The 115,343-nt window shown below is 51.7% G+C and carries 104 protein-coding genes and 5 pseudogenes (2 of these 109 cut by a window edge); 63 read left to right on the plus strand and 46 right to left on the minus strand.

Annotation, left to right across the window (positions count from 1 at the left end):
* The 3 genes and pseudogenes from HS1genome_RS12495 to HS1genome_RS02790 form a co-directional block, all read left to right on the plus strand.
* Nucleotides 1-1,224 (plus strand): annotated as a pseudogene (locus HS1genome_RS12495) (xanthine dehydrogenase family protein molybdopterin-binding subunit) (it extends 746 nt beyond the left edge of the window).
* A gap of 5 nt (nucleotides 1,225-1,229) precedes the next feature.
* On the plus strand, nucleotides 1,230-2,135 hold the full coding sequence (locus HS1genome_RS02785; RefSeq protein ID WP_126449485.1) for an FAD binding domain-containing protein: 906 nt from the start codon (nucleotides 1,230-1,232) through the stop codon (nucleotides 2,133-2,135).
* Nucleotides 2,080-2,568, plus strand: coding sequence for a (2Fe-2S)-binding protein (locus HS1genome_RS02790; RefSeq protein WP_126449487.1), 489 nt, complete (start codon nucleotides 2,080-2,082; stop codon nucleotides 2,566-2,568). The genes HS1genome_RS02785 and HS1genome_RS02790 overlap by 56 nt, the downstream gene beginning before the upstream one ends.
* A 3-nt stretch (nucleotides 2,569-2,571) precedes the next feature.
* Here HS1genome_RS02790 and HS1genome_RS02795 read toward each other — a convergent pair whose 3' ends face one another.
* Nucleotides 2,572-3,246 carry an isochorismatase family protein gene (locus HS1genome_RS02795; RefSeq protein ID WP_126449489.1) on the minus strand — a complete coding sequence of 225 codons (675 nt, stop codon included), beginning with the start codon at nucleotides 3,244-3,246 and terminating at the stop codon, nucleotides 2,572-2,574.
* A 779-nt stretch (nucleotides 3,247-4,025) separates the two neighbouring features.
* Here HS1genome_RS02795 and HS1genome_RS02800 point away from each other — a divergent pair.
* From HS1genome_RS02800 to HS1genome_RS02825, 5 genes and pseudogenes are all read left to right on the plus strand, one after another.
* A pseudogene (locus HS1genome_RS02800) lies at nucleotides 4,026-4,897 on the plus strand (FAD binding domain-containing protein).
* Nucleotides 4,894-5,367 carry a (2Fe-2S)-binding protein gene (locus tag HS1genome_RS02810; RefSeq protein WP_126449495.1) on the plus strand — a complete coding sequence of 158 codons (474 nt, stop codon included), beginning with the start codon at nucleotides 4,894-4,896 and terminating at the stop codon, nucleotides 5,365-5,367. The pseudogene HS1genome_RS02800 and the gene HS1genome_RS02810 overlap by 4 nt, the downstream one beginning before the upstream one ends.
* Nucleotides 5,368-5,554: 187 nt before the next feature.
* Nucleotides 5,555-5,986, plus strand: coding sequence for a cupin domain-containing protein (locus HS1genome_RS02815; protein WP_126449497.1), 432 nt, complete (start codon nucleotides 5,555-5,557; stop codon nucleotides 5,984-5,986).
* Nucleotides 5,987-5,991: 5 nt separating this feature from the next.
* The gene (locus HS1genome_RS02820) at nucleotides 5,992-6,807 is read left to right on the plus strand and encodes a cyclase family protein (RefSeq protein WP_197721510.1); all 816 of its coding nucleotides are present in this window, start codon (nucleotides 5,992-5,994) and stop codon (nucleotides 6,805-6,807) included.
* A 46-nt stretch (nucleotides 6,808-6,853) separates the two neighbouring features.
* Nucleotides 6,854-8,482, plus strand: a complete 1,629-nt coding sequence (locus tag HS1genome_RS02825; RefSeq protein ID WP_229768174.1) for a cytosine permease — start codon at nucleotides 6,854-6,856, stop codon at nucleotides 8,480-8,482.
* Nucleotides 8,483-8,536: 54 nt separating this feature from the next.
* On the opposite strand, the gene HS1genome_RS12980 is transcribed toward HS1genome_RS02825, so the two are convergent.
* The gene (locus tag HS1genome_RS12980; protein WP_126449499.1) at nucleotides 8,537-8,857 is read right to left on the minus strand and encodes an amidohydrolase family protein; all 321 of its coding nucleotides are present in this window, start codon (nucleotides 8,855-8,857) and stop codon (nucleotides 8,537-8,539) included.
* On the minus strand, nucleotides 8,854-9,537 hold the full coding sequence (locus HS1genome_RS02835; RefSeq protein WP_126449501.1) for an amidohydrolase family protein: 684 nt from the start codon (nucleotides 9,535-9,537) through the stop codon (nucleotides 8,854-8,856). The genes HS1genome_RS12980 and HS1genome_RS02835 overlap by 4 nt, the downstream gene beginning before the upstream one ends.
* A gap of 249 nt (nucleotides 9,538-9,786) precedes the next feature.
* On the opposite strand from HS1genome_RS02835, the gene HS1genome_RS02840 reads away from it, so the two are divergent.
* From HS1genome_RS02840 to HS1genome_RS12985, 3 genes are all read left to right on the plus strand, one after another.
* Nucleotides 9,787-10,410: a helix-turn-helix domain-containing protein gene (locus tag HS1genome_RS02840; RefSeq protein WP_126449502.1), complete on the plus strand. Its 624-nt coding sequence runs from the start codon at nucleotides 9,787-9,789 to the stop codon at nucleotides 10,408-10,410.
* Nucleotides 10,411-10,424: 14 nt separating this feature from the next.
* A complete protein-coding gene (locus HS1genome_RS02845) occupies nucleotides 10,425-12,119 on the plus strand; it encodes an AMP-binding protein (protein WP_126451282.1) in 1,695 nt (564 codons plus the stop codon).
* Nucleotides 12,120-12,539: 420 nt separating this feature from the next.
* On the plus strand, nucleotides 12,540-12,662 hold the full coding sequence (locus HS1genome_RS12985) for a hypothetical protein (RefSeq protein WP_268243607.1): 123 nt from the start codon (nucleotides 12,540-12,542) through the stop codon (nucleotides 12,660-12,662).
* Between the two features lie 119 nt (nucleotides 12,663-12,781).
* Here HS1genome_RS12985 and HS1genome_RS02850 read toward each other — a convergent pair whose 3' ends face one another.
* Together HS1genome_RS02850 and HS1genome_RS11955 are read right to left on the minus strand one after the other, a co-directional pair.
* Nucleotides 12,782-13,546 carry an enoyl-CoA hydratase/isomerase family protein gene (locus tag HS1genome_RS02850; RefSeq protein WP_126449503.1) on the minus strand — a complete coding sequence of 255 codons (765 nt, stop codon included), beginning with the start codon at nucleotides 13,544-13,546 and terminating at the stop codon, nucleotides 12,782-12,784.
* Between the two features lie 499 nt (nucleotides 13,547-14,045).
* Nucleotides 14,046-14,378, minus strand: coding sequence for a hypothetical protein (locus HS1genome_RS11955; RefSeq protein WP_158613702.1), 333 nt, complete (start codon nucleotides 14,376-14,378; stop codon nucleotides 14,046-14,048).
* Between the two features lie 350 nt (nucleotides 14,379-14,728).
* Between HS1genome_RS11955 and HS1genome_RS12500 the strand changes: the two are divergent.
* Nucleotides 14,729-14,882, plus strand: a pseudogene (locus HS1genome_RS12500) (RNA-guided endonuclease TnpB family protein); the annotation flags it as partial.
* A 693-nt stretch (nucleotides 14,883-15,575) separates the two neighbouring features.
* On the opposite strand, the gene HS1genome_RS02870 reads toward HS1genome_RS12500, so the two are convergent.
* Together HS1genome_RS02870 and purE are read right to left on the minus strand one after the other, a co-directional pair.
* Nucleotides 15,576-16,664, minus strand: coding sequence for a 5-(carboxyamino)imidazole ribonucleotide synthase (locus HS1genome_RS02870; protein WP_126449504.1), 1,089 nt, complete (start codon nucleotides 16,662-16,664; stop codon nucleotides 15,576-15,578).
* Nucleotides 16,639-17,124: a 5-(carboxyamino)imidazole ribonucleotide mutase gene (gene purE / locus HS1genome_RS02875; RefSeq protein ID WP_126449506.1), complete on the minus strand. Its 486-nt coding sequence runs from the start codon at nucleotides 17,122-17,124 to the stop codon at nucleotides 16,639-16,641. Before purE ends, HS1genome_RS02870 begins: the two co-directional genes overlap by 26 nt.
* Nucleotides 17,125-17,468: 344 nt before the next feature.
* Between purE and HS1genome_RS02880 the strand changes: the two genes are divergently transcribed.
* Genes HS1genome_RS02880 through HS1genome_RS02890 form a run of 3 tightly spaced genes read left to right on the plus strand, consistent with a single transcriptional unit; the run spans nucleotide 17,469 to nucleotide 19,876 of the window.
* The gene (locus tag HS1genome_RS02880) at nucleotides 17,469-18,734 is read left to right on the plus strand and encodes an FAD-dependent oxidoreductase (protein ID WP_126449508.1); all 1,266 of its coding nucleotides are present in this window, start codon (nucleotides 17,469-17,471) and stop codon (nucleotides 18,732-18,734) included.
* Complete coding sequence (locus tag HS1genome_RS02885) at nucleotides 18,724-19,176, plus strand: SRPBCC family protein (RefSeq protein ID WP_126449509.1); 453 nt, start codon at nucleotides 18,724-18,726, stop codon at nucleotides 19,174-19,176. The genes HS1genome_RS02880 and HS1genome_RS02885 overlap by 11 nt, the downstream gene beginning before the upstream one ends.
* Before the next feature lie 34 nt (nucleotides 19,177-19,210).
* Nucleotides 19,211-19,876 (plus strand): hypothetical protein, encoded by a 666-nt coding sequence (locus HS1genome_RS02890; protein ID WP_126449510.1) that lies wholly within the window; start codon nucleotides 19,211-19,213, stop codon nucleotides 19,874-19,876.
* A gap of 824 nt (nucleotides 19,877-20,700) precedes the next feature.
* On the opposite strand, the gene HS1genome_RS02905 is transcribed toward HS1genome_RS02890, so the two are convergent.
* The 4 genes from HS1genome_RS02905 to HS1genome_RS02920 form a co-directional block, all read right to left on the minus strand.
* Nucleotides 20,701-21,153 (minus strand): HPP family protein, encoded by a 453-nt coding sequence (locus tag HS1genome_RS02905; protein ID WP_126449512.1) that lies wholly within the window; start codon nucleotides 21,151-21,153, stop codon nucleotides 20,701-20,703.
* 78 nt (nucleotides 21,154-21,231) lie between these two features.
* Nucleotides 21,232-22,569, minus strand: coding sequence for a mercury(II) reductase (gene merA / locus HS1genome_RS02910; protein WP_126449514.1), 1,338 nt, complete (start codon nucleotides 22,567-22,569; stop codon nucleotides 21,232-21,234).
* On the minus strand, nucleotides 22,566-22,820 hold the full coding sequence (locus HS1genome_RS02915; protein ID WP_158613703.1) for a heavy-metal-associated domain-containing protein: 255 nt from the start codon (nucleotides 22,818-22,820) through the stop codon (nucleotides 22,566-22,568). The genes merA and HS1genome_RS02915 overlap by 4 nt, the downstream gene beginning before the upstream one ends.
* Complete coding sequence (locus HS1genome_RS02920; RefSeq protein WP_126451283.1) at nucleotides 22,817-22,981, minus strand: transcriptional regulator; 165 nt, start codon at nucleotides 22,979-22,981, stop codon at nucleotides 22,817-22,819. Before HS1genome_RS02920 ends, HS1genome_RS02915 begins: the two co-directional genes overlap by 4 nt.
* 145 nt (nucleotides 22,982-23,126) lie before the next feature.
* Here HS1genome_RS02920 and glpK point away from each other — a divergent pair, with 145 nt between their 5' ends.
* Nucleotides 23,127-24,632, plus strand: coding sequence for a glycerol kinase GlpK (glpK, locus tag HS1genome_RS02925; protein ID WP_126449518.1), 1,506 nt, complete (start codon nucleotides 23,127-23,129; stop codon nucleotides 24,630-24,632).
* A 216-nt stretch (nucleotides 24,633-24,848) separates the two neighbouring features.
* Here the strand turns inward: glpK and HS1genome_RS02930 are convergent, their stop codons facing one another.
* From HS1genome_RS02930 to HS1genome_RS02940, 3 genes are all read right to left on the minus strand, one after another.
* Nucleotides 24,849-25,430, minus strand: coding sequence for a DUF2250 domain-containing protein (locus HS1genome_RS02930; RefSeq protein WP_268243609.1), 582 nt, complete (start codon nucleotides 25,428-25,430; stop codon nucleotides 24,849-24,851).
* Nucleotides 25,427-26,005 carry an alpha/beta fold hydrolase gene (locus HS1genome_RS02935; RefSeq protein ID WP_126449522.1) on the minus strand — a complete coding sequence of 193 codons (579 nt, stop codon included), beginning with the start codon at nucleotides 26,003-26,005 and terminating at the stop codon, nucleotides 25,427-25,429. The genes HS1genome_RS02930 and HS1genome_RS02935 overlap by 4 nt, the downstream gene beginning before the upstream one ends.
* Nucleotides 26,006-26,320: 315 nt before the next feature.
* Complete coding sequence (locus tag HS1genome_RS02940) at nucleotides 26,321-27,502, minus strand: MFS transporter (protein ID WP_126449524.1); 1,182 nt, start codon at nucleotides 27,500-27,502, stop codon at nucleotides 26,321-26,323.
* A 329-nt stretch (nucleotides 27,503-27,831) separates the two neighbouring features.
* Here HS1genome_RS02940 and HS1genome_RS13280 point away from each other — a divergent pair.
* Nucleotides 27,832-28,656 (plus strand): annotated as a pseudogene (locus tag HS1genome_RS13280) (zinc ribbon domain-containing protein); the annotation flags it as partial.
* Here HS1genome_RS13280 and HS1genome_RS02950 read toward each other — a convergent pair.
* The 4 genes from HS1genome_RS02950 to HS1genome_RS02960 all read right to left on the minus strand — a co-directional run bounded on the left by HS1genome_RS02950 (nucleotide 28,641) and on the right by HS1genome_RS02960 (nucleotide 31,629).
* Nucleotides 28,641-28,826, minus strand: coding sequence for a hypothetical protein (locus tag HS1genome_RS02950; RefSeq protein ID WP_126449526.1), 186 nt, complete (start codon nucleotides 28,824-28,826; stop codon nucleotides 28,641-28,643). The pseudogene HS1genome_RS13280 and the gene HS1genome_RS02950 sit on opposite strands and share 16 nt — an antisense overlap.
* 176 nt (nucleotides 28,827-29,002) lie before the next feature.
* A complete protein-coding gene (locus HS1genome_RS11960) occupies nucleotides 29,003-29,146 on the minus strand; it encodes a hypothetical protein (RefSeq protein WP_158613704.1) in 144 nt (47 codons plus the stop codon).
* 366 nt (nucleotides 29,147-29,512) lie between these two features.
* Nucleotides 29,513-29,896 (minus strand): SRPBCC family protein, encoded by a 384-nt coding sequence (locus HS1genome_RS02955; RefSeq protein ID WP_232018780.1) that lies wholly within the window; start codon nucleotides 29,894-29,896, stop codon nucleotides 29,513-29,515.
* An 86-nt stretch (nucleotides 29,897-29,982) separates the two neighbouring features.
* Complete coding sequence (locus HS1genome_RS02960; protein WP_126449528.1) at nucleotides 29,983-31,629, minus strand: COG1361 family protein; 1,647 nt, start codon at nucleotides 31,627-31,629, stop codon at nucleotides 29,983-29,985.
* 939 nt (nucleotides 31,630-32,568) lie between these two features.
* Here HS1genome_RS02960 and HS1genome_RS02965 point away from each other — a divergent pair.
* The 3 genes from HS1genome_RS02965 (at nucleotide 32,569) to HS1genome_RS02975 (ending at nucleotide 35,607) form a co-directional block, all read left to right on the plus strand.
* Complete coding sequence (locus HS1genome_RS02965; protein WP_126449530.1) at nucleotides 32,569-33,270, plus strand: zinc ribbon domain-containing protein; 702 nt, start codon at nucleotides 32,569-32,571, stop codon at nucleotides 33,268-33,270.
* A 580-nt stretch (nucleotides 33,271-33,850) separates the two neighbouring features.
* On the plus strand, nucleotides 33,851-35,104 hold the full coding sequence (locus HS1genome_RS02970; protein ID WP_126449532.1) for a glycosyltransferase: 1,254 nt from the start codon (nucleotides 33,851-33,853) through the stop codon (nucleotides 35,102-35,104).
* Nucleotides 35,105-35,313: 209 nt separating this feature from the next.
* Entirely contained in the window at nucleotides 35,314-35,607 is a 294-nt protein-coding gene (locus HS1genome_RS02975) for a winged helix-turn-helix domain-containing protein (RefSeq protein WP_126449534.1), read from the plus strand.
* Between the two features lie 1,339 nt (nucleotides 35,608-36,946).
* Here HS1genome_RS02975 and HS1genome_RS02985 read toward each other — a convergent pair.
* Together HS1genome_RS02985 and HS1genome_RS02990 are read right to left on the minus strand one after the other, a co-directional pair.
* The gene (locus tag HS1genome_RS02985) at nucleotides 36,947-37,240 is read right to left on the minus strand and encodes a hypothetical protein (protein ID WP_126449538.1); all 294 of its coding nucleotides are present in this window, start codon (nucleotides 37,238-37,240) and stop codon (nucleotides 36,947-36,949) included.
* Complete coding sequence (locus HS1genome_RS02990) at nucleotides 37,224-39,320, minus strand: AAA family ATPase (protein ID WP_229768173.1); 2,097 nt, start codon at nucleotides 39,318-39,320, stop codon at nucleotides 37,224-37,226. The genes HS1genome_RS02985 and HS1genome_RS02990 overlap by 17 nt, the downstream gene beginning before the upstream one ends.
* Before the next feature lie 179 nt (nucleotides 39,321-39,499).
* On the opposite strand from HS1genome_RS02990, the gene HS1genome_RS11965 reads away from it, so the two are divergent.
* The 3 genes from HS1genome_RS11965 to HS1genome_RS03000 all read left to right on the plus strand — a co-directional run bounded on the left by HS1genome_RS11965 (nucleotide 39,500) and on the right by HS1genome_RS03000 (nucleotide 40,463).
* Nucleotides 39,500-39,676, plus strand: a complete 177-nt coding sequence (locus HS1genome_RS11965; protein ID WP_158613705.1) for a hypothetical protein — start codon at nucleotides 39,500-39,502, stop codon at nucleotides 39,674-39,676.
* Nucleotides 39,677-39,746: 70 nt separating this feature from the next.
* Nucleotides 39,747-40,007, plus strand: coding sequence for a hypothetical protein (locus HS1genome_RS02995; protein WP_126449540.1), 261 nt, complete (start codon nucleotides 39,747-39,749; stop codon nucleotides 40,005-40,007).
* A 156-nt stretch (nucleotides 40,008-40,163) separates the two neighbouring features.
* Complete coding sequence (locus HS1genome_RS03000) at nucleotides 40,164-40,463, plus strand: Sso10a family chromatin protein (RefSeq protein ID WP_126449542.1); 300 nt, start codon at nucleotides 40,164-40,166, stop codon at nucleotides 40,461-40,463.
* Here HS1genome_RS03000 and HS1genome_RS03005 read toward each other — a convergent pair.
* Both HS1genome_RS03005 and HS1genome_RS03010 read right to left on the minus strand, forming a co-directional pair.
* A complete protein-coding gene (locus tag HS1genome_RS03005) occupies nucleotides 40,460-40,783 on the minus strand; it encodes an Sso10a family chromatin protein (protein WP_158613706.1) in 324 nt (107 codons plus the stop codon). The genes HS1genome_RS03000 and HS1genome_RS03005 overlap by 4 nt on opposite strands.
* Nucleotides 40,784-41,885: 1,102 nt before the next feature.
* Entirely contained in the window at nucleotides 41,886-42,215 is a 330-nt protein-coding gene (locus HS1genome_RS03010) for a hypothetical protein (RefSeq protein ID WP_126449546.1), read from the minus strand.
* A 768-nt stretch (nucleotides 42,216-42,983) separates the two neighbouring features.
* Between HS1genome_RS03010 and HS1genome_RS03015 the strand changes: the two genes are divergently transcribed.
* The 4 genes from HS1genome_RS03015 to HS1genome_RS03030 all read left to right on the plus strand — a co-directional run bounded on the left by HS1genome_RS03015 (nucleotide 42,984) and on the right by HS1genome_RS03030 (nucleotide 47,555).
* Complete coding sequence (locus HS1genome_RS03015) at nucleotides 42,984-43,229, plus strand: AbrB/MazE/SpoVT family DNA-binding domain-containing protein (protein ID WP_126449548.1); 246 nt, start codon at nucleotides 42,984-42,986, stop codon at nucleotides 43,227-43,229.
* Entirely contained in the window at nucleotides 43,210-43,590 is a 381-nt protein-coding gene (locus HS1genome_RS03020; protein ID WP_229768172.1) for a PIN domain-containing protein, read from the plus strand. Before HS1genome_RS03015 ends, HS1genome_RS03020 begins: the two co-directional genes overlap by 20 nt.
* Nucleotides 43,591-44,090: 500 nt before the next feature.
* Nucleotides 44,091-46,280, plus strand: coding sequence for a glyceraldehyde dehydrogenase subunit alpha (gene cutA, locus HS1genome_RS03025; RefSeq protein ID WP_126449550.1), 2,190 nt, complete (start codon nucleotides 44,091-44,093; stop codon nucleotides 46,278-46,280).
* A gap of 33 nt (nucleotides 46,281-46,313) precedes the next feature.
* Complete coding sequence (locus HS1genome_RS03030; protein ID WP_126449552.1) at nucleotides 46,314-47,555, plus strand: MFS transporter; 1,242 nt, start codon at nucleotides 46,314-46,316, stop codon at nucleotides 47,553-47,555.
* Nucleotides 47,556-48,116: 561 nt separating this feature from the next.
* Here HS1genome_RS03030 and HS1genome_RS03035 read toward each other — a convergent pair.
* A complete protein-coding gene (locus tag HS1genome_RS03035) occupies nucleotides 48,117-48,644 on the minus strand; it encodes a hypothetical protein (protein ID WP_126449554.1) in 528 nt (175 codons plus the stop codon).
* An 858-nt stretch (nucleotides 48,645-49,502) separates the two neighbouring features.
* On the opposite strand from HS1genome_RS03035, the gene HS1genome_RS03040 reads away from it, so the two are divergent.
* The 7 genes from HS1genome_RS03040 (at nucleotide 49,503) to HS1genome_RS03070 (ending at nucleotide 58,239) form a co-directional block, all read left to right on the plus strand.
* Entirely contained in the window at nucleotides 49,503-50,480 is a 978-nt protein-coding gene (locus HS1genome_RS03040) for a GH12 family glycosyl hydrolase domain-containing protein (protein ID WP_126449556.1), read from the plus strand.
* Nucleotides 50,481-51,037: 557 nt separating this feature from the next.
* Nucleotides 51,038-51,331, plus strand: coding sequence for an antibiotic biosynthesis monooxygenase family protein (locus HS1genome_RS03045; RefSeq protein ID WP_126449558.1), 294 nt, complete (start codon nucleotides 51,038-51,040; stop codon nucleotides 51,329-51,331).
* 120 nt (nucleotides 51,332-51,451) lie between these two features.
* Nucleotides 51,452-51,982 carry a hypothetical protein gene (locus HS1genome_RS03050; RefSeq protein ID WP_126449560.1) on the plus strand — a complete coding sequence of 177 codons (531 nt, stop codon included), beginning with the start codon at nucleotides 51,452-51,454 and terminating at the stop codon, nucleotides 51,980-51,982.
* A gap of 206 nt (nucleotides 51,983-52,188) precedes the next feature.
* Nucleotides 52,189-53,232: a signal peptidase I gene (locus HS1genome_RS03055; RefSeq protein WP_126449562.1), complete on the plus strand. Its 1,044-nt coding sequence runs from the start codon at nucleotides 52,189-52,191 to the stop codon at nucleotides 53,230-53,232.
* Between the two features lie 80 nt (nucleotides 53,233-53,312).
* On the plus strand, nucleotides 53,313-54,800 hold the full coding sequence (locus HS1genome_RS03060) for a DUF5305 family protein (protein WP_126449564.1): 1,488 nt from the start codon (nucleotides 53,313-53,315) through the stop codon (nucleotides 54,798-54,800).
* Nucleotides 54,801-55,740: 940 nt separating this feature from the next.
* Nucleotides 55,741-56,034: an Sso10a family chromatin protein gene (locus tag HS1genome_RS03065; RefSeq protein ID WP_126449566.1), complete on the plus strand. Its 294-nt coding sequence runs from the start codon at nucleotides 55,741-55,743 to the stop codon at nucleotides 56,032-56,034.
* A 1,650-nt stretch (nucleotides 56,035-57,684) separates the two neighbouring features.
* A complete protein-coding gene (locus HS1genome_RS03070; protein ID WP_126449567.1) occupies nucleotides 57,685-58,239 on the plus strand; it encodes a hypothetical protein in 555 nt (184 codons plus the stop codon).
* An 84-nt stretch (nucleotides 58,240-58,323) separates the two neighbouring features.
* Here the strand turns inward: HS1genome_RS03070 and HS1genome_RS03075 are convergent, their stop codons facing one another.
* The 7 genes from HS1genome_RS03075 to HS1genome_RS03100 form a co-directional block, all read right to left on the minus strand.
* Nucleotides 58,324-60,162: a hypothetical protein gene (locus HS1genome_RS03075; RefSeq protein ID WP_126449569.1), complete on the minus strand. Its 1,839-nt coding sequence runs from the start codon at nucleotides 60,160-60,162 to the stop codon at nucleotides 58,324-58,326.
* 1 nt (nucleotide 60,163) lies between these two features.
* A complete protein-coding gene (locus HS1genome_RS11970; protein ID WP_158613707.1) occupies nucleotides 60,164-60,319 on the minus strand; it encodes a hypothetical protein in 156 nt (51 codons plus the stop codon).
* A gap of 50 nt (nucleotides 60,320-60,369) precedes the next feature.
* A complete protein-coding gene (locus HS1genome_RS03080) occupies nucleotides 60,370-60,972 on the minus strand; it encodes a DUF1404 family protein (protein ID WP_229768269.1) in 603 nt (200 codons plus the stop codon).
* Entirely contained in the window at nucleotides 60,969-61,166 is a 198-nt protein-coding gene (locus tag HS1genome_RS03085) for a SepZ protein (protein ID WP_126449570.1), read from the minus strand. Before HS1genome_RS03085 ends, HS1genome_RS03080 begins: the two co-directional genes overlap by 4 nt.
* A gap of 275 nt (nucleotides 61,167-61,441) precedes the next feature.
* On the minus strand, nucleotides 61,442-63,202 hold the full coding sequence (locus HS1genome_RS03090) for a cbb3-type cytochrome c oxidase subunit I (RefSeq protein ID WP_126449571.1): 1,761 nt from the start codon (nucleotides 63,200-63,202) through the stop codon (nucleotides 61,442-61,444).
* Nucleotides 63,203-63,273: 71 nt separating this feature from the next.
* Nucleotides 63,274-63,744 (minus strand): hypothetical protein, encoded by a 471-nt coding sequence (locus tag HS1genome_RS03095; RefSeq protein WP_126449572.1) that lies wholly within the window; start codon nucleotides 63,742-63,744, stop codon nucleotides 63,274-63,276.
* 5 nt (nucleotides 63,745-63,749) lie between these two features.
* Nucleotides 63,750-63,956 (minus strand): hypothetical protein, encoded by a 207-nt coding sequence (locus tag HS1genome_RS03100; protein WP_126449573.1) that lies wholly within the window; start codon nucleotides 63,954-63,956, stop codon nucleotides 63,750-63,752.
* Nucleotides 63,957-64,302: 346 nt separating this feature from the next.
* On the opposite strand from HS1genome_RS03100, the gene HS1genome_RS03105 reads away from it, so the two are divergent.
* Genes HS1genome_RS03105 through HS1genome_RS03120 form a run of 4 tightly spaced genes read left to right on the plus strand, consistent with a single transcriptional unit; the run spans nucleotide 64,303 to nucleotide 67,761 of the window.
* Nucleotides 64,303-64,899, plus strand: a complete 597-nt coding sequence (locus HS1genome_RS03105; protein WP_126449574.1) for a cupredoxin domain-containing protein — start codon at nucleotides 64,303-64,305, stop codon at nucleotides 64,897-64,899.
* Nucleotides 64,892-65,155: a hypothetical protein gene (locus HS1genome_RS03110; protein WP_229768268.1), complete on the plus strand. Its 264-nt coding sequence runs from the start codon at nucleotides 64,892-64,894 to the stop codon at nucleotides 65,153-65,155. Before HS1genome_RS03105 ends, HS1genome_RS03110 begins: the two co-directional genes overlap by 8 nt.
* Nucleotides 65,145-66,830, plus strand: a complete 1,686-nt coding sequence (locus HS1genome_RS03115) for a DOMON domain-containing protein (RefSeq protein WP_126449575.1) — start codon at nucleotides 65,145-65,147, stop codon at nucleotides 66,828-66,830. Before HS1genome_RS03110 ends, HS1genome_RS03115 begins: the two co-directional genes overlap by 11 nt.
* Before the next feature lie 40 nt (nucleotides 66,831-66,870).
* Nucleotides 66,871-67,761, plus strand: coding sequence for a hypothetical protein (locus HS1genome_RS03120; protein ID WP_126449576.1), 891 nt, complete (start codon nucleotides 66,871-66,873; stop codon nucleotides 67,759-67,761).
* On the opposite strand, the gene HS1genome_RS03125 is transcribed toward HS1genome_RS03120, so the two are convergent.
* From HS1genome_RS03125 to HS1genome_RS03135, 3 genes are read right to left on the minus strand one after another with little or no spacing between them, the layout of a single operon-like run.
* A complete protein-coding gene (locus HS1genome_RS03125) occupies nucleotides 67,696-68,502 on the minus strand; it encodes a hypothetical protein (protein WP_126449577.1) in 807 nt (268 codons plus the stop codon). The two genes, HS1genome_RS03120 and HS1genome_RS03125, sit on opposite strands and share 66 nt — an antisense overlap.
* A 31-nt stretch (nucleotides 68,503-68,533) precedes the next feature.
* Entirely contained in the window at nucleotides 68,534-69,922 is a 1,389-nt protein-coding gene (queC, locus tag HS1genome_RS03130; protein WP_126449578.1) for a 7-cyano-7-deazaguanine synthase QueC, read from the minus strand.
* Entirely contained in the window at nucleotides 69,922-70,122 is a 201-nt protein-coding gene (locus tag HS1genome_RS03135) for a hypothetical protein (protein WP_126449579.1), read from the minus strand. Before HS1genome_RS03135 ends, queC begins: the two co-directional genes overlap by 1 nt.
* A gap of 33 nt (nucleotides 70,123-70,155) precedes the next feature.
* On the opposite strand from HS1genome_RS03135, the gene HS1genome_RS03140 reads away from it, so the two are divergent.
* Both HS1genome_RS03140 and HS1genome_RS03145 read left to right on the plus strand, forming a co-directional pair.
* Nucleotides 70,156-72,345: a DEAD/DEAH box helicase gene (locus tag HS1genome_RS03140; protein ID WP_126449580.1), complete on the plus strand. Its 2,190-nt coding sequence runs from the start codon at nucleotides 70,156-70,158 to the stop codon at nucleotides 72,343-72,345.
* Nucleotides 72,324-74,207 (plus strand): 4Fe-4S dicluster domain-containing protein, encoded by a 1,884-nt coding sequence (locus HS1genome_RS03145; RefSeq protein ID WP_229768271.1) that lies wholly within the window; start codon nucleotides 72,324-72,326, stop codon nucleotides 74,205-74,207. Before HS1genome_RS03140 ends, HS1genome_RS03145 begins: the two co-directional genes overlap by 22 nt.
* Here HS1genome_RS03145 and HS1genome_RS03150 read toward each other — a convergent pair.
* Complete coding sequence (locus HS1genome_RS03150; RefSeq protein ID WP_126449582.1) at nucleotides 74,199-74,747, minus strand: hypothetical protein; 549 nt, start codon at nucleotides 74,745-74,747, stop codon at nucleotides 74,199-74,201. The genes HS1genome_RS03145 and HS1genome_RS03150 overlap by 9 nt on opposite strands.
* 864 nt (nucleotides 74,748-75,611) lie before the next feature.
* Here HS1genome_RS03150 and HS1genome_RS03155 point away from each other — a divergent pair.
* The 5 genes from HS1genome_RS03155 to HS1genome_RS03180 all read left to right on the plus strand — a co-directional run bounded on the left by HS1genome_RS03155 (nucleotide 75,612) and on the right by HS1genome_RS03180 (nucleotide 82,222).
* Entirely contained in the window at nucleotides 75,612-76,799 is a 1,188-nt protein-coding gene (locus HS1genome_RS03155) for an MFS transporter (protein WP_126449583.1), read from the plus strand.
* A 21-nt stretch (nucleotides 76,800-76,820) separates the two neighbouring features.
* The gene (locus HS1genome_RS03160; protein WP_126449584.1) at nucleotides 76,821-78,476 is read left to right on the plus strand and encodes a thiamine pyrophosphate-dependent enzyme; all 1,656 of its coding nucleotides are present in this window, start codon (nucleotides 76,821-76,823) and stop codon (nucleotides 78,474-78,476) included.
* 4 nt (nucleotides 78,477-78,480) lie between these two features.
* Nucleotides 78,481-79,485: an NAD(P)/FAD-dependent oxidoreductase gene (locus HS1genome_RS03165; RefSeq protein ID WP_126449585.1), complete on the plus strand. Its 1,005-nt coding sequence runs from the start codon at nucleotides 78,481-78,483 to the stop codon at nucleotides 79,483-79,485.
* 869 nt (nucleotides 79,486-80,354) lie between these two features.
* Nucleotides 80,355-80,681 carry a transposase gene (locus HS1genome_RS03175; RefSeq protein ID WP_126449586.1) on the plus strand — a complete coding sequence of 109 codons (327 nt, stop codon included), beginning with the start codon at nucleotides 80,355-80,357 and terminating at the stop codon, nucleotides 80,679-80,681.
* 56 nt (nucleotides 80,682-80,737) lie between these two features.
* Nucleotides 80,738-82,222: an MFS transporter gene (locus tag HS1genome_RS03180; protein ID WP_229768267.1), complete on the plus strand. Its 1,485-nt coding sequence runs from the start codon at nucleotides 80,738-80,740 to the stop codon at nucleotides 82,220-82,222.
* Between the two features lie 558 nt (nucleotides 82,223-82,780).
* Here the strand turns inward: HS1genome_RS03180 and HS1genome_RS03190 are convergent.
* The gene (locus tag HS1genome_RS03190; protein WP_126449587.1) at nucleotides 82,781-83,428 is read right to left on the minus strand and encodes a DUF981 family protein; all 648 of its coding nucleotides are present in this window, start codon (nucleotides 83,426-83,428) and stop codon (nucleotides 82,781-82,783) included.
* Between the two features lie 222 nt (nucleotides 83,429-83,650).
* Between HS1genome_RS03190 and HS1genome_RS03195 the strand changes: the two genes are divergently transcribed.
* A complete protein-coding gene (locus HS1genome_RS03195; RefSeq protein ID WP_126449588.1) occupies nucleotides 83,651-84,073 on the plus strand; it encodes a universal stress protein in 423 nt (140 codons plus the stop codon).
* Nucleotides 84,074-84,834: 761 nt separating this feature from the next.
* Entirely contained in the window at nucleotides 84,835-86,187 is a 1,353-nt protein-coding gene (locus HS1genome_RS03200) for a dihydrolipoyl dehydrogenase (protein ID WP_126449589.1), read from the plus strand.
* 230 nt (nucleotides 86,188-86,417) lie between these two features.
* Here HS1genome_RS03200 and HS1genome_RS03205 read toward each other — a convergent pair whose 3' ends face one another.
* Complete coding sequence (locus HS1genome_RS03205) at nucleotides 86,418-87,095, minus strand: class I SAM-dependent methyltransferase (RefSeq protein WP_126449590.1); 678 nt, start codon at nucleotides 87,093-87,095, stop codon at nucleotides 86,418-86,420.
* A gap of 117 nt (nucleotides 87,096-87,212) precedes the next feature.
* Nucleotides 87,213-87,560 carry a DsrE family protein gene (locus HS1genome_RS03210; protein WP_126449591.1) on the minus strand — a complete coding sequence of 116 codons (348 nt, stop codon included), beginning with the start codon at nucleotides 87,558-87,560 and terminating at the stop codon, nucleotides 87,213-87,215.
* A 303-nt stretch (nucleotides 87,561-87,863) separates the two neighbouring features.
* Between HS1genome_RS03210 and HS1genome_RS03215 the strand changes: the two genes are divergently transcribed.
* Together HS1genome_RS03215 and HS1genome_RS03220 are read left to right on the plus strand one after the other, a co-directional pair.
* The gene (locus tag HS1genome_RS03215) at nucleotides 87,864-88,025 is read left to right on the plus strand and encodes a nucleotide-binding protein (protein WP_126449592.1); all 162 of its coding nucleotides are present in this window, start codon (nucleotides 87,864-87,866) and stop codon (nucleotides 88,023-88,025) included.
* Nucleotides 87,986-88,612: a hypothetical protein gene (locus tag HS1genome_RS03220; RefSeq protein ID WP_126449593.1), complete on the plus strand. Its 627-nt coding sequence runs from the start codon at nucleotides 87,986-87,988 to the stop codon at nucleotides 88,610-88,612. The genes HS1genome_RS03215 and HS1genome_RS03220 overlap by 40 nt, the downstream gene beginning before the upstream one ends.
* Nucleotides 88,613-88,869: 257 nt before the next feature.
* Here HS1genome_RS03220 and HS1genome_RS03225 read toward each other — a convergent pair whose 3' ends face one another.
* Entirely contained in the window at nucleotides 88,870-90,336 is a 1,467-nt protein-coding gene (locus HS1genome_RS03225) for an aldehyde dehydrogenase family protein (RefSeq protein ID WP_126449594.1), read from the minus strand.
* 176 nt (nucleotides 90,337-90,512) lie between these two features.
* On the opposite strand from HS1genome_RS03225, the gene HS1genome_RS03230 reads away from it, so the two are divergent.
* Nucleotides 90,513-90,947 (plus strand): CBS domain-containing protein, encoded by a 435-nt coding sequence (locus HS1genome_RS03230; protein WP_126449595.1) that lies wholly within the window; start codon nucleotides 90,513-90,515, stop codon nucleotides 90,945-90,947.
* Here HS1genome_RS03230 and HS1genome_RS03235 read toward each other — a convergent pair.
* Both HS1genome_RS03235 and HS1genome_RS03240 read right to left on the minus strand, forming a co-directional pair.
* Entirely contained in the window at nucleotides 90,944-92,731 is a 1,788-nt protein-coding gene (locus HS1genome_RS03235) for an aldehyde ferredoxin oxidoreductase family protein (protein ID WP_126449596.1), read from the minus strand. The two genes, HS1genome_RS03230 and HS1genome_RS03235, sit on opposite strands and share 4 nt — an antisense overlap.
* 121 nt (nucleotides 92,732-92,852) lie before the next feature.
* Entirely contained in the window at nucleotides 92,853-94,184 is a 1,332-nt protein-coding gene (locus HS1genome_RS03240) for an APC family permease (protein ID WP_126449597.1), read from the minus strand.
* 148 nt (nucleotides 94,185-94,332) lie between these two features.
* On the opposite strand from HS1genome_RS03240, the gene HS1genome_RS03245 reads away from it, so the two are divergent.
* Entirely contained in the window at nucleotides 94,333-94,749 is a 417-nt protein-coding gene (locus HS1genome_RS03245) for a universal stress protein (RefSeq protein WP_126449598.1), read from the plus strand.
* A gap of 260 nt (nucleotides 94,750-95,009) precedes the next feature.
* Here the strand turns inward: HS1genome_RS03245 and HS1genome_RS03250 are convergent, their stop codons facing one another.
* On the minus strand, nucleotides 95,010-97,367 hold the full coding sequence (locus HS1genome_RS03250) for a plasma-membrane proton-efflux P-type ATPase (RefSeq protein ID WP_229768122.1): 2,358 nt from the start codon (nucleotides 97,365-97,367) through the stop codon (nucleotides 95,010-95,012).
* Between the two features lie 107 nt (nucleotides 97,368-97,474).
* On the opposite strand from HS1genome_RS03250, the gene HS1genome_RS03255 reads away from it, so the two are divergent.
* Together HS1genome_RS03255 and HS1genome_RS03260 are read left to right on the plus strand one after the other, a co-directional pair.
* Nucleotides 97,475-97,924: a peroxiredoxin gene (locus HS1genome_RS03255; protein ID WP_126449599.1), complete on the plus strand. Its 450-nt coding sequence runs from the start codon at nucleotides 97,475-97,477 to the stop codon at nucleotides 97,922-97,924.
* Nucleotides 97,925-97,955: 31 nt separating this feature from the next.
* Nucleotides 97,956-99,932 (plus strand): acetate--CoA ligase family protein, encoded by a 1,977-nt coding sequence (locus HS1genome_RS03260; RefSeq protein WP_126449600.1) that lies wholly within the window; start codon nucleotides 97,956-97,958, stop codon nucleotides 99,930-99,932.
* Here the strand turns inward: HS1genome_RS03260 and HS1genome_RS03265 are convergent.
* The 3 genes from HS1genome_RS03265 to HS1genome_RS03275 are packed head-to-tail and all read right to left on the minus strand — an operon-like array spanning nucleotide 99,916 to nucleotide 102,654.
* Nucleotides 99,916-100,443 (minus strand): hypothetical protein, encoded by a 528-nt coding sequence (locus tag HS1genome_RS03265; protein WP_126449601.1) that lies wholly within the window; start codon nucleotides 100,441-100,443, stop codon nucleotides 99,916-99,918. The genes HS1genome_RS03260 and HS1genome_RS03265 overlap by 17 nt on opposite strands.
* 25 nt (nucleotides 100,444-100,468) lie before the next feature.
* Nucleotides 100,469-101,602 carry a radical SAM protein gene (locus HS1genome_RS03270; RefSeq protein ID WP_126449602.1) on the minus strand — a complete coding sequence of 378 codons (1,134 nt, stop codon included), beginning with the start codon at nucleotides 101,600-101,602 and terminating at the stop codon, nucleotides 100,469-100,471.
* Nucleotides 101,599-102,654 (minus strand): radical SAM/SPASM domain-containing protein, encoded by a 1,056-nt coding sequence (locus HS1genome_RS03275; protein WP_229768121.1) that lies wholly within the window; start codon nucleotides 102,652-102,654, stop codon nucleotides 101,599-101,601. Before HS1genome_RS03275 ends, HS1genome_RS03270 begins: the two co-directional genes overlap by 4 nt.
* 112 nt (nucleotides 102,655-102,766) lie before the next feature.
* On the opposite strand from HS1genome_RS03275, the gene cbsA reads away from it, so the two are divergent.
* The 7 genes from cbsA to HS1genome_RS03310 all read left to right on the plus strand — a co-directional run bounded on the left by cbsA (nucleotide 102,767) and on the right by HS1genome_RS03310 (nucleotide 109,608).
* Nucleotides 102,767-104,101: a cytochrome b558/566 subunit A gene (gene cbsA, locus HS1genome_RS03280; protein ID WP_126449603.1), complete on the plus strand. Its 1,335-nt coding sequence runs from the start codon at nucleotides 102,767-102,769 to the stop codon at nucleotides 104,099-104,101.
* Nucleotides 104,098-105,066: a hypothetical protein gene (locus HS1genome_RS03285; RefSeq protein ID WP_126449604.1), complete on the plus strand. Its 969-nt coding sequence runs from the start codon at nucleotides 104,098-104,100 to the stop codon at nucleotides 105,064-105,066. The genes cbsA and HS1genome_RS03285 overlap by 4 nt, the downstream gene beginning before the upstream one ends.
* 55 nt (nucleotides 105,067-105,121) lie before the next feature.
* Nucleotides 105,122-105,964 carry a Rieske 2Fe-2S domain-containing protein gene (locus HS1genome_RS03290; protein WP_126451292.1) on the plus strand — a complete coding sequence of 281 codons (843 nt, stop codon included), beginning with the start codon at nucleotides 105,122-105,124 and terminating at the stop codon, nucleotides 105,962-105,964.
* A gap of 1 nt (nucleotide 105,965) precedes the next feature.
* Nucleotides 105,966-107,609, plus strand: coding sequence for a proton pump complex cytochrome B SoxC (gene soxC, locus HS1genome_RS03295; RefSeq protein ID WP_229768119.1), 1,644 nt, complete (start codon nucleotides 105,966-105,968; stop codon nucleotides 107,607-107,609).
* A gap of 84 nt (nucleotides 107,610-107,693) precedes the next feature.
* Entirely contained in the window at nucleotides 107,694-107,921 is a 228-nt protein-coding gene (locus HS1genome_RS03300) for a sulfurtransferase TusA family protein (RefSeq protein ID WP_126451294.1), read from the plus strand.
* Nucleotides 107,918-109,339 carry a SelD-related putative sulfur metabolism protein gene (locus HS1genome_RS03305; RefSeq protein ID WP_126449605.1) on the plus strand — a complete coding sequence of 474 codons (1,422 nt, stop codon included), beginning with the start codon at nucleotides 107,918-107,920 and terminating at the stop codon, nucleotides 109,337-109,339. The genes HS1genome_RS03300 and HS1genome_RS03305 overlap by 4 nt, the downstream gene beginning before the upstream one ends.
* Nucleotides 109,336-109,608, plus strand: coding sequence for an acylphosphatase (locus HS1genome_RS03310; RefSeq protein WP_126449606.1), 273 nt, complete (start codon nucleotides 109,336-109,338; stop codon nucleotides 109,606-109,608). The genes HS1genome_RS03305 and HS1genome_RS03310 overlap by 4 nt, the downstream gene beginning before the upstream one ends.
* Nucleotides 109,609-110,132: 524 nt before the next feature.
* Here the strand turns inward: HS1genome_RS03310 and HS1genome_RS03315 are convergent.
* Complete coding sequence (locus tag HS1genome_RS03315; RefSeq protein ID WP_126449607.1) at nucleotides 110,133-110,984, minus strand: sulfite exporter TauE/SafE family protein; 852 nt, start codon at nucleotides 110,982-110,984, stop codon at nucleotides 110,133-110,135.
* Between the two features lie 223 nt (nucleotides 110,985-111,207).
* Here HS1genome_RS03315 and doxD point away from each other — a divergent pair, with 223 nt between their 5' ends.
* The 3 genes from doxD (at nucleotide 111,208) to HS1genome_RS03330 (ending at nucleotide 113,945) form a co-directional block, all read left to right on the plus strand.
* The gene (gene doxD / locus HS1genome_RS03320; protein ID WP_229768124.1) at nucleotides 111,208-111,753 is read left to right on the plus strand and encodes a thiosulfate:quinone oxidoreductase large subunit; all 546 of its coding nucleotides are present in this window, start codon (nucleotides 111,208-111,210) and stop codon (nucleotides 111,751-111,753) included.
* 6 nt (nucleotides 111,754-111,759) lie between these two features.
* Entirely contained in the window at nucleotides 111,760-112,251 is a 492-nt protein-coding gene (locus HS1genome_RS03325) for a TQO small subunit DoxA domain-containing protein (RefSeq protein WP_126449608.1), read from the plus strand.
* Between the two features lie 527 nt (nucleotides 112,252-112,778).
* The gene (locus HS1genome_RS03330) at nucleotides 112,779-113,945 is read left to right on the plus strand and encodes a PLP-dependent transferase (protein ID WP_126449609.1); all 1,167 of its coding nucleotides are present in this window, start codon (nucleotides 112,779-112,781) and stop codon (nucleotides 113,943-113,945) included.
* Between the two features lie 439 nt (nucleotides 113,946-114,384).
* On the opposite strand, the pseudogene HS1genome_RS03335 reads toward HS1genome_RS03330, so the two are convergent.
* A pseudogene (locus tag HS1genome_RS03335) lies at nucleotides 114,385-115,343 on the minus strand (amino acid permease) (it continues 555 nt past the right edge of the window).

A 115,343-nucleotide genomic window follows, 5' to 3' on the forward strand; every position in this document is an offset into this window, starting at 1 on the left:
GACCCAGCCGAGTTCAGACTTAGGAACATGGTGCCCCCCGATAAGATGCCCTATACAACTCCCTCAGGGGAGATCTATGAGAGCGGCAACTTCCCTGCCGTCTTGAGAAGGGCCTTGGAGGTTTCGGAGTATCAAGAGTGGAGGAGGAAACAGAGAGAAATCAAGGGAAGGAGGAGGATAGGGATAGGGATATCTTGCGGGATCGAGCCTGGAACCTCTAACTTAGGTTACTACTACCTAACGAAACCCGGAGTCCCCGACTTCACTGGGGCGGGTGAGATGTCGACGGCCGAGATCACCCCAGATGGGTATATCAAGCTCAACATGAACGGCCCAGAGATAGGTACTGGGCACGTCACCACCCTGACTCAGGTGGCCTGCGAACTCTTCAACGTCAGCCCGGACAAGGTAAATGTCTCAAACCTTTACGACTCAAACGACGGCCACCTCGGGTACAGTGGTACCTACTCCAACGCCTTCAACGACGTTTACGTAGGGGCGGCAGTAAAGGCACTGACGGAGCTCAGGGAAAAGGTGCTCGAGCTGGCCTCACACGAGCTGGGCGTAGAACCTGGAGAATTGGTCCTAGATGATGGTAGCGTCTGTCAAAAAGGAACGTCAAAGTGCGTCTCTTTGGCAGAGGTGGCCAAGTTAGCCTACAACAGGCTGACTTTCCTTCCTCCAGGTGAACCTCCAGGACTCAAGATCGTCGCATCTTACTCAAACCCCACCGCCAAACCCTTCAATAGATCTAACTTCAACGTACAACTCACTCACTCCAACTCTGCCCACGTCGCCGTGGTGGAAGTAGATCCTGAGCTGGGGAACGTGAGAATTCTGAAGTATGTCATAGTGCACGACGCTGGGAGAGTCATAAACCCCGGAATAGTTGAGGGACTGGTCATAGGCTCAACAGCAAGTGGCATAGGGGGTGCACTCTATGAGGAATTCGTGTTCGACGAGAACATGGTCAACCTCACTCTCACCTTCGGGGACTACCTCAAGCCAACTGCTATGGAGGTACCCGACATACAGGTAGAGCAGATGGAGACTCCCGCCCCTAACACCCCTTTCGGCACTAAGGCAGTTGGTGAAGGAGGGGCCATAACTTCGCTCGCAGCAGTGGCTAACGCGGTTGAGGACGCTCTCTCCGACTACGGTGTGGTGGTTACATCCCTTCCCCTGAAGCCTCAGAAGGTATGGGAACTAGTTAACAGGAGGTGATGTAGATGTATCCGTCTAACTTCGAGTATTATAGACCCTCAAATCTTAACGAAGCGTTGGAGTTACTGGCGAACGGCGAGTGCAGGCCAATAGCGGGAGGACAGAGCCTAGTGCCGTTGATGAAGCTTCGAATAGTGGCTCCTAAGTGCCTGGTAGACCTAGGGAGGATCGAATCCCTGAGGACGATAGCTATAGAAGGGGACGTCCTGAAGGTAGGCGCCATGGTTACACACGAGGAGATAGTGGAGTCCCAGATCATCGAAGAGTTCTCCCCCGTATTGGCTCTGACCGCCGAGAGTATAGGGGATCTCCAAGTGAGGAACAGGGGCACTATAGGAGGCAGCTTAGCTCACGCCGATCCGTCGGCCAATTACCTCCCAACTCTCCTGGCCTTGGAGGCAGAGGTCGTGGTGGTTAGCCCCTTGGCTAGGAGGGTGGTGCCCATGGCCGATTTCGTGAAAGGGCCGTATACGACAGACCTCAGGCAAGGTGAACTTCTGGAGGCCGTGATGATCCCACGGTACCGTGGAAGGGGAATAGTAGAGAAGTTTGCCATAAGGAAAGCAGACTTCGCCATAGGTCTCGTTACTATGTTATACAAGGTAATTGAAGGTAAGTTAGATGATCTAAGGCTCGCCGTAGGTGCCTTGGCAACGGGGCCGGTGAGACTCAGGAAGGTGGAGGAAAAGTTAAGAGGAGGGGAGTTGAACCCGAAGGCGGCGGAGGACGTGCTAAAGGAAGAGGTCGCGTTACTTCAACCTGTGGACGACATTCACGGTGGAGCGGAGTACAGGAGAAGGGTGATATTCACGTTAGTTAAGCGAATGCTAGAAGGGTTAGCTAGGGGGAGGGACAATGAAGGTCAAGTTGAGGATCAATGGGGAGGAAAGGGAGGCCGATGTGGAGCCTAGGCTGCTACTCGTTCACTTTATAAGAGACGTCCTAAAGCTCAAAGGAACACACGTCGGTTGCGAGACGGGACACTGCGGGGCCTGCACCGTATTAATGGACGGAAAACCCATAAAGTCGTGCCAGGTTTTCGCTGTTCAGGCCGATGGGACGGAGATAATAACCGTGGAGGGGTTAGAGAGGGACGGGAAGTTGAGTGTGGAGCAGCAGGCCTTCGTTGACAACTTCGCTATCCAGTGCGGCTACTGCACTCCAGGGATGTTGGTGATGACTCGTTACCTGCTCGGTAAATACGAGAAGTTGTCCAGAGAAGAGATCAGGGAAAAGATCCACGGGAACTACTGCATGTGCACTGGATACGTTCAAATTATAAACGCTATAGAGGACGCCTTCAGGAGGGCCAAGGGAAGTGAAGGGAAGGAAACAGGGTCATAGCTTTCATTTCTCTAATTCCCTTAGGTAGCTCTTCACTTCCTCCGTCGTCACGATGTCAGCGTACTTGAGTGAGAGGTCCATTAAGGACACCCTGTGTGAGATCGAGAACCTGTCAAACACGGCGTCTTTCACTACCGCTACTCTGTAGCCCAAACTAAACGCATCTACGGCTGACGCCCTAACACAGCCGCTGGTTACCCCTCCAGTCACGATTACGGTGTCCACGCTCAGCGAGTTGAGGTATCTTACCAACGGAGTTCCTTGAAAGGCGCTTGCCGCTACCTTCTCGATCACCACGTCTTCTTTCTGGGGCTTTACCTCACTAACTATTTCCTCTGCGTTTGGACCGTCTTTAAGGGAAGACTTGGTAGCCCTCACTTCCATTCCACTCAGTTGCACACCACTGGCCTTGGTGTAGATCACAGGATTCCCCCGTTTGTGAAATTCCTCTCTCAGTTCGCCTATTTTCTCGACAGCTCTCCACGCGCTCTCTCCAGCGCTTCTCGGGTAGACCTTAACCGATTCAGCAAGAGGCGCCCTAAGACCCACAAAGGAGTACTGCAAGTCCACTATTAGGAGCGAAGGCTTTCTCCCTAAACCGATCCTTTTGCTCAGACCTAGGCTCTCCGCCACCGCCCTTTCGTCTTTAGTTAAAAGATCCTCCCATTCGTTTAGCAAGCTCCCGTTACTCCCTTAATGCTCTCCTTTTTTAATTTAACTTATAAGGTTGAGGAGAGTTCCCTCTCTTGAAAACGGCTCCAGTAACTTCGTAGAATGGGTGTTGGGAGGTAGTTGTCAAGGGACACTAAACCTCCCCTGCCGAGACTGACGCTCCTTGGGAATTCAGGCGGTCACAGACAGTTCTCATACACCAATGATCCCCAGCACTAGAGGACGTTGAACTGCCCTGAGAAAGGCTAGCAGGAACTGAGTGTCTAACTGGACTAAAAGGAAATGATCGATGAGATCGAGCCCTAACCCTAGGCGGGAGATCTACATACTTCTTCCGCTAGAAGAGGATGTGAATAGTGATTTGGAAAGACTGGCCAGTGAAAGGGAAACAGGGTAAAGTGGAACTCGGGGTTGAGGGGACGAACACTCAAACTTTGGCAGTTTGATGGAAGCCCCCACCCTCCTCCCAAGAGGAACTAATAGGTGGACGACCTTCAGCAACTCGTTAGCGCAATTCGCAGGACTAATGAATTGAACCTCTTATAGGACATATAGGTGGCTCTATAGGGACCACAGTGGTAGGGGTAAGGTGGGGGCGCCAACCAACCGGAGTTGAGCAGTTGGTGTTAAAGAGGCCGAGATCCCATGAGGGAAAATGCTCTCATTTTTCATCCCCACGATCCTGATTCTCTGTGAACTTGAATGGTGTGCCCTACAACCCATGTAACGATGATTAGACTCATTAGCCATGGAAGATTTATAAACTCTAGAGTACCCTCTTCATCATGCCTTTCTACACCCCTGTAGACTTCGATTACTACGCGCCACGAAACGTAGATGAGGCCGTAACGTTGCTCAGCGAGAAGGAGGACAGCGTGATCATAGCGGGAGGACAGACTCTACTTACTCTATTGAAATTAAGGATATTGAGGCCTAAGAACGTCATCGATCTGAGTAAAGTTAGTTCCTTGAGATATATAAAGGAAGAAAACGGAGAGATACGTATCGGCGCCATCACCGTCCATAACGAAGTGGCCAGATCCCAACTTATCGCATCTAGGTGTGGTCTCCTCTCCGCAGCTGCTGGAAGGATTGGGGACGAACAAGTGAGGAATAGGGGTACAATAGGTGGGAGCGTGGCTAACGCCGATCCGTCGGCCAACTACGAGCCTGTCCTCCTTGCTCTAGATGCCCGCTTTACGTTGATCGGACCTCAGGGGAGAAGGGAAGTGGGTGCTCGGGAGTTCTTCGTTGACGCGTATACTACAGCCATTAATAAGGGCGAGGTACTAACCGAAGTAAAGGTGAGGGAGTTGAGCGAAGTGGGCTACTCTTTTAAGAAGGCGGCGAGGAGAGAGCAGGAGTTCGCCATAGTGAACGTCGCAGCGCTCCTTTGGCTAGAGGGCGACGAGATCAAGGACGTGAGGGTGGCCGTTGGGGAGTAACTGCGAGACCTGAGAGATTGGACGGAGTAGAGGAGGCCCTGATCGGGAAGGGAAAGGAAGCAATACCCTCAGCCCTTAGCTCGGTTGAGTACTCTGGGAAGCCCATTTCGGACGTCAGGGCCAGTTCAGGTTACAGAGAATATTTAAGTAAGATATACTTAAGGAGGGCTCTGGAAGAGGCCTACGCTAGGGCTAAGGGTGTCAGGTCGTGAGGCGCGAGATAAGTCTCAATATAAACGGCACACTTCACACCGCGACCGTTCCAGATAGAATGCTCCTCGTCCAATTCATAAGGGATGTGGTTGGACTGAAGGGAACTCACATTGGTTGCGACACTGGCCACTGCGGGGCATGCACAGTTATAATGGACGGGGTTGCAGTGAAGTCCTGCCTCATTCTAGCAGTCCAGGCTGATGGCTCAAACGTGATGACGATCGAAGGCCTTTCTAAGGAGGGTAAGCTCGACGAGATCCAAGAAGCTTTCAGAGACGAGTTCGCAGTACAATGCGGTTACTGTACGCCAGGTTTCATAATGTTGCTTCATTCGTTGAAGCTCAGGGGAGTAGGAATGTCAGACGACGATATCAAGGACGCACTTGTCGGGAACATATGCCGTTGCAACGGCTACCCTCTCATACTGAGAGCAGCAAGAAGAATATTGGGAAGGAGACAAGTAGGTTAAAGTTTTCACGGGAAACTTCAGCAAGAGTTTTCGTCTCCTCAACCTAAATTCTGTGACCATTACACTATATCCGTGTCTTTGACGTTTAGCTGAGAGACGCTGTGGAAATCTTGTAAGTAATGTGTACACAGCAGTCGGAAGACAACACTTATTACGGCGGACAATATCTAATTAAATTGATAGGGAAATGTCAGAGGAAGTCCTCGAGAAAGTAACTGGACAGGGTGTTGAGGTCCTCTTTAAGAGATCTAGGAAACCGGAGAAAGTTGACGGCAGGAAGACGGAACTCATACGTTACGGCGATCTAGTTCCAGATAACATGAAAAGACCTGACGGGGAGACCCTCAAGTTAATAAGGGGAGACGGCTTTAGCATAGAGCTCTCGAAAAGGAGGTCCACCATGCCCTATTGGCATAGAAACATGGACTACGACGAGGTGATAATATGCATATCTGGGGAAGCGACGTGGATTACCGAGGACGGTGAGTTCAAGTTGAAGGCGGGAGAGATGCTGCTCATCCCGAGGGGGATAGCTCACACAGCCTCCTCCAGCGAGGACTCCAACTACGTTGCCATAGAGGTCAAGTCTAAGGTTCCCCTCGCGCTAGTCCAGAGGTGAGGCAAGTGAGGTTGGACGAGCTCTTAAATGTTATGAGGTCCTCGAAGAAGTACGACTTGGAGCAGATCAGGTACCCTAACATGCCTGCATTCGATCCCGTCAAACCTGGCTTGCTCTACTTCCTATACAGACACCACGAGAGCTACTACAACCCAGATCACGACGGCCCGAGAACCAGCGCGTCTGGGCTCATAATTATGTCGGATCAGACTGGGACCCATATAGACGCTCTATGTCACCAAGCGTCCGACCTAAAATTGAGCGTAGGGGTCAAGGTGACTCCAGAGATCGAGACTCCGTGGGGGTTCACGAAGGGTGGGGCGGAGGAACTGCCGCTTATTGTAGCTAGGGGAGTCCTAATAGATGTGGCCTCGGTTTATCAGGATCCTCTACCCGAGAACTCTATGATATCGTTGGAACAGGTCAAGAAGACGTTAGAGGTTCAAGGGACCACAGTGGAAAGAGGCGATGTCGTCTTAGTGAGGACTGGTTACGGCAAGTACTGGAACGATGAGGAGAAGTACAGGAGGGCAGCAGGAGTCTCCAAGGAGGTAAGCTCTTGGCTAGCCAGGACTGGGCCCGTAGCCGTAGGGTCAGACAACCTAGCGTGGGACCTACCTTCATTCAAGGACCCTGAGACACACTCTTCCCTTCCAGGGCATCTCCTGCTCATAGCTGAGAGAGGGATTCCTATAATAGAGAATGTTAGGTTGGAGGAACTAGCGAAGGACAAGGTGTACCAGTTCCTCCTCATTGGATTCCCACTCAAGTTCAAGGGAGCTACAGGAACACCCCTAAGGCCAGTAGCAATAGTTCCATAAGTTTCGTCCCGTAAGTTTCAAATATAAGCTTGTTTAAATGTAGGTCGTGCCAAACGAAGTATCCGAGTTAGATAGATTAGCCGTCATGAGGTTTTACCCAACGAGCGGCCAAATCGAAGTTACAAGGGAGTTTCCCGAGGAGACCTATTTGTGGAACAAGGACTTCCACCCGACCCCTGTGGAGAAAAGGAACTGGGGCCCGTGGACTTACATGGCAATATGGTTCGGGATGGTTTTCGTTGTGCCTACTTGGTTTCTGGCAGGAGCTGGATTTTCCTTCGGCCTTAACTGGTACGAAATATTAATAGACTTCTTCCTCGGGAGTCTGATCATTATAGTCCCTACTATAATACAGTCCCACGGTGGAGCAAGGTATGGCATGTCCGAGCCTCAGCTAACGAGAAGCAGGTGGGGGATCTACGGTGCCCAGTTGCCCTCTTGGATAAGGGCGGTGATCTCCATGGGTTGGTGGGGGATTGTGTCCTACATCATAACTGAAGCCGCGGTCGCGATGTATGTTAGCGCCAGCGGCAAGTTATCGTTACTTCAAGGTGCCTCACCTTATTCTCTCGCGAAGAGCTTCCCAGACATTTTCTGGCCAGTGTTCGTGGCCGTGATCCTCGTGCAAGTCCTCCTCTTCTACGTCTCACCTCCAGTTAAGGCCCAACCTCCCCTCAAGATGTTGGCCAGGGCGGCTGCCCCGATAGTTGCTCTAGGTTTTGCCGTACTTTTCGTCTACACCATGACTATGGCACACTGGGACTTCTCTCCAATCACCTCAATTCCACAGAGCGTTAGGGGAGGCGAGTTTTGGATCAACAACCTAGCTTACTTGAACGCCGTCATAGCCGACTGGGCCACCATGGCGGTGAGCATGCCAGATTTCACTAGGTTCGCCCGATCTCAACGCGCCCAGACGTGGGGACAGGTGCCAATGCCATTCCTTATGACCATGGTAGCTGCCATAGCATTAATGACCACTGGTGCTACGATAGCGTTGGGTCTAGGTGGAGGGAAGGGTATATCAGACCCCATAATATTGGCTGCTCTCGAATTGCCTGGTCTCCTGAAGTTCTTTGTGTTGGCAGCATTCATGCTTGCGATGTTTGTAGTGAACGTCTTCGCTAACTCCATAGCTCCAGGATATGACATCGCAAACACCTACTCTAAATATCTCACGTGGTTTAGGGGAATAGTGATCGGTGTGGTCATAAGTGCTGCACTAGGGGCGTGGACTTTCTACGCCTCAGGAGCCTACGGGTTTATCTACAACTGGCTCCTTGTATACGGGGCCCTACTGGGAGGTGTGGAAGGAGTGTTAATTTTCGACTACGCTGTGATAAGGCGTTTTAAGTTCGAGGCCGTCGACGTCTACCTGAGCCGAGGTAGGTTTAGGTATTTAAAAGGATTCAATCCAGCCGCATTTATAGCGTTCGCCTTTGGTACGACAGTCACGTATCTGTGGTATTGGGGGTGGTTGAGGACTCCAACGACTCAGTTCCTCTATGTGAACTCGTGGATATCCGCCTTCCTAATAACAGGGGTGCTCTACGTAGTTCTAATGGTGTTGTGGGTCATCCCCAAGTACCAGGTTTTCCTCATCGGCGACCTAAAACAGGGATATATGAGCGCTGAAGTGAGAAAACTTTTCAATCCTGGATCGAAAAAAGATTGATACTTTTTGGGACATTCGTCAAGTCTATATTTCCCTTATTAGGTATTAGACTAATTATCTATGGAGAAGTTTGGTCATATTCAGCTTGCACACCTTCTCTCTTTGCTCACAAGTTAATGCTCTATTTATCATCTGTAGAGTTTCCTCGTAACACGCTCTGCCCGCTCTCTGTCCGAAAGGGTAATCCGTCCCCATTACCACGTGATCCTCCCCCACGAACTCCAACAGGAGCTTCAGGGACGGTACGTTGAAGAATGCGGTATCGTAATACAGGCGTTTAAAGTCAGCTAAAGGATCTTCCACCGCTATGACCTTCCCCTTCCCCCTCATGTCCTTGCCCAACAACTTAACCCTTCCAGCGAAGAAAGGTATCATCCCCCTCCGTGAGAAACCACCACCTTTAGCCCTGGGTAACGGGCGATCGTACCGGAGAACACCAGCCTAGCCACAGAGAGTGTGGTGTCAAAAGGCCAGCCATACAATAATGCCAAATTGTAGTCTTCACCTAACCTATCCCACACGACCGGCTCTGTCGGATGAATGAACAACAACAAACCTTTACTGCTTATCTCCTTAAACAGGTCGTCGTATCCCTCATCGTAGAATCTCTTCGCCGTATTAGAGGGAAGAGCTACTCCTGGTAGACCTAACTTGATAATTCGCCTCAACTCGTCCATCGCCAGAGAGAGATCTGTCGTTGGAAGGGTAGCCAAGGCACTGAGGTGTTCCCGGTCTACGTCAACGATCTCAGACAGCCCGTCGTTGATTGCTTGACTTAACTGCAAGGCCCTCCTAGGTTCCTTAATTTTGTCTAGGTGAGGTGGACTTACGCTTAAGAATTGCTTCTCTATCCCGAATTCTCTCATGTCCTCTAAGTGTTTATTCACGTCCACGTGGGGAGTCCCTTCAATGAAGTAGGTCAACGTCTGTTTGGTCTCCTTATCGTAGAGTATGTTGCGGCCTAGGGAGTCGGGTGGCGAGATCCCTATCTCGTGTAAGGAAGAAAGTTCCTTTATGTATCTCCTAGGAAAAATGTGACAGTGTACGTCCCACACTTCGACTTCACTTCTACCAGAAAATAAAGTTCTCTAAAGAGCTTTCATTACTGTTTCGCCAGAACCCACATTGGATGAGTTTTTAGACTACTATAGGTCCAGCTATCCACAAACGGAATCGGTCCTTAGTTCAAGTTGAAGACCTCAATTCGGATCTTCGACCACCAAAAAAGATTAAAGATATCTAAGTGGAAAAGGTGTAGGTGTCCTCCCATTAGAACCCCCAAGTACCAACTTAAACTCCTGACTGTGAACTTGATTCACGAGAAATGTTGGAGCATGTACTATAATGAGGACTCGGTAGTTAAGATCGTGGGGCTAGTCCCAGACCAAGAAAAGAACGTTCTTAGGGTAGTGGCTTTAGCCGGAGAAAAGGGATATAAGTCCCTGAGTCAGCTCAAAGAACGTGGAATAATAAAGAGCTTCTATAACACGTATAGGACGGGCTCCGCGTTCGTCGTCGATATGGCAAGGGAGTACTCCGACTCAGTCACCTCCATATTGTCTAGGAATGGAGCCGTCGTCCTTAGTTCCTCCAAGTACAACGGAATGGAGGAATGGAACGTCCTCATATACGAGCACCACATACCGCACGCCATGAAAGAACTAGACTCAGTGGCTCACGTAGAGAGCTATAGAGAGATAGACTATGCACCGTTCCTGACGCTCACTAGACAGGAATATAGGACTCTCTACGCAGCCCTAGCGATGGGTTACTTCGAGTACCCTAAGAAGGTAAGGGCTAAGGAGGTGGCCAAAGTACTCGGGATAAGAGAGTCCACCTTCGTCTATCACGTGAGGAACGCACAGAGGAAACTATTCACGAGCTACCTGAAGGGGAGGGAGCCGCTTCTCGACTTCGGTGTAGGTTGAGCTGGTGGAGCCTCTTGGTGGATATAATAAGGGAGAAGAGAGTGTTGTTGAGGCCCAACCTTGAGGACTATGACTCGGTGTGCAAGGACTTCTCGTGGGTCAAGGTAAGGGAGGAGCTTGGGATGATGGGAATGGGCAACGGAGCTGGGTTGGCCTTGAGGAGGCCCGTGAGCAGGGGGTTGGGCGAATATGTGGCCCTAAGGTGGATCTCTGAGTCAGGGGAGAGGAAGGACTACCCGTTCTCCACGTTGTTGCAGCAGGGGCTTGGGGTAGCAAATGCTCTCAGGGAACTTGGCCTGTCTATGGGAGACAGGGTTGTTCTTCTCTCAAAACGCGTCCCTTCACTGTACTTCGCTATGATTGGCGTCCCCCTAGCTGGTGGGACCTTGGTTCCGGTCTTCACGTCCTTCGGTCGTGAAGCGATCAGGTACAGAATCGAGAACTCCGGAGCAAAAATGATCGTAGTACACGAGTCGTTGAAGGAAAAAGTCCCCGACGTAGAAGGTTTAAAGGTAGTTGTCACCTCCGATCAATCATTCCCTAATTCCACGAAAGGTAACGGGAGCTATAGTATACCCACGAATCGCCCGTTCGTCATCGTCTACACCTCGGGTTCAACTGGTAAGCCGAAGGGGATCTGGCACTCTCACGACATGATGACCTTCTACTACGTATCTGGGAAGTATCATTTCGACCTACATGAAGGACAAGACGTCTTTTGGCATACTGGAGATCCAGCTTGGATAGCCGGATTCGCGGGGGTGTGGACGGCTTGGGTGAATGGAGTTACCTTACTCTCCTACGAAGGAAGGTTCGACCCAGAGAGGTGGGCGACAATAGTTGAGGAGAACAAGGTGACTGTATTGTCCACAGCTCCCACAGCGATGAGAATGCTCAAGAAGGCCGAACAAACTGTAGTAAGGCATGACCTGAGTTCCCTTAGGTTCATTCACGCCGGTGGAGAATACGTAGACCCTGACCTAGTCAGGTGGAGCCATAAGAAGCTAGGTCTCCCAGTCCATGACGCATATGGACAAACGGAGACCGCCACATACGTCATAGCTAACTTCATTTCCTTACCCATAAAGGTGGGATCTATGGGAAGGCCGCTGCCTGGAGTTAAGGCGCTAGTTGTGGACGAAAAGGGGCGGCCTCTCCCAGCCAACACGCCGGGACTCCTCGCCTTCGTTCCAGATTTTCCTGCTTTGGCTAAAGGAGTGTGGAACGACGACGAAAGGTGGAAGGCGTACTTCAAGGGTGGATATTACGTCACTGGTGATAGGGCGTTGGTTGATGAGGATGGTTACTTCTGGTACCTGGGAAGGGAAGATGACGTGATAAAGGTGTCAGGTTACAGGGTCTCCCCGGTCGAAATTGAATCGGTACTCATGACCCACCCGGCTGTGGCAGAGGCTGCCGTGATTGGAGTTCCTGACCCTGAAAGGGGGAACAGGATAAAAGCCTACGTCGTCCTTAGGGAGGACTACTCGAGTGAGGCGGATTTACCTGTGAAGCTAAGAGAATACGTCAAACTCAACCTGGCCTCTCATATGGCTCCCGCTGAGGTAGAAATAGTGAAAGAGTTACCTCACACGCTTAGCGGAAAGATTCTCAGGAGGCTACTCAGGTCTATAGAGACCAAATCCCCAGTTGGAGACACCAGCACCTTGGATAACCAGGATCTGGTTAAGGACCTCAAGAAAGCTTAGGGACTTCGAGTTACAAAGCAACGGAAACCTCGCATCTTCTGGGGACAGGGACAATGATTCAAATGTTTCGTTTTCTTGACTCTTAGTTTATAATTAAGATAAAAGCGATCAAAGCTATAACTTCGATGAAGGTCGTTTTAACCGAACCACTCCCACCTCTCATAAGCAGCTGCGTTAGGGCTCTTCGTCACTCTTTTGGACGTTAAGGAAAATATTCCTAATCCGAACCAGGACAACGTTACTCAAACAATCCCCTCAGCTTTTCACAGGACCCCTGATGAGGAGTATAAAACTGTCTTCCAGGGAGCACAGGACCCCTAAGGAAGCGAGTTATCACTCTACAAGGTTAGTGCGACCACATCAATCCCGGTAGGTTCCTAAAGTATACGCGCTCACGGTTTAGCCACTTAAAGTGCTTATGTGATAGACCTAGAGAAGATGGTAGTTAAGACAGCGACTGTAGGAGAGGCTTCAATCTTGGATTGTTCTAGAAATATCATGGAGCACTTGAGGCGGAAAATAAAGGGAAAAAGGTCTACGTGAGAAGGTAAAGCGTTCCTGAAAGGTGTGTTTAAGAAATCTCAGAATGGGGTTGAAGCTGACAATGTTGTTGCTGTCGATGTTTACATGACTGATGTCATTTGTAGGTCCTTCCGTACAGCTTATTTGCCACTGAACCTGGGTTCTCTCCTGTTGAGGAACGAATTCACGCCCTCCTTGAAGTCCTCCGAGTACCTCAGTAATCCGAACGTTTTCCTTTCTATGTCCAATGCCGCGTCGAAAGGTGCATCAGCTATCGTCCTGAGGACTCCCTTCAGCGCCTTCAGGGCCAGTGGAGATAGGGTCGCGAGTTCCTTGGCGACCTCAAGTGTTCTAGGTTCTAGTTCGTCCTCTTCCACTACTTCATGAATTAGTCCATACTCTAACGCTTTGCCAGCGTCGATCCTCTTTCCTAACATGAGGAGGTAGGTCGCTCTTGAAAGGCCAACCATCTTGACTAGCCTAGTTATTCCTCCGCTGGCCGGCACCATCCCCAACTTCACCTCAGGGAGGGCGAACAACGATTTGGATGTGGCTATCCTTATGTCGCAGGAGAGTGCCAACTCAAGGCCAGCGCCGAAGGTGTAGCCGTTTATACTAGCTACTACGGGCTTAGATATCTTCTCAGCTGTGGAGAGGTCCTCCCCCCACTTGAGGAGGTCATCAACGTTCGTGTTGAGAAATTCTCCCACATCTCCTCCAGAACTGAAGGACTTGTTTCCGGCGCCCTTTACTACCACTACCCTCACTTGAGGGTTAGAGTCCATGAATCTCATCGCCTCTCCCACTTCCCTCCTCCCTTGTAGGGTGATTGCGTTCATCTTCTCAGGCCTCTCTATCACCACCTCTCCTATGCCACTCTCGTCGTGAACTGTGGTCCTAATCATAGCTCCTCCGTATGAGCTGACCTGTCGGGGATAAAAATTCCATGCTATCTACATGGACACATGATTTAAGGTAGGGAGCTCACAGGTGGAAGTCTCTTCCGTAGAAAAGGCCGGCGGTTTGATTGGAGGTCATCCACCGACCAGAGTTAGTCAAGAGGGTAAAATGTCAGGAGACATAACTCCTATGGGCAGGGATCTGCTGAGGTATCCTCCATCTGAGGTGCATCGTGGGAAACAGTTACAGAGTAGGGGGTTGAGGTGGAGGAAAGCCTCGCCTTTCACGGCGGGGACGGACACCCCCCTTCTATCTAAATACTACTTTTCCCAAGCAACTTTCGATGGCCAGGAGGGTCGAAGGATCGGAGCCGCGATCTCGACGAAGGTCGCCCCTCCTAGTCCTCGTGAACGACTACGTCGAAGCGATGCGTTCCACCCTTTTCCGGTAGAAGGAGAACGTCCAGATCCAGAAGGGAGTGTTAGGTAAAATCCACTAGGAGTTCTACACCACGTTGAGGGAGGAGTTCGGCCTACCTTCTAAGGTAGCTGAACACTGCCACCGTGACGTCCAATCAGCGTACAACCTGCACGACGACCCTAGGGTCGCTTCCCCAGCGAGGGTAAACGGCGCGGTCGACGCAGAGAGCCGAAACCTGGGGTGGCGGGAGCCGGCGACCTCCAAATCTCTGGCCCGAGGAACTCGAGCAGTACTCGAGTTGGAGGACGAGATAGGCCATACTCCTAGTCCTAGTAGGAAGTCCTTTGATGGGAGAAGGTAACCTGAGTCCAGCGTCGCCCTAGACGCGGCCGGAGTGGTCGGTACGACACCCAACACGTCTGGATACCCACCCCTCCGCGACGCCCACTGTTTGAAGTAGCTAGCTGAGGGTTTGCGAGGGAGTACCCCACCAGGACGCGAGACTGAAGAGTACTTGGGACTAACGAACTCAACAACCGTGCTTTCTCGCCTACCATACAGTCCAATACTGCAAACGACGATACTGCTTCAAGTTAGAGTTCATCGCGAAACCCTCTCGACAGTTTGTCCACAATCTCAATGAGGTCCTCGAGGTAACTCCAGCTCGACTTTTGCACCGTCCTCGACGATCCACTTCCCCTTTGCTGGCCATCCTCCGAGATCTTCCTTACTCGTGCGTGGAGTTCTGCGGGGGATCCGTTCGTTCTAAGTGCGGGCAGAACACGAGTGAAGTTGGTTATCGTTGGTTTAAGTGTACTTGCGGTCACGAGAGCGACCGCGACGTCGCAGTCACGAACTTGAACGGGAGGGGTTCTCCGATCTCCTCGACTGCCCCTCAGAGGTGTAAACCCGAACCGATGGGGGAACCCTTCAGGGCGAGGAGGAAGTCAGGTGAACAAAGGATACGACTTTAGCCGATCGTATCTTTTCCTGTCCTAAATGCGGTTAGACTACGAGCCGCGACTATAACACTTCTCTAAACGGCCGTGCGAGGTCTGCACCGCCCTTAGGGCCCGCAGACAAGAGACCTCTGCTATACACTCCCTTTTCCGAGAGGGAGTGTATAGTGAGTTTCCTGTGAGAAGCAGGAAATCCCCAACGTGAGGACGCCAGTCCAGGAGGGCGGGGTTAGTTCACACCTAAGGCTCTGACTCTCGGAGAAATGGGTGGCCTTCCATCTGTTAAGAGACACGGGTGTCAACCCACAAGATCGTTCAAACGACTGAAAGTCTCGCAGGTTAACCTTCACACGTACTTCAGGATTAAGTAAAGGCCGAACTCTCCCTGTTAAGACACCGTTGTAAGCTATGATCCGGCGAAGGACAATATAGGCAATTGTCCGTGCTAAGGGTAATACATTCGTGTCCACAATGGATCTAGATGGGTTCTAGAGTTTGATTTAGACTTAGTATTAGAGTTTCGTCTTGCTATCGGGTGTGTGCTCATCAGCATCCTTGAGGTAATTCAGTGGAGACTCCAGTTCAGCGTTGTGCCTTCCATCGATATCACCGTGTCTCACCCTCTTCGTCATGGCATCCAATTAAGTAAGGTTCTCTATAAATCGAGGCCGTTGGGGTAGAGGAGAGACAGAACTCGATCGATTTTCTCCCTCACCTCTCTGATATCCTCCCCAAGTACGTTTACGTGGCCCATCTTCCTCCTCTTCCTAGCCTCCATCTTACCGTACCAGTGGAGCCTACCGTACCTGAGTACCTCCTTAGGTACGTCAGAGAGTCCTAAGATGTTGACAGTTCCGTAGGCCGAGTGAACCTGAGTCTCCCCTAGGGGCAGGCCGGCGATAGCTCTGAGGTGGTTCTCGAACTGAGACGTCCTCGCCGCGTCGAGTGTGTGGTGTCCAGTGTTATGAACCCGGGGCGCATACTCGTTCACGATCACACTACTTTCCTTCACAAAGAACTCTACCGCCATTGTACCTACGTAGTCTAGGGCCTCCGCTAGCCGTCTCGCGTAGGACGTCATTGCTTCATCGCCAGTTGGACCGAAGCTGTAGATGAGGATCCCAGCCTTGTTTACGTTGAATGAAGGTTGGTAGGTCCTGAACTCTCCGTCTTTACCCCTCACCGCTACCACCGACGCTTCGTAATCGAAGTCTACTAGGTCCTCCACCACGAAGGGCTCCTTTGACTCCCTTATGGGGGCCGTTGAGGGATCTCCCCTCACGAAGTATTGGCCCTTCCCGTCGTATCCTCCCTTGGCCGACTTCACCACGCCTACGTTGTTGAACTGGTCTTTCAGAAGTCTTAGGGCCTCCCTCCCATCCTCCGCCGGGTACCACCTTGGTACAGGAAGCCCCAAGGAGGAGAGGAGTTTCCTCTCTTCCCTTCTGTCCCTCTTGGGCAAGATCGCCTTTAGATTTGGGGTTAACTTACTTAGCTGCTGAGCCTCTTGAAGGACTCCGTCATCCACATGCTCGAACTCAAACGTCACAACGTCCGCCCACTCCACGGCCTCCTTCGCCTCAGACAGGGTGAAGCAGTAGTCGCTCACCTGGCATCCCGGCGATCCCGGACCTTCCAGGACGCCGAACTTCATGGGGAGACCCCTGCCTTCCAACACCATCATTCTTCCAAGCTGACCTCCCCCAAGTATGAGCACGTTATTCCAGCTTGGACTGGATGACATCCTTCGCCTGGTCCTCCGCGAATTGTCTTAGCTTCTCCTGTAGGTCCGGCCTCTTAATTGCCATGATCCTCACCGCTAGGAGGGCAGCGTTCTTCGCGTTACCCACAGCTACTGTTGCGACTGGTACCCCTCGTGGCATTTGCACAATTGAGAGCAACGAGTCCAGCCCTCCCACGTGTTTAGTGGGTATGGGGACCCCTATCACTGGCAACGTAGTGAGAGAAGCCGTCATTCCCGGTAGATGGGCGGCACCGCCGGCTCCTGCTATTATCACTTCAAGTCCCCTCGACGCTGCTTCCTTTGCGTAGGAGTACATGAGCTCAGGTGTTCTGTGAGCTGAAACGATCTTCACCTCGTGGGGCACTCCGAACTCGTGCAGTGTAGTAGACGCCTCCCTCATGTACTCCCAGTCTGACTTGCTCCCCATTATGACTCCAACTAGGGGCTTATGAGCTTCCATGAGAGAACGTTCCAGGAGGCTTAAATTAATCTTACGCAGTGGGCGACTCCGCTCCTCGCTGAGGTGTTCTCGAGTTCGCCGCCTCTTGGCGCGACCAGCTGAGGCTAAAGGACTTCTGCACTAAAGTCCTTCACGGATGTGGAAAGGACAACGAGGAGCCAGACGTAGGGGAAGGGACAACGTACTTTCCCGCTCTAAGGTCACGAAGTTTTGAGGGATGGGCCTTTTCAACGTTTCCTAACTAACAAACTTCCTCCGACTTTTCCGTTTGAAAACTGACCCTTCTAGCCGAAGACCTAGACGTTTCAGTTCAAGTTAAATTCCCCTCCATAGATAGGAAGCGAATGACTCGCGTGGTTGTGATAGGGGGTGGGGCCACGGGGCTCTTCGTTGCCCTCGACCTCTCCCTCAGAGGCGTCGAAGTCGTTGTGGTAGAGAGGGGAGACATAGGGTCTGGAACGTCGGGGAAGTTCCACGGTATGCTCCACAGCGGAGCTAGGTATGCCGTCAACGATCCTCAGGCTGCGAGGGAGTGCGTTCAAGAGAGCGAGGTGATGTCTAAGATAGCTCCTCACGCCGTTGAGGATACTGGGGGGCTCTTCGTTGCCCTCAACGAAGAGGAGGCCAATTTCGGGGACAAGTTGTCGTCAGCTCTCAAGTCAGTGGGGGCAGAGCATAGGGAAGTGGAGAGGGAGGAAGCATTGAAACAGGAGCCGGCCCTGTCGCACGCCCTCAGGAGGGCCATCTGGGTACACGACAGGGTAGTTCACGGATACGATCTGTTGAGCAGTGTGGCCCTGACGGCCTTCGAGAACGGAGCCAAGGTACTTACGTTCACAGAGGTAGTTGACTTCCTAAAAGGAGGGGGAGTTAAAGTGAGGGACGTCCCGTCGGGAAGGACCTACGAAATCAGGTCAGATCACGTCGTGAATGCGGCCGGGCCGTGGACGTTCAGGTTGGCCGAGTTGGAGGGTGAGACGGGAGTGGAGGTGATGCCCACGGCTGGAACCATGGCGGTGTTCTCGGGAAGGCCGGTCAACTCTGTCCTGAACAGAATGAGGCCCCCTTCAGATGGGGACATTCTCCTCCCCTACGGCGGAAACGTGATCGCTGGAACCACGGCCAAGGTGGTGGACGACCCAAACCAGGTGGAGGCGGATGATGAGGAGGTGGAGCTACTTCGTAGGGAGTCCTCAGCCATGGTGCCTTGGCTAGAGGGGAGGAAACCCGTTCGAACTTACGCTTCGGTGAGGCCGTTGGTGAAGCAACCTGGCGCCTCAGGGAGGAGCGCCACGAGGGACTTCGTGATCCACGAACACCACTCCGGCCTCGTCACCTCCGTGATAGGTGGCAAACTCACCACCTCCAGACTAGTAGGGGAGAAGACAGCGGATCGAGTGGGGGAGACCCTAGGTGTAAGGGAAAGGTCTAGGACAGCGTTTACGGAACTCCTCTCCCCGAGGTCGGAGAAGGGGGTTAGGCTTATCGAGAAGGGGTTAGGCTTCGTCCACGTGAATTCCAGGGAAGGAGGAGTTGACCAGGAAAGGTACGAAGTGGTGGCCTGCTGGGCGACATCGATCGCCCTGAGGAGGATGTCCCTTGAAGGTTGAGGGGAAGTTCGAAGTGGAGGCACCTAAGGACAGGGTCGATTCCTTCCTCTCCGATCCTAACCAGTTCTCCCAATGTCTGCCAGGCCTCAGGGAGATGAAGGTGGAGACAGAGGGCTTCAGGGCCTCCTTCAAACTCGACGTGAGCGGGGCAGGCATATCCCAGCTCAGCACCGTCTCGTCAACCATGACATTCAAGGTGGTCAGGTCCGCTGAAGGTGTTTCGATAAGGGGAGAAGGTAAAGCTGTTGGAGCGAAGGTGAGGCTAGAATTGAACGTGAGAACTCTCGGAACGGGCAGTGTGACGACTGTCGAGTGGGATGCGTCCCTTGACGTGGGACTTCTGGCTAGGTTCTTCGGGGACGAGCTCCTTAGAAGGGTCACCGACGACAACGTCAGGCAACTCACCTCTTGCGTGCAGGCTAAGGTTTCGTCTCCTAGCTAGAAACGTTTATAACGATGGTCCTACCACCACGACCGTGGACCATAAGTTCGTAATGGGTTGGGGAGGAGGTCCGTACTACACTGGCCCTAGACCTCCCTATTTGGCGGCATTGGACGTCCTGGCTAGGAGCCTGGGGCTAATCCTCCCGGCATTGATTGGGTTGTTGGCGCTCATAATTTTGGGATTGGTAGGAGGTGCTATAGCGGCCGCAGTCACTCCCATAGTCGGACCCCTGGGAGCTACTGCAGTCGCTGCGTTCTTCGATCTGTTGGGGGAGGCGGTTCAGGTACTCGTAGTTTACGTGACGGCCTTCGAGGTAAGTTCTGTCATCTCGGGCGGGATGGCTGACCTGAGGAGGGCCTGGCAGTTAACCACCTCTAACGCTTCCTCGGTAGCTCCAGTCGCCTTGGTTTTGGGACTCTTCGATGCCCTCCTCGCCTTCGCTCACTTTCCAGGCACTTTCCTATTAGTTGGTCTCGCCAACGTTGTGGCGTTCATCGCGGCGGGGTTCCTCGCCAACGGCACAGTACCTGGGATAGGGAGGACTCTGAGTTGGTACGCAGACTACTTCTCCTTAGACGGTGTGAGTGCCCTGATCTTGCTCGTAGTCTCTCTTCTTTCACTAATTCCTATTTTAGATCTACTGACCATCCCGTATGGAGCGGCCCTGGCCGTCGCCATGGTGAGGAGGACGCCTTAGGGGGACTGGGTGAGTTTACGAAGGTCAGCTCTCTCCGTAGGGATCGAAACCACTCCCTGCTAGCTTCGCTTTCAGGGAAGCTGACTTGTTGAGGTCACAATTAAGGGGAAGTAGAGTTTAACTCTCCTACAAAAGAGGGGCCTCGCCGGGGGAACGTTTCCCGTTTGAATATCGGATATACGACCGTTTTCAACGACACTCCTGCAGTCCGATCGAAGGACTGAGGGTTGAACGTCGTCCTTTCCCCATAACGGACTGGAGCTCAACGCTGTGAAAGTTCCCATCTCTCGAAGGGTCCTCCGATCCAATAGTCCGAACGAGGTCGCACCGACGTAGGAACTACGGACCTCGGGAATCCCCAAGGTGGGGGAGAAGTCAGAAAGATCAACGATGGACGTGGTATCCTGAGTAGATGGTCCCTTATTCTGACCTCCGCCCTGGAAGGGTTCCATTCCAGACGACTCATCCTTCCCACCATCGGTTCGGGTTTACACCTCTGAGGGGCAGTCGAGGGGTCGGAGAACCCCTCCCATTTGAAGGGATGGGAACTTTCATCCATTACGTCTAGTCCCTTAAAGAAGATCTTGCTTGCCCCCTCAGTTTCGTCAAGCACTCGATCGAGCTGGGGAGGAGCGTCGTTAGCATCACTGCGGATTTTTAGGAAAAGAAGTATTTAAATACAAGGAGGCTGTTCACCCCCGTGAAAGGCGAGGCTTTCCGCCCCCTCAACCCCCTATTCTGTAAGAGATCTGACAATGGGCAAGGACTGTACTTCAACTTTAGAGGGGTTCGTTGCTCCAGACGTCTAGAGTACTCACTAGGTGTTACGTTCCTCGGCTCAACCCTTTCGTGGTGACGAAGTGTATCGATTCCTCTAAGAGACATCCTACGAGGACTGGATGAAGTACGTAGAGCGGCCCGACCCGTTCCAACACTCCGAGGAAGGCGGCGAGGAGAGCTGGAGAATGTTCTAAGTCGGCCAAGATCATGAGGATCCAAGCTACAGCAGTCACGACCGATGCCCACAGAATCCCCCTTCCTCCTATGGCAACCGTGACTACGGCCAAAACTCCTGACAGGACGTAGCTCGACACCACTGAGATCGTCCTATTGAACCTCCACTGAGGATCCTCGAACTTGGTCGCCGCTGTGGCGATGAAGGGAGGAAGAATGAACGTCGTTCTAGTTTCAACAGTCAAGGCCACTAGGGCAGCTAGAGTGACGACGAGGTTGACCCCAGAAACCAGTTTCGTTCTTTCCATAACTCTCTTCCACAAGATCGATATAGCCAGTATTTCAGTCTAGGTTAAAAGTGTGGAACTTCGCTAAGATGAGACGGAGTCTGAAAAACTTAACTAAACGCAGCAACTCATCTTACTTACGTCCGAACTGAAGGCGAGGGCAGCCAACCTAAGGGCCTCGGACATGGTGGGAAACACGTGAATGGTATCCACTAGGTCGTCCACTGTGGCGCCTAGTTTGACTGCCAACGCTGCCTCATTGATTACCTCTGCCGCGTTCTCGCCCACCATGTGTACCCCCACTATCCTTCTCCCTACTGTCACCAACTTGACGAGGCCTCGGCTCTCCCCCAGTATCCTGGCCTTGGCTACGTCCCTCATGTACACCTTCCTGCTCTGGGCTTTCGGGACCTCTCTCTCCACCAATCCTACGCTCGCTATGTTGGGCTGGGTGAAGACAGCTTGGGGAACGCTGAGGAGATCGATCCTCCTGTGGGACTCCTTCAGGGCGTTCTCCGCTGCCACGGTCCCCTGTCTCCCCGCCAAAGCCTCGAGCATTTTCCCACCTATCACGTCTCCGGCCGCGAAGATGTTAGGGTTGGTCGTCCTGAGCTCGTCGTCTACTCTTATTCCACCGGCCTCGTTCAATTCTACTCCCGCTGCTTCCAGATTGAGGTCGACGTTGGGCTTCCTTCCAGTGGCCAGTAGAACCTCGTCGGCCTCCACTTCCCCTAAGTTAGTCACCACGACCTTTCCCCTTGACTTCCTCACTTCCTTCACGGATACTCCCGTGGCCACCACGACACCCTCTTCCTCCAAGATCTTTTTGGCCTCAACGGAGATCTCAGGTTCCCAGTTGGGGAGAAGGACTTGACTCCTCTGCAACACAGCCACCTCCACTCCGAGCCTCCTGTACATCTGGGCGAACTCTAGGGCCAGTGCCCTCCCGCCTAAGATGACCAGCGAATCCACTTTCTTGTCAGGGGAGAGGGCCTCCACGTTTGTCCAGTAACCAACCTCCCTTAGTCCTGGGACGTCAGGGACAGCCGGCGACGAACCTGTGGCCACGACGAACTTCTTAGCCTCCACAGTCGCGGGGCCAACCTTAAGCGAGTGAGGTGATGTGAAGTGGGCCTTACCCTCAAATACCTCGGCGTCGTAGGTAGAGAGGACGTCCTCGTACTTCTCTCTCCTCAGGGAGGAGACCAACTGCTCCTTCTCCTCGAACGTCTTCCTGAAGGGAGGAAAGCATTCTGTATCGCAAACTTCCCTAGCGTACCTGTAAACCTCCCCGGCTCTCAGGACCTTCTTGGAAGGGACGCATCCAACGTTCACACACGTCCCCCCTATGGGGCCAGTGCCTACCAGCGCGGGTTTCACACCTAACTCGTTGGCCTTTATTAGCGCGGCGAACCCCGCGGCCCCGTAACCTACTATGGCTAGCTCTCTCACCCTACCACCGTGTAGTGAAGGATAGTGTAGTTGTGACGCGTACCAGCCGAGGCATTCCTGAGTGCCTCCCTTATCAAGTCTTCCCCGAGTTCCCTTGTTAGGCTCAGACTGACGAGGGCCCTCCCCGAAGGTAGCAGCTCCACCTTCACTTCCCTGACGCCCTCCAAAGACTTCAGGGCTTCCTCGACTCTCCTGGCACACCTGTCACAAGTCACGTCAGTTACGGTGAGCTCGGCCCTGAACTCACTCAACAACACGTCGCCCCTGCCGATTTCCTCTCGAAGTCGTCGGCGCAGTGGGAGCAACAGAAGTAATGGGTTGCCCCGTTGAGGTCCCTAGCGTAGACCTCGCCCTCATTTAGGGGGGCTCCGCAGTTCTCGCACTTCATTTCTTCCTTGCGGTTCAATCTCATGTTCAACTTCAATTTCTCACCCAGTTCCACTGCTGAGAGGACTATTATAAATATTTCTATAACTGAACACTTGTTCATGTATATGATTATTGAGAATGCCTGTCTTCTAGTCGAGACATATTAGCTCTTAATACTGTGACCACATGTGACTCGTTTCGTTCTTTCCTTGGACGAGGGCACTACCAGTGCGAGGGCCGCGGTGTTCAGCGAGGAAGCGGAACTCGTCGGCTTCGGTCAGTACGAGTTCCCCCAGTTCTTTCCACGTCCTGGGTGGGTGGAGCAGGACCCCGAGGCCATATGGGAGGCCCAGCTCAAGGCCATCAGGGACGCCCTGCGAACTGCTAAGGTCGAACCTTCCCAGATCTCGGCCGTGGGGGTGACGAACCAGAGGGAGACCACCGTCGTTTGGGACGCGAGGACTGGGAGGCCAGTGTACAACGCCATAGTCTGGCAGGACAGGAGGACGGCCAAGTTCACGGACGAGCTGAGGAACAACTACGCCGAGTTCTTTAAGGAGAGGACAGGCCTGATCCCCGACCCCTACTTCAGCGCCTCTAAGTTGATCTGGTTGTTGGATAACGTTCCTGGCCTCAGGGAGAAAGCGGAGAAGGGAGACGTGAAGTTCGGAACGATAGACACATACCTCATATGGAAGTTGACTGGAGGAAAGGCTCACGTAACCGACTACAGCAACGCGTCTAGGACTATGCTGTTCAACCTGAGGAGGTTGGAGTGGGACGACGACATTGTTGAATTGCTTAAGGTTCCTCAATCTATTCTCCCAGAGCCCCTGCCATCTAGCTGGAACTACGGGGACGCGGTGGAGGGAGTAGGGGCTCCGGTGCCAGTGTCTGGAGACGCCGGCGATCAACAGGCGGCCCTCTTCGGACAGGCGGCCATGTCACCAGGCGAAGTGAAGTCCACTTACGGCACTGGGAACTTCGTTCTCATGAACCTGGGCTTTGACCCTGTGAAATCCAAGGACTTACTCACCACCATCGCGTGGGGACTCGATAAGAGAAGGGTCTCTTACGCACTGGAAGGAAGCGTCTTCGCCACTGGGGCCGCAGTTCAGTGGCTTAGGGACGGTCTGAAGATCTTGGACCGCTCGGACGAGGTCGAGTCTCTCGCCTCCACCTCGAGAGATAACGAGGGGGTGTACTTCGTCCCCGCTTTCGTTGGACTAGGTACCCCTTACTGGGACCCATACGCTAGAGGTGTGATAGTTGGAATTACCAGGGGCACTTCGAGGTCCACCATAGCCCGGGCTACGCTGGAGTCCATTGCCTACCAGACTAGGGACGTGATCGAGGTGATGGAGAAGGATTCAGGGGCTAAGATCTCCAGACTGAAGGTGGACGGTGGCGCTACTAGGGATAGACTGCTCATGCAGTTCCAGGCCGACGTCCTCGGAGTGCCGGTGGTCAGACCCAAGGTGTTGGAGACTACTGCCCTAGGATCGGCCTTCCTAGCGGGGTTGGCTGTGGACTTGTGGTCGTTGGAGGACATTGTGGGAAAGTGGAAACCAGAAGCGACCTTTTACCCGACCATGTTAGAAGAACGAAGGGAGAAGCTCTACAGAGGATGGAAGGAGGCGGTGAAGAGGTCATTGGGGTGGGCCAGGGTGGTTGAGGGGGAGCAAGCACCATAGTGGGGGCAAGGTGGGGTCGGAGTCTTCCTGGACGACCTAGTCATAGATGGGTCAATTACTTCCCGTGCAATGTCTCTGGTGGAAAAGGCGGAGTCAGAGGTAGAAGGGGACCGAGGTGATGGAAAGTTCGGCGACCCCAAGTAATTCTGAAGTCTGATTGGAAAAGAAACACGTTATAGCTGGACTCGACGGACTCGAGGTAGAGCGAGAGGGAAGTCATTTCCTGCTCCTCCTAACCACAAGTTCCCCCAGCCTACTCAACCTGTAGTACTTGTGATGAGTCCTCGTCTCCCTCTTGGGTTTGGCCTTTCTTTCCCCGAACTTTATCACCTTGGATTTGTCCTCCTCCATCAGACCCAGCTTAACCAATCTCTCCAGCTCCCTATTCACTTCCTCCAGACTCATTCCGGTGAGCTTAGCGAACGTCAACGCGTGGTCAACGTTGACCTTCTCCGCAACTTCCAGCACCTTCAAGTCAGTCTCTCCCAGAGATTCAAGGTAGGCCTGCACCGGATCCCTCTCGAGTTCTCTCAGAAGGTGTTCGCCACACCTTGTGAGCCTGTAGTAGGTATGATGTTTCCTCACCTCGGAGGAAAGCTTGAACTTAGCCTCGGTGTTCTTAACGGCAGAACCGTGGACCCTCTCAATCAATCCCCTCCTCTCGAGCTCCTCTAGAGCAGCGACTGCCTCCTCCAGCGGTACCCCAACGTTTAAGGCCACCGACTTTCCGTAGTCTATGTTGGCCTTTCTGAGGTGCCTCATCACTTTAATCAAGAGCTCGTTCCCGAGCACCTCTATGGTCTTACCTTCCTCAGGAACTCCGTCACCGTCTCGTTGAATTCGTCCGGTGCGTCTAGGTAACAAGCATGTCTCACCCCGACCAGCTTCAGTTCTGCTCCCCTCCTCTGTAGGGCCTCGTAGTTCTCTTTAGGTGACACCTCGTCCCTCTTTCCCCACACGAGTAGGATGGGGAGGTTAAGGAAGTCGAGCTTCTCTCCTTGGTCAACCACCCCTACCGCTCCAACGAGTACGAGGGCCCACACCTTGGTCAGATCCTTCAGAGAAGCCCTCAGTGCTACGTTTCCTCCCAACGACGCTCCGAGGAGGGCTGCCCTTCCATCGACGAAGTCGACGAACCTGAGGACGAACTCAGCGGGGTCGAGTGGAGATTGCTGAGACTGGCCGTAGCCAGGCATGTCCAACGCCACTGCTCTGAAGCCAGCTTCCGCCAATGCTCTCAACGTGCCCACCTCGACCCAAGTGTGGGCGTTGAACCTGGCGCCATGAAGGAGGATCACTGGTTTTCCTGAACCTTCCTCTACGTAGTGTATCCTCGCTCCAGCGACGATCGCGTATCGATCCACCAGTTCCATTGCGCGCCCCCCTTAAAAAGGATTTTCCTTTTTTATCAGTGGTAGATTTAATTTGCCTGGTGAGATTGCGGAGGGAAGGCCAAGGGAGTAGAACGGTCCCTCTTAATCGAGTTTAGTATAGCTCCATCGTCAAGACGGTGATATTGTTTGGTGGCAGGCCTGAGGTGTCGTAGGTGCTAGGGCCGTCGATGTCTTCACTTTCCCTCCGGTTCGCTGTTACTGTTCGAATCCACCGAGGAACGGTGCCCACCTCACTGTGGACTCTGAGAGAGATCCCTCGCACCTGAGAGGCCAGAGCCGATCAAGATTGGTCAGTTAGCGCCTCTGACCAGCAGCTAGGGGTTGTGGCCTCTCCTCCCTAGGCTGGGATAGGTACTCCCTAACTAAAAGGATGGAGAACGCCACTGACACGGGTACGAGGAGAGCGAAGGCGAATCGTAGGCCGGCCAGTTCGACTATCCCCCCCAGTACTATAGGGATGAAAGACCCCACACCACTCATCAACGCCGAGTAGAAGCTGTTGGCTACGTTCCTCTCCTCCTCCGATGGGAAGGCCCTTGACAGTAACACCAGTGACGTAGGGAAAGTTAGGCCGTGGGGGACACCCAATGCCAGCAGGGCCATAGCGTAGGCCGTGACGTTCGGAGAGAACGCTACCGCTAATAGCCCTCCAGCCGTGAGAACCGAGGAGAGTCCTATCATGGCCCACAGGTTTTTGGGAGGTCTCACAGTAAAGGCGAACCTACTTAATAGTGATGTTCCGAAGAAGGCAGTGAAGAGGAGGGTGGCGACGGCGTAGGATTGGTGGAACTGCTCGACCGCATATATCCCACCGAAGGTGGTGAGCATACCGAAAGGTAACGAGTACATGAGGTTGTTGAACACTGCAGCCCTGAAGCCTGACGACTTCCAGACCTCCCTGTTTGTAGTCACTCGTCCTCCATATGGTTTGAACTTGACAGTGAAGGAAGTGCCGGCCACAGTTGCGGCGAATACGGAGAAGAACAGGAAAGCTTGGAGGAGGGAGAACCGGATGAGGACCACAGACTCTATTGAGGGACCGACTATGAGGGACAAGCTTAGGATCACGGTGTAGAAGGAGAGCATCCTCTCCCTCACTTTCCTGTCCTCGTACGACCCGGCCACATTTATTAAGTTTGGAGTGACCAGGCCCATGGCCAGACCTATAGCCGCGGAGAGTAGCCAGACGGTCACCGAGTTGGAGAGGTAGAACAAAGGGAACAGCACCGCATAGGCTAAGGAGGCGTAGACGAAGGTCTTCCTCCGGGATTCCCCCCTCAATCTGGAGTTTATGATACTCCCAAGAAATGCGAAGACCGAGGAAACGGAGGCTACAACTCCCACGACAGCACTTGAGAAGTGGAAGTCGTACCTAGCCACGAGTGGGACTGTGGTCATTAACATGTTGTTGCTTGCCCTTAGGGAGAAGGTTATAGTGAACAGGACCAGCGCGAGGTAGATTACCTTCTTGTCCAATGGAAGTCAGAAGAACGATGTGGACGAAGTGAGTTAAAGGGTTAACTGAAAGTTGATTTCTTCGAGGGCCTGCTTAACGGTCTGATTTTCTTGAGGTTTCACCACGTCTTATTCCACCTCTCGTCCTCATTCCTCTTTCCCGCCTTCCCGCACCTGGGTTAGAGGCTTCCATGTATAGATGTGTAAGAAACGTCATTTTCAGGTAAAATACACAACTGTACCCGGTAGCCCCCCTGGGTTAGGGAGTGTGGACTCCCGGCCAGAACATAGGAGTCTAATCGAACCCAATTCTCCTCACATTGCTACTCGTGATCACTGTAGGGTCTCCTTCTATGCATAAAGCGTGGCTCTCGAAGAAGGTTATAGGGCTGGAACTTGGTGACCCCTTGAACGGGGAGACGAGGTTTACCTACCCTTCCGTCGTAAGCTACCATGGAGCGCTCCCCTATATTTTCTAGCTATTGATAGCAACTTACACACTCTCGACGCTTACGACGCAGAGAAGTTCGTTACCGTCTAGCTGAAGGAGTTGTACAGCTTAAAGTGTGGAACTCAGTTGAAGAGGAGTAGGGTACACTCCTTCGCTTCCAGCCACGGTAGGGAAGGGAAAGGAGTTGGTGAGGAAGTACTATCACCGCGAAAAGAACCGCATACAGGATTACGTTTACAAGCTCGTTAACTAACTCCTAGACATGTATCCCGTGACGATATTTACCGTTGAGAAGTTGAGCAAGCAAAAACGTTCGAAGACGCCGACGATGAGCTACCTAAGGAATACCTAGGAACGTTTGAAGGGCTATCCACAAAATTCTCAAGTACAAAGCACCACCTTAAGGGCACCACCTTAAGGTTCCCTTGAAAAGGAGGTTAACCCGTACCTCACGTCTAAGTCCTGCCCCAGATGTGGACGGGTTTCCCGAAAGGTCGGCGGGACTTTCAGGTGTGGGAGGTGTGGGTTCACACTAGATAGGCAGTTGAACGCGTCTCTTAATATCTACCTCAAGATGTGCGGGTTTCCCCACGTCCGTGAAATACCGCGGGTGTGGGTCGGGGTTACCCCGCTAAAGGGGCGGAGGGGTGTGAACGGGTTATCCCGGGACTCCGGTGAAGCCCAAGGGTTGAGGATTGATATTAAATATTATGAAATCCTATGAAGCCCAAACCCCAGGCTTACCTGGTTTGGCTCTGGTAACCTCGTAGTCACTAGGACCACCGCGAAGGAGAGGACCGCGAGGCCCACCACGGTAGGGATCATCCAGGCCCTGGATATTATCAATGGAAAAAGGAAAGTCATGGACATCGCACCGAGTCTGTCGGCCATCACCGTGGATCCCTGAGTGAAGGCCCTAATCTTTCCACGGAATCGATGCTAACCCTCCAGAAACCCTCCGGTACTCCAGAACTCAGTTGACTGAATGCCGTGCGCCGTTAAGGCAGCAGGAACAGGATGACTTCCGTCTTTCTCAGAAGTAGGGCAAAGAACAGTATGAGGGTAACAATCTAGGCGGAGCCCAAAGCCAGTAACACCCTTCTTCCCAACTCGTCGTTGAGAGCAGCTCTCACCAAGTTCCACGGCCGAGCGAAGAGATCGAGAACGAGGATTTCGAAAATCAAACCGATTATCCCTAGCTCCTCGGTTATCACAATACCAAAACATTCCCAGATTGTGCGTCCACATCCAAGAGATACCAGGTGAGGGAGGACGGAACCAGTGTGGATAACATGGAAGAGGACGGCAACCCTCAATGGGGATGTTGGGAAGCAGGATTGGACGAGGTCCCTCAATGTTACTTGATTGGTTTCGTCAGTGTCTCCCCACCGAGGGAGAATGGAAGTTCCCTAGTATAATCGGGATATCTGTAGTGTTGGAGGATTTTGAACAAATACCGTTGCCTAGTTGACGAGTTTTCATCAATTCTCCTCATTTAACTGAAAATTTTTTCATCCCATGGGTAAGAGTAGTCCACTCCTCGTTCCTTCATATAGACGGAGCTAGGGACCTCCTGGTCGCTAGCTCTCCAGCTTTCCCTTCAGACATTGAAAGAGCTCGTCCACTATCTTATTTGCAACCCCCTCCATCATTCTGGACCCGACAGAAGCCAGTACCCCTCCAACCTTCACGTCGGCCGCCCACTTGAGCTCCAGTGGAGTTCCGTCGTTCAGCTCTACGCGAGCCGTCAGGTCCGCGTTGCTTGACATCCCTGTTCCCCTAGCATTTATGGTCACCGACTTTCCCTCGATCACCTCCGAGTACTTCATGGTCGCCTTGAAGTCGCCCTTGATCGGTCCGACTCCCAGTCTCAAAGAGATCTTGTATCCGTCTCCCTCCTTATTAATGGAGTTCAGTCCTGGAAAACAGGAGGCCACCTTCTCGGGGAAGTTAGGAACTCCCACACCTTCTCTTTCGGGGAGTTGACCTTGAAACTACCTTGGAACTGCATAGTGCCCACTTCCGTCCAAAGTTAATAAGAAATGTGGGATCATGAACTCCTCTTAGATGGGGGTAAGGTGATTATAAGGACGAAAGACATTAGGAGCGCCAATAGGGCCACAGGAACTCTGTAAAACTTGTAAGAGAACCAATGGTACAGCCTCAGGCCAAGCTGATATAGAATGGTGTTGGGTACGCGGTAGTTATCGAAGCTGAGGTTCTGGGACAACCTGAAGTTATTTCCCCCTCCCGAGTAAGTTAAGGTTACTGGAAGAGTGTAATTTGCCACACCTCCGGAAACTATGAAGACCTCTTGTATGTATGAGCCTGGCTGAAGGGTTCCCAAGTTCACCGATACTGGGAAAACGTAGAGTTCGTTGAGTGGATAGAGAGTGACGTAGACGTCCTGTGCACTTCCGTTGCCCACGTTGGTGACAGTGAGGACAAGGTCTCCAGTTACTCTACCCTGCTGCTCCACCAGGTCAGTGAAGTTGTAAGCTATAGTTAGACGAGGTATAAAGATGGGTGACACTACAGCAGGCGATCTTTCGATGCTCTCGTTGAGGTTCTCCGTATAGGTGACGTTAAAAACGTCGTAGCTTATGTTCATTGAAAGTCTGATTCTACCCGTTAAAGGATCGAGGGATACGTTCCACTCCACTGGTTTGTTGGAGGAGACCTGATTCAATTCGATATCCTGGGTGGACAGTTTAGACGTTCCATTGGTAGCAGCCAGTTCTATCGAAACGTTCTTAACGGAGACGTTCAAGGAATCAATTATGGTGACGTTTACAGTGGTGGCAGAGGTTTGTACGCTCCCTGGTTCTACGATAACGGCGGGATCCGAGGAAGGTGTAGTTATTGGAATGGAGAGGTCTGCCAGAGTCAAGTTCTCTACACCCAATGGTGAAGTGTACACTTCTCTTATTGATAGTAGTACGTGAGAGCCTAGCACGAGGGTCGGAACAGCCGAAAGGTTCAGAGTCTCATTTAGGTCCAGGACGTCTCCACTCTCCCATTGTCCTACGTAGACAGTGAAAGGATATACTTTTCCAACCGAACTCGAGAACAACAAATATGTTTGATTAGTCGTGAAGGGTAAGACGTTAGTGAGCGTTAGGTCCAGCACGTTTACAGTAGAGTAAACTGCGTAGTTGGGGGAGGTGAGGACGTTTAGGCCGTTGAGGAAGTCCAGCAGTTGTGGGGTAATTCCCAGGTCGAAAGGTGCAGAGTAATTAGCGAAGAGACCATAGGGGGTATCGTAACTTAGAGCCAGTACCGAGTCTAACGAGGTGAGCTGAGGAGGTACGAATACTTCCACCCGAGCTTCATATGTCTGTCCAGGCCGCAGGAATTGGAGAACTAGCGGAGAGAGTTCATACCTCTCCACATTAAGCGTTATATCTGAAACGTTTGAGCTTCCGACGTTACTTACCTCCACAGTCAGGTTATGAAATCCTGGATCCACAACGTCGTTCAGAACTTTGGCCTTCACCTCTGGGAAACCGTAGAATGGCAGTGTCACTACAGTACGATTGTAGAAGGTCCCGTTCTCGGCGGTTAGCCAGGACAAGCTCACTGGGAATGAGAGGGGCCCTTTGACGTTGTCTGTTAATACAACTGAGAAGTTGAACTTCAGGACACCGTTCCCAGAACTAACAGGGAAGACAGTGTAAACCACATTTCCACCACTCACGTTTGATACACCCTGAGGTAGTAGAATCTGGACTTCAACGGCAAAACTGTCAACACTCTCGGCGTAAACGAGGGAAAATTGAATCTGAGTAGTTCCTGTCTCCCTCGGAACCGATGCCCAAGAGATAGAAGGACTAAAGGATATAAATGTCCTACTAACGTAACTGTTAGATAGTCCTCCGGAGACTGCTAGTACTAAGGCTAACAGAAGTATAATTCTAACGACCTTAATTTTTAACACAATGTCAGCCCCACTCTTCCATATTTAAGTAATTGGATACTAATGATGGGGGATTTCTATACAGGAATTAAAAGATCCTACGTCTGAAATAGCATGTTTTTCTACTCAATAACTATTCCCGACAAATGGATCCCATAAACGGGACGTATTCGGTTCTCTATATCAGCTCGATCTTTAGTTCACATAAGAGGGTTCTAAGCTGAGTGTAAAATTCAGTGCTTCTGTACTTTCTGACGCTCTCTTTTGCCATTGAAGTACCTCCCAAGGAGTTCCCGTCATTTTTTCGAGTTGACGTCCCTGCCTGGCAGTTGGATATACCTCCGAATGTTCCTACTGGTGGGTTAGGACCCGTTGACAATAGGGAATCCGTCGACTTTCTTCGGATATCTCGACAGACGCACTTATGCTCTCCCTCTATATTCACGGAAGGCGAATATCAGATGAAGGTACTCCCTCAGAGAGGTTTGACCTCCCCAGCCTCCACGTCTATCACCTCCATCGACGAGTCATCGCAATCGCTAGTTCATTCCGGTCCAATTGATCTTTTTTACTCTTTAATCTTCCAACATTCGGTTGTTAATACAGCTACCCCTCTTATATGTTGAAGTTGCGGTGCCTCAAACATTTTGATTATCCTGTATAGAAAAAGTGAACAAGAAAATCATAGCTCCTTATATGGTCTCTCATTCATGCTAACCGGTGGAAGGAGACGTTCTAGGGAACGACGCGCTTAAAGCCGTGGCGAGCAAGTATTTGCGCCGATGCAAGGAATGTGGAGCAATAAACTTCAAAGAGGCGAAATTCTGTAGCTCTTGCGGAGCACCACTCCTCAGAGCGAAGAAGCCCGCTAAGGAGCTGCTCCTACTGAGATATTTTGTAGGATTGATTAAGAACATTGAAGAATATCCCAAGATACATGATGGGAGAAGGGAAGTCGTAATGTATGGAATACCTGTGGACTACGTCCTTCGAACTGAGAGGGGGACTTACGCTTACTTCGTCGCAGTAGAGCCAGAGGATCTTGAAGATGTCGTAAGCAGAGCGAGTACTCTTAGTTACCATGATCAAAAGATCGACATCGTTTTAATTTTGGGTTTCAAAATAGAAGAGCGACTTAGGGAAAAATTAACTTACGAGCTTAAGAGAGTACGAATAATGGGACTCCTCCCTGAGGAGTCAGAAAAGTTGAAGCCACAGGCAGGGAGACCTATTGGAAAAACGACAATTAGAAAAGTCAGGTTAGGTGACGCGTTCTTAATTTCAATTGGATCCCTCTTACTCGCCGCCTCGTTCACCTTTGGGGGTACAGTTGTTGACTACTCCTCTTTCGTGTTAGGCTCTATTATTCTATTGGCGGATGGTCTCATTTTGAGGTCTAGACTCAACTCTCCACAAGAGTGAGAATTGAACCTAATTCCTTGGACAAGACTTCTGTGAACTACTCCCACGGACGGGTCTTTCACTTCACGGCCCTACCTTGCCCAATAGGTAGGGAACTACATGCGCTCTGAGGACAGTCCCAATTCTGATACGGAACCCATTGGTGCCCATGGAGGGCCGTCGGCCACAATGGAGGCGCACCTTGCTGACCCTCGCCTGGACATCTCTGCCACTCACCCTGTCTACGACCTTCACGGTGGACTCCCTGAGGGGAAATTTAAATGAGGAACCACCTCACTACGGTCATCCGTTCCCTCAACATTATTGAAAAATATTATAGATAGATTCAACTCCGCCGAAAATCCTGATTAGAATTCTGTTCTTCAGATGATAGGTAACACACTTTCTACAACTTATAGGGAAAGTTGTAGAAGACTTATGTAACTCAACTTACGCGGGCATCACAAATCACTGAGTCCCTCAATGCAAATTAAGGTTGAAAATTTTTGTACTCTTTTCAGAAAGGCGAAGTAGAAAAAGCCATACCGCCTTCATTAAATTTCTATTGAAGTATTTAAACTGTGGTGGTAGTGGCACGCTAATGATATTTGAGATACTGGAACTGTTTTACATGATAGAAAACAACGTGTTTGTGTATTGGCCGATCCATTTCCTCTTCTTCCTAGTCGCGGCCACCATAATAAGGGGGGCCTTAAGCAGGAGATATAAGCCATACTCGACTGGTTTAGATAGAAAGAACGTTAAAGTCACAGTTCTCATTCCCGAGTTCAACGAGGAAATAGAGATCTTCGAGCGATGCATAAAGAGTGCAGTCGCTAATCGACCCGACGAAATTATAGTTATATATGATGATGGAAGGAAAGAAATAGAACAGATAGCGAGGAAGTATGGAGCTAAGACTGTTAATACACTCGTGTTCAGTTCGACCGAGAAGCTCGGAAAGAGGGCTTCACTTGCCCTAGGTTGGTTGATGGCTAAGGGTGACATAGTTGTCCAACTGGATAGCGATACGGTAATGAAGCCACACACAATCGAGGAACTAGTAAAGCCGTTCTCAGATCCCAAGGTAGTAGGGGTTCAGGGACATCCGCAGCTCTTTAGGACTGGTGAGCGTATTCCTTATCTCTTCGGCCAAATAATAGAGCTGTCTAGAGACGTGGTTTCTCGGTTCTTGAATGGAGAAATGATCGTTATTGATGGCAAGATAGCGGCTTATAGGAGGGAATTCTTAGTGAAGCATGCGAACGACTTTCTGACGGAAGCGTGGGACGGAAGGAAGATTGCCCTTGCTGACGACAGAGCACTGACCTTCTTAGCTAACATCGAGGGTCATAGGACCGTCTATCAATCAACGGCCGAGGCCATGTCTGCGGCCCAACCCACTCTAGTCAAGTTCATTTACCAACAGCTCAGATGGGCCAGGAGCGGTTACTTATACCTCATCAAGGACTTGAAATCCGGCCTCTTCTTTAGGTCGACAAGGAAATACAGGTTCCAAATGTTGATGTATCTGCTAGCTCCTATTTCGTTCACAGCGGCATGGATGCAGACGGTCATAGCTAACGTCCATGTGGTTGGAGAAGTGGGATCCTTCCTAGAGGCGGCCCTCACATACAACCTGCCAGTAACCGCCGTTTCTGTGGTGGTATTCGTTTTCGGTATTGTTCTTACTACTCAGTTTAGCCTTAGAGGAATGGGAGTGAGCACGAGATCCCTACACATCAACCTTCTGGAGTACATAGCGATGGGTCTACTGGGTTTGTTCGTGATTTATCCGTTGTTCATTTACTCTATGCTGACTTACAAGAACGTGACGCAGTGGTTGACGAGATGAAAATGTAGTGGAGGGTTATCAAACTACTTTTCTTACACTATCCTTAGCCTAATGAAGATCAGTTTCAATGCATCTACACTAACTAGGAGGGGAAGTCTCTTCTTCTAGATATTTGTACACAGATAACACGTCTTAATTTCCCTTCAGTTTTTATAAAAAACCTCGTTGCTGTCCATAGCCAGTTAAATTTCTTAGGTAGAAAGGAGCGCATGGCACCCGGTGTGAATGGGAAGAGAGATAAATATGAAATAGTTTACGACATTTTACAGGTTTGTAAGGGTGGTGCGAAGAAAACCAAGCTCATGTACGGGGCGAACCTCAGTTTCGAGCTCCAGAAGCGATATACGGAACTCTTGATCAAGAAGGGGTTGCTAATGAAGCAAGACGAAATGTACTACATAACGAAGAAGGGAAGTGATATACTGCAGGTACTTCAGAGGTACAAGGAGAAGAAAAAGGACTTCGAGGATGCCCTAACTAAACTAAAGAACTTCGAAATCTAGTTCCCCTATTTCAGCTGAGACCCCGTCTGCTTTACCTCTACCACCCACCTGTGCACCTTTAACTCTTGCCGATTCACGATTTCCTGAAAAGACCTTCACGAACTCAGTAGGCGATCCTAACTTGGCTTACCTTATGCTCCTCGGCTACGACCTCACCTATGTGCATCCGCCCTTATCCTCCCTGAGCCCTAAAAATTGGAGAAGGAACACTCACATCAACTCCTTCGAAGTCTAGATACTAGGGAATTCAATACAAATTTATTAACATCGAAGATTTATCAACATCGAAGAGTCTCTCTTTTACTAACGGGGAATGTTCGACGTGGGTCGAACTTTCATTGAGGTTTCATGATTTTGTATTCAACCTCTCGTCCTCACACCCCCTTATTTCCCTCCCCTTGCCGTCTACGGTATTGACTCCCTTCGAGAACATTGGGAGTTTCATTGGGTGCCTTCCTGCACCTCACACTGCTCATAGACTTTATTGTGATACTCTCTTATTAAGTGTTAATATGAAAATTTAAAAATTTATAATAATTAATAATAGAACATCTAAATTACATTTCACTCAAAATATCTTCAACAGGGTGTGACAAGTACGGAGACCCAAAATATGCAATATACGTTCCCAAAAGTGTTCACGAAAAAGTTAAGGGAATGTTAGACAGAGAGGTGATCGCGATTCCTGTCTTACCAGATGAGGAGTAAACTAATAGCGTCTGGTGAAGCACTCGACAACTTCCGATTCGTTACGATAAACGGTAAGGTAATTTTTAACTTAACGGGGGTTGAGGGGACGGAAGTCCCCTTCCGTGGGGACGGACAGCCCCCTTATGTAAACCTCTTTACGGTTGTCAAAATACTATTTCTACGACCTCTACTGTGAGAGCTGGGTCGCACCCTAGGGGCTGGGGGAACTCACGCCCGTGGAGAGGAAACCCTCCGCGATCCCCCTTCCGTACTTTTCACAGAAAGGTTCCACTGAACCTCCGCTACGTAAGGAGATCGAGGTTCCTCCGGGAAGCAGGAAATCCCCACCGGGAGATGCCCCGTCCGTGAGGGAGGGGTAGTTTACTTATCGGAAACTACTAGAAGTGGCATTTTGATCTGTCCAAGTGTGGTTAAACTCATAGTCTAAAATTAATCTTATATTGTATGATAAATTAGTTCTTCTCTCACTGAGGAACAGAGAGTCTATGAAGGAAGGACAAATACGTAAATCCACGGTCTGATTGGTTTCCGACACCCGATCCTCTAGTTTTTCTCTAGAATCACACATAACTATACACATTCAAAAACTCCCCAAAGACGTTACGATATTCGAGTAGGTAAACCGTATTCACCTCGCTATTAATCTCCTCCACGTTATGGCCAGGACGTAAGGCACAGCCTCAATGCACATGAGGAGCCCTCTAGTTGACACCAAGGAGCCCTCCAGCACTCCGGTGAAAATCGTGAATAGAATTAAAATGAAGACTACCCTAAGCTCCTCCCTCGAAATCCTGTCCAGTCGGAGGGCTTCCACGATCTCGCTCTCCGCAACACCGAGAAGTACCATAGTCATCACTCCCGCAAGGACCCCCGCAAACACCATCAAGCCGAAAATCGAGAACACTTCAAATAACTTGTACACCTCCCCTCGACCTCTCCCTGAAACTGTTGTAGAAGTTGAGCATGGCCTGCGTTATGGTGGGTCTAATTGACTTCATGGCCTCGACTAAGTCTCCTTCCTCTACCTTGGGTCTCGAGCCGGAGGAGAGGGCTCTCCTTATGGCGAGCAAGGCCGCCCTATCGACCACACCCTTAACGTCAGCCACTGAGAAGAACTCCGTCTGTCTCGCCAGCTTTCCCACGTCTACTTCTCCATGAGGGTGTCTGTCTAGGAAGGTCTTGAAGAGGGCCACCCTCGTGTTGAAGTCCGGTGGAGGGACGTAAACTAGTCTCTCGAACCTTCCCGGCCTCAACAAAGCCGGGTCAACTATGTCCGGCCTGTTAGTCGCGGCGAGCACGACCACCCTCTCCCTGCGTCTCGACACGCCGTCCATCTCAGTAAGGAGTTGGCTCACTAGTCTGTCAGACACTCTGTTTGGGTCGTAGCCCCGTGTCACCGTGATCGCGTCTATCTCGTCGAAGAATATGACAGTTGGCGAAGCTTGCCTGGCCCTCTTGAACACTTCCCTGAGGGCCTTCTCGGTCTCCCCAACGTACATGTTCATGAGCTCTGGGCCGTTTATGGCAATGAAGTTAGCCCCACCTTCGTGGGCTACTGCCCTCGCTAGCATGGTCTTTCCAGTGCCAGGCGGACCGTAGAGGAGGACGCCAGTTGGAGGTTCCACTCCCGCTTCTCTGAACGTCTCTGGGTACTTGAGGGGCCACTCCACCACCTCTCTGAGTTCCTGCTTCACCTCGTCCAGTCCAACTATGTCGTCCCACCTAGTAGACGGAACCTCGACCCTGAACTCCCTCAGGGCCGATGGTTCAATTCCCTTCATGGCATCCAGGAAATCCTCGGAAGTCACCCTAAGCTTCTCTACTTCAGGCTGCCTCTCTAGGGCCCTCATCGTCGCCTCTCTAACCAAGGCTTCTAAGTCCGCTCCCACGAACCCATTCGTCATGTCAGCTATTTTCTCGACGTCGACGTCCTCAGATAGGGGTATCCTTCTGGTGTGTATCTTAAGTATTTCCAATCTAGCGTCCCTATCTGGGACGGGGACCTCGATTTCCCTGTCGAACCTCCCAGGCCTCCTGAGGGCTGGATCGACCGCGTTGGGCCTGTTGGTTGCCCCTATCACCAACACACCTCCCCCAGACGACACTCCGTCCATGAGAGTGAGGAGTTGGGCCACTATTCTCCTGTCCGCTTCAGTAGTTGTCACGTCCCTGTTAGGTGCTATGGCGTCTATCTCGTCGATGAATACGACTGAGGGGGCGCTCTTCTCTGCCTGTTCGAATATTTCCCTCAACCGCTTTTCGCTCTCCCCGTAGTACTTCGACCCTATCTCGGGCCCACTTATGTAGTAGAAGTTGGCCATTAGCGAATTCGCTACCGCCTTCGCTATGAGAGTCTTGCCAGTTCCTGGGGGGCCGTAGAGAAGCACTCCCTTGGGAGGCCTTAGTCCGAGCAGCCTAAGGACTTCCGGCCTGACCAAGGCCAGTTCGATGATCTTCCTCATGGTAGAGATCTGCTTTCCCAGTCCACCGACATCGTTGAAGGTCACTGGAGGAACTCCCTTTTGAGTCAGCCTTATCACGTCCGAGGAGACGATCAGTTGAGTTTCCCCAGTGATCACCCCCACCTCAACCTGTGGAGTGAGGGAGACAGCGACTAACTCTCCGTCCTTGACGTAAAGAGGGCAGCCTCTCATGACAGCACGCCCTCTGAGCTCGAGACTGAGCTTCCTCTCGTCAACTTTCCTTTGAGACGAGGGAGAAACTGTCAGTGACTTCAGGGGCTCTGGACTCACCCTCCTAATTGCAATTCTCTCACCCTCTCGCACGCCGATCCACCGCAGTTGCTCCGGATTTATGACAACCCCATCCTTCTCGTCCCTATTTTCCATCACAGTGAGCGGAACCATCCTCACACCAATTATGGCAACTACGTCCCCAGGGGAGATCCTTGCGCTCCTCATTAAGGAGCCCGATACGAGAACTACGTCGCTCCTAACCTTAGAGGAACTCCACACCCTAGCTAGGACGAAGTTGCCAGACACGAGGAGATCTCTCAGTTGTTGGAAATAGGCTTTACCTTAGAGTATTTTAACTAAATGCATGTTAGGACTAGACGACCAGGCGTTTGAGTAGGAAGGCCAACAATACAGTCTTACTCAAGAATACGCCCGTTCCGCCTGTTTCTAAAGCGGGTGACCACCCCCTTAAGGAGGAGGGGAGGTTGACAGTTAGGGGTCTCATTGACGTCCTGAGGATAAGTGATGCATCTACCCTTTTAGGATGGAGGTCCTACCGTTCTCCTAAGGTGGCCCGTCCTAGAGGAGGTTCTACGTACCCGTTCCTAGAAGCGGAGTTGCCGACAGTTCACTTCTCCACCTTCACTAACTCCGTTTCCTAGGTTCAGGTGTTAAAAACGGTTATTAGAATCGAGTACGCAAGTTAGGGTATCCAGTCAGAGCAGGAAGCATATGGATAGCTTTCAGATGTGGACTACCCTTATAACCTCGTTCTTAGAAGAAAGAGAGGGACGAGTTACGCCTACTGAAGATATTAGGACCGCAGTGTACCTCGTTCAATTGGTGTTCCTGTTCTTCTTCGTGTTCCTGTTCGATTTATTAGTAGTAAAGAACGGGCCTATGTTTTACGGCGTCCTAGTAGCTGATGTAGGCCTTGTGGCCCTACTACTCTACTTCCTCTTGAGGAGAATATCAGGCTACTTCAACTTCTAAAGCTAGACGGTCACTTACCTCCAGAGACCGTAGATCGACTTGAAAGGGCCAAAGAGGTAGGTATCATTTGTTTCATCTACCGCGGAACCATATTTCTTTCAAAATAGAGAAATTGTTGTCCGCTTGCACAAATAGTAGAAAAAGGAATAGATAAACATGCCTAGAAGAAACAGAAACAAGCTTGAAATAATGATGGACATAATGGAGGCTTGTAGAGAGGGTAGTAGAAAGACGAGAATAATGTACACTGCCAACCTCAGCTACGAACTGACTAAGAAGTACATTTCCGAAATGGAGAAGATGGGACTCATAATAAAAAGGGAGGAAGATGGCGAGATGTTCTTCCTCACGGAGAGGGGAAGGAACCTGTTAGACAAATTACGGAAATACCGCTCATTGAGAGAAGAGTACATGAGACTAAACGACGATCTAAGGAGGAACTTGAATAAGAGTTAATTTTTTTGTTGCAACTTCCTTTTAACCTTCTTGGAGGAGCCGATTTCGTCGTAAATTTCCATCTCTATTTGGCGATACGCCTTCCTAACTAGCTCGTACTCGTTTATTTTATTTAACATTTCGAGGCCTATGTCGGTGGTGTAGTATTTGCCCTGAAACTCGTTCAGTGCCTTAAGTTCAACTAACCTTCTCACCCACCGCCTAGTGAGCCTGAAGTTGAGGTTGGTCTCCCTCATTATTCTGGTCTTACTCTTTCCTTCCTTACAGGTAGATAGAATCGCCTTCACTATTTCCAACCTAGTTCTTCTCCTATACTTCATAAGAGCCATATAGCATAGTCCCAAAAATATGTAATTACGAATGTTCTATATACGTCAGGTAAATAAATATTAAAGGGAGAGCCAATTTATCTAGATTACTAGATTTTGACTTTCAATAATAAATATTACAAGAAAAATTCAATTATCAGATCTCACATTCTTAGCTTAGTTTTGTTGGGTTGACTTCCTCTTGGCCCGTCAGGGCTAGAGCTCCCCTACCGATTTTGGATCGTACCTCATCATTTGGTGAGAAATGGAGAAGGTCAGAGATCATCATTTAACCTCCCAACTCCTACCACATCACAGCTAGCGTCGTGAAAGTAACTGCACTCGAACCAAAGCTACCCGCTTCAACAGTTTTTCACTAAGCTCGTGATATAAGAATAAGCATTTCGGATTGCGAGTGAGGAAATTGAGGGCGGGGAAGGCCTCCAGTGGATACGGCCTCCTTATACGAGCTTTAACTTTACGGGGATTAAGGGGGCGGAAGTCCCCTTCCGTGATGGTGGACAGCCCCCTCGTAGAAACGTTTTGTGATAAAAACCCCAGTGTTTCCCAGATCTAACTGAAAGAGCTGGGTCGCACCCTAGGGGCTGGGGGAACTCACGCCTGTCGATAGGAAACCCTCCGTGACCTCCCTCCCGTACTGTTCACAGGACGGTTCCACCGAACCTCCGCTACGGAAGGGGATCGAGGTTTCTCTGAGAAACAGGAAATCCCCATCGCGAGGTGGACACGCTCCCTCCGTGAGGGAGGGGTAGTTCACATACTGTATTTCGGAACGTCAATCGTTGACACCAACGATGCTCCTCCCTAGTTCGACTGAGATATAGAAACCAGCTACACACCCCAATTTCTCCCATAAGGGGGTAGACATCGTGAACGAAGGTCTTTCCATGCGAAGTGGATCTCCAACCTACTCCACTCCCCGCCGAGGGGTGTAAACCTTAATCGACGAGAACTACAAGCCCTTGAAGGGAACCCCTCCCAGGGTGGAGAGGAAGGCAGATAACTCCGGCAACAAACCTTGTTTCTTTGCTTACGATAAAGAGCTGGAGCCTCACTTACATGACAAAGAAAAGCTAAGTGAAGTTCACCATTACTAGTTAGATTGTAGATTCACTACCTCAACCACGTAACCTCCAGAGAAGACCACCTTAAACTGAGTCGCGTTTGGATTGTAGACAAAGACATAGTACTGAGAAGGCATGAGCCACTGAGAGTCGCCGTTATAGATGACGTCGATCGGAACAGAGTAAATGTTAGTTACCTTTAGGTAGGTTGAGTTACTCACATTAAACAGTTCAAACATATTTGGGCCCAAGCTTGCTTGAACTTGGGCTGTGGTGGAGAATGTCAAGAAGGGAAGGAGGGAGAACACGACTGCGAGTGAAACCAATCCGATCAAGGTCAATGCTATGATGAACTTCACAAGTTAGACCTAGATGTGGGACTTGATAAGTGAGCCTCTAACATCGCTCTATTTTTTCTTACTCTAAGTTCGTCGGAACTAAAGAAAAACAAGGCTTCCACACAGAAAACCGTCGTTCTAGATTCTGTGCTATTTTGTGAGGCGTAGTTACGACCCACCGGAACCGATAGGCTGTAGGCTTACGTAGGAGGGTTCGGAGGGGATCGCCATTTGTGGTAAGGATGGACAGCCGCTTACAATTCAAATACTAATTTGCTAGAGACTATACCCAACGACAGTCACCGACTGAACGGTCTCCGTGAGGTCCTAGTCGAAGTGAAGTTTCGGGAAGTTCGTCTTCGCTTCAATCTACGTACTAGATTCTCCAAAGTCCCTTGAATGGGAACTGGACTCTATGCCCGTGGATCTTAACCCTCTACCGTCCACGCGAAGGGGCGTCCTCGCCTCGAAGGTCTCCTGCTTCCGGGAGCGACCTCTATACTCCTTAACCATAGCGGAGGTTTAGACGGACAGTTGCGTGACTCCCCGTATGAAATAAGGAGATATGGAAGGTAGTTGTCCACAGACGTAAGTACCCACGGTCTCGACGGTATGACCGGCTTTCACGGCCGAGGTCCAAATTGCCGTAGTCTTTTATCTATGAAAGAAATTTCTGTCGGAGCCGTCCATCCCCACTACGGTCTTTCACCTCCTCAACCCCGTAGAGTCAAAGTCGGTCAAAATCTAATGACTGCTACAGTTAATTATATATGTTACTAGGGCTAGTTCGTGTCCGTGGAAGTAAAGGTAACTAGGAACTATCAGATAACGATACCTTACGAGGTTAGGCAAAAGTTGAGTATAAAAATGGGGGACAAGCTTATCGTGAAAGTGGAAGGCGATAAGATAATAATACAGAAGAAGAGGGGCGATATATCTTCTCTTAACCTCACTTTGGGGAGGAAGATAACTGACGAGGAGATCAATGATGTAATAAACGTGGCTGGTAGGGAAATTGCTAGAGGCGGTAGTTGATACTAATTTTGTAATAGCCGTTATGTTTAAAGATCACGAGTATCACGAGAGAGCGTTAATAGAATGGAGTAAACTCGAGAAGGCCTATTTACCGTTAATTTCCATTACAGAACTTGCCTATTTTATTATTAATAATAAGCTAAATTTTGAGTTAATAGATGAAGTCATCAACGATCCCAAAATCGAGATAGTACCTGAGACTATAGATGACGTTTACTGTGCCTCAAGTAATAATGGGGAGATAAAGGGTTATGATGACTTTAACGACTTTTTGATCTTATCAGTTTCGGTCAAGTTAAATTTACCTTTGCTTACATTTGACAAGAAGTTGAAAGCTAAAAGTGATAGAAGTCGAGTCTAGCCCTTGTAGAAGAGCCTCCTCTAGTCATGTATAATCATACGAAGTAGGAAGTAGCTGTTATGGTACCTTTAAGTAGCTTAAACATTTTCATCAGCTCACCTGCGCCTATTAAACAGTTTCAATGAACTTCTGGAGCTCTCTCACGTTCCTCAGGTTCAGGTAGAGGATAAGGTCCCCTGACCGTGTTGACGGCCACGTAGAAGAGGATCAGGTAGTCCTATGACCTGTTCCTCAGACCTAGAGATGAGTCCTGGTATCCTAGGACCTCAGGTTTGCCGTGAGACTTATCTCCTGAAATGAACTTCGGCCTTTCGCGACCTCTTCCTAGTCGAGGCTGATGTCTGTGGAGTATAGGTACTTACGTTGAGGTTTTCCATCGCTTAACCCCCATTTTCGTAAACCGGCTAGCCTCGGCTAGTTCGAGGCTTTACTGAGGTGTATTTGAGACCTCGCCGTTGCTCCCATCTGCAGTTATTTTCCACCTCCTGTCTAATAACTTCATGCGTTACGTCGGTAGACCTATCAGGAGGAAGGAGGATCCTAAGCTCATAACCGGAAGAGGAAGGTATATCGACGATATTGAATTCCCGGGGACTCTCCACCTCGTCGTAGTTAGGAGCACGGTAGCCCACGCGCTTTTGAAGAGCGTCGACTACTCAGACGCTCTTAAAGTGCAAGGGGTTGTAGGAGTGCTCACTGGGGTCAAATTCAAGGTGGACAACAGGCCCGAAGACTTTCCCATGGCTTCAAAGGAGATACTTTACGTCGGACAGCCAGTCGCTGCAGTCGTTGCTACAGACAGGTACGCTGCGGTGGACGCCGCCGAGAAAGTACAGTTCGATTACGATGAACTCCCTGCCGTCGTAGATCCCGAGGAGGCCGCAACTGGGAGCAAAGAGGTTGTAGGCGGAAAGGGGCTGGCATACGAGAGGGAATACGCGTCCGGCGACGCGTTAAGGGCGATAGAGTCTTCTCCCCAGAAGGGGGAACTGAAAGTGAAAATAGGGAGAGTCTACGCTTCTCCCATGGAACCGAGGGGCCTTCTCTCAGTTTACGAGAGGGGTTCGCTCACTGTTTACGCTTCCACACAATCTCCTCACTTCATGAGGAGGTTCCTCGTCGAGACCTTCGGAGGCAGAGTGGAAGACGTTAGAGTGGTACAGGCCGACGTAGGTGGAGCTTTCGGAGCTAAACTGTTTCCTTATCCTGAGGACTACATAACGGTTGAGGCCAGCCTCAGGTTCAGGAGGCCAGTGAAGTGGGTGGCCACCAGGAGGGAGGACTTCGTCAGCACTTACCTCTCTAGGGATCAGATACACAAGCTACGGTTCGGCTTCGACGAGAGGGGCGTTCTCAGGGGGCTCACGGACGACGCCCTGATAAACTTGGGTGCGGCCTCCCACGGCTATTACCTAGGTGATATAGCTGCTACAATGCTCCCAGGGCCGTATAAGGTCAGGGACGTCAAAGTGAGAGTGCTAGGTGTCTACACAAATACCACTCCCTTGGACCAGTACAGAGGTGCTGGAAGGCCAGAGGCGACATTCGCTATAGAGAGAGTCATGGACTACATAGCGGAAGAGCTCAAGGAAGATCCTGTGGAGGTGAGGAAAAGGAATTTAGTTGTTGAGACCCCATATACTAACCCGTTCGGACTCACCTATGACTCAGGCAACTACTCTCACCTTCTCGAGAGAGCGGGTTTGATCTACAGGGAAATGGAGGAAAGGGCGAGGAAGTTGAAGCTCGAGGGTAGGAGGGTGGGGGCTGGGCTTTGTTTCTATTTAGAGCAGAACAACTTCGGACCTTGGGAGAGCGCATCCGTCAGGGTTAGGGGAGACGGAAAGGTGCAAGTTATCGTGGGCGCGGCCCCGCACGGACAGGGGGCTGGAACTGGAATAGCCCAGGTTGTGGCCGACGAGTTGGGCTTGGACTTGGACCGGGTAGAGGTTAGTTGGGGGGACACCTCCCTGATCGGGGAGGCCTTCGGTACGTACGGGAGTAGGAGCCTGACCTTGGCTGGAAACGCGGCCCTCCTAGCGGCTAGGAAGTTAAAGGACAAGGTGAGGGGACTTGCGGCTGAGCTGATGGGAACAGACGTTCAGGAACTGGTTTACAGGGACGGAGGCGTGGAGAATCCAAAGGACGGGAGGAGAATGTCCTTGGCAGAGGTAGCTAGGGCCACGGTGGCCTCTATGGGAGGAACATGGAACTTCAAGAGGGATCCTTCTCTGGAAGTGACAGAGTACTTCGGGCTCGACAACTACACTTTCCCCTACGGCGCCCACATTGCCCTAGTGGAGGTCGAGGAGGACGGCTCTGTATCCGTCCTTGACTACAGGGCTATCGACGATGTGGGACTAGTGGTGAATCCGCTGTTGGCGGAGGGCCAAGTGGTGGGGGGTGTAATGCAGGGCTTCGGCGAGGTGTTCACTGAGGAGATCAGGTACGATGGCAACGGGAACCCCATCATGACAGACTTCGGGTCCTACAGAATACCTCGAGCACACCAGGCCTTCAGGGTGAGGTGGGAGTACTTCGAAGAGGGGAAATCCAACGCACCACTCCCAAGCAAAGGTATAGGGGAGGGGGCGTCCATTGGTACTCTTGACGCGCTGGTGAGTGCGATAGAGAGGGCTGTGGGGAGGAGAGTGTGGGCATTACCTGTTGACCCATCGCTCTTAATGTGAGCGCTTAAAGGATCAATCCCCACAACTCCCCCCATGAACAGAGAGCTTGCCAAGCTCGCCGTCCTTAACCTGATCGCCTATACTTTCCTCGTCTATAACAACTCTACTCTGACTTTCTTCAATTCTCCTTACCTCTCTGCCGTGTTTTTCGGTAGTTCGTCCTACCTATCCTTGGCGGCCACCATAGGCTCGGCGGCGTTGGGGCTGGCGATGAGGCCGATCGGTGGTTGGACGTTGGGACCCTTAGGGGACAGGCTGGGTAGGAGAGCCCTCACTAGGATAGGCTCAGTAGGCTCAGTTGTACCCCTCCTAGTAGTGGCGATGTTACCTGGGTACAGGACGCTAGGACTCACCGCCTCGGTGACATTCCTCTCACTTTTAGGAGTCCAAGGGTTCTTCACTGGAGGGCTAACAGGAGGGATAAACGTCATCGGACTGGAGTCTCTAGAGGAACGCGACAGGGGTTGGTTCAGTGGTTCTGGCATGGCCGTTAGTGGGACGTCTTTCCTCGTCGCCACTGCCGTGTACTCCGTCTTGGTCGTTGCCTTGGGACAGAATCAGTATGCCCTATGGGGGTGGCGAATCATGTTTCTTACAAGCTCCTTAATGTTACTTTTCGGTTTCGTGTTACCCGAGTCGAAGAAGTTCGGGGGAAGCAAGGCGAGGAGAACTGTGTCGTATGTCGTGAGGACTTATAGGAGGAGGTTTGTCCTAGCTGCCTCGCTAACTGCTCTTTGGGGGTCTCTAGCCTTCACAGCTGAGGGGCTCCTCCCCACTTTTCTCTTGAAGGTAGACCATCTATCCTCCATTCAAGTGAGTGAAGCGTTGCTAGTTTACAGCATATTCACAGCGGCCTCAGGTTTCCTCGGTGGGGCCCTGAGTGAAGTTAAGGGAAGGAAGTTCGTCTCCGGGGTAGGGGCCCTGTTGGCCCTGGCTGGGGTCCCTCTCTATCTAGCCCTAGCAGGTGCACGTTCCCCGGACGAGGTGGTTGCTATAGTGGCTCCCCTGTCCTTCGTCCTAGTCTTCGGAGGAGGAGCGGTCATGGTGTTGGTGAACGAGAGCTTCCCAACCGAGGTGAGATCCACGGGAGTATCTATAAGTTGGAACTTGGGTTTCATGACTGCTGGAATCACGTCGCTGTTGCTAAGTTACATTGCTTCAATAGTGGGAAACCTAGCCCTAGTTGAGGCGGTGGGAACAGGAGGATTAGCGTTGACTACAATGTTGGTGACCTCATACTATGAGGAGACTCGTGGAGCTATGGATAGGACCTGAACTCGGTTAACCTCCATCCAAAGTGAACATCGATCTCGAGAGTGAATTCTCCCTTCTGAAAGACGATATCCTCACTCGACGATAATCTCAGTAGCAGGGAAGGAGTTAGGGCTCATAGGGTTTGACCCCAGTTCCTTCTCCATAAACACTATCCATCCTCTCTTTTACGTCACCTACTCACGGTACCAGTAACCTTATCCAAGGGGAACTTCCATGAAGCACGTCGACTGATGGGTTCCTTTGCTTCTCACACGCCCTGGCCAAAAGTAAAGAGTGAGGCCCCCTAAAAGGCGTCGGGGTCGGAGCTCGACTCCAGGCAATCTGGAGACCCTACGTGCTAGTTAGAGCTTTGCCAAATGCGCTCTCCACGACTAGGGACGGAGCCATCCACTCGATGTTTGCCAAGAGGAGGCGCACTTCTGTTCACTTATCTTTATAAAGCTGTTCACCTTCAAGGGTATCTTTTGCTCTCAACTTCACTAAAGATAAAACTGAACTGCCGAACTAAAAATAGAAGCTCCTTAACTGAAAAATATTTAAATTAATTCAATACTTATCCCTTTATCCGTACGTCTCGGTAAAGGATATGTGGAATACAGCAGACTGTCCTGGCATCGTTCCATATGTCTCTAAGGTCAGGTATACTGGGACTTCACCCTCACTTGGACTCAAGGTGAATGTGAAGGTATGAGGAATAGCCGTGCCATTGACTAAGAGTTGGATAGAAGTCGGTCCGCTGACTTCAGTCACAGTCATGGTTACGGTAACCGTCTGGTTTAAGTTATCGTCTACGAAGAAGGCAGGAGATATAGTCATCATTGCGTTAGTTTGTACTTTGTTTAGGTTTATTGTCAGATCACCACTAGCATTTAGATAGACGTAAGCAGATGCACTTGGTCCACTGCCGTACCCAAGGTAATGGTCGTTAGGTACTAAAGATAGTGGACCCGCCGGGTCCGCCGTTATCGTCACGCTCGCTAACCTCGTGTCCTGGTACGTGAAGAAGGGTGTGGTGGAGAAGACGAGCCCCAAAAGGAGGGCGCCCACCACTATCGCGTATATTGCTGCTCTCATGTTCTCTAGCGGCACTTACGCCCCCACACATTTAAATAATTCTCATTATCCTGTAGATAATAGAGATAATTCGCTGACAAGTTATAGAACGGGTTCATTGGGAGCAGAGTGATTAAGTCTATTACCAATATAGATTAGACGGAGAAGCGATAGTTGTTAGTTATTAGGAAACTTCACTACATTGCCCTTTGGGATTACCCCCTGGCTGAGATGATGTACTCCGTGTAGGGTCGAGTAGAAGGACTTTACAAAATTGTGGGTGGAGAGAAGCCTCCAGCGGGGAGGGAAACCCTCCTCCTTTAAATATTGTTTTTCTTAAATTTTCTCAGTGATACTGACGACCTTCTTCTCCCAGCACAATCGAGAGTTCAATGCAACTGTGGGAGGGGAAAGTGGCATCTTCCTTACTCTTTTGAGGATCTAGGGCTCAACTTCCAAAGTCCCTTCTGTTGAGGGTCTGGCGTCCCCACAGCCCACCGGAGTAGAGATGTGATCCCGAACCGAAGGTGGGAACTACGAACCCTAAGAAGGGAGCCCTGGACGGCGAGGAGGAAGTCGGTAAGAATCACGCTATGAAAGGTAGGCTAGGGAGGAGTTATAGGTTTTCCTTATTACAAATCTCCAGAGCGATTTCCAGAGATCACCCTATTCTCCCTAGCTTTAGAGTCATATGCGTATCGAAAACTCTTCTAGAAAATTTAGTCTCTTTACCGAAAATTTAGAAATAATGGAATATTAATACTTCAATACTCTCGTACAAACGAACAGCTTAACGTTGTGGAGACCTTCACCTGACAGTCAAAATTCTGTATTCTAGCAATCTGGCACGATTCGTACAGATCTCCTTATTTAATCTGCCTTCTAAGTAGCGTCGTGAATAAGTTCTTCTTAGTAGGTGTCGTATTGGCCGTAATCATCTCATCTGTGGTAGGTTACGAGACCTTGGCGTTGCAACATCCAATGCCCTTGTCAGAACACTTCCCTTCACCTATCGATTCCTATGTCCTTTTTCCAACTGGAAATGACCACTTTAGCGTGATAGGGAGCTACCTCAGCGACAGTGAGTATGCGATGTCTGAAATATATGGTAACTTTTCCACTCTAATGGTTTCCCCGTTCATGTGGAACGTCAAGTCGTCGTTGGGTAACGTCAACATGACTTACTATCATTTCTTACGTGTAACTGCCAACCTCTCCATGGTAAAGAAGATAACTCCCTCTATATCTGTCCTAGGTTACCCTGGGCTCATGTATGGTTCAGAACCTTGGTTCCCTTTCGCCACCTCCACTCAACAGGTTCCAAAACTCGAGCTTCCTCGGCTCGTAGGTCAACTCCCCGACTTCTACTCCGTTCTAAACTACAGTCTATTTAATAAGACCGGGGAAATAGTGGACTTCTCTTACGACATATGGCTCACTCCTGAACCTAACGTGACTTACCTCGGGGCTGGGGACTTAGAGATCATGTTTTGGATGTGGTACACACAGAACCTATCTCACGTAAGATATTACGCATATGAGGGTACTCTAGATATCCCCACGTTTCTCAATGGAACACTCGAAAATTACCCCTGGAGCGTCTACGTTCTGAACTACAGCGCCGACGGATGGACATTGATGGTTTTTACTTCATCGAGACAACTTCAAGGATCGGTGGGAATCCCTATAGGATGGGTTCTGAAAGAGTCCACGCAGTTCTTATACAACCAAGGATGGAGGGCCAGTCTCAGTGCATACTACCTAGATGCTATTCAGGTCGGTATGGAGTTCAATAATGCTCCCAACGGTAGTGTTGACGTTGGTTACAACCTCTACCAATGGTATTTAAACTTCAATTCGACTGAACTGTAGTAGTCCTTCCCGACGGAGCAGAGCCCTTGGTTTTAGAGTGGAGCGTTCCATACCGTGTAAGGGGTTTACCATCTAAGTGGTTCTTGACATCGGAGCGGTTTATCGCCTAGATAGAGAGTTCAGGAATTTGGGGTTTAGACTTCGAATTCTCACGAATTCCTATCCGATCTTTAGGGTCCTTGGACTTCCCCGAAGTCGTGGATTCAGTTCTTCCTCCACCCATCGGCGGGCAGCCCACACCTCCTCTGGTACGACTAATCTCACACTCCAAAGCATACAAACTTCTCAACTCAGCTGAAACCGTAACGAAACCTTCGACAGGAAGAAGTTGTATAAGGACCTCCTGTCTGAACGCCCCATTCTAAGGAGTCTTCTAGATTTAATGACTAAGAGGGTTGAAATTGAAAAACTCACCCATTTAATCCTTATTGTCGCAAAGAAATGGATTAGAAACATCTACCCTGCTGTCATAACTCACTATATGGCGCTTTCAATGGGTTGTTACAACGTTGGTCCAAGGGACAATACTAATATCCTACAGTAGATCAGTCTAGTTTATGATAAACGTAGGCTTCAACTACTTGGTATCTGAGGGAAAAGAGGAACAGTTTCTCCTTAAGTTTAGGGAAGTGTTGCAGTTACTTAAAACCTCCAACTCAGGAATGCTGGACGCGAAGCTCTACAGGTCTGTAGATAATCCACGCGAATTTCTCATTTTCACGGAGTGGGAGAGTCTGGATGCCTTCCGAAAGTTCACGTCGAGTAGAGAGTATAAGGAAACAGTCGAATATGGAAAGAGTGTTATAGAGGGAAGGCCTAGACACATAGTGCTTCAGAGAGTGGAAGATTGACTCACAAAAGGAAGACTTTACCCTTTAGCGTAATTTTGGACATGTGTTCTATAACTTGTCAGCGAATTATCTCTATTATCTACAGGATAATGAGAATTATTTAAATGTGTGGGGGCGTAAGTGCCGCTAGAGAACATGAGAGCAGCAATATACGCGATAGTGGTGGGCGCCCTCCTTTTGGGGCTCGTCTTCTCCACCACACCCTTCTTCACGTACCAGGACACGAGGTTAGCGAGCGTGACGATAACGGCGGACCCGGCGGGTCCACTATCTTTAGTACCTAACAACGATAATCTAGGGTACAGTGCTCAAAACGACGCCTATGTGACACTTAATAATAGCGGAGACCTCGCCATAAACCTAAACGACGTACAGACTAATGCGATGTTGAAACTCGATCCAGCCTTCTATGTTGACGATAACCTAAACCAGACCGTGACCGTTACCATAACTGTAAGTGGCCCGTATAACGCTAATGGTATGCCAGTATCTAGCACTGCGAAACTGTTGGTTAACGGTTCCACTACCTTGACTTTCACTCTGAGTCCAAGCGAGCACGAGGTCCCAGTGTATCTGACCTTGACTACCTACGGTACCTCTCCAGGAACCTTCTTGGACTTCCACATCACTTTCACGGAGACTTACAGCTGAAGACAATGGAGACCTACTATCCGTTAAGGCAAATTTTTATATTATTTTAACTAATTTTGATATCTCCCTTATTAACATAAGATAAGATAACCAAAGGCACGAAATCGTGCGTTCGTTGCTATAGATTCTTTTGCAAAAGATCCTAGACCATATTTCTCCCTCCTCTATCTATTTTTATATTATGTGTCGGTAAGCTTCGTTTCAAGTTGATCCGTCAAACAGTTTACTGTGTAATGTTGGCATTTGGAGTCTCTTTGCTCGTTTCAGGAATAGGGAGCGTACTATTCCACTTACCTTACGGTTGGCAAATCGACGCAACTAACTCAATGGAGCCACTGATTTACCCCGGAGACGTAGTTCTGGTACTGCCTCAGATAGGGAGAGCTTCGATAGGAGAGATCCTGGTCTACTACCAACCTCAAGAGGGCATCTACTACGCTCACGAGGTGATAGGGTACAAAGACGGAGGTTACATAACTAAGGGGATAAACAACCCGTATCCCGATCCGTGGATCGTAAAGGAGTCGTGGGTCAGAGGTTTCATTCCAACCGTATTTGGGTACCCAATTAAGATACCCGAGGTCGGTTACACAGTTAAGTTAATCGAGACGACGCTGGGAGAGAAGGGACTGATACTACTCGTAGCAGGCGCCGCTGTATTCTCGGAAGTTAGGTCTAGGTTATTGGGAGGAGAGGTAAAGATCAGGAGGCCACGCCAGTTATCTAAGAGGCAGTTGTTGGGGGGCTTCTTCCTGGTTGCGTTCGCGGTGAGTATGGTGGCCCTCTCTCACGGGGTGATTCGGGTCGAAGGTGAATGGAACGTGGTGCACTTCCAAAGTCTAAGAGGGTACACTAACGTCGGACTATCCTTCTCTCTGGGGACTTTGAGGACGAACTCTACTTACTACTTCGGCGGAAACGTGAGTTCAAAGGTGCCTGCGCTATTCGTTTTCCTGAGTTCTAACCCAGATGTACGATTCCTCAACGATCCGTTAGTAGACATGGGGGGTAAGGCGACAGAGAACTTCACTGTCACCACTGGGGGAGTGGGGGAGCAGGGCTCTGTGGTGACAGAGATGGCCGTTCCCTATGTATTGCCTGCTGGAGCAGCGTTATACGTAGCTAAGGTCAATCCTATTTTCCTCTTAGCATTAGTCTCGTCAGAGGTTTCCTTCTTCATTACCTTGGTGGTCTGGGGAGTCATGGAATTAACGTCTAGAAGAAATATAGAACCAGCAGTGAGAAGTTAGAGAAGTTCGGCCTAAACGACCAAGATTTTATATAATTTTTTTCCATAAGACTATATAATTTAGGCACATAATCATAGCACATGAAACGGGAAAGGAGAGACGCCTCGAAGAACGTGAACAGGAGAAATTTGAAATTAGGTGTGAGGAGAGAAGTTAGGGTTGGAGCGACGATCTTGCTGGTACTCGGTCTTCTTTTGATAGGCGGACTAGTAATTTATCCGTCGCTGAGTTACACCCCGAGGACTTATCAGGTGGAAGATGGATATAGGACCATAGCGTACGCTCAACTCAGCAGCCAAGCGATAGTTTACCCCAACCATATATATAACACCACAAGACTCGTGAGTGGTTACACTGCGAACGAGACACCTGCTTTCAGTCTCGGTCTCGAGACGTGGGCAACTCTGAAACCGAATTTACTTTACACCTCACTCACCCTCTATAACTCGTCCTTGTATTTCACCAAGATCGTTGACTTACTCTACGTGAGCTTAGTTTTGGGAAACCGAACTGTGAACGGTAATTACACAGTATCCTTAGTCGCGCCAGGTTACTACCAGAAGAGCCTCTACACCGTCAGAGACAGCCCGGTAGTGGTCCCGTTAAACCTCAGTTACATTCTAAACGTTTCAGAGAAAATAAACTCACAACTTGGAATATCCCCTCCCCTACAGGTGCGGATCGCATCTAACGTTACAGCACTTAACTACACTCTGGAACCGGTTGTAACGGTGAACATAGGGGACAGCGTCACCACAGTCTACCTCGCCAATTCCACCGCCTTCCGGCAAATCAAGATACCCAACTACGAGTACATAACTAGCAACGACTACAATCAGTACTTCGAGGCACTCCTCAAGGTTTTGTTATTGAACGTCAGCGAGTCGCTCGGCCAGGCCAAGATGGTAAACTACAGTGTGTTCATAGTGACCCCCCAGTTCGTTAAGCTCGTAGAGAGGGGTGAGAACCTGGGCCAGTGGACTGCGATACCTCTCAATATGACTGAAATAAACAACTTCTCAGAGACCCTCAACAAGGAAGTCGGAACTTACTACTTCCCTCCAGACTTAAGGATAGATGTTAGTTTCGACGGACCTAGATTAGATCCTGTGATATACGTAAATTACACCAACGGTCTGGTCCAAGCTACAATATCTAACAACTCCATATCTGAACCGATCTACATCACTCAGACGACCCCGAGGCCCAACCCTGTACCAAGTATAGGGGCCGAATCTGCCCTCGGCATTGCCCTAGGCTTCGTAGCCCTCGGAACGTTCACTAAAGTGGAACCTCTGGACATTCGGGAGGTAAAAAGATTTAGCTCGAAGTACAGGAAATTGATCGTAGACGCCAAGAGCCCACCTGACGTCAAATCTGCCGTTGAGCTAGGAAGCCCAGAGGATCTGGCGAAGTACGCTATGCTAACTGGGAGACCAATGGTCATGCTGCGAAGGAACGGAGGGGTAGAACTGTGGTTCAAAGATCAGGACGTGGCTTACGTCTACAAGTTCAGGAATGGTCGGGAAGGTGATGGTCAAGCAATACCCGCTTCAAATACGTCTTAAAACCTTCACATTTTAAGTTCGAGAAAACTGGTTTGATAAGGCCCACAGTCCCACTTTCTAGGACTTACGGCCTCTGTAGGAGTGTAAACTACTACGCCCTCGCGGACGGGGCGTCCTAGCGGTGAGTCCTGCTTCTCGGAGCGATATCGATCTCCTTCCGTAGCGGAGGTTCCGGGGAACCGTCCTGTGAACAGTACGGAAGGGGGGTCACGGAGGGTTTCCTCTCCACGGGCGTGAGTTCCCCCAGCCCCGAGGGTGCCCAGCCCTCATGACCAAGTTTTTGGTAACTACAAAAACGTTTCTATGAAGGGGCTAGCCGTCCCCATCCTTATGGACGGGGACCCCCCTTAATCTCCAATTTTTGTTAAACGTCCTTGAAAGGTCTTTTCAGCTACGTTGCCACTCTAACTCTATATGAGGAACTGAAGGAGGACATAAACATAGTCGTTTCACATGGGATTTCTAAGTGTTCAACTGTATGTACCCCAGAGATTCTCGAGCCCCCGACGGGTCGTCTCCAGACAAGCCGACTGAGACCACCCTAGAATCCTCGGTGAGGAAGGTGAATCTTAAGAGGTAAAGGAGGTTCAGATCTAGAGGCCCCACTACGTTCGTTTAGCTTCCCCGAACTATTTAGAAAATCCGAATAGACCGCTCCTCTATAAGGTATTTTGATCCATCTAGTGAAGTAGAAATCTATCATATTACTAAAGATTCCGAGCATAGTTCTAAAGATTCTGAGACTGTAAATAAACCTTACTAAACCTCACAATAGGCTATGAGGGAATGAAGCCAAATCCTCGACTTGTCCAGACACGAAATATTGGTCTCGAAGAACGTAAAAATACTCAAACTTTTAGCTAACACCTAATGTATTATTAGGGGTTATCTGCATAAAGCTTCTTTCTATATTTATATGCTACCTCAATGAGTAGTAATCATGGGAAGAAGAAATCGAGACGAATTCGAAATCATGGGAGATATAATCTTCTGTTGCCAAGAAGGTAGCAAGAAGACGAGGATAATGTATTCTGCTAACTTAAGTTACCAACTGGTGAGGAAGTACTTGTCCAAGATGTTGGAGAGAGGTTACTTGACAAAGAAGGAGGACATCTACTACGTTACGGAAAGAGGGAAAATTTTAATGGCTAAGGTAAAGAGATATAGGGTACTGAAGGAGGAGTACCTCAATTTATATGAGGAACTTAAGAGTAACCATTCAAGACTTCACTAGATCCTGTGGATGTGCTCTATGAGAACCCGCTTGTACTATTCTACGTGGCTTAGTGCTTTGGGGGACCATATCTGTTGTCTAGTCTTACAACTATTCAAGTTAAGAAGTCTTAAGGTGCAGATTAATAACTGGCAAATCAAAGCCAAGAACCTAAACAGACACAATGTCCATCGGGAGAAGGTCGGTATTAGGGATGAGGAAGAAGCTTCCCACTTCTAACAGTCACCTCTCCTCCAAAATGCAAAGGATCCTTCCGCGATCTGGGAGTCTCCGCCACCCACCTAGACCACATCGACGTCCCACAGAACTACGAGTTCGCCTTGAAGCCGTTCTCTTAGCGTATGTCGGTGAAGAACCTAGAGTTGAAGGGATAGGAATACTTGACGTAAAGTGATATGAGGTTATTAGATGCAGCTGCTCTAACTACTACACCTTCCACAACTTGGAGACAGGAGGTCCTCCTGGGTTGTCGCTAACCTTCCACTAGCTAATGAACCTACCCCACCTCCACGGATGGAGCTTTCTGCTTAACGACCCACCTTACCAAGGGTAGAGGAATCCGCAGGAGAGGCCGTCCCGGCCTAGATCCTCCAAGTCCGATCTGATGGTGACCGCTAAGAGCCTTTGGATGGTGTGGAGGCGTTCTCCACGAGCTCCCGCTTCGTGGCGTCTCGGCGATGCAGGGTGGTCGATACCCCCGCTGACAAGTACCTCAGTAAATTTCTTGAGGTTGGACTTAAAGATAAGGGGTAACTCCGTCCCCACCCTCACGAATGGTCTTCCGCCCCCTCAACTTCCCTTAAGAGTAAATTCCTCACCCATCCTCAAAGGTGTTCTGAACGTCTCAAGGAAGGCTAAGGGAGGCGAGAGGACAACGTGTTAGAGAAACTGCTGTGGTTCGTCGTAGACCTCAACCAAATAGCTTCCTACAGGAGTGTAATTCCAGAGTCCTCAACCAACTCTCCTCTTCAAGGTGAGAAGGCCGGAATACATTTAGACCGAGCTGAAAGGATTGGTTTTGGCTGGATTTCACTAACCGAAAAGAATTTCAAACTGATATATATTTAAAAATATGGATATACTTACTCTAACGAAAGTTCCCTTCATCCACCTCCTGCTCAGGTTCAATGGATAGGAGAAAGCGGGAGTCTGATTTATAAGGTAAGGGGCCTTTATAACACGTGAAAAGCCTGTCCTCTTACGGTTGAAGCAGTGGTTTAAATTATGGAGGATCATTTTCTGTAAAGTTTCGGTAAAGTTAAGGAGTTATAATCCATAATTGGATGTAGTGAGGAACTTTCAAATCTCTCTTTCCGAGGGAACTCCACTGATGAAGTTCCTTCATCGATTCTTGAAACATCCAACTACAGATATTCAGCTTCTGACCTACAGGGACCAAACGAAGGAACAAGGCTATAATTAAGAGCCTGACCTGTGACCTATGAACCTTCCGGATCCCTTAACGTGGGGAGGGCGTCAACGAAATTTCAAATTACTATTATGGAATACACGTCGTATAGAAAATCTATGGAGCCCTTCATAAATGCCTTTTTAGAAGTCTTTCAGAAATGGCCATATCATTATTCTATGTTATTTCACTGATAACGAGAATAACTTATAACCACGAGGGTTATTCTAGTTCTAGGGAAAATGAGAGCAGCAATATACGCGATAGTGGTGGGCGCCCTCCTTTTGGGGCTCGTCTTCTCCACCACACCCTTCTTCACGTACCAGGACACGAGGTTAGCGAGCGTGACGATAACGGCGGACCCGTCGGGTCCACTATCTTTAGTACCTGTACATAATATGTTAGGATACGTCGGCGACCCTCCTCCACCACCACCTCCTCCTCCACCACCTCCTCCACCACCTCCCCCATCAGTTCCAGGACAACCATATGTATACTTAAACAGTAGTGGAGATCTAACAATAAACCTAAGAAACGTTCAAAGCAATGCGATGTTGGAGCTTACTCCAGCCTTCTATGTTGACGATAACCTAAACCAGAGTGTCACTGTTACTGTTAACGTGGTGCAGGTAACCTCTACTCCAGCAAAACTCCTACTCAACGGAACTACTTCAATGACTTTCACTCTGAGTCCTAGCGAGGGTGAGGTTCCAATATATCTCACGTTATTAACATACGGCACTACACCTGGTCAAACGCCACAGTTCAGAATCACTTTCACTGAAGTATACTCTTAGAAGTATACTATAAACTCTCGAAGTTGAAGTTATAATTTTTTAAAAATTTCGTTCTTCTATGACACTTTTTATTGTTAGTTCCCTTTATTTATTGCCACCTAGTTCTTGTGATGGGGAGCAGGTGGTTTTTCTTGATACGTAGATCAGGACCGCGAGTAAGACCCCATCCGAAGCCAAAGAAATACCTATCTGCCCTTCTGCGGTTGTTGCTAGGGACCCTAACACGGAACTCCATAGGACAGTGAGGACGAAAGGCGATAGAACACACGCCGGACACACTGCGAGGGAACCCAACGCCAGAGACGGAATCACTCTCTTTCTTCCCGCTCTTAGAGCCGTCGAAAGCAGGGCAGCGCTTAACAGACTAACACCTATTAGTTGGAGTAGTTGGAGGGGGTAAAGGAAAACCCCGATTACTCCAGGAAGATATAAATTCACCCAAGGGGCCATCATAGGAGCTCCATACGTTCCTATAGTGATAAAGGAGTAGGGATACCCGGAAGCCTCTAAGTGTATTGCACCACCTAGTACTGCATAGAGGATTGAGAGAGGAAGCGCTAGAAGCAGGTCCTTTCGTCTCAACTTCAGACGTCTCTTCCTTAGTTCAGTTAGGATGCCGTAACCTATGGCAATAGCTCCAGCTGCAGCGGTAGAGGTGGAGGTCAAAGTCATGATTGTGAGGAAAGTTGAATCGTACCCATTGTAGTCAATGAAGTACTCACTGTGAGTGAGGAAGAAGATCACTTGGCTCACTACCGCCACCAAACCCAGACCTATCCAAGTGGCTCCTCCCCTCCCGGTGGAAGAGGAGGGTGGTAGTCTGAGTGTTCTGACCTCTGCCATGTTGTCCCTTATGTACTGCAGTAACCCTATTCCCGCACCCCAAGCGATAGGGGTTCCTATTATCCAAGCCGATATCCAGAACTCCACTAGCTCTCCGGTAGGAAAGCTGAAGAAACCAACGGGAGAGCCTAACACCAACGAAATAGGTCCAGGCATTATCAGGGACCAAGCTATCACGTGAAGCAGTCCTAGCTGGGCCCACCTTCTCATGGACGAGTAACCCAGGTAGCCCAGTAAACCTACTGACACTCCTGCGAGGTCTAAGAGAGGCCCCACGTAGAGTCGAGGGAAAAGGGCTAACGTGAGAGACCCTAACAAGATGGACGCAAGTAACCCCCACCTCCAAGTCCTTCCCAATAAGGCCCCGATCGTGCCTCCTAGAGCGACGCTTGTGGCTAACCTCACTAGTGAGAGTGGAAAGCCTTCTGGCAAGGCCAATAGGGCCAGGGACAACCCGACCAGTCCCCCCAGCTGGAAGGCATGCCTATGTAGGGAAAGGAAGTGGAGGGGCTTCCCTCCACCTATCTCCTCGTAAAGGACTACGGTAGACGCCGAAAGCAGCATCGTAGCGAGAGCCACTAGCCCCTCGTCCAGTGAAGTCATGAACGCGATAGAGCCCAAGAAGGGTAGGTTGGAGGCCACGGACCCAATTATCCCAGTGAATAGCTCGCACGAGCAAGACAAGGAAGTAGCGAGTACACCCAAGGACGCCGCCAGTCCCACCTTAGCTCCCTTCCTTATTATGGCGAAGTAAATTACGTAGAGCGTCACGTTCGTGGCCACTAGGAAAGACAAGAGGAACGAAATACCTATTGAGAGTGGTGTCATGGCCCAGTCGAAGTAGGGGGAGGTGAGGGAAAGGAAGGGGCCCCAGAGCGGGAAAGGCATCTGCGAGGGTGGAACCGGAGGAGAGGTGTCCACGACTAGACTTACTCCAGCTGGGAACCGAATGTGGGTGAACAGTAGTAATCTATCCGCCCACTGGAAGAAAAGGAAGTATATAGCGAACACTAAAGCAAATATCCCCTTGAACTCACGGGAGGACGAAAAAATGTGCAGTGCGTCCTCCAACCCGTCCACCCTAGGAACCGCTCTCCTTCCTCGCCAGCTCCTCCACGTCGACCTGAGGATCCTTCTCTGCCTTGACTATCAACAGGACGAACCATATCGGGTACACCAGGGCCATAAGGAGGAACCCTATGCCCCATAGCATGTACTCTGACTCTAGGATAGGCATTGCACCTTACACTCTCTAAAGAGGGTTAAAAAAGTTGGTTTTAACGAAGCTCAGAAGATCCCCATGTCCTTAAGTATCTTCACCATGTAGAAAGTAGACGGGACAAATGCCATGGCGAACCAGAGGTATGCAGTGTCAATGAATTGGGACACCGGGTAAACGGAATAAACGTTCTCTGAGTAATAGGCACCTAGCTCGAGGAAGATCTCCGCCATTGTCGCCATCATGCTGAAGATGGCGAATATGGTGGCGCTCCTCCACACGTTCGTCATTCCGTACCAGCCTATACCAGCTATTATTCCAGCCAAGGTGAAAGTGGCCAGCTGAACCACCTTCCAATTGAGGTAGAGAACACTCAGCGCGAAGGGACCAGGTATGTACCAGTAAGTCAAAAGTGCCCCCGCTACTCCCCAACTCAGGAAGAGGCCTCTAGTGGAGAAGTTGAAGCTTAGGAACCACGCCGTGATCCTTCCCCCTTTCCTGAACAACAGCTCGGCCAGCCAGATACCCACTAGCCCTGCCCCCCACACTAACACCATGTCGAACGAAGTCTTGGCGATCTCCGAAGTCCTGTCTAACGATACAGAAAGCGGGTTGACTGAGGCTGCTACCATTACAGCTCCCAAGATCAAATAGGGGGTCTTTTCCCTCAACTCCAGAGCCCCATCAACACTCCTCCGGCCACTAGCACTGCACCGGCTATGGGGACCATGGCTACGTAGGTCAGGTTCTCGTAGAGGCTGTACGGAAGGGTTGATATTAGAAACAGGTCGGATATCCACGTAGCTACTCCGATCGCTGCGACCACCGCCCCTAAAACCCTCCTACTGAAATTTACGCCAGCCACAGTATCACACTCTACTTGCCTAACTATGTGTTAAAAGTTTTACCTTCAGTGGATACTGGATTACGATCTTTCCTCACCGTTTCCTCAAACCATTAAGCGATTTTCAGGTGGAGTATCATTCAAGCTCCTATATAAAGAACGTCTCGATGGAGAGAGTCCTACTATAGTCTGCTCTGAAGGAGGGCCTCAATTTCTATGGTCCGAGATCGACTTTTTCGGTCTAGATTTAAAAGAACTAGGGAATAAAAAAACCCAAATATAGTATGTCGTAAATCCTACTTATTGGGTTCTTCCATCATCTTAACTGTTCCCAACCTTTTCGCTATATCGACTTCCGTGCTGGGTTGGGCCATCCTCGTTCCAACCGCCAATGCACCACTCCCACCTTCGTTGGTCACCACCTGTATCATTCCGTCAGCAGGCAATGCAGGAGGAAGTTCCTCCTCTTTATACCCTTCCCTTCTCATTGCGTACCTCTCCATGGCAACCGTCTGAACCGCCCACAGGGGTAGGTCAGTTTCCTTCACTTTCTCTCCATAGAGTAAAGTCATCACTAGGTTATATAGGAAGAAGACGGTCGCCAGCCCAGCCAGCCAACCTCCAATCATCGCCAACTGATAGTAAACCTCGTAGAAGGCGGGCCACGCCACCTCCCTCCTGATCCCTCCGTAAAATCCCGCTATGGCGAAGGCCGTAACGAACAGTCCCATTCCCGCCTGCCAACCCCAAAAGTGAAGCCAAGTCAACTTCTGGCTGTACCACTTTCTACCGAAAAGGTCGGGCCCTATAACGTAGAGTGCTCCCAATAGCCCACCTACCGAATATATGGCGAGCATGATGTGGAAGTGAGACGGTAACCACAACGTATTGTGGACTGTCGGGTCGACGGAAGGTGTGGGCTGGGTAGGCTCGGCCTGTATGCCTCCTATTATGTTCCATACGGCTGCAGCGAATATGAAGGCGAATCCGGCGTCCCACTTTATCTTCCTAGGGTCTCCCACTGTTATGAAGAACACCAACCAAAGGGCGGCGAAAGGTATTGCTATGAGGGCGGTGGAAGTCTGAGCGAATATGTCCCTTAATATTAGGGGCCACGGGTCGTCGACGATGTGGTGCACGTAGACGCTAGAGCCCAGTACGAAGAGGACCGGGATCATCCATCTAGTGAACCTGACGCTATAGAGGGGTCTCCTAGCGTAGAGAGGTGTAATTGCAACTATGGCACCCGTGAGAGTGTAGGGGGCGAAGTAAACCAAGGGGTGATCTGCGAACCAGAACAGGCCCTTCCAGACCTCGGCGTTGGGTATTCCGAAGACGTAGAGGTTAAGTCCACCTATGGGTGAAAGAAGGCTCCACATGTCGGCTATGAAGACGGAGATGTTAGCTAAGGCCATCATTATCATGTCCATTATTATGAAGCCAGCGGCGGTGGGGACTAGTTTCCCTTTCATCCTACCCTCGAAAGAGGTCCCGAGGACCGAGGCCATTTCCATCCACTCCCCTATCACCATTAGGGCGTAGCCTATGTACCAGGTCGGGGACGCCCTCAAAGGATTGAGGAAGGTGAAAAGGTATTGGTTCTCCACCCCACCGAGGTTCATCATGAAGAGAGCCAGGTTAGAGAGCCAGAAACCCGCGTTAGCGACCTTGGGCCACTTCAATAACCTGGAGCCATTCATTGCAGGGATCATGTAGAAGGCCACTGCGAAAACCGTGTTGAACACGGAACCAAATATCATGTCCATCACGTGGTTCGTCATTACTTGGAAGTAGTAGCTTGGGTCTAAGATGACTGGATAACCCGTAGAAGTCAATCCAGCCTGGGTCCTTAACATCAACGCGAACGCTCCACCCACGAACAACCACATTACAGCAGTCAGAATCAACTTTATGGTGAGCATCTTGTAGTCGTCGCTGTAAAGCACCCTTAGGAGAACGTTCCTTCTCTCCTCTCTCCCTTTCACTTCTCTGTACTGTTGTGCCCACTGGGCGAAGGTCTCGAGTTCCCTCCTGCGAACTTCTTCCCTAGTAGCCATTCAGCTCGAAAAGTAAGAGTGCAATTTGCTTTAAAAAACCTTTCCTTACCTGCTTAATTACACAACGGACGTTAAGTTGGGCTCACTTGAATTTGAATCGAGTTTCCGTCGTTGAAGAGGACGGTGTAGGTTCCCGGCGAGAGCTTCAAGGGTATAATTACCGTATTGACGCCCAAGTATATCTCGTAAGTTCTGGCGTAGGCATAGACTAGAGACCCGTTGGGGGCCATGACCTGTTGGTATTCGTAATATGAGGGGTAATTCACAGAGAACGTGGAGTTGGAAATAGAAACAATTGTCAGACTTTTCTCATCTATGTTGTTAACCGTCATTTTGACTCCAAAAAGTCGTTGATAGGTCAGGGAACCGTCGTTGTAGTTGAACAAGGGAACGTAGAAGTAACCCTCAGTGGCGTTCAGCACTCCCAATGAAGAATTTGATGGCGCTAGGCCTGTTGCTACGAAGTAGCCCGTCCCCACCACAGAGGCAACTACCAAAACTATCAAAACAACGTTACTTTTGCTGAGCGACCTTGCCCGCATCGCTTTCACTGCTTCAGGTATCCTCCACCCATTATGAGGCCCAATCCTATAATGGACAGAACAATCCCTAGGTAGTCCGTGACACCAGGTACGAAAATGAAGGAAGCTGGTGCAGGTTTGAGTAAGCCGAAGCCGTAAGACACAAGAATTACGATAGCTACCGCCTCGACCACTGCTCCTGCCAGTATTAGACCCCACATTTTGGCGTTCAAACTCTCAACCTCAACTTAGGAAATCGACCTAAACCTATATTAATTTTCATCCAAAAACCCTGCCCTGGGACCTCGGGTTCGAGTGGACCACTTAGAGATACTTCACGAGATCAAATTTTTATCTAGATGGAGACTCTGAGATTTAGTTATCCTTAATACAGCCTCTCGTGAGAATCTCTCCCCTTTCAAGAAGGTCCTCGCCTTCTAATATTCACTTGTTTGTAGATTTAATAGTATTTCCATTTTTCCTTTGTTAAAACTTTGACTAGTTTGCTTTAGAGTCATCAACGAAATGTAGATAAAGAACACTTATAACCCACAGTAACGTGGAAATTGCTGGGATATCATGAAGAGAGGAACGGTGATTGCCCTATTTTTCGTTCTGGTCATAGTCGCCGCGCTCTCCTTGGAGGTTCAGTACAGCTCGTACGATTACATAGGGTTCAATCCAACCAACGACGCGGGGGAGGGAGTGGTTCACGCAGCCTTCTCTAATGCCTTGGGAGCCTACAAGGGACCGTACGTGATAATCTACGTGACTGGACAGCAGTGGCACTGGGACTTCTATCCACACGACAAGGTATACACTAACCTCACCGTTGTTCCGGTGGGAGAACCTGTGGTTTTCGTCATTCACAGCATAGACGTTTTCCACGAATTCTTCATCCAGAGCGCCATATCTAACAACAGCATACTGAACTTCGGAGCAGAGGCGGTACCAGGCTACTACTCCTACATCGTCTACGTCTTCCCTAAGCCCGGCCTCTACCACGTCGCCTGCGCCGAGTACTGTGGAACCGCTGCTGTCGGACTTGGTCATTCGTGGTTGACAGGGACCATCGTCGCCACAGCCAACGCCACTTACGCTGCCCAGATCACTGGAGGTGTAATGCCTCAGGGCACGTGGGCCCCTTACTCTGTGGGAGGTGGTTCAAGTGGATAAGTCGGCGAGTAAGTTCGCCTACCTGGGAATAGCCCTTGTTGTCATAGGAGTTATCATGATGGGCCTCGGAACTACAAAGTACGTCTTCCCACGGGAGGTATTCTCTGGGGTGAACGGAATGTACGAGGTACCCTACAACGTCGTGGACAACTACTTCGTTAATTTCGTTGGGCTAGCAGTGCTCCTCTTCGGTGTGGGGGCCCTCTTGTCTTACGTTGAAATGAAGAAGAGAGGGGTGGGAACAAATGGACGGTAAGGGCTACACGACTCTCCTGATCTTGGGCGTCGTCATCATGTTGGCCTTGGTGGGGGTGGCCTACGGAGCGGACTACCTCCTCAACATGGCATCCACTACAGCCAACACGGTTACAGCTTACTACGTCCCCAACGCTACGATAAACGAGGGTAACCCTGGAGGCGAGACCTTCTGGCAATCCATCCCGTGGACTGTAGTTCCGTTGGAGCCCACTGTTCCGGTGCCGGGTGGGATATCTGGACACACAAAGGAAGTCGACGTCAAAGCCGCTTGGACCTACGTCGATGGCGTCCCGTACATATTCATACTAATGAGAGCGCAAGTGGTGGGATATGAGTCTTGGCAGGCCTGTCCTGAGACCCTCCCAAGCGGACAGGTGTGGCAACCATTCATGGACGACCCAGCGGGATGGTGGGTGGTGAACGTTTCCTACTCACCCAACCAATCGACTGCATCTGTGTACAGTCTCCCGATAGGGAAACAGATGGAGTATCCGCCAGGAGTGGCGGAGGCCAACCCGGTTCAGATAATAGTGCTCAACCAGAACGGTGTGCTAACGGCGGAGGTGTTGGGAGCCACTCTCCCCAACGGCCAACCCATGAACAACGGAAATCCAGTAACTATAACCTCGATGAGGTTGGACTACAACGGGACAGAAATAACATCGCCCCAGCAGTTCCTGAGCATGGGGCTTAACGGCACGTACTGGGCCCAAAACGCGTACAACCTCTTCTACCCCGAGGACACCGCTGGTTTCGACACGTTGTTCTACAACCAGACCTTCATGTACCCAGAGAGGTTCGCGATAATGTGGCTCCTAGGCGGAGTTCCAGCCAGTACTTGGACTCAGGTGGCATACACGCCCCACATGATGCCAGGAACTACGGGTGCGCTATCGGCTGGGGAGGCAGAAGTGTGGACCCTCAACGACAACCCCAGGGCCAACAACACCCAGGACTTCGGCTATCCAGGGCCGACTTACTTCAATCAAAAACCAGTTCCCTACTACCACCACCCACAGTACAAGGACCCCCTCAACTTGGGCTACATCCCCAACCAGGGGATAATTGCAGACATCTACACCAACGGTTCGTCGATCTACTACATTGGGGGAGAGCCCTTCATAGGCTTTCCTTACGTCAACACACCCAACGTCTCACCTTGGCAATTCAATCAACTGGTCGAGGGTTACTACAATCAGAGCTACTCGCAGCAGCTAGAGTCGAAGCTATGGAACCCGTCGGTGGTAGCTACGGGTTTCAAGTTCGAGAACACGATCCAGGGACCCTACATGGTGGCCGAATTCGCTAGGACCTTCAGCACCTTAGGTGTGTCAGGTGGACAGGGTGAGTCACACTACCAGGTACAGCTCTCACCCGGACACACCTATTACGTAGCATTCGCGGTGTTCCAAGGAGGGGCCGGTGAGTCTGTGGACTTCAAGTCGATATCCTTCTGGTGGCACCTGTATATACAGCCCTCAGACCCCAAAGGACAGGGGTTCCTGCCGGCCCTGCTAATATACAACTCAATGGGAGCTCCGCTGCTGTTGGGTGTAGCCCTCAACTGGGGGACCATAACCAGACAGTACGTTCCTAAGCTCTATTCCCTAGCCAGATTGGACAGGTTAGTGAGGTTGCTAAGGCGGGGAGTAAATGCGCCCTCAGCGTCCTGACTTCAAGGTTTTTTTGTACGCCTACGTCGCCTTTTCTTTTATGGAACTCCTCTTCAACAGGGAGTTCCTGGCCGGTGTGATACCGGTAGGCATGGCGGGGATATCGTTGGAAAGAGTTTTCTACCCCATGTTCCTAGTGGGCGGGGCTTCCTTCGTCCTCATGACCCTTATGCAGCCCTTAATCCTTGGAGTGACGGCGTACAAGTCCAGAGGGACGGGGCTGAGCTGGTTACTCTGGGCCTCCCTTTACCTCACCTTGTTTCTCGACGGGACACATCTAGTTGAAGGCGTGAACAACACGGCCTTCAACCCTCCTGTGTTTGCTTCGGTCTTGTACGTTGTCGTAGTTGTCGCGGGGGGCCTCCTGTCCGCCAAAAAGATCTCCAAGTGGTTGTACGTGTTTCTTATCCCTGACCTACTAGCCTTCCTATACCTACTGGGGACCTGGGGAATCCAGTTGACGGGTAACTCCGACACAGGATACCTATCCCTATGGGCTGCAGAGGCCATGGGGTATTCCGTGATACTATCGGCGGCTGCCTTCTTAGTCTGGGCCTTGCCCAGAGCTAGGAGGTGGATTCTAATGGGCTCCTTGGTAGTTGGCTTGATTGTAGGGACGGTGGTCGGTCTCAACTTAGTTCCAGGCATGGCGATAGCAATAGGTGTTATGTTTCCTTACGCCTTCGGTGTCCTGGGTGTGGAGAACTGGATGCCCCCCGTGATATTCGCCTTAGGTCTGGCGTCGGTGATCGTGGCCACCTCCCTACTTAAGAAGGAGAGGGGAGTCTCCGCGTCTTTCTTGGCCTTAGCTTCGGCAGCGCTGATATTTGATTCAGTGAACATAACGACCTACCTAGTGGCGCCTCTAGTGGCCCTGTGCGTTGGGATGTTGCTTGACGAGAGGCTTAGGACTAAGGCCGAACTCGGCTGAAAGGGCGTAGAAGTAGAAGTAGCCCATTGCTACTGCTATCGCCAAGTCGTAAGGCACTTCGGTGAAGAAGGTCATCATCGCCGAGGCCGCCACTGCAGCGTAAACCCCCCTCCAGACACCCTTCGATAGGAGTAGACCTAGCCCACAAACCATCAGGGTGAGGAAGGGAGTCACGAGTCGCCATTGCGTTAGGTCGAAGGCCGTGGGAGGAAAGGCGGTTGCCCCCACTAGGGCGTAGGCCGCCCCTAACCTCACCCCCCTTCGCTCTAAGATTAGGTAAAGGGAGAGCATCTCGGCCATCATGGGGTAGAAGAACCAGTAGCTGTTTACGGAGGAGAGGAACCCCTCAAATGGTGTGGAAAAAGGAGAGGTGCCGAACTGAGCGAGACCGAAGGTTGTGCCCATCAGCCCTTCGTTTAGTACCACCAGGGCCGCCACAGTTCCGAGGACGAAGTCCCTTAGGACGACCCTCCTGGTCAGAGACTCAGCAGTGGAGAAGAAGTAGGACAACGCAGCGATCATAGCTGCCATGTTGACTCCCACGGCCACCCCCAGGGTAGTGTCGCTTGGCGAGTAGAGGTAAACCGAGGCCCCTATGAGCATGGTTATCATCATTATGAATGCGAAGTAAAGGAAGAACAGGCCTACCTGGGTCTTAACCCTCGAAACGTAGGACAGAACGGCTACTATGGCAACTACCATGACTCCGGCCAGTGGCACCAATTCGGCTAGGAGCACCACGCGCTTTCATATCAGACCTAACTAAAAACCATTACAGCTCCCCCTGCAGGTACTTCACGGGATCTGTAAGCCCGTTCACCTGGAAGGCCTTTCTCCTCATGTAACAAGGGCCGCACCTGCCACAGTGGGCCTCTCCTCCCTCGTAACAGCTCCACGTAGCGTCGAGCGGAGCTCCGATCTCAACCCCCAACTTCACGATCTCGTGTTTAACCAAGTTCCCCACGGGCATCAGTACGTCCACTCTCCTGTTAGGCCCCGTGGCGTAAGGGGAGAGAGAGTTGAGGAGTCTGACGAACTCCATCTCGTTGTCTGGGTAGGCCCCTGCCTCCTCCAAGTTAACCCCTAACGCGACGGCGTCGTAACCCCTGGCCTCAGCGAGCGCCATCGCTACTGAGACGAACACCAAGTTCCTAGCAGGAACCCATTCGTGGGCGAACTCTGCACCCTCCACTCCTCCTCTGTCCTTCGTGACCTCACCATCTATCAGGGGACTATTGCCTATTACCTTAAAGACGTCCGTGTCCACTTCCACTAGGTCTACGTTCAATCTCCTAGCTACCTCCCTGACTGACTCCCTTTCCCTCCTTTCTGCCTTGTGTCTGTAGTTGAAGTGAAGTAGGGCCACCTCGTAACCCTGCCTCACCAGGTAGGTGGCTGCAACCGTGCTGTCGAGGCCCCCACTGGCCACCACGAGAACCCTCTTCACGGCCCTCCTCAGTAGCTCGATCCTCCTCCACGAGCCGTCGGCCTTAAACTCCACAACGGAGTACGGCTGCACTCTCTCCACCCTGAACCTGCCTCTCTTGGGCAAGTAGTCGTCCAGAGAAGAGAGAAAGATCGCACCCAGATCGTAGTTGAACTCGGCGTATAGGGGCTTGAAGTTCACTGCCGCAACTAACCTATCGGGCCTGAGACTGTCTCCTATCAGTAAGGCGAAGCTCCCCCTCACCTTGTCCAAGAGGTCCCTCAGTCCCTCAAGGGTCCCGTCCCAGGCCCTGTCCAATATCGGCGCTACGACCGACGAATCTATTGTGCTAGTTTTCTTAACTTCGAACTCCTTCTCGAGCTCTGAATCGTTAGCTATGACACCGTTGTGAGATATAACGAACCTACCGTAAGTGAAGGGCTGAACGTCCCCTTCTCCCTTCTTTATCACCACCTCAGTGGTCGGCTCAGCCCTGTTGTTAGCCACCAGTACCCTGGTGCTCTCCGTCACGTGTGAGCTTAGCCACCCCTTCAATTCATCTCCCGGTCTGCCCAGGGACTTAAAGGATTGGCGTGTGCCGTCCTCGTTTATTACCTCCACACCGTGACTATCCCTCCCCCTGTCCGCCGCCCTCACCATCAATTGAGCGAACTCCACCGCGGCCTCCTTGGCCTTCGAGGGATCTACTACCACCAAGCCGCTCACACTGCACATCAGACTTCGAACCTCCTCTCCAGAGTTACTTTGACTCCTCCCCTCACGTCCTCTCCGTCTACCATGGAGAAGCCGTACTTCTGACATATTGCGGGTACCTCCCTCAATACGCTCAAGCTGACGGTGAGTGTTAGAAGCTCTCCCATCTTAACCTTAGACTGCGCCAAGGTAGCCTCGAAGTCCCTCGCGGAGGATATCACGAATTTAAAACAGAATGAGGGCATATTAAGGCTATGCTGGACGACCTGTCCTCCCTGGCGCGATCTGCCGGAGCCTCCATAGTTCACGTTAAGGTTCAGACTAGCGGGGAGCCGCTCCCTGGACCGTCGGTGGAGGATTTGGGACTGAACGCTACGCTCATGGAAAACCTTAAGGAGGTGGGCGTGACAAGGCTCTACCTCTATCAGTCCAAGGTACTTTCCATTTGGAGGGAGGGCAGGAACGCCATTGTGGTCTCCGGCACCGGGACTGGAAAGACAGAATCATTCCTAGTACCGGCCTTGGACGCGGCCTCTCGAGGCGAGCGCAGTGTCCTCGTCTATCCTACTAAAGCACTAGCTAGGGACCAGCTCTCGAGGATACAGAGGTTAGCGAAGGGTGTCGCGGAGGTTGGCGTGTTCGATGGTGACACTCCCCCAAAGGAGAGGACGAGGTTAGCCGATTCGCCTCCGGACCTCCTCATCACCAATCCCGACATGCTTCACGTCGGGCTGGCCATGAGTTCCAGGTTCAGGGAGCTAGTGCGGTCAGCCGACCACTTCGTCTTCGACGAGGTGCACGTCTACGAGGGTGTGTTCGGTTCACACCTGAGGGCCCTCGTTGATAGGCTTAGAGGCTTCTCCGGAGACCTCCACGTGGTCGCCTCAAGCGCCACCCTCGGGAGGCCCGACTGGACTTTCAACTCGCTCTTCGGAATGGAGGCCGAGCTCGTGGAGGGACTATCCGGAAGGAAGGGAACGGTGGTTCACGCCATGGTGTTTTCACAGAATAGGTGGACTACGTCGGCCCTCCTGGCGTCGCAGCTGGTCCGGAGGGGCCTTAGGACTCTGGTCTTCACCGACTCTCAGCAGATGGCCGAGCTAGTCAGTAAGATAGCCTCGAGGCTCGGAGTCACGCTCCAGGTGCACAGGGCCGGTATAACGGTTGAGGAGAGGCTCAGGGTCGAGGAGGAGTTGAGGAGGGGGGAAACCATGGGCGTCGTGGCCACTCCCACCCTCGAACTCGGACTCGACGTCGGAACGTTGGACGCGGTCGTGATGGCACACAACCCGCCCACCTTCTCGAGGTACCTCCAGAGGGCTGGTAGGGCCGGGAGGAGAGGGAGGGAGGGGTACGCGTTCGTCGTGCTGGGAGACGATCCGATAGACTCCTACTACGTGAGAAACCCAGACAGGTTCTACAACAGGGAACTGACTCCCCTCCCAGTCGATCCTTCCAACATGGACGTACTAAGGGTGCACGTGGCCGCACACGTGATCTCGCACCCGGGGGCTTCGAAGCTCCCCGCTCTATGGACGAAGGCCGCCAGGACGCTGGTGGAGGAACGGATCCTGAAGGAGTTGGGCGGAAAGTTCTACCCCACCTCCGAAACCTGGAACTTCGTCTCCTCGTCCTCTCTAAGGAGCTCTGGCCCCTCAGTGAAACTGTACCACCAGGGAAAGAGGATCGGAGAGAGGGAGCTACCCCTGGCGTTGATGGAACTCTTCCCTGGGGCGATATACATGAACTCTAGGAGGACCTACAGAGTCTCAGCCCTGAACCTACAGGAGAGGAGGGCGGAACTAGATAGGCTTAGGGACGACACTCCAACCTACACAAGGCCCCTGTACGATGTAGATGTAAAGGAGTTCAACCATCTTGAGAAGGGGAGGGCCTTTGGTTTACCAACTGCCTACGGTGAGATGAAGGTGGAGGTTACAGTGACTGGCTACGTGTTGCTTGACTCTCTTAGCGACAAGAAGGAGCAGTTCAGTTTGCCGAACCCAGTGTCTTACTCCTACTGGACTAAGGGGTTCGTGGTGGTGCACCCGAAAGTCATGGGGGATCCGCTCGGTGACATGGAGGCCTTCCACGCCACGGAACACTCCATCATAGCGGCAGGGAGGGCCGTCGCTGGCGCCTCGATCACCGACCTCTCTGGAGTGAGTTACCCCAGTGGTCACGTGGTGGTCTACGACTCCGCTCAGGGAGGGAGCGGAGTGAGTGAACTGCTCTTCAGGAGACTCGAGGACGCCTACCACGTGGCCAGGGAGGTACTGTCCAACTGCGACTGCGAAGACGGCTGTCCCAGGTGTGTATACAGCCCATACTGTGGTAACAACAACAGGGTACTCTCTAGAAAGAAAGCGTTAAGATTGATAGAATTAATGTCATCTGGAGTGGAGGTGGAGGATTGGGAGAGGTGGGGAAGGCCCTTGGTGTAGAGATGGCGGAGATTTATGGGACAACTTCGCCCACCCACAGGGGAAGGCCCCCTGCCAGAGTCATAAAGGTGAGGGACGCAGACGACGCAGTTCAGGCATCGGAGCTCTCCCCAGTTCCCAGGTACGAGTACAGCAGGGGGGTCGAGGGAGAGAAGGTGGCGGACTTCGTGGAACTAAGGGGAGTTAAGGACCTCGGGGACAGGATGGAAGTACTCGCCGGGACGTTGTGGAGGGAAGTGCTTCACCTGAATCCAGAGGTGTGGGGGAACGCCGACTTCTCAGTGGGTGGGTCAGTTTACTTCAGGGACGCTGGCTTCGGCTTCAACGAGTTCGGGACTATTGACAGGAGAGTTGAGGTCAAATCCTTCGTCGAGGGTAAACTTGTTGAGGGAAAATACGCTGGTGGGCTAGTCTATTCCGTAACCTTGAGGAAGGAGTCAAAGGACGTAGTCCACGTCTTCAAGACGGGAAACCTGAGAGAACTCTTGGCCACTGTGGCCTCGTGGTACTCCTCCAGCGTTCCTCCCTTCAGGGACGTGACGCTGTGGAGGGGAGGAGAGTGGACTCTCTCCGTCTCCTACCCTAGGACAAGGGAGGTCCTAGTGAGGGCTATGGTCTCTGGGATGCCGGAGGGCAAGCCCCCCATAGAGGAAATTTCCTTCCCTCACGGCTCAAGGTACTTCGGCTTCACCTCCGTACAGAGGGTGTTGGAGCGAGCTGACGATCTCGAGTCTGCGTCAAGGGCCTTCCTGAGGTTCTCCAAGGCCGGGGTGGCCATCTCGATCTACTACGACGGGAGGAAGGCTCCGCCGGCCTGGATCTCCCTGGCCGATTACAGCTCTCCTGAAGTTAACTTCGACACGATGGGTTGCGTTATGTGCGGGAGGTGCGTATACGTCTGTCCTCACGTACAGCAGAGGAGTTCCCCCGCCTTCTCTCCATTGGGAGTGTACTCCTTGATGGGAACTGGCAGAGAGGGCGAGGTTTCGAACTGCCACATGTGCGGGATGTGCGAATCGGTCTGTCCTGCCAACCTGAAGATAAGGGAGATCCTGAGGAAACATGCCACCCCCAAGTGGACTGGAAACTTGAGGTACGCCGTGAGGGCCGTGAGGGAGAGGAGTGTAGTTATCACGCCAATCAGTGCGGGGCTCTGGGAGTACGCCCTCAGGGCGGTGAAGTTCCTCCACGGTAAGGGAGTGAACGCAGGCATGGTGACCTTGGACGTGGACGTGAAGGACTTAGTCCTCGGGAGACTGGACACCAGGACTTTGTCCAAGGAACTTGCTGGAGTAGGGGAGATAATAACAATCACCCCCGAGGAGTACGAATACCTTAAGCCGTTAGCTAGAGAAATGGTGATCGAGGTGAACAGCCTCGAGAGCTACCTTGGGATCGACCTGAGTGGAAGGAGCGTTCACGTTCCCTGCTTCAGCGGGGGGAGGAACTTCAAGGCTTGCTCTATGGGCTTCTTGGATATGCTCAACGATGAGGGAGGTTCCAAGGTTATCGAGGCCGAGGCGTCGCTCTGTCCCATAGCTGCGGCAACGATGGGGGTGAAGAACCTCATGGATCTAGCTGGAGTGCAGCTCGACGATACTGTGTTCACTAGGTTGATAGAGGGTATAGACTCGGTGCAGGCCAGGTTCGGAGAACTGAGGAGGGACGCCCAGTGGTACGCCGAGGTGGATGGGACGATTCACTTGAAGTTCCTGAAGGCCCTGGTTGCACCTCTAATCAAAAGCGTCTCACTCACAGAGGCCCTCCAACTCTGGTTTAACAGGGACAGAATCTCGGCCCCAGAGGAGCTAAAGGGTGCCTTATTGGACGTTCTAAGGGAGAGGCTTGGAGCCTCACCTTAACATTGTGTATAGAACGAACGCGATGGTGGCTAGGGCCACCGCTATCCCCACCACCTTGGAGGCCCGAGTAGGCACGTAAGTGAGCGCAATGGCCAAGACGTACATCAGAGAGGAAGATATGACGATGAAGAGGGCTATGTAAACCGAACCTAGCAGGAGACCCGCTTCAGCCGCCAAAACGGCCACCAGCACTTTTGATGGAGTAAGAGCCAACGCACCCTGGGCTACTCCCATCCCTCCTCCCTTCACTTCGAACTCCTTTCCAGAGATCTCCTCAACTAGGAGCAGGACTCCCACACCTAGGCCTATCAAATCGCCCGCCACCTCTAGCACCCTCACGAAGCCGAAGAGTAGTATTATAGGTATCGCTACCATTGCGAATCCTAGGCCATGTCCTAGAGAGAACTTGAGGTATTCCCTCTTGGAAGCCATGGTCTTCATTGTAGCTATGTGGTCGGGTTCGAGAGCGTGAGCAGCTCCGAGGCCTAGCACTAAAAGGAGTACGCCTGGAGAGGCAGCGAGGATGACGAAGGCCGTCAACAACGTCGTTCCTAACCACCAAACACCTGTATCTGGAGAGCGTGTAAAAATGTTTCTGGTGTCTAAGGTTTTACTTAACGGGGGTTGAGGGAGCCAAAGTCCCCTCCCTAGGAACGGCCCCCTCATGGAAACGTCTTTATGGGATGTTGGGAAACTGTAATCCGTAACCTTGTCCTTGAGAATCGGGTACCCTAGGGACCCGGGGAACTCAATGGAGGACGAACGTCGTAACCTCCCTTCCCCACGGTTTACAGAACCGTTAAATGGAACATACGCTACCAACAGTGATCGAGGTCGTTAGAGGAAGAGTGGTGGTGAAGATGGGGTAAGTTCACCTTCCACCACCCCTTAGGACGGGGAAGAAGCTGGAATTAACTATGACTTCCTCATTTCCGCTCTCCTTCCAATGGCTCAGCACCGTTGTGTTAAGGCCTTACCCTCCCTAGAGGGGGAAAAGGACTACTTTCAACACGTCCTTTGGGCGGCGAGCAGGGCGTTTAGGTGAACTAAGTCTTGCGCTTCCGTTAGTCCAGAGTGGTGAAGTTCACCTCGGCGAGGTACTGCATACGCCTTTTGTACTTCAGCTAGTCTGATTCACTAAAAGCTCTCTCCGAAACCGCTCAGTGAGAGTCGAACTACGGTAGTCCTCTGACTTCATCGTTAGACACAGCAAGTCCCCAGCGTCACGGGAGAAGAGTACTCCACAGGGGGAGCAGAGCAGATGAAGGTGCAAGAGGAAGAGGAGGTGGTTATTCTTGTCGCCACGTTTCAGAGGGGGCTGTCAACTAACGAGATACCCTTTGAATCGCCCCCTTTGTAACGGTGGGCACACCGATTTAAGCCAGAACGCGCAGTACTCGTAACATGGAGTCCCAGAGACTTAGGGTACTAACGTTCACCTCCCTGGCTCACTTCGTGAACGATGGCACGTTTCTCCTGTTCCCTCTGTTAATGGTGTACTACAACACAGTCCTGAAGGTCAGTCTCGTCTTCCTCGGGGCCATGGCCGTGATCTACACCTTACTCTCTGGACTGCTCTCGCCTCCCATAGGGGAGTTCGCCGATAGACACGATTTGGACGCCGTCCTAGTTTTCCTTGGAATAGCGCTAGAAGCTGCGTCCGTAGGAGTTTTCGCAACCGCGTTCGTCTTCAGAAGTGCCCCCTACATCCTCATAACCCTAGGCGCAGTCGTGCTAGGTGTGGGACAGGCCTTTTACCACCCAATAGGAGGTGCTGTACTTTCAAGGACCTTCGGAAAGTCGTCTGGAAGGGCCTTGGGCCTTAACGGGGCCTTGGGTAGCGTCGGCAGATCGCTGTCTCCGTCCATCGTGACCCTACTCATAGTGGCGGCGGGTCTAGTCCTAGGTCTGTCCATCTTCACTATCTACATGTTCGTGGTGGCGGCTCTCATACTAGTGGGACTCAGGGTCTACAACAAGGGCTCAAGGTCTGCCGTTCGTGGGAGAGGAGAGAAGTTAGATAGGGGCTACTACAAGTTTCTCCTCATTTTAGGTGTTATAGTGTTCATAAGGAGCATGTTCATCACAGGCACCACAAACTTCCTCGGAGAATACATCTACCACATTTACCTTTCCAAGACCTTGGCTGGAATATTCCTTACAGTGGGATTTTTGGGGTCCATAGTGGGACAGCCCTTCTTCGGGTGGCTCACGGAGAGGAAGGGAGGACTCTTCACATTCACAGTAACTAGCGGCCTAGCTTTAGTGACTTTTTTCCTGTTCATGCTCGCTAGCAAACAGTTGGTCCTCTCCTCCCTCATCTACTCGATCTTCACCTTCGCCGCGTTCAGTGCCTTTCCTGTGCTTCTCGGCTACGTCTCGCAAGTCTTCCCGAAGAACTTCTACACAGTGGCCAACTCCTACGTTTGGGGCGTGGGTAACGTGGTGGGAGGTTCGGCCGGGACGGCGCTCGTGACAGCACTCATAGGAGTGGGTATGTCGCTCTACACCTCCTTCTACATCATGCTGGGACTCGCGGTGGTTTCAATGGCCCTGATACCCTTGATACCGAGGAGGAAGGGAAGTTTTTAGGAGGTAACCCACCTATACATTATGGGGAAATCGGCAGCGGATGTGATTTTGGACACCTTGGCCTCTGCGGGAGTGAGAAGAATATACGGGATTCCTGGGGACTCCATTGACCCTCTGGTGGACGCCCTAAGGAGGAACGACAGAGTCAAGTACGTTCAAGTGAGGCACGAGGAAGGAGCGGCCTTCGCCGCTTCAGCTGAGGCAAAACTTACCGGAGGTCCAGCAGCCTGCATGGGTACCTCAGGTCCAGGTTCCATCCACCTTCTCAACGGACTTTACGACGCTAAGATGGACCACGTTCCGGTGATAGCTTTGACAGGCCAAGTGGAAAGCGAACTCCTAGGCTCAGACTACTTCCAAGAGGTTAACATCGTCAAGCTCTTCGACGACGTGGCTGTCTTCAACCAGGCCTTGGTGAATCCCAAGAGTGCCGGCGCGTTAGCCGAGAGGGCGGTTAGGGAGGCAGTCACGAAGAGAGGAGTCGCCCACCTGAACCTACCTGTAGACGTCCTCAGAGAAGATGGAGGGGAACCTGTGAAAGAGGTCAAAATCTCCTTTCCACGCTTTCAGCCCGATCTCGACGAAGCTCTAGAGCTACTTAACTTGAGCGAGAGACCTGTAGTGATGATAGGGGGAGGTGCGAGGGGAAGCTCGAAGCTCCTAGACGAGTTCTCGGAGAAGTTGGGAGCACCTGTCGTTTACGCCCTAAAGGGTAAGGGTGTACTACCCGACTTAGACCCCAAGGTTTTGGGGGGAATAGGACTCCTCGGCACTAGACCGTCGGTGGAGGCCCTGAACAAGGCAGACCTCCTAGTGCTTCTGGGAACCTCGTTCCCCTACGTTAGCTTCCTGCCGTCTAGGTGTAAGGTAGTCCAGGTTGACTCGGATCCCTCCTCAGTGGGGAAGAGGGTACCCGTTCAAGTGCCAATCGTGTCGACGGTGGAGGAGTTCCTAAGGGCAGCCATCCCTAAGCTAAAGGAGAAGGAGGAGAAGTTCTATAAGTCTATGGAGAGGGCGAAGGAGGAGTGGCTCAGGGAACTTTCGAAGGAGGAGCAAAGCGATAGGAAACCCATGAAACCGCAGAGAGTCGCAGCAGCGCTGTCGAGGGCTGTGAGAGAGGACGCGGTGGTCGCCGTTGACACGGGTAACGTGACCATGTGGGGTGCTAGGAACTTCAAGGCCTCGGGTAAACAGACGTTCCTCTTCTCTGCCTGGCTAGGCTCCATGGGTTTCGCCACGCCGGCTGCGGTCGGAGCTGCTCTCTCCAAGGGGGGTGAGGTGGTAGCGCTGGCAGGTGACGGAGGATTCGTGATGACCATGACAGAGCTCATAACCGCGAAGAAGTACTCCCTCCCAATCAAGGTCGTGGTGTTCAATAACTCTAAGCTCGGAATGATAAAATTCGAACAGGAGGTCATGGGGTATCCGGAGTGGGGGGTGGACCTCTACAACCCAGACTTCGAGGCGCTGGCTAAGTCTATAGGTGCTGACGCCCTGACTATCGAGGACCCGAAGGACTTAGACTCTGGAGTGAGGGAGATGCTCTCCTCAGAAGGACCGTTCCTCCTCAACGCCGTCGTTGATCCTAACGAGAGACCGATGCCGCCTAAGATGACCTTCGCGCAAGCTAAGAACTACGTCATTTCGCTGTTCAAGGAGAGGCTGGAGCCGTCGTGAGAAGTTGAAGGTAGTTGTGTTAGGAGGAGGGTTCGCGGGACTGGCGGCTAAGTACTACTACAGGGACGCGGTCCTAGTGGACAGATACGATTACCTTACCATGACTCCAAACCTAGTGGACGTAGTGGTGACCGGCAGGACCGAAGTAGCCATGGTCCCGAGGAAGGTCGACGTGAGGGCAGAAGTGTTGAAGGTGGACATAGATGGCAAGAAGGTGGTTACAGACAAGGGAGTATTCGACTACGATAAGCTCGTGTTGTCCTTAGGTTACGAGCAGGACCTCTCCAAAGTTCCTGGCGCGCGGGTTAACGCGTTGAAACTTGAGACTCTAAATGACGCCTTGACCCTGAGGGCTAAGATAGAGAGAGCCAAGAGGGTAGTGATCGTAGGTGGCGGCGACTTAGGGGTCGAGCTGGCCGGGTCTACTGTGGAGCTGGCCTCTCGACTTAGGGGTAGGGAGGTTACATTAGTGAATCACGGAGAAAGGCTACTTCCTCACATGCCTCCTAGAATATCTAGGAAGGTGGAGGATCTCCTTTCCTCCAAGGTGAGGCTCCTCCTCGGTCAGAAGGTTGAGGAAGTGAGGGAAGGAGAGGTTGTCCTGAAGGACCAGGTCCTTAGGACTGACTTGACAATTTACGCCGGAGGGTTGAGGGGACCTCCGATCTTAAGCAACTTACCACTCTCTCGAAGGGAGGGGAAGGTGTTGGTGAGGAGGAACCTGTCGTCTGTGGACAGGGACGACGTATACGCAGCAGGAGCGTGCGCGGACGGGATTCCATCAAACGGCCAGGCCGCCATCGACTCTGGGAGAATAGCGATCAGGAACGCCGTAGGTGAGGGTTCTGAGGAGTACAAGCCTCGCCCTATCGTGGACGTGGTGAAGGTAGAAGAAGAGTGTTTCGGTGCGATCGGGGAGGTCCCTCTGAGTGGAGGTGTGGGCTGTCTCCTCAGGTCTCTTGCTTACTTCAACGTTATGAGGATGGCCGGTTTGTTGAACCTCCGCTGACGGTCGTAGATCTGAAATAGGCTAAGTAGAGTTTGGCTCCGTGACTACATGGGAACTCTCCACATTCGCACCAGCCGTCCACTACAGCGTGCCCCCTTAGGAGGAGAACTACTCTATATCCTCTGGTGGCACATCTGGCCGGAACTATTCCCTCAACGTACCGTAGGTCGTCCGTAGAAACTACTCGGCTTCAGGGTAAATAAGCCATCACTGCCCAACTTCTATGGTAAGGATTACGTCGCTGGTCCGTCTTTCACACCGTTCACAAGTTTGCAATCCCCTTGCTTGTGGGTGAGGCCTTGGACCAGTCATGGCTCGTGGGATCCTTCCTCGGGGGTAAGGATGCTTCTATAAAAACATATAATGTCCATTACTAGTGACAGTGACTTAGTTTATCTAATGAGGAGGTTGAGGGGCGGAAGACCCCACCCGCAAGGACGGATAGCTCCCTTATAGTTGAATATTTCTTTTTCTAAATTCTATTAATGCCCGACGTAGGGTTACGCTTTAGAGCATACACAGACGGGCAAACGTCGAGAACGTCGAAAGCCCGGTCGAGGTTAGCGAGCAAAGTGTATAACATCCTACGGTGGACAGATAGCAATTTCCATGAGGATGGAAATTGTCTTACCCGAACTGAGTTAAGGCAGTTATCTCTAGATGTCAGGAAACGAGACGAGCAATATCAACTGCTGTACTCCTAAGTAGTACAGCGAGCGGCAGAGCGATTTTACGAGGGGAAAGTTCTTTCGAGGGCTATCTAGATTTCCCGAAGAAAGCCCGCAGGTACTATTAGTGTACCTCAGTCAGGTTGGAAAGTACTATCAACAAAGGGCATTAGGGGTGGCAAGGAGGAAGACAATAAGAAAATGGCGATAATGCTATCGTACCTAGGCGTGCTAAAGGTACTTGTACGTGAAAACTTTTCCTTAGACGAGATCAAGAGGATCATAGTTAAGCTAGAACAGTCAGAGAGAATGTACGTGTCCTTTCCCGTAGAACGAGAGAATAGTGAACTGCCAGAAACTAACAAGGTCGTCGCGACAGATCTGGGTATAGAGAAGCTGCTGACAACCTTAGACGGTGAGTACGTATCCAACCCTAGACTTTATGAGAGGGCACTTGAAAGGGTTAAAGCTCCACACTACTCTCTAGGAATGTCTTCCTCTAAAATAACTGATTCAAGGCGAAGGTAGAACTAGCTAAGGGATTTGGCTAAACTTAATTAGAAGGGACAGAACGATATATCGGTATGTCCCCATCTCCCATGAGGAGGTATTTACCAGTGCTGACTTCGCTTTCTGTCCTCACAATGTACGTGGAGATGGTGGTTCTCCCCTCGCTTTACCATATCGAGACACAGTTCGATGTGAGTTCGTCTGAGGCCGCCTGGGTCCTTTCAGCCGAGACATTGGGTGGACTACTAGTTTCACCGGTGATAGGAAAGACGGCCGACGCCTACGGTAAGAAGAGGACGCTTCTGTCCATATTGGCAATCTACACGGCATCGGTGATCTTCACTAGCATATCTCCCAGCTTCGCTTTCTTGGTGGCTTTCAGGGCTATCCAGGGAGTTGGACTAGCAGTGAACCCCATAGCTTACACCATCTTGAGGGAGAACCTCGATAAAAGGGAGCTCCCAATAGCCCAAGGAATAATTGCGTCGACGTTCGCAGTGGGGGCAGCCGTCGCTCTACCCATAGGGTCCTTCATATCTCAGTATTACTCGTGGCAATTCGCTTACCAGACCGCAATTCCTATACTACTAACTATGTCCTGGCTCATCTTCAGATACATTCCGGAGTCTAAAGTGAGGGTGAAGGAGCCAACGGACTACCTGGGCATACTCTTACTTGGAGGGGCCTTCTTGTCTGCGGGGATCTCTTTAACTGAGGCTTCTTCCTGGGGATGGCTCTCCCTCAACACTCTCACCGGTTTCCTCCTAAGTGCGTTGTTCCTAGTGGCCTTCGTGAAGAGGGAGAAGTCGACTGATACACCCTTCATAGAGCTCTCTGAGCTTTCCAATCCAAACGTGGCGGTCCCCTTAGTCGCGTCCTTCGTCAGTGGCTTTGGTCTCTTCCTGATGTTCCAGTCGATAATTTACTTGTTCGAGCTCCCCAAACCAGAAGGGTTCGGAATGGATATAATCTCAACCGGAATTACGCTCGCTCCAGTTAGCCTGATAATGTTAGTAGTTGGGCCTTTGTTCGGTAGGCTTTCGCTGAGGGTGGGCATAAGGCCGATCCTACTCCTCACCCCGTTGGTGGCCGCCCTGGGTTCGCTTCTCTTGGGAATCGAATCGTTGAGTTACTCACTGACAACCTACGACGTAGTAGTTCTCATGTTCCTTTCCATGGTGGGCATAGGAGGAATGACCATCTCCAGGATCACCTTACTCATGGTCTCGACTTCGGAGAAGAGACTTGCCACAATAACAGGGACCAACACCTCGATGAGGTTGATGGGGAACACCTTGGGACCGGTCCTAGCTAGTTCGCTGATGGACACCTTCAAGGTCCCAATTTACGAAGGTATGGTGAGAGGAGTGCCATTGTTTGTATTCCTTCCAGGGAGGGAAGCGTTCTTCCTGATTTTCGCGACGTCGGCGATTTCCTCGCTGATTACGGCCGCAATTTCGACCAGAATCAAGGAGGTGTACAAGCGATCCGAACTTCAGAGGGATGGACCTCGGACAGTCAATGAGAGCTCAGTCTATACTCGCGTCCGGGAAAGTTAGCGGGAGAGTTCCCAGGACAGTTGTCCGGAATGGTTGGGGGAACCGAAGAACCCGCGTTTTCCATTTGGGTAGATTACAATTCATTCATCTGATCCGTCTGAAATTAAGAGAAGCTCACAGGATTAGAAGGACGTCGTTTTAATCAATTTAGTCAAGCTCCTGTCCTTGAAGGGTAGGGGATAGTTTCCACCTACCCGTGGTAGTTAGAAAGGCCTGGAGCGTGAACTACCCTGCCCTAACGGACGGGGCTTCCTGTTTCAAAGCCCCACCTTGCCAACGGTGGAGGGCTCCACGGGCACTGAGGGTCGTTCCAACCCCGATCTCAGTCCTCGGTGTCCCAAATGGGACTAACGATTGGAGCAGAGGCCGTACCACATAGACCCTCGCTTTAACCGAGGCGTCTCAGTGACGCTTACTCCGTTAGTAACTGTCATTAATATTGTAATCTGCAAACTCACACTTAACTGTTTCTATGAGGGGGCCCATCTCCACCCTCACGGGAGGGGTCTTCCGCCCCCTCAACCCCCGTTAAGATAAAAATTATGCTGGAGGAAAAAATTATGGAGGATGAGCCAAGTGGGCTGGGACGGCCTCTCCTGCTATGAAGACGGCCAGTAGAGAACCTAGGAGGAGCGTCAGCCAGAAGAGTATCACTAACACGTTAAGGCTGGGATTGACTCTACTCAGTTGGCCTGACGCAACGCCCCTGACCAGCAACATGTAAGGGAAGCTCAGTATTCCCGCTAACCCATAGAATAAGTAAAGGAGAAAGAGAGCCAGAGGCTCCTGTGTGAGTCCGAGCTTGAACCCCTCGTATCCGTAGAAGATCGCCATTAGTCCCACAAGCAAAGCAGCTAATCCTACGTAGTCCAACTGTAGCGTTATACCCCTATAGAAAGCTAGGCCGGCTGCAATTATAACTATTCCGCCCAAGGACAGGACATCGTAGAAGAGAATATTATAGCTCCCTGGCAATGGCCACGTGAACTGTCCAAACAAACTGGTGATCAGTAAGTACGCACCCACCAATATTGTGGGGACAGAGGCGTAGTAGATCTCTCCCACCAACTCCTGCCTCCACTGCTCCCCTCCCTTGGTTCCAAGGCCCTTTCTATATACGAAGAATGCTTTGGTGCTAGCGTAGAGGACGATTAGACCCGCAAATGCTAACGCGAACAATTGAGAGGTTAACAGGTCGACGAACATGTTAATTCCATATCTAAACTCTCATGGCAAAGATATGAACTCTGTGTTGAAGGTATTTACTTTATATACTTGGAAGTCCCGCTCTTCTCTTTTCAAGTCGACAGAGGCTTTCGATTTCCGGAGGACCCTCTACGTAATCCATCGCAAAAGCCTTTTTAATCTCTATAACAAGATTAAAGGCATGACTAACAGGTGTGAGTTGGGGGTAACCCAGAAGGGGTGATGAGAGTGTTCCAGAAGATTTTGGTGGGCTACGATGGATCGGATAACGGGAGAAGGGCACTGCAGGCGGTGGCAGAGTTGGCGAAGAAGTTCTCTTCCAAGGTGTACGTTGTGGAGGTGGTGGACGAGGCCTCCCTCTACGCCACAGGCATGCTTCCTCCGACGTCCGTAATTGAGGAAATGTGGAAGAAAGCTAAAGCCGACATAGATCAGGCGATAGCGTCGCTTCAGGGGATCGATGTTACAGGAGACGTAGTGTCAGGTTATCCTCCCTCGGCGATCACGGACTACGCTTCGAAGGTGGGAGCTGACCTAATAGTGGTGGGAAGTAGAGGACTCTCGACCTTCAAAAGGATACTCCTAGGTAGCGTCTCTACTGCAGTGGTACAAGAGTCTAAGGTCCCAGTGTTGGTAGTCAAGTGAGTTCCGTTCGGTGAGGATCAGCTAACTATCGCTGAGCATTTCACAGAATAAACCGAGGAAAATCTGAGAGCCCTCAGTTTACCTATTAGGAAGTTATTTTCGCATTTTAGCGTCGTTTCAGGGAAGAAGTTTTCGTGCTCGAGGAAATTAAAACTCGTATTTAGACTTCAGGAGAAGTTCTTTGTTTGGAGTTTAATTATAGACCCTCACTTATGCGAGTCATTGACGTTGGCCGGCCTACGATTGTCAGGCACGTGTATACCTAGACTGATTCAGGCTCGTATATAAGGAATTGTCGATATGCGACAACGTGGTCTTTCAACCTTGTGAACTACCCCGCCCTCACGGACGGGGCATCTCGCGGTGGGGATTTCCTGCTTCCCGGAGGGACCTCGATCTCCTTACGTAGCGGAGGTTCAGTGGAACCTTTCTGTGAAAATCGTGGAAGGGGGGTCACGGAGGGTTTCCTCTCCACTGGCGTGAGTTCCCCCAGCCCCTAGGGTGCGACCCAGCTCTCACAGTAGAGGTCGTAGAAATAGTATTTTGACAACCGTAAAGAGGTTTACATAAGGGGGCTGTCCGTCCCCACGGAAGGGGACTTTCGCCCCCTCAACCTCCGTTAAGTTAAACCCTCTTACGTGAGCAGCTGTCCATCTTAACCTGGGAAGTTTTAACCACTTTTAGTTCTAAATATCTATAATAAAATGATAAAATTGAGAAGAGTTTAACAATATTTTTAAAGGGGACTACTTAACAACCCTGTGAAAACCGACGTATTGGTGGTTGGAGCTGGAGGTGGAGGTTATCCTGGTGCCTTCAGGCTATCCCAAGCAGGAATGGAAGTCCTCATGGTTGACCCGAAGGGAGAGCTGGGCGGGAACTGTCTCTACTCTGGCTGTATTCCCTCCAAGACGGTCAGGGAGCTGGCACAGCTCCATTGGAGAAACAAGAGGCTTCTGGGCTCGCAGGATAATCTTGACTTCGGCAAGATCCAAGAAAGGAAGGACGCAGTCCAATTAACGAGGTTCGTCCAGCATAGGGAAGAGCTAGAGGCCCACAAGGGAGTTTCGTTCGTTAAGGGAGAGGCGAAGTTCCTCGACAACCACAGGGCCATGGTCCAGGGACAGGAAGTAGAGTTCAGGTACGCCATAGTGGCGACGGGAAGTACTCCCTCCAGACCACACTTTCCAGGCGCTGAACTCTGTCTCACCAGTGACGACCTTTACTCCTATAGAACAACCTTCAGGAATCTTCCACAAGAGATGTTAATAATAGGAGGAGGATACGTAGCCCTCGAGACGGCGACCTTCTTCAACGCCCTAGGTTCGAAAGTCCACGTGTTAGTTAGATCTGATAGGGTACTAAGAGGCGTGGATCCTGACCTAGGTGCTCTCCTAATTCGGTTGCTGGATTCTAATATCGACATCAGGTACAACTCGCCCATCCTCGAAGTCTCCAAGTTAGGGGAAAGATACGAGGTGTGGTTCTCTTCTTCAGGGAAGAAGGATAGACTAGTCGTAGATGCTGTGGTCGCGGCCACCGGCAGAACTCCTGTAGTACCCGAGGGACTACAGAAAGTGGTAGAGGTTAGTCCGAAGGGTTATATTGAGGTGAGTGACTCCATGAGGACGAGTTCCCCAAACATCTTCGCCACAGGAGACGTCAACGGACTGGCTCCCTACTTCCACGCGGCAGTAAGGATGTCTGTGGCTGCGGCCAACAACGTCATGTCTGGCAACATAGATTCGGATAGAGTTGATGTTAGAGGAATACCCGTCACGGTTTTCACAATACCTCCGGCGTCCTACGTAGGACTCACCAGGAGTCAGCTGAGGGCAATGAACGTTTCCTTCGTTGAGGCATCCTATCAGCTGGGAGACGACTCAATGGCCCAGATGTACGACGAGAGGGGAGGAGAGGTTAGGTTGTTCTTCGAGAAGAGCTCCCTTAGATTTCTAGGGGCGTGGGTGGTGGGAGTTCATTCTGGGTTCCTGATAAACGAGTTGACTCAGGCTGCCGTTAACGGACTCACGGCGAGGCAGATGTCAAATGTCGCTGAGCAACACCCTACCACGAACGAGGCTATAGCCTACGCCGTAAGGAAGTTAGTCTAGAGTACCCTTGGAAGGGCTGCACCTATTTAACCCTGTCCGCCCCACACGACTAAAAGCGACACTTTCGTCCAGTTGTAGCTACACGAGGGTTCTTTAACGATTAGTAGGGACCTTCCAAGGGAGGTGTTTCAACTTCTCCTGAGACTGTTTATACATTAGACAACTACCTCTCTGGGGGGACTTTTCCACTCATGGCCCTCACCTATGTTCTCTGGTTCAAGGAACTCTCCTCACTCCAGTTTCTTAGGAATCCCCAAGAATAGAACGAAGGTCCCTAACGCCAGTTCCTTGAAGACCTGGACGTCGAAGAACTGACACAACTTACTTCTGTACCGATCGTTCGTGTCGTTCCTCACATACATCTTGTATATATACAAGTAGTCTTCAGATTTCCCCCCAGCTACTCTCGCCACCACCGGAAGAGCTAACTTCATGTAGGCCTTCACGTAGAACCTAAACAGGAAGTTCCTCGACTTACCCATGAATACAGCCCCCACGCTCCGCTTCGATACCCTGGAGAGCTCTTCGATGGCGACTTCGAAGTTGGAAGCTGCGTGAAGGGCGAATGAACTTACCACCGCGTCAAAAGCTCTGTCCCTAAAGGGGAGGGCCTCGAAGGAACCAACTACACGCTCCACTTCGACTAACGATTCTCTCAGCATCTCGACGGAGTAGTCTAGATCAACTAAAGTTGCTTTGAGTTTCCTCGCTATTAGGAATGATAGCTCTCCCCTCCCGCTTCCCGCGTCTAGAACCACATCGCTCCGGTCCAACCTGTCCCCTACCAGCTTCACCAACTGAAGTCTCCACCTCACGTCGTTCCAGAACGATAGATATGCGTTCACTCTGTCGTAAGAAGTTGGAAGTCGATCGTATACCTCTCTCAGTTCCTCCTCGTCCACTTCCACGCCTCGACTTTTGAGAAAGAGATTATTATCGTTTAAACGTTGGACGAAACGTACTTTAACGGGCTAGAAATCTTAAGGATTAACCCGTTTTACTTTTAGCTTCGCCGATGAAAAACTCTAAAACGTGAGGAACTCGTATCCCTTTCCAGCCAGTTCGGCGATAACTGGCCCAACCATGGTCAACTGTACGGAGGACACTGACTTGAGTGCGTCGGTGAGTCCGAAGGACTGTGCTACAACTTGACAGGCCAGAGGTCTCTCTCCCACAGCGTTTATCTGATCCAGCAACTTCATCACATCTGGGTCCCTCTCTGCCACCAGTTCTTCGCTGGGACCGAAGAAAATTACCTTCAGGTCGTCGAACAACCTGTTCTGCTTTCCTACAGCCGCCAAAGTAAGGGCTGTTAACACCTTTGGTTTCTGATCCTTACCCGAACTTACAAGAACAACTACTTTTCCAGGCATAGTTCTTTTTTCTCGGCCGAGTTAAACAATCTTTCGCTTTACGGGAATCACCTTTCTATTAGATCCATGAATAATTATAATCACAGTTGGAGAATTAGGTGCAATATATAGAGAAACGCGCTAAGAGAAAGTTGGCCTGAGGGGGAGACCGTGTCAAGAAGGCGGGTGAATTCCTTCTTATGTAGAAAGACCCTAAGAGTTCCTGAAGTAACTGTGTGAGAAGTTTCCTCGTGGCTTCAACTTTCGGATTAGAATTAGACAGAAGAGTTTAACTTTATTAAGGAGAGTGAGAGAGGTGCGTCGATGAGGTTCTCCGTAGTGGGGGTGAAGGGAGGGGTGGGGAAGTCGACCCTCTCCGTGGCCCTCGCCAAGCTCTTCGCGAGGTCTGGAAGGAGGGTGCTCCTAGTGGACAGGGACCTGATAGGGTGGAGCTCCCACCTCCTGGGCCTCCACGGGGGAGCCTGATAGGTGCGGCTGCTGGGAGGGAGGAGCCCTTCCACCTCACAGTGGAGGAGGGAAAGGGGAGCGTCACCGTGGTGAGGGTGAACCCGGACCCGCCAGAGTTCGGCAGGTACTTCTCTAGGGCCTCGGAGGGGAGGGTGGAGGAGCTCTACGTCGGCCTCTTGAGGGGGAGCGAAGTGCAGGTGGTGGACAACCCCTCCAACGTGTTCTTCGACGACCCCCTAGTGAGGGTGGAGCTGAGGGCCTACCTCTCCGCCCTGCCCGGGGACAGGTGGTACAGGGTCTACGTCTCGGACCCTTCCGAGAGGGGGGTGGAGGCGACCCTGAAGTACGCCGAGGCCCTCGAGGCCTCCGCCCCGGGGGGAGAGGCGGGGGCCTTCGTGGTGAACATGGTGCCTCCGCTGCCTGAGGAGTACGCACAGGCCTCGTCGAGGGTCGGGGAGCTGAAGTTCCCGGTGAGGGCGGTGGTGCCGTTCGACGAGAGGCTCTACACGTACGGCTCCTTCTGGGATTTCGGGGAGTTCCCGGAGCAGGTGGCGAGGCTGGGGAGGGTCCTGCTGGACATGCCCACCACCGCTACGGTGGAGTGAAGTGACTCGAAAACCGTCCAGTTCCGCGGGGCGGGATTTCCCCAGATCGGGGTCATACTCCGTCTGTCGAAATGGGGAACAGTTGAAGGTGGTTTCCCGCTGGACTTACGTTGCATAACCCATGTCATTGGTAGGATTAGGCGCTTATCACATCGCTTAAATGTCGAAGACAGTTCCCCATCGGTTTATCCTGCTAGGTGAGGGACTTCTTTATTTCGCCAACGTGAAGACTGACTGTCCTCAATCCGAGGTATTCACTAGGAGTAAGGGGGGATCACCTCTCCCGATGTGGGGTCCTTACTGTAGTCTAAGTAAACGTTCTTGACCTTTACGTACTCCTCCACTCCATACCTAGAATTCTCCCCCGCCTGTCCAGACATTCTGAATCCAGTGTGGTAACCCTGCGAGGCCTCTGGACCAGGCATGTTGGTGTAGAGTTCGCCAAATTTGATTTCCTGTGCTGCCTTCAGTACTAAGGCCGAATCCCTGGTGAAGAGATAAGACGCGAGGCCGTAGTCGGAATCGTTGGCTAGATCTATGACTTGATCGAAGTCGTCTGGAACCTTCATGGCCCCTATTACAGGCCCGAACACCTCCTCCCTGAAAATTCTCATCCCCTGATCGACGTTAGAGATTATGGTGGGCATGTAGAAGAATCCGTTTCCTGGAGAGTCTGGCTTCCTACCGCCGTAAAGGACCTTTCCCCCTTCCGTTACCGTGTCCTCGACGAACTTGTTGACCTTAGAGAGTTGCTGTCCGTTTATCAGAGGTCCCATGTCCCCGTTGGGTCCCAGCCTAAGCCTCCTAGTTTTCTCGAGGAAGAGTTGAAGGAAGCGATCGTATACGTCTTGGTGGATGTAGAGCCTCTCCGCGGCAATGCAGGACTGTCCCGCGTTCCAATACTTTGCCCACATCAACACCTTAGCCGCTAGCTCGAGGTCGGCGTCCTTCCATACTATGAAAGGGGCCTTACCACCGAGCTCCAAGATCAGCTTGGCCATTATCGACGACGCGGACTTCATAACTTGGACTCCTGTACCGGTCTCACCGGTAAGTGTTATTAGGGAGACCTTCTTATGGGAAGTGAGGTAGTCTCCTATCTCGCTTCCCTTACCTGTGGCAAGGTTAACCACTCCCGCTGGAAAGCCAGCCCTCCTGGCCTTCTCAACGAGCCACCCAGCCGTGAAGGGCGTGTCGGAACTGGGCTTCAGCACTACTGTGTTTCCACCCACGAGTGCAGGGCCCACTTTCCTGGCCACCATTGCTGCCGGAAAGTTCCAGGGGGTTATCGCCAACACCACTCCGTAAGGGACCTTCAGTTGCAGGATGAGCCTCTCTCTCTTCGTACCTTCAACGACGTCACCAGTTATCTTCCTTGCGAACTCGGCGTAATACTGCAATTGGTCTATAACTCCTTCCACCTCCTGGGCCGCTTCCTTCCTAGGCTTACCTACCTCTTCTATGAGAAGAGACTCTAGCGAAGCCCTGTCCTTCTCTATCTCCTGGATTAGCCTATAGATGTACTTACTTCGTTCTACCGATGTGAGGGCCTCCCACTTCCTCTGGGCAGCGTAAGCTGCGTCTATCGCTTCGTCTGCTTCCTTTCGAGTCGCTAGCGCGAACCTTCCCGACACTTCACCTGTACTTGGATTGACCTTTTCGCCGAACCTTCCCGACTCAGGTGTTACCCACTCTCCGTCTATGAAAAGAAGTTGTTCTCTCACAAGTTATATGACGGAGAGTGGTATAAATACGCGATGAGTGAGACCTGTGAAGAGTGCGCGATCGACGATCCAATACCCATCTGGCGAGAAACACTGTCACTGACTTTCCAATTCCAGTAAGTCGGGGGCACAGTCGCAACGGGAAAACGTTTATAGTGGGAATATAGATTTTAGCCATGCCAATTCATAAGAGGGATAGGTCCCACACTTTGAAGGTTCGGGATGTCATGTCCTCACCAGCTTTAGTAACCTCCACTGATACCCCGCTGAAGGACGTGGTGAAGTTGATGTGGGACGAGAAAGTGGGGAGCGTTCTAGTGGTAGACGAGGAGGGTAAATTGGTCGGGATAGTGACGGAGAGGGACGTAGTGTACGCTGCCTCTCGTGCACTGATAGAGAAGGGTAGGGCAAGTTCTGTCATGGCAAAGAACGTGATCAGTGTAGGTCCGGAAGAGCCGTTAATGGAGGCGGTGGAGAAGATGCGTTCACACAATATATCCCACCTTCCAGTTGTTGAGGGGGGCAGACCTGTGGGTGTAGTGTCTATGAGGGATTTAACGGGAGTGGCATCTAGCTTGTTGAAGGTACTCCTCTCCATTGAAGAGACTTAGCTAGACAGTCCTAGGTCCTTCAACTTCTCCTCTTCTGGTATCCCTCCGTTCCATACCCTCTCCGCGTAGTATTTTGAGATCATTTCATCTAAATGGCAAATTCTCCCGTCGGGCAACGGATTGCGGAACTTCTCAGGCAAGTAGTCCCTCTTGCCTCCCGCCCTTAGATCGTAGAGCCTCTCTAGGTTAAATATCCTTTCTCCAACTTTGAGGAGGTCCTTACTCTCGATCTCCACCCCAGCCACGGCCTTTAGTGCTTGGACGTAGTCCTCCAAGTCGAAGGCCATGTAGGAGAAGGCACACACCTGTAGCGAGTCTAGTGCGGCCACTAGGTCCTGCTTGAACTTCACTGCCCTAGCTATATTTTCTAGGTCTCCCCTGTCCTCCGGGAGGATAGTTCTCACGCCTTCTACGGACCTGAAAGAGTATATGAGGTCTGGGTAAACCCAGATGTGGCAAGAGGCGCCGGTGTTGTCGGTAGCATTGAGGAGTCCCCACGCGGGTTCGGCCCTAGGATCTGTGTTCTGTATCGTAATACCGCACACTGCTGTGGTGAGGGATGGATCCCCCAACTTCTCCGTCAACTTCTCCGCGCCTTCCCTTAAGTCGCCTTTCCCCTCCCCGAGTTCCCTAATGATTTGAATCATGCGTTCCTCGTCTCCCCACTTGAGTCCACTCTCTTTTGGGACTATACCTTTCTCCGTGGCTTCGGCTAAAATAGCCAGTAGGTTACCTACTTCAATGGGATCAAGCCCGAGCTCGTAACAAAGGTAGTTCATGTAAGCTACGGCCTCCAAGTCAATCACCTGACAGTTGGAACCCAAGGCGCTCACCTGAGCGTAGTCAGGTCCTTCCACTCTGAACTCGTACTTCGAGTGAGTAGCCGTCTCTCTCCTGCACTGAACCGAGCACGCGGTGCAGGTCAACCTACCGACCAGGATGGTATCCTTCATTTTCTTCCCAGTGAGGTTCTGCCAGCCCTCCAGCTCAGTAGACGTGTAGTTCCTGGTGGGAAGCGCTCGATTGATGGCCAACGGTTCCACCGCGAGTGGAGTTCCGTAAACTGCGAAGGTTCCAGTGTCCCTATTGAGGAGTGGAGAGGACCTAAGTTTGCCGTTGAGCCTGGTAAGAACTTCTCTGAACGCCAACTTGTCAGCTATGGGTAGGGTTTGAGTGTAGTCGCCGACGATGGCGACGGCCTTCACCTTCATCTTACCCAGGACACAGCCAGCTCCATGTCTCACTCCACTCGTCCTACCGGCGTCGTTGAGGACGTTGGCGAACTTGACTTGTGCCTCCCCGGCCGGTCCTATTGCCAATACCCTCGCGTCACCGTGTTTCGCCCTAAGGGCAGCTGTGACCTCGCTCACGTTTCTCCCCCAAAGGGACTTAGCGTCCTCCACAGTCGCGCAGTTCCTCTTCACGAGAACGTAAACTGGAGACTCCGACTCTCCAACGAGAACTAGTCCATCGAAGCCTGTGCGCTTAAGCGCGGTACCTGCATAGCCTCCAGTGTTGGCGAAGGCCACAGTGTTAGTCAGGGGAGAGTGAAACACGAAAGTGAGCCTGTTGGCTAAAGGAACCCCAGTGCCTGTCAAAGGCCCCACAAAGGCGCCGAAGAAGTTAGATGTAGACGACCAGTTATCCCAAAGTAGCTTGACACCGTATCCCCTCCCACCGAGGAAGTCGTGAGCGTAGTTGGGGTTAAGCTCCTCGATCACGCTTTTTCTGGATTCCAAGTTTACAACAACGAGCTTCCCGTTATATCCACCCTTAAGGTCCACTACATCACCTTTCCCGGAGTAGTTTCACCACTTAATAAACGTGTACCATCGGTTGAGGGATTTGGAAAGACGAGAACGCCCTCTTGAACCTAAGTCCTGTCACCCCGAGGGTAACTAGAAACTAGCGTCTTTTTCCAGCTCCCGCCGACCTCTTCTCTTCGAATTTTCTCAATACGTTGAGTTCGCGAAAGTCCTTGATGAGGTACGCAGCTACAAACATCACGACCACTACTGCGACGTTTATCGTGAGAGCCTCTCTTGGAAAGCCTGCCAGGAGAGAGATCAGCATGACTGTAGAGGCAACGATCGAATAGGGATAGAGAGGCGTCCTATAAGTGCCCACAACACCTCTCCTTCTGAAATGTACTAGAGCTAGGTTGCTCGCTATGAACGAGAACACCAAGCCGAAATTGCTTATGGAAGCGATGACATAAACGTTGCCAGCGAAGAAGGTCGCTATGGCTATAGCTACGGATATCACGACGGCTGTCGAAGGTACATCTCTCTGGGAGTCATACTTGAGGAGGAACTTCGGCAGTTCCATGTCCAAGGCGAGCTGATATAGGGTTCTCCCTGAAGCTAGGATCATGGCGAGGGTGGCGGAAGTGGTGGCCACCATGCCTCCGAAGTCGACGACCTCGTGGAGCCACACAGGGGCGCCAGCGTAGGCAAGGGCGAAGGAGAGGGGGTCAGCGTTAACACCGAACTTACTCACTGGAACTAGCAAGATGAGTGAGAGCGCCACTAATACGTAGAAGAGGACGCTGATCAGCACCGATACTACGACTGCCCTCGCAGCAACCTCAGGTCCACCCTTCACCTCGTCTGTGAAGGAAGTTATCACTTGGAACCCGGTGTAGGCGAAGAAGATCGCGATCGTAGACGAGAAGAAGGGAAGTATAGAACTTTGCCTGGGAGTCGAAGCGAAGTTGGAGGGGTGGAACCGAGCGAAACCTACGTAGAGAGAGAACGTTATGAACAGGGAGAGAACTGAAAGTTTAATCAAAACCAGGAAAAGGTCTGCTCGCGCTGCTTTCTGTATCCCCGCCAAATTCACGAGGGTGAGGACTAGAGTCAGCGCAATTGCAAAGGTTAGGGAAAAGCTGGGAGCCCTGAGAGCTGAGGCTAAGTACGCTCCGAACCCATCGGCCACCGCAGCGATAGACGTGGAGAAGCTGAAAAACACCATTACTCCAGTGACCAACCCTAGCTCCCTGCCGAACGCCTTATAGGCGTAGGAATAAGTAGATCCCTTCTCGTGGGGCAGTATGGTCGCCAGTTCCCCTAGGACGGTTGCCGTGAGGAGGCTCATTCCCCCTACGAAGAGGAACGCGAGAAGCGACCAGGATCCCGCCAATGAGATCGCGGATCCTGAAAGTACGAATATCCCTGCTCCGATTATCGCTCCCAGTCCAACCGCTACCGCCTGCCAAAACGAAACTTTCTCTGCCACGAGGAGAACTCCGTTTCCCCCTTAAAAACGTCAGTCTGAAGTTAAACGAGTCGTTAGCCGCCCCTTCTGTTGGGAGGCACCCAACGTTGAATACTTAAATATTCTTCAAGTATAGATATAAGGTGTGACTAGGGAATGGTGAACCCGAATGTTTGAGAAGGTTCTTCTGGCCTACGATGGCTCAGAGGAGGCCAAGAAGGCGGTAGAAGTTGCTGTAGACGTCGCCAAGAAGTACTCGGCGAAGCTCTACGTCTTAGAGGTGGTAGACAATACCATACTCTATAGCTTCGCCGCCCCTCCCATATCGTTCAAGGAACTCGAGAAGAGGGCGGAGTCCCACGTTAACGAAGTCGCCCAGAGGGCACGTTCGTCTGGAGTGGACTGTGAACCCAAGGTAGCGGCGGGATATCCACCAACAGCTATCATGGAGTTCGCGGAAAGTAATGGAGTCGGGCTGATTGTAATGGGGAGTAGGGGACTCTCGACCTTTAAGAAACTCTTCCTGGGCAGCGTATCGAGCGCGGTAGTAAACAACTCCAAGGTCCCTGTTCTGATAGTTAGATAAAATGTATTCGCGCTGACTTCCTCCCCATCCTGAAAGAGTGAGGCTTTTGGATTTTGTAAACGTTTTCTGAATTCCAGCTTTCCTCCTCACCATTGAGAGTTCTCTCACAGAGTGATCTCAACCGTCGGTTCAACTTTAGTCTCAGTGGAGCGGCAGAGGATAGAGATAACTCACTGGATCGTGGAGACTCAACGGTTTTGTGGGATATGTCATTGAACGTCGCAAACTGTTTTAGGGATCGGAAGAAACTCAACACGACTTTAAAGTTGGTATCTCCTGAACACTTCGTTCTTTACTAAGTCCATTAACGCCATCCAGGCAAAGGTGAAAGCCAGTACAACGAGGACGTCCCAGAGGGGGATGGGTGTCACTAGGAGCCCAACGACCGAGATCGCCGATATTGCTATAACATCCCCGGTTATTGACAATGACATCCACTTGCTTGGCTTGGAGTGCCAGAATCTCCTCCTCTCCCTGACCATGAACACAGTGAAAAGTCCAGAGAAAACTAGAGCGTCAAAGACGAAGGTGTGGATCCCATTTACTCCTAACCCCAATCTCAGGCCCAGCCAGAGCACTACAAAGCCCTCCACTACCAGTAGGGCGGAGAGTAGCGCCGAGCTCGCAATTAGGGCCTTAACGTTCCACCTCTCAGGCCTCTGGGAATACCTGACGTTATCTGTGGCTATCGACATGGTCACGAAGTCGTTTGCGAAGAGGAGGAGGATCACGTCGAACGGAGTAGTAACGAAGAATCTCACCACAAAGAACGATAAAGTGAGGAAGAGCACTACCTGCATCGTCTTCATTATTTTATTTAACGTGTAGGTAAGCATGCGTTGGTATATCCTTCTCCCGCTCTTGATGGCCTCAACTATGTCCGATATCCCCTCGTGGGTGAGTACTATGCTAGCCGAAGCCTTCGCTACGTCGGTCGCGTTGCTGACTGCTATTCCGACCTCGGCCTGCTTCAAGGCTGGGGCGTCGTTCACTCCGTCCCCTGTCATCCCGGTCACGTGTCCCTCCTCCTGAAGTCTCTTCACGATGAAGAACTTGTCCTCCGGGAAAACTTCTGCGAACACCGAACAGCCATCGATAGCTGCCTTGCCCTCCTTGACGTCCAGTACTCTGCATACGCCGCCCTCTATTCCCACCTCCTTACCAACTTCATCGGCGATCGCCAAGTTGTCGCCAGTCACCATCTTCGTGGAAACACCGAAGGCGTTGAGTTCCATGATCAGTTCCCTAGAGTCGGGCCTTGGCCTGTCGTAGAGTGGAATTACACCTAGAAGCTCTGGGGTTTCCCTTCCCGCGGCCACCGCTATGACCCTGAAACCGCGTGAGGCGTAGCTTTCTACGTCTCGCTCTATTTCCTCATACCTCCTCTTGCACACTTCCGCTACAACTTGAGGGGCTCCCTTGATCACCGTGAATTTCTCTCCGTTTACGTTAACTACGGCCTCGGTTCTCTTCGTTGAGGGGTCGAAGGGTTTGAACTGTAGCCTATTCTCGTAGTCCACCGTCATATTCCTCTCCTTGGCGTAGGAGATGACCGCTAGATCTATGGGATCCTGGCTCGCTTCGTCGGAGGCAAGACAGGCATACCTGAGGAGTTCGTCCTCCGTCCCCTTGTAGGCCTTTGGTTCTACAACTCTCAACCTGTTCTCCGTTATGGTGCCCGTTTTGTCCATGCATAGTACGTCCATTGAAGCCGCGTCCTCTATCGCTGTGAGTCTTGTGACCAGAGCTCCCTTCTTGGACATCTCCAACGCTCCTATGGCCATCGCTATGGTGAACGTCGCTGGTAGAGCAACCGGAATTGACGCGATTAGGACGACCAAGGAGAAGGGGAGCACCTGTGTGAAACTCACGTGCTCAAGTAAGGAAAATGAAGTCATAGCCAAAACCAACACCACGTCCAGAACTATGAGACTCCTCACAATTCCGAAGATCAGTGACTCTATGTGAGACTTGGAGCCAGCGCTTTCCACCAGCTCGGTAGTCTTACCGTAATAGGTATTAGGTCCGGTCAACGCCACGACACAGGTGGCCTCACCTCTCCTAACCACCGACCCAGAGAAGAGGACGTCACCCTTTCCCTTCTCCACAGCCACAGACTCCCCAGTGAGGGCGGACTGGTCCACCTCGACCTCCCCATCCAAGACCTTGACGTCAGCGGGGACTATGTCACCTAACCTCACCCTTATCACGTCCCCTGGGACCAGTTCCCTCGCCTGAACCTTTGTCCACCTCCCATCTCTGAGCACCCTCGCCTGAACCGATAGCCGTTTCTTGAGGATCTCCACAGCGTTCTGGGCCCGCGATTCCTGTACGTAACTCACGATGGCGTTGAACACTAGGAGGAAAAGGATGATCAAAGAGTCGGGATACTTCTTCAGAGCGAAGGTAATGGCGATGGTGACTTCCAGCATCCAGGGTACTGGACTCCAGAACTTCCTCAAGAACTTCAGGAGAGGGCTCTCCTTCCTCTCAACCACCTCGTTGTATCCGAACTTCTCTAACCTGTTCCTCGCCTCCTCGTTTGATAGTCCCTCCTTAGTAGTTCCTAGTCTCTTCATTAACTCGTCTATACCAATGTCTTTCAGATCTTCTCTCACAGGTTCCGCTTCCGAGACTAGGTCAAAAACTTAGCGGAGGACGTTTTGAACGAATTAAGCACAAAGTATAAGAATCTCAATAGCATGGTTTATTGTGGTGATAACGCTTGGAGAGTCGAAAATTGGGAATAGTGTTCGCCTCAGGGGCCGCCAACAGGCTCTGCTGTCTCTTCATTTACGCTGGTGCGGCCTTGGCGGGGGGATGGGAAGTGCGAGTTCACCTCGTGAACGAGGGGTTGGTGGCCTTCAAGAAGGAGGTCTTACCGAAGCTCAGTACGATCGAAGCCGCTTACTATCCACCACTCTATTCAACGGACGTCGAGACCTACGTCGGGAACTTGAGGGAATTCGTGAATTCCGGCAAGTTACCCGACTGGCACTCCTTCCTTAAACAACTGAAGGGCGACTTCAAGGATCGCTTCAAGGTTTACGCTTGCCCATACGCGGCGGCCCTCTACAACGTCAGGAAGGAGGACCTCGTCGAGGAGGTGGACGAAGTACGAGGAGCTGAGTCCTTCCTGGAGGAAGTGTATGGTGGAGTGGTGATGTACCTCTAGGACTTTTTACCTACTGTCACACCTTCTACTTATGCTAGAGAAGCTCTTTCGGCCCTCCAGCGTGGCGGTGGTGGGGGCTTCTAGAAATAGGGACAAGGTAGGTAACATCGTTCTGAGGAACGTTCTATCAACTTTTCGGGGGAAGGTGTTCGCAGTGAACGACAAGGCCGACTCGGTGGAGGGTGTTAAGGCAAATAGATCATTGAAGGAAGTGAAGAACGTTGACCTAGTGGTTGTCGCTGTGCCGAGGACAGTTGTCCCCCAAGTCATGGAGGAGGCGGTCCAGGTCGGAGCGGGCGCAGCAGTAGTAATAACCTCCGGTTTCAGGGAGACCGACGAAGAGGGGGCCAGACTGGAGAACGAACTCGTATCCATAGCTAGAAAGGGCGATGTGAGAGTGCTGGGGCCCAACACTTTGGGCTTGGTAACACCCGCAATGAACGCGACTTTCGCCTTCGCGGATGTCCTAAGAGGAAATGTGGCGGTCGTCGCTCAGAGCGGGGGTATCGGGGTTTACATGTTGAATTGGGCTCAGAGAACTAGGACCGGACTTAGCTATTTCGTTAGCCTCGGAAATCAGGCAGACGTCAGCGAGACTGACGTGTTTCAGTTCCTCGCTGAGGACCTCGAAACCAGGGCGATCTTCTCCTACCTTGAGGGTGTGGCGGATGGAAGCAGGTTCTTGGACGTGGTTCCAGACGTAGCGAAGAGGAAACCCTTAGTGTTCCTGAAGGGAGGGACAGGGAAGGGAGGAGCTGAGGCCGCTAAAACTCACACTGGGAGCGTAGCAGGCTCTGGTGAGCTCTTTAGGGCTGCGGTGAGGACAGTGGGCGGAATACAGGTGGATGGGTTGGAAGACATGTTGAACCTAGCTAAGGTCCTCACAGCCGATGAACCCATAAGGCCGGACGTCCTAGTTGTGACTAATTCAGGGGGACATGGCGTGCTCACTGCCGACTCCATAGAGTCCTCAGGACTGAAGATGGTCACTCTGACTCCAGGGGCTAACGAGGAGTTGAAGAAGGTGCTCCCCCCTCAGAGCCTCCCCAAGAACCCTCTTGATCTCTCCGGAGACGCGGACAGCGAGAGGTACAGGAGGGCACTGCAGATTGTCCAGGACCTCGACTGCACTAAACTGGTAATTGTGCAGTCCTTGCCGATGGTCAGCTGCAGCGAGGTCGCTAGGGTGGCGCTGGAGTTCAAGGGAAAGGGAGTAGTGACTGTAGTCATGGGACTAGACGAGGACGCGGCCTCGAGAACCCTCGAGTTGGCTAGGATGCCCGCGTTCAGGTTCCCTGAGGACGCTGTCAAGGCTATCAGCTACGTCCTGAAGAGGAGACCTCCTCAAAGGAAGATCAGGGTCCCACAACCACTAGAGGAGGCGCGAGAGTTAGTTGAGGGTAGAAAGTACCTACCGGACTACGTGGCGATGAAACTGATGGAACTCTACGGCGTGAGGACCCCAAGGTGGGCGGTGGTGGAGGACCCCTCTCAACTCAACGAGGCTGCAACGAAAGTGGGATTCCCCCTAGTTGTGAAGGCGTCCACTGACGAACCAATACACAAGACCGAAGTAGGAGGGGTGGTGATGAACGTGGAGCGTGACTCGTTGGAGCAGGCATACAAGCTAGTGTCCTCTAAGTTCAAGAGAGTCCTTCTACAGAGACAGTTGCACGGGGTGGAGGTGTTCGTAGGTGGTCTGAGGGACCCGGCATTCGGTCACGCCGTAGTTGTGGGAATTGGTGGGGTCCACGTCGAGGTAATAAAGAGCCTAAGCTACGCCCTTTCCCCCGTCTCGGAGGACGAGGCACTAGAAGTCATGTCCGAAAGCAAGGTGACTCAATTACTGACGGCGAGGAACAGGAACTACGACCTAGGCTCTGTGGCTAGGACGATATCGACCATATCCAGATTGATAGTGGATCTCAACGTTAGGGAAATGGACGTTAACCCCTTAATGGTGAACGAGGAAGGGGCCTACGCCGTGGACGTCAGGATTGAACTGTGAGGAGCCTCTGATAGTCGAGGTCAATGACCTTCGGGGCTACCATGTGAGATGAAGCTGAGGCTCTAGCCCGCAACTCCCTCAGCACCTCCCTCCACGCTCCTCGAGGATACTCGCTCCGTAAGGGGACCTTCAACTTCCTGTTCAAGTCCTTGACGAAGTATATGCAGGTGGGTAATAACTTGCAGTCCTCACAGCTAGATCCTCCCAACCTGACGTACCTCAACTTATCGCCCTCCACCCACAGGACTCCATCCGTGAGCTTGACTCCATCCTCTCCCCTGAACGGGAGGACCAGGTTACCTCTCACTCTCCCCTCTTGGTTGATCAGTCCAGAGGACCTTAGCCAGTCCAAGATATAGTAATAGTAACTCTTACTTATCCCCTGATCCCTCCCTCCTGCTAAGGTTTTCAAGTAGAGCTCTCCACCCACCCTGCTGAACCTGTTCTCCTCGAGAAGAACTGTTCCCTCCTGAACCTCCCTCTTCAACTCCTCCTCCCTGAGTTCACACATAGGTTAAATTTAGAGAAACTTCCCTTTAGCCGTTGTGTGGGTTAACGTGTGAAGTTGTATACTCCTGTACACTTATGGGATGTCTAGATAGAGCTTCTTGGAGATAACAGGAGGGATCTTTGGCCCAGAGGTCCCCAGTCACGGCCAGAGCCCTCCCCCTCAAGCCTCCATTGCAGACTGGGAAGAAGGGACAGGAGGAACACTCAACATACCTCCTCCTTTCCCTGAGCTTTTCGACAAGTGGAGCAGGCCCATCCCACAGTTCCTTCAGGTGTGGCCCGACCCCTATGGGTACTGGAGTGAACTGATCAGGATAGACCACTCCCTCAGGAGAAATGTAAGCTACCCTCTCCCCAGACCGGTTGCCGCCGTTGGCTCTGAGCAGATTCAACAGCTCAGGTTTCCCCGTGATTAAGTACGCCAGAATGCCGTCGACTGGGTTGTCCGCCGTCAATAGCTCGTAGTTGACTCCCTTGGCCTTGTCGAGGAGGTGCTCGACTACGTTCAACCTCGTCGAGTTATCGACATCCAGGGCCCTTTCTGCCCTCCCGACGTAGGCTAGGTGATAGAAGCATATCCTGTCCAATCTTTCCCTCTCTACAGTGTTCAACGCCTCGTCTACGTACCACCAGTTGAGGGCCGTGATGGTGAATCGCAGTCCCACCTTGAGGCCGAGGGATTTGGCGAACCTGGCACCCTCAAGTGCCTTACGATGGGCCCCCTTCAATCCCCTCAGCTCATCGTGCACCTGAGGGGGTCCGTCCAGACTCACACCCACATAGTTGACGTATTCAGCCAAAGGTGGGAGGGAAGTACGTAGAACCGTGCCGTTAGTGGAGATCTCGACACTTATTCCTCTATCTTGCGCATGTCTCGCGATCTCCCTCACTTCCCTCATCATGAGGGGTTCTCCCCCGGTGAGTACGATGTGTCTAACTCCCATAGATCCCGCCTCCTCGACCGTTCGGAGCCAGAAGTCCAATGGTAGGTCTATGAACTTAGCTCCCCCAGAATTGGAGTAGCAGTGAAGGCAATTCAGGTTGCAGTTTCTTGTTAGTCCTAGGATCAGGACGGCTGGATACTTCCTCTCACTAGTAGGGAACCTGACCGAGTCTCCCCTTTCGTTCCTCCCTCCCATAAGCCTCGAGAGACTTATCAAGATCTCATCCTCGCTGGAACGTAGAGACATAGGGGGTCTTCCTCTAGGTAGTCTCCGGTGGCAGCGTAGGCCCTAGCCCTGCACCCTCCACACACTGTACGGTACTCACAGACTCCACACTTCCCCCTCAAGTTGGACGGTTCCCTAAGGACTGCGAAGAGCGGCGATTCCCTATATATCTCGCTGAACTTCCTGTCCCTCACATTCCCAGCAGGAACGGGTAGGAAGCCGCACGGGTACACAGTACCGTCGTACCCCACAAACGCATAACCGTTGCCGGCCATGCATCCCCTCGCTCCCTCTACACTCCTCCTCCCGTACCTGAGGTCGGGGGGAATTGGCCTAACCCCTTGCTCGTTGGCGAGTCTAACTAGGTATGGAGCGCACGTCATCCTGACGTTTATCCCTTCCTTCATTCTCCACCTCAAAACTGTCCCCATCACCTCCTCCGCTTCCTTGGGAGAGATCGCCATCCCCGGAGTAGCCCTCCCCACCGGAACTAGCATGAACACGTCCCACGTCTGAGGGTGCATGGAAAGGACTGTTTCCTTGAGCTCCCTTAAGTACCTGACGTTGTACCTACTTATGGTGGAGTTCACTTGAAGTGGAACGCCGGCCTCCCTAACGGCTTCCACGGCCTTCCTAGCAAGCTGGAAAGCTCCTGGAACTCCCCTGAAGTAATCGTGGACCTCCTCTGGTCCGTCCACGCTCACTGAGACGGCCGAGACGCCGGCCTCCCTGAACTTCTTAGCAACGTCGTAAGTTAGACGGCTACCGCTTGGTGAGACGGCCGTCCTGAGTTTCTTCGAGGAGTACGAAAGGACTTCGAATAGGTCGTCTCTCTTTAGGGCGTCTCCTCCGCTCACTACGAACAGCTTCACCCCCATTAGGGCTATGTCGTCAACGAGAGACAGCACCTCCTCGGTTCTAAGCTCGTTCGGCAACCTCTGTGGAATCGCCAGTGCCCTGCAATGTCTACACGCGAAGTCGCACGCCTTAGTGCTCTCCCACACCACTGCCGAGGGCGAGACGTCAACTTCCATGCAGTACATGGAAGTCTCCTGGACGAAATCGTTTTAGCGTTAGAAGAAGAGGAAAACTGTCCCTCCCAGTCCAACCCATTAATAATATAACCGTGTTGGTGGAAACAAATCCTCGATTAGTATGAACAGGCTCACACTACTCGTCGTAATGGTTGCCCTAGCCCTATCCTTCACGGCCGTGCTCGTGGGGGTTCCATTGGCCCAGACCGCTCCTCAGATCACCGCCTACAGAGTCCACGGTTCCCTGAACTTGGGAGATCCCGGATCCGAGTCGTTCTGGAACTCTATACCTTGGACCAACGTTTCCCTCACGGCCAACCTGAACGGAGTGCCCACCTCAGGTATAACTCCCTACGTTCTAGTGAAGGCAGCTTGGAACGGAACAGATTTAGTGGTGCTAATGAAGTGGCCGGACGAGAATCCTGCGTTCAACGCGTGGTCTGCAGCGGCGGCCTCGTTGTATCCCCCAGCTTCAGGTCCAGGAGTCTTCAGGATCATGGAGTTGACACACGGCGTGACTTACACCCTTGAGAAGAACTACACCGATTATTACACGATAGTGAACGGTACGCAACTGCCCGGTAGGTTAGTCCTCAACTACTCCGGCGTGGCGGTCTTGCCAGCTCCCAACGACACTCAGATACAGGTACTTGGAAACGGCACGATTCTCCTCTACCACTCCCCAAGGCCCATGGAGTACCTTCTGGATCAAGATTCCATGTTCTACGGTTACTACGTGAACTCCACGTGGTACTACCCGGACAGGGCGGCAATAATGTGGTACATGGGATCCGAGACTAGCCCCATGGATTGTATGAACATAGGAGGCAAGTTCCCAGGACAGGTTTACGACGGGGTCAAAATAACGCAGGCGGGAGGTTCCCTATCAGCGGGACCAGCAAACATATGGATGTGGGTGTCTGGGGCGACTTGGAACTCCTCCCAAGATCCCGCGTTTAAAGTGGGACTCTGGACTAACACTTCTCTCACTGGGTTGAACTACACTACTAACCATGGGTTCGCGGTTCCGCTATACACAAATCAAACGAACATGTACGAGGTGGACACTGCAGGAATATGGTACTCTCCAGTAGCTTCCTCCGGACTTCAGGGCTCGCTCTTCTACGTTTGGACAGGAGCGTCCTGGAGCAATGGCACCTGGACTGTGGAGTTCGCGAGACCAATGGCGGTCCCCACTTCCCTAGCCCAGTACGAGCCCAACTTCACCGTCGGGCACAGTTACGACGTAGCTTTCGCCGTATGGCAAGGAAGGGCCGGAGAGACCCTTTTCGACAAGTCAATAACCTCGAACTTCCTCACTCTATACGTTTCGTCCTCGGCTCCGAGCGTTCCCACTAGCACAGTGACACTGAGCACGACTGACGAAGTCACAATAGTCGGCCTCGTGGTGGCCCTAGTGGTCCTCGCGCTACTCTACGTGGTGTTCAGGAAATGAAGGGGGACTTAGACCTCAGGACGTTACTCGCGGTCCTCTACGTTGGGGCGGTGTTACAGTTTCTGTTTAGAGAGGCAACCTTCGCTATAATGCCCATTCCCCTGCACATCTACGCTCTGTCCTACCTTGGACTTCTAGGAACTGTGGGACTGATGCTGGAGCTAGTGGGCATGGTGGCGCTGCTCGCGGCCCTGTGGAGGAAGCTCTTTCTGGCTGCACCCCTTGCAGCGCTCCTCGTCGTGTCGAGCGTGCTAGCGTTCGTTTTCCCCCAGTACTACGCCACTGGTCTCTGGACCTGGGTCACGCTTGCATCCGTAACTGCCACAGCGATCCTCGGGCTGGAGGGGGTGGCGAAGGGTAATGGAAGGAGGCGGGCCGTGCTTCTCCTGACTTTGCCGCTCCTGATCGCGGTGGACGTTGAGGCTTTCTTCCTTTACCTTCACGTCGGACTGCTCTACTCCAACTACCCTCTGCTCTTCTTCCTAGCTGCCGCTGGTTCAGCTGCAGCGACGATCCTCTTCGGGAAACCTTGGGGAAGGAGGGCCGCCTTGTCGTATGGACTAGGTATTGTCGCAGCGTCTACTGTAATGCCGCTTTACCTTCTCGTGACACAGAACAGGTTCATGGAGATCATCATGGACATGACAATACCCTCGGCTGTGGGAATAACCCTCAGCGACCCATATAGTTTAGGTCTGGTGATCATTTCCTTCGGTGTAGTTCTTTTCTCAGTGGTGGGTCTCCTGGTGAAGGGAAGGTACATGGCATCGGCTGGGTTCTTCCTGTTCTTCAGCACAGTCTTCATGGGGATCACTGGGTACCACCTGATGCTCTACGTTATCGCACCTGGGTTGGGACTGGCAATGGCTGGGTTGGACTCGTTGAACTTGACTGTAAAGGAAAGGACCCAGTCCAACGCTAAACCCTCAATTGCTGTCACGGAAAAGAGAGAGGTGGGGAGTTGAAGTGAGGAAGTACAACAGGTGGGATTTGTTCTTCGCGAGGGGACTTCAGAGGGTAATGAGGAACCCCAAGACCAAGTTCGACGAGAGGGAATTCGTCACGAAGGGAAGCGACTACCTATTTAACTACGCGGAGAAGAACGTAGGTACTATAGACGAAGGTAGGAGGAACTTCATGAAGGCGTTAGCGATAGGTGTAGGTGTAGCGGCAGTGGCCGGACTACTCCCTGGGTTGAGGGTGCTTCCAGCTCCGGGTGTCGGAATTACCAAGTTTCCTAAGGTTCTCCTGGTCGACTCTTCTGGTTCGCCCTTGAAGGCTTCCACTTTGCCTATCAACGAACCCGTGATCACGATATACCTCTACCCGCTAGCTGACGAACCCAACTTCCTGCTAAACTTGGGGGACGCCTCCAACAAGCCAGTGCAGGTTCAGCCAACAGAGGTAGTTATTCCACAGACGGGAGAGAAGTACTCCTTCCCTGGTGGAGTGGGGCCGTCCAAGTCAATAGTCTCCTACAGCGCCATATGCCAGCACTTAGGTTGCGAGCCGCCAGAGATTCACTTCTATCCACCCAGCTACATGAAGTTGGGTATGCCCGCTCCGGCCGAGTTGACGGCGGAGGCACTCCTCGCGGCGAAGCAAGCTAACGCTCCGGGGGTGATACACTGTGACTGCCACGGCTCAACCTACGATCCCTACCACGGTGCGTCAGTTCTCACTGGACCTACGCAGAGGCCTCTCCCCTACGTGGAGCTGGAGTGGGACCCAACGACCGACTACCTCTACGCGGTGGAAGAGGGAGGCGTCCCAGTTTACGGCCACACCTCGGACCTCACTGGCGGAAACCCCCTCAGCGGAGACACTACAACAGTGAGCAAGACCATAAATCCGTTCAGCTGAGGTGGTAGATACGTCCAACAGGTTCTCAAACTGGCTCAGGGATAGACTCGGACTCGACGAACTACCGTTCTTCAGAACGCCTGACTACATGTACAAGGCTAACTATTGGCTGGGGGCCTTAGTAGCGTCGGCCTTCGTTTACGCAGTGGTCTCTGGATTAATTCTCCTCCTCTACTATAACCCAGCCGATCCCTACGATCAGACACAATACATCATAAACAGCGTCCCATACGGTTCTGTGGTGCTCTTCAGCCACCTCTACGCTGCATATGCTATGATACTCCTGGCATATGTACACATGTTCAGAAACTATTTCGTGGGAGCTTACAAGGCTCCCAGGGAACTGGTCTGGTTGGCTGGAGTACTCCTGCTGGTCTTGACCATGGGGGCCTCCTTCGTCGGTTACAGTCTTGTAGGGGACGTGCTGGGGGTAGACGCTGTAGGAGTAGGGGAAGGCATACTAGGAAGTTTCCCGGGTGGATCGGTGCTCAACGCACTCTTCTTCGGAAACGGTACGACACAAGACACGTTCACTAGGCTGCTTGCTTGGCACATAATCTTAGTTGCGCTAATAGGACTCCTCTTCGGATTGCACTTCTTCATGGCGGAGAGGTACGGCATAATGCCCACTAGGAGAGTGAAGCCAACTGCCCCAGCGGTATACACTAAGGAGGAGGAGTCTAAGTTCAACCCATGGTGGCCCAGGAACTTCGTGTATATGATGTCGCTCATGTTGATGACCTGGGGACTCATACTGATAGTGCCTAACGTCTTAGCTAACGTGAATGGCCTCCCACTACTGCTCAATCCACACCCAGCTCCCTCCCCCAGCAGTCCACAAGCCGCCTCTGTCCCAGCTTATCCTCCCTGGTTCTTCCTCTTCTTCTACAAAATAGCCGACTTCCTGATGCCCAATGGGGCACCGTACCCTCCCTTCGGGGCCCTCTTAGTGGCGGTTCTCATACCCATGGTGTACCTACTCTTGCTACCGTTCTTGGACAGAGGCAAGGAGCTCCACCCCTTCGGTAGGAAGTTCTGGACGTGGGTGGGAGTGATGCTCATAACCTACTTGGTGGAAATGAGCGTGTGGGGTTACTTAGCGCCTGGAGTTCCAGAGCCCTTCACAGATCAGGTTAAAGTGCTCCTCCCCCCTGCCGTGATCGCTGCCATCGGGGTCTACGCAATGGGAAGAACGTGGAGTAGGAGGAAAGTTAGCCTAGAGTCGCCCGTCCTACCCAAGGGGACCGGCCCTTCCCCAGTGACTGCATTCGGACTTGTAGTGTTAGGTATGCTAGCAGTTGGGACCGTGGGGCTGGCCATCAACGATCCAACCGTTCCAGGTGGAGCTGCGGCAGTTGCGTTGGTCCTGGCCTTCGCGGCTTTCGCTAGGGGGTTCTGGCGTCGTTCCTCAGGAAACACGAACCAAGAAACCGTGAACCGGAAGGCCCGGATTACGTTGGCAGAGACGGTGATGGCGGTCCTGTTCGTTGTTGCCGTAGTACTTGCCTTCAACATGTGGACTGTCCCCTCCACTGGGCCGCAGTCCAGTCTGTTCGGTGTCGATCTAGGTGCGCTACTCCTCATGCTCGGAGAGGCCCTGTCCCTTTACCACTACGCCAACTACGCCGTCAAGGCCAGCATATAATTACTTTCAACCTGGCAATATTTTTCTACCTACTCTCGTACACAAAGTATAAAAGAGAGAACTTCTCAATGGAATTTGAGAGCAATGGAAAAAACAGTAGACGCTTCTGGGACGATATGTCCCTATCCCATAATGCTGTTGAGTAGGGCGGTTAGGGAAGCTCGACCAGGAGACGTCATAAAGGTAGTGGCGACGGATCCTGCGTTCGCGCGGGACGTGAAGTCCTGGACTAAGAGCACAGGAAACGAGTTACTAGCACTCGAAGAGGGCGAAGGAAAGGTCGTTGCGCTTGTGAGGAAGGTGGGAAGATGAGCGAAGCAGTACTCAGGGAGAAGTTCAGGAGGAACGTCTCGGTTTACAAGTCGCTCGGGGTTAACCCGATGTCGTTGGCTACCGGTTGCTCGGTGAAGGTGGATTTGGTGTCGGTCCTCTATCCAGCGATCTCCACCCTAAGAGGAAAACTAGAGAAGATGAAAATAGCGCCCAGGAGGGATGCCTACGTTTTCCCAGCTACGGAGGTGGAGGTATTGGAGAGGAGGATCTATGGTCTGGACCTAAGAGAGGAGGACGTGGAAGACCTAAGGCGACTCAGGCCAGCGCGTGCGGTCGTGCTCTCCCAGGTGAGTCAAGAGTTGGCAGGATCGGCGGAAAAGTTCTCCCAGGTGGTGGAAAGGGTGTATTCGAAGGTGGCCGACGCCTCGCCTGGATTAGAAGTAGGAAAGGGGCACTCCATTGTGACTACTGACGAGAAGGCTCAGTTCTTTATCTTCGATTTCGTCAAGCAGGAAGGTAGTGAACTCCAGTCGCTCACCGTTGCTAACAACGACACTATACAGGTGATCGACCCAACGGAGGAGCCTGGTGACTACCGGCAGTCGGCTATAGCAGTTGGGAACTCACTCAACGACCTCTACGCTCTAGGGGCGTGGAGGGAACTCAAGGTCTACCCAGTGATAGATGCCCCTACCGAGGAGCTCAGAGGTAAGATAGAGGTAAACTACGAGAGGTACGTGGAGGAGGTGGGAGGAGTTGTAGTTGGCACCCCCCAACCCCACACCGGAACTCTACTGATGGGTGCCACGGTAGTGGCGAGAATGAGCAAGAAGCCACCCTTTTTCTTCGATCAAATCAAGGAGGGAATGGAGATTATGATAACAAGACCTATGGGTGACCTCGCCCCGATAAACGTCTACATGGTTTCCATGATGGACCAAGATCTGGTTAATGAGTTGAAGTCGTTCCACATGACCGTGGAGGACGTAGCGAGGGTTAAGGAGCAGGTGTTGGAGACGCTGAAGGTCCCTAACTTACCGGCGGCCAAGGCCATAGAGGAATTCCTCCCCGCATTGGACGAAGAGTTCGATCCCTACAAACACATAGCAGCTACTACGGATGTGAGCGGGCCTGGAGTTTACGTGATAAGGGAGCTCGCCGAGCTTGCACATGCGGAGATAGAGCTCTGGGACGTACCGCTCACCTCCCCCGAGCTTAGCGAGTTCGCCACTAGGAACTTCATAATACCCAACGGCACGTCAGGTACCAACGGCAGTTTAGTGATAGTGGCCTCTTCAAGGGTGCTGGACGAACTCGAGGGGAGGTTGAAGGGTGCCTACCAGCCGGTTAGGATAGGAAAGGTGAAGGGGAGGGGAGAGCCGTTGGTAGTGGCTCCCAGGAAGCTGGCTAACTACGTGATGGCAGAGTCCTACTTGAAGGGGTTCGAACTGAAGTGAGAGCTAAACGCGTAGTGCTCAAGGGCGAAGTTCAGGGAATAGGTTTCAGGGCCTGGCTCGCAAGGAGGGCCAGGGCCTTGGGACTCCTAGGCTACGTGGAGAACGTGGGGAAGGACGTAGTGATAGTGGCTAGTGGAAACGTAGAGCCACTGATAGATGCCGCGAGGAGGTATGAATATGCGTCAGTGAGGGAGGTGGAGGTTGAGGACTTAGAGGTGAGATCATTACCCCCTTTTACTGTTAAATTCAGCGAGTACGAACTCAGTTGATCGGTTATGGAATTTCTCCAGAAGTTCTCTTCGATCCAGTTCTCGGGTAGAACCACTGAGGATAGATCCCACTGGAGAGACCTTCGCTGTTCGGAGTGAAAACATACATAGGCAGTCGCTTAGGCCCGCCTAGACACTCGCCTGGCGGTTGGTGTTGGGACGTGCTGAATATGCTGTGGACTTTTTCAGGCGGAACTAAAAGCCAAATCGACTAAAATTTCGTTTTGAATCCCTTTGTCTTAAAACGTGAGTGGAGGTAGACCACCAGCGAGGACGAATGGCCCCCTTCCACTCCAACACCAGTTCCCAGACTACGTGTCGAGACAGTTAAACGCAGCGACCTTCACCTAGACGCCCGAAAGGGGAGGGTCAGCTAAGTCACGCCTCCGTCCCAACCGTTGGCCAGAGGCGGGTGAAAGGGATCGCGCACACGTCCAAATACGCTGGACGACGCTCGGTACCCGTGGGGCGCCCCACCCTCGTGGGGTCGCGAAGTAGGAAGCACCTCCGTAAGTGGTAGTGGTTCACAAAAGAGCTGAGATCGCGTAGAAGTTCTGGTACATTATGTAGAAGGCTACAGCAATGACGACTAAAGCGAAGAGCCTCTTTAGAGTCACGTTGGGTAGACCACTGGCGAGTCTTGTCCCGACGTAGCCTCCCACTAGACCTCCCATTAAGTAGAGGAAGGCAACTTCCAGACTAAGCTCACCGAAGAGAGCGTAAGTCGCAGCACTAGTGACTCCAAACGTTCCTACTGCCATCAACGAAGTCCCAATGGCCCTTATCATGGTCAGGCCAGCGCTGTACATCAGGGCGGGGACTATGAGGAAACCTCCTCCAATTCCGAAGACTCCTGACAGGACACCCACTGCGAATCCGGCGGGGATAACCCTAACTAGCCTAGATGTGGTGACCTTGGGGCCGGCTGTAACCCTCTCCTCTAACTCCCTCACCCCAGCAGACTTGCTCTTCAACATAGTGAGGGCTATCCCTATCATCACGAAACTGAACATGAAGAGAAGGAGACCTCCCCCTACGAGGTGACCGACGTACGCTCCCGTCACGGCCCCCGCAGCTCCAGGTAGAGAGAACGCGACACCGTTCCTGAGGCTCACATTACCTTTCCTGTAGTGCATGAAGGAGTTCAAGTAGGCGTTCAATCCCACTGACAAAGCAGTAGTACCTATCACGAGGTGATCTATGTAGGACTCCGCGGCGCTGTGAGGGGGAGCTTCGTAGGCTAGGCCCACGAAGTAGAGGAGAAGAGGTATAGCTAGTATCGACCCTCCTCCACCTATGAGGCCCAAACTAAAGCCTACGAGTACCCCTGATACTACGGCCAGTAACGCCTGAATCAAGCTCAACTCTACGTACATAAGCAGCTTTGAGTTCACTCGCTTTAAAAAAACTTTCTTTTCATAGTTCAAAACAAACTAGTTAGAGAACTTCCCTACTCCCTCTGTCATACAGTTTTACCTTTAGATGCCAGCTAAGAGCCTACGGGATATTCTTTGAGTTAGAGGTATAGAAAGTCCCTACAAGATTTTTGAAAACAAACATATATCTAACTCATGTATAAGTGTAGAGTGGTGAGTGAAAGTGAGTAAAGTGAAGTTGAACGAGAGTAACTCCACTCGCATGGAATACCTGTGGCCGCTCAGGTTCGCGGTTGGATGGATGTTCCTAGATGGTGGACTTAGGAAGGCCGTGCTCAAGCCAGCTAAACTGAACCCTTTATCTGCCTCCTTCGTAGGGGGTAAACTCGTGAACTTCTTACCTCACTCGGGCCCATTCAAACCCTTCCTTCTTATGACGTTGGAGAACAGGCCGCTAGACGTGGCGTTCCTGACAATTTTTTCCTATTTAGAGATCGTAGTTGGGCTCTTCTTGGTGTTAGGAGTACTGACTAGGTTGGCAGCTTTCGGTGCTCTCTTGATGTCAGCCGGCTTCGCTCCTGCCTACTGGCTTGGTTCGACCTGTGAGGACGAATGGCAAATAGGTGCGTTGTTGGTGGCGGGTAGCCTCGTTTTAATGCTCACTGCCTCCGGCAGAACGTGGGGGGTTGACTCTCTCATATATAAGAAGTTCGGAGACAGGGCATTATCGAGGAGGATACCTGTCCTGAAGTGGATAAAGTTGTGGTGATGTGGAATGGAGAGAACCGTGATAGTCGGCATAGTGTTCGCATTAATAGCGGTCGGATGGATATTAGGTACGGGTCAGTGGGCCTACGGAAACGTGGTGGGGCCGCTAGTTAACTACTCCAAACTTCCTAAAGTCGAGGTACCTTACGTCAGTGCCGCTCCAACCACCGACGGCACGATTCTAACCCTGAACTTAACTGACGTTGACGGGCCAGACGCTTATCCAGCGTCCGTCGTCATGATCGAGATAGGGAACTCCACATGGCACATTTTCCTTAACTCCTCACAGTTGGCCAACTACACCGTCGAGGTGCATCAGGCGCCTTGGAACGAAAACAAGAAGGACAGCGTCAACTGGTACTCGGGGTTCGAGATCCCCCTAGGAAGCGAGGGACAGTTCGTCCTTCACCTTCCATTTAGACTCTCCCCGGGCAGTTACGAGTTGACGCTCTACACTCCAGCAGTGAAGCCTGTGACAGTGAAGTTCACCTCGTCCTAATACGCAGGTAAAAGCCGTTTCTTTTTTGGAACGATTATCAATTCATTTTGATTCGAATGAAAATCCAAAACGGGCTGGAGTTAGGTTCTCGTTATTCAAGACAGTAGGGTGTGAACCACTACCACTTACGGAGGTGCTTCCTACTTCGCGACCCCACGAGGGTGGGGCGCCCCACGGGCACCGAGCGTCGTCCAGCGTATTTGGACGTGTGCGCGATCCCTTTCACCCGCCTCTGGCCAACGGTTGGGACGGAGGCGTGACTTAGCTGACCCTCCCCTTTCGGGCGTCTAGGTGAAGGTCGCTGCGTTTAACTGTCTCGACACGTAGTCTGGGAACTGGTGTTGGAGTGGAAGGGGGCCATTCGTCCTCGCTGGTGGTCTACCTCCACTCACGTTTCAAGAGAGATCCCTGCACCTTTCGTTTAGAACGATGACATAAGACGGTTGTGGGGAAGCGTCGAGGTCTTTATGGGTATTGATTAATATGGTAACTGTAACTTTTTTTGTTCCCACGGACCACTGAGTCCCATGAGAGGTTTCAACACTAGGGCCGTCCATGCAGGTGAACTGGAGGACCCTAGGTTCGGTAACGTCGTCACTCCGATCTTCCAAACTTCAACTTTCGTTCAGCCGAACTCTAGCCAAGAGCCGTACCTTGATCACGCCACAGGTGGTCCTTTCCTCTACACTAGGTGGGGGAACCCAACCCTGCAATCGTTGGAGGAAAAGTATGCGTCGTTGGAGGGGGCCCGGCACGGACTCTCCTTCTCGTCTGGAATGGCCGCCATCTCCGCTGCGGTACTTTCTAAGGTAAGGGAGGGAGACAGGATCCTCTCTGTTGCCGAGCTTTACGGACAGACCTTCCACCTCTTCTCTCACGTCCTTCCTAGGTATGGGGTGAAAGTCGACTTCCTAGAGACTGACGAACTCAACAAGTTAGAGGTTAGGTTAAAGGAGTACAAGCTGATTTACCTAGAATCCATAACCAACCCGCTCCTCAAGGTGACTGACGTCAGGGGGATATCGAAGTTGGCCTCGGAGAATGACGTCCCTGTGGTAGTTGATGCTACGTTCGCCTCTCCGTTCAACCAGAGGCCTCTGGAACTGGGGGCCGAGGTGGTAGTTCACAGCGCTACCAAATACATCTCCGGACACAGCGACGTAATAGTAGGAGTGTCTGGAACGAATTCCGACCAAACCTTCAAGGATCTCGTTGGGTTCAGGAAGGACGTAGGAGGCTCTCCAGATCCTCACCAGGCCTATCTGACACTGAGGGGAATGAAGACGATAGGTCTCAGGGTGGAGAGGCAGAACTCGAACGCAGGGAAGGTAGCGACTCTACTGAGCCAGAGCACGAAGGTGAGGAAAGTGCACTACCCGGGGCTCCGAGACTCTCCTTATAGGGAAGTCGCAGCTAAGAACCTCTCCGGTTTCGGGGGGATGGTGTCGTTCGAGCTGAGGGACGAGGACTGCACCAAACGTTTCCTCAAGACCCTCACCATACCCCGGAGTGCTCCGAGCTTAGGGGGAGTGGAAAGTCTGATCACTAGGCCGGTGGAGACTAGCCACTCCTCCCTCACGAAAGAGGAGAGGGAGAAACAGGGAATTTCGGAGTCTCTGGTGAGGTTCTCTGCAGGCATAGAGGATCCTGAGGACCTGCTCGAAGACTTCCAAAGGGCCTTGAGCTCCTGTTAACTGGCTTGCTTTTTCAGAACTGTTACAAAGATTGGGGTTGAGGTGGAGGAAAGCCTCGCCTTTCACGGGGGTGTAGCCCCCTCCGCCCCTCCGTCTAAATTTCCCTCATTGACGCTAACGACGCCCCTCCCCCCAGATCGATCGGGGTTTCGACGAAAATGAGGGAGGGCGACCACGGTCTCCGGAACTCCAGAATGTTAGAACTGGACGAGAATTAATTACAGAACAATAGCCAGCTATGTCTATACGTTTCGCTAACGACCAGTCAACCTATTGTGTCTCTCCGCCCCTCTTCACCATACTATAAACTTCTGTTTCTACTTGTAGACACGAATTTATTGAGGAATAACTCCGATCTTATTTTGCAAAGATTCGAAAAACAGCTTTTAATGATGTACTCCTCCGGGATAAATAAGGAAAAAATGCTGAAGATCGTACCTCACTCTGGGGGTATCTCCCTGTAAGTTACGCTGAGGTCAATTCCCCTTCTCCCGTTGACAACACGGGCAGCCATGTAGACGATGCCTCCGAGTCCGAAGAGACAGGCCAAGTAAATGACTCCACCAACGTTAAGTCCTGAAGCTGAGACCACCCCGAAGTAGGGGTTCGTGAAGGATTCGTAGCCTAAGCCCAACAGAAGTGGAATTGAGGCAACGCCAGCATATGTCAGGAAGGAGCGCCTCGTCTTAAGTCCCCACACCACGCCAGTGATCGAGACTGCTATTAAGTAAACTACGGCCAAGGGCGTGTAACTATAGAGGGCCTGGGTTCCAACAGGGGATATTATTGGAACAGCGAGGAATACTAAAGTGACAACCAAGTCCAAGAAGTGTGCGAAGGCCGGCGATCCCGCCTTGTTCAACCTAGAGAAAAGCTCTGGGAAGAGTCTATCGAAAGAGAAGGCGAAGATGTACCTGGCGAAGACCACGACACCGAAGGCCATGACGAAGTAGTTCCAGGCTATAAGTCCTAGTCCTATGAACCACTGGAGCACTGGGTTCCCAGCGAGGGCTAAGGTGGCTGTCCAGAAGTTGTAGATGTCACTGCTATACAGGCCGTAGTTGAAACCGTAACCCCCGGCCAAGTCCATGAGTAGAAAGGGCAATGCCGTCAGGACGAGGGTCAAGAGACTCCCAAGTACGAGGTTGTACTTCACTGCCCTCCTCGTCCTGATCTCAGATCCCACCGCTGGTCCCGCATAAAGCCATATGAAAGCGAACGAGGCGAAGTAAGGTACCATGTAGAGAGTGGCCGATAGGCTAAATGTAGGACCTACGTAGGGTTGAGGTCTCAAATCCATGGCAGCCAGGAAGGGAGCGATCTTGGTGTGAAAGTCTCCTAAGTTGGCCGCTAATACAGCTATGGCGGCGAACGTGGCTGCTAGACTGAAAGCCCCTA

This window comes from Sulfodiicoccus acidiphilus, assembly GCF_003967175.1.
Lineage (GTDB): Archaea > Thermoproteota > Thermoprotei_A > Sulfolobales > Sulfolobaceae > Sulfodiicoccus > Sulfodiicoccus acidiphilus.

Excerpts from the sequence above, each read along its gene's own strand:
- HS1genome_RS02785 (WP_126449485.1), top strand. The coding sequence starts at position 1,230 with ATGTATCCGTCTAACTTCGAGTATTATAGACCCTCAAATCTTAACGAA.
- HS1genome_RS02790 (WP_126449487.1), top strand. The coding sequence starts at position 2,080 with ATGAAGGTCAAGTTGAGGATCAATGGGGAGGAAAGGGAGGCCGATGTG.
- HS1genome_RS02815 (WP_126449497.1), top strand. The coding sequence starts at position 5,555 with ATGTCAGAGGAAGTCCTCGAGAAAGTAACTGGACAGGGTGTTGAGGTC.
- HS1genome_RS12980 (WP_126449499.1), bottom strand. The coding sequence starts at position 8,857 with ATGATACCTTTCTTCGCTGGAAGGGTTAAGTTGTTGGGCAAGGACATG.
- HS1genome_RS02850 (WP_126449503.1), bottom strand. The coding sequence starts at position 13,546 with ATGATTAGGACCACAGTTCACGACGAGAGTGGCATAGGAGAGGTGGTG.
- HS1genome_RS02870 (WP_126449504.1), bottom strand. The coding sequence starts at position 16,664 with ATGTCATCCAGTCCAAGCTGGAATAACGTGCTCATACTTGGGGGAGGT.
- purE (WP_126449506.1), bottom strand. The coding sequence starts at position 17,124 with ATGGAAGCTCATAAGCCCCTAGTTGGAGTCATAATGGGGAGCAAGTCA.
- HS1genome_RS02880 (WP_126449508.1), top strand. The coding sequence starts at position 17,469 with ATGACTCGCGTGGTTGTGATAGGGGGTGGGGCCACGGGGCTCTTCGTT.
- HS1genome_RS02920 (WP_126451283.1), bottom strand. The coding sequence starts at position 22,981 with ATGAGATTGAACCGCAAGGAAGAAATGAAGTGCGAGAACTGCGGAGCC.
- HS1genome_RS02935 (WP_126449522.1), bottom strand. The coding sequence starts at position 26,005 with ATGGAACTGGTGGATCGATACGCGATCGTCGCTGGAGCGAGGATACAC.
- HS1genome_RS02970 (WP_126449532.1), top strand. The coding sequence starts at position 33,851 with ATGATATTTGAGATACTGGAACTGTTTTACATGATAGAAAACAACGTG.
- HS1genome_RS02975 (WP_126449534.1), top strand. The coding sequence starts at position 35,314 with ATGGCACCCGGTGTGAATGGGAAGAGAGATAAATATGAAATAGTTTAC.
- HS1genome_RS02995 (WP_126449540.1), top strand. The coding sequence starts at position 39,747 with ATGGATAGCTTTCAGATGTGGACTACCCTTATAACCTCGTTCTTAGAA.
- HS1genome_RS03000 (WP_126449542.1), top strand. The coding sequence starts at position 40,164 with ATGCCTAGAAGAAACAGAAACAAGCTTGAAATAATGATGGACATAATG.
- HS1genome_RS03005 (WP_158613706.1), bottom strand. The coding sequence starts at position 40,783 with ATGAAGTATAGGAGAAGAACTAGGTTGGAAATAGTGAAGGCGATTCTA.
- cutA (WP_126449550.1), top strand. The coding sequence starts at position 44,091 with ATGCGTTACGTCGGTAGACCTATCAGGAGGAAGGAGGATCCTAAGCTC.
- HS1genome_RS03030 (WP_126449552.1), top strand. The coding sequence starts at position 46,314 with ATGAACAGAGAGCTTGCCAAGCTCGCCGTCCTTAACCTGATCGCCTAT.
- HS1genome_RS03045 (WP_126449558.1), top strand. The coding sequence starts at position 51,038 with ATGATAAACGTAGGCTTCAACTACTTGGTATCTGAGGGAAAAGAGGAA.
- HS1genome_RS03060 (WP_126449564.1), top strand. The coding sequence starts at position 53,313 with ATGAAACGGGAAAGGAGAGACGCCTCGAAGAACGTGAACAGGAGAAAT.
- HS1genome_RS03065 (WP_126449566.1), top strand. The coding sequence starts at position 55,741 with ATGGGAAGAAGAAATCGAGACGAATTCGAAATCATGGGAGATATAATC.
- HS1genome_RS03070 (WP_126449567.1), top strand. The coding sequence starts at position 57,685 with ATGAGAGCAGCAATATACGCGATAGTGGTGGGCGCCCTCCTTTTGGGG.
- HS1genome_RS11970 (WP_158613707.1), bottom strand. The coding sequence starts at position 60,319 with ATGCCTATCCTAGAGTCAGAGTACATGCTATGGGGCATAGGGTTCCTC.
- HS1genome_RS03090 (WP_126449571.1), bottom strand. The coding sequence starts at position 63,202 with ATGGCTACTAGGGAAGAAGTTCGCAGGAGGGAACTCGAGACCTTCGCC.
- HS1genome_RS03095 (WP_126449572.1), bottom strand. The coding sequence starts at position 63,744 with ATGCGGGCAAGGTCGCTCAGCAAAAGTAACGTTGTTTTGATAGTTTTG.
- HS1genome_RS03105 (WP_126449574.1), top strand. The coding sequence starts at position 64,303 with ATGAAGAGAGGAACGGTGATTGCCCTATTTTTCGTTCTGGTCATAGTC.
- HS1genome_RS03115 (WP_126449575.1), top strand. The coding sequence starts at position 65,145 with ATGGACGGTAAGGGCTACACGACTCTCCTGATCTTGGGCGTCGTCATC.
- HS1genome_RS03120 (WP_126449576.1), top strand. The coding sequence starts at position 66,871 with ATGGAACTCCTCTTCAACAGGGAGTTCCTGGCCGGTGTGATACCGGTA.
- queC (WP_126449578.1), bottom strand. The coding sequence starts at position 69,922 with ATGTGCAGTGTGAGCGGCTTGGTGGTAGTAGATCCCTCGAAGGCCAAG.
- HS1genome_RS03140 (WP_126449580.1), top strand. The coding sequence starts at position 70,156 with ATGCTGGACGACCTGTCCTCCCTGGCGCGATCTGCCGGAGCCTCCATA.
- HS1genome_RS03155 (WP_126449583.1), top strand. The coding sequence starts at position 75,612 with ATGGAGTCCCAGAGACTTAGGGTACTAACGTTCACCTCCCTGGCTCAC.
- HS1genome_RS03160 (WP_126449584.1), top strand. The coding sequence starts at position 76,821 with ATGGGGAAATCGGCAGCGGATGTGATTTTGGACACCTTGGCCTCTGCG.
- HS1genome_RS03175 (WP_126449586.1), top strand. The coding sequence starts at position 80,355 with ATGGCGATAATGCTATCGTACCTAGGCGTGCTAAAGGTACTTGTACGT.
- HS1genome_RS03180 (WP_229768267.1), top strand. The coding sequence starts at position 80,738 with ATGTCCCCATCTCCCATGAGGAGGTATTTACCAGTGCTGACTTCGCTT.
- HS1genome_RS03190 (WP_126449587.1), bottom strand. The coding sequence starts at position 83,428 with ATGTTCGTCGACCTGTTAACCTCTCAATTGTTCGCGTTAGCATTTGCG.
- HS1genome_RS03195 (WP_126449588.1), top strand. The coding sequence starts at position 83,651 with ATGAGAGTGTTCCAGAAGATTTTGGTGGGCTACGATGGATCGGATAAC.
- HS1genome_RS03210 (WP_126449591.1), bottom strand. The coding sequence starts at position 87,560 with ATGCCTGGAAAAGTAGTTGTTCTTGTAAGTTCGGGTAAGGATCAGAAA.
- HS1genome_RS03215 (WP_126449592.1), top strand. The coding sequence starts at position 87,864 with ATGAGGTTCTCCGTAGTGGGGGTGAAGGGAGGGGTGGGGAAGTCGACC.
- HS1genome_RS03230 (WP_126449595.1), top strand. The coding sequence starts at position 90,513 with ATGCCAATTCATAAGAGGGATAGGTCCCACACTTTGAAGGTTCGGGAT.
- HS1genome_RS03245 (WP_126449598.1), top strand. The coding sequence starts at position 94,333 with ATGTTTGAGAAGGTTCTTCTGGCCTACGATGGCTCAGAGGAGGCCAAG.
- HS1genome_RS03260 (WP_126449600.1), top strand. The coding sequence starts at position 97,956 with ATGCTAGAGAAGCTCTTTCGGCCCTCCAGCGTGGCGGTGGTGGGGGCT.
- HS1genome_RS03265 (WP_126449601.1), bottom strand. The coding sequence starts at position 100,443 with ATGTGTGAACTCAGGGAGGAGGAGTTGAAGAGGGAGGTTCAGGAGGGA.
- HS1genome_RS03275 (WP_229768121.1), bottom strand. The coding sequence starts at position 102,654 with ATGTACTGCATGGAAGTTGACGTCTCGCCCTCGGCAGTGGTGTGGGAG.
- cbsA (WP_126449603.1), top strand. The coding sequence starts at position 102,767 with ATGAACAGGCTCACACTACTCGTCGTAATGGTTGCCCTAGCCCTATCC.
- HS1genome_RS03285 (WP_126449604.1), top strand. The coding sequence starts at position 104,098 with ATGAAGGGGGACTTAGACCTCAGGACGTTACTCGCGGTCCTCTACGTT.
- HS1genome_RS03290 (WP_126451292.1), top strand. The coding sequence starts at position 105,122 with ATGAGGAACCCCAAGACCAAGTTCGACGAGAGGGAATTCGTCACGAAG.
- HS1genome_RS03300 (WP_126451294.1), top strand. The coding sequence starts at position 107,694 with ATGGAAAAAACAGTAGACGCTTCTGGGACGATATGTCCCTATCCCATA.
- HS1genome_RS03305 (WP_126449605.1), top strand. The coding sequence starts at position 107,918 with ATGAGCGAAGCAGTACTCAGGGAGAAGTTCAGGAGGAACGTCTCGGTT.
- HS1genome_RS03315 (WP_126449607.1), bottom strand. The coding sequence starts at position 110,984 with ATGTACGTAGAGTTGAGCTTGATTCAGGCGTTACTGGCCGTAGTATCA.
- HS1genome_RS03325 (WP_126449608.1), top strand. The coding sequence starts at position 111,760 with ATGGAGAGAACCGTGATAGTCGGCATAGTGTTCGCATTAATAGCGGTC.
- HS1genome_RS03330 (WP_126449609.1), top strand. The coding sequence starts at position 112,779 with ATGAGAGGTTTCAACACTAGGGCCGTCCATGCAGGTGAACTGGAGGAC.